Consider the following 91166-nt stretch of genomic DNA (forward strand, 5'->3'; position numbering starts at 1 on the left):
ACGATACTTTCTTGTCTTTTTTAGTAGTGATTCCAATAATATCACAAAATTACATCCTGCTTCGAGGTTGCAATTACGTCTGTTTCATGGAAGAATGCTAATATGTGTTTTAGTGTTCTCGCAGGGCGAGAAAAATTTGTTTCCCTGTTTCTGGGAAAATTTGATTACTTATCCATATGCAATTAAAAATTGTGCCGTGGAACCTACTTTTGAAGCATATCATAGTGACCCAAAGAAATTACAGAGGTCTCGTAAAATAAATTCATCCATTGTTGGAGTTTAATTTCCGCTTCTCTTGGTGCGGTTGAACCATCGTGAAGTTCGGATCTATTCATTAGAGGGAAGCATGAAGTTTCCGGCTCAAACAATTTTTCGCATCGTCAGTCATATCGCTTTCGTCGCGGCGGCGACGTTGTCGCTGACGGGTCCCCTCCACGCTGCCGGCGCATCGACTGCCAGTACGCCCAGCGCCACCGCATCGGGCGCTGCGACAACGACCGCCGTACCCACGATTCAAGCGGCGCCGGCCGCCTACCGGGTTTCGGTCGGGGACGTGCTGTCCTTCGACATTTTGGATGACGCTGAGCTGCCGACGTCCCTGACGATCGGCACCGATGGAGGGGCCGCCTTTCCGTTGATCGGCGCGTTCAAGATCGAGGGGCGAACCATTCCCGAGGCGGTCGACGCCTTACGCAACGAGTATCTCTCCCGCCAGTTGCTGACCGATCCGAAGCTGTCGCTTTCCATCGTAACGGTTCGCCCAGTGCTGATCCTTGGCGAGGTGCGGACGCCCGGCTCCTTCGCTTATTATCCGGGGCTGACGGTCGAACAGGCGGTCGGCCTGGCCGGTGGACCGCAGACGGCGATGAGCAATCCGGCTGACCGCATCATCGCCCAGGCGAAGCTGCGCGGCACGATCGAGGAAACGGATGTCGAGATCGTGCGGGAGGCGGTCTACACCGCCCGGCTTTACGCACAATTGCGCGGTTCCGAGAAGGTCGACCTCAAGGATATTCCGGAAAGCGTCAAGATGTATGTCGATGAAGCTTCCGTCGGTCCCGTGGTCGCGATCGAAGAGAAGATCCTGAAGACGGACCTGCTGTCGACAAAGAACCAGATGGAGATCCTCAACCAGAGCATCATGCAGACGGAGGCGAGCCTGACGATCCTCGACAAGCTCAAGGAGCAGCAGGAGGAGGTCGTCGCGCTCAACGAACAGGTTGAAGCGAGGACGCTCGCGCTCAGGAAACGGGAGCTGAATACGGAATCCGAGCTTTCACGGGTGAAGATGGCGACCTCAAGCGAAAAATCGCGCTTGCTGGAGCTTATCTCCGAGATCGGGCGCTCCAACCGCGAGCTCGCCAATCTCAAGCTACAGCTCGAAACCTTGAAGGCAAACCGCGAGAAGGAGATCCTGACCCTGCTCCAGGAGCGCGAGGCCACGCTCAAGAAGCTCGAAACGCAGCGTCAGACGACCAAGGAGCAGATGGTCCTGATGGCTGCTGCGGAGGTCGATTCGAGCAAGCAGGATGACGTCTCGTTTCTCTACAAGATCGACCGGGAGACCGGTCGCGGCGAGACCAAGGGCAGGCAGAGTATCCAGGCGACGAGCCTTACCGCCGTGCTGCCGGGCGATGTCATTTTCGTATCGATCGCCGGCCTGTAGCGCCGGCATGTTCGCGACTTCGGTCGTGCATAGAAGGAGAGTTGCGTGAGGGGCGAGTTCGCATGTGGGCTGACGTCGGGTTTGGACCGCGGGGATAACCGCCCTTGTCGGGAAACAGTTCTGAGATCGGCGGCGATCGGCGTGTTGGGGGCGGCAAGATGAGCCTGATGGAAACACTCGGACGCACGCTGGTCATCGCACCACATCCCGACGACGAGGTTCTGGGCGCCGGCGGGACGATGGCGCGGCTGGCGACGCAAGGAAACGACGTCTTCGTGGCGGTGGTCACAGAGGGAAAACCACCGGCCTATGACCGGGCCTCGGTGGAGGCCGTTCAGGCTGAAGCGCACGAGGCGCATCGGATTCTCGGTGTCAAGGAAACGCGCTGGCTGGGTTTTCCCGCCGCAGCCCTCTCCGAAACCTCCCACTCGGCACTCAATGCCGCGCTGTTCGAACTGGTGCGCTCCATCGCGCCGCAGACGCTGCTCGTCCCCTTCGTCGGAGACATGCATATCGACCATCAATTGATCTTCCTGTCGTCAATGGTGGCGGCAAGGCCGCATCAGCCCGGTTATCCCAAGGTGATCCTGGCCTACGAGACGCTGTCGGAGACCAACTGGAACGCGCCCTATGTGACGCCCGGCTTTGCGCCGAACGTGTTTGTCGACATCAGCGACCATATCGACCGAAAGCTTGCGGCGATGAAGGCATTCAAGTCCCAGGTTCGGGCCGCGCCGCACGAGCGCAGCCTCGAGACCTTGAAGGCGCTCGCCACATTGCGCGGCGCAACCGTACTCAAATCGGCCGCCGAGGCCTTCGTGATGGTGCGGCAGGTCATCTGAATTTCCGGAGTTTTCACTCGAGCGAGGGAGCAAGCTGTGGCGACGTGGCCGGTATATGACGAGGAACAGATTGCAGATGTTGCGGCGGTCTTGAGGTCGGGCAAGGTGAATGCCTGGACCGGGCCGCACGTCGCAGCCTTCGAGGAAGCCTACGCCCGCACCCTCGCGCGTAAACACGCCATCGCGCTTGCAAACGGCACGCTTGCGCTGGAGCTGGCGCTTTTCGCGCTCGGTTTGGAACCCGGCGACGAGGTGATCGTGACACCGCGCAGTTTCGTCGCCTCGGCGTCGTGCGTTTCGTTTTGCGGCGGCGTCCCCGTCTTTGCCGATGTCGACGAAAACAGCCAGAACATCAGCGCCGCAACGATCGCACAGAAGATCACCAGCCGGACAAAGGGCATCATCGCGGTCCACCTGGCCGGATTTCCCTGCGATATGCCGGAAATCATGGCCCTCGCCAGACAGAAGGGACTGTGGGTCATCGAGGATTGCGCCCAGGCCCATGGCGCGGAGATCGACGGCAAGCCGGTCGGAAGTTTCGGCGATATCGCGGCATTCTCCTTCTGCCAGGACAAGATCATCACCACCGGCGGCGAGGGAGGGCTCATCGCTCTTGACGACGAGGCACTGTGGAAGAAGGCGTGGAGCCGCAAGGACCACGGCAAATCCTATGATGCGGCATTCCTGCGAGAGCACCCACCGGGTTTCCGTTGGCTGCATGAAACGATTGGCACGAACTGGCGGATGACGTCGCTTTCGGCGGTTCTCGGCTCGCGGCAACTGGAGCGCCTTCCGGCATGGCACGCGACGAGGTCCCGCAACGCTGCGATCCTCGACGATGTCGCCCAAGAGCTTGCGGCGTTGCGCGTGCCGACGCTGCCGAAGGGATATCGCCACGCTTACTACCGCTACTACGCCTTCGTTCGGCCGGAGGCATTGAAGCCCGGACACGACCGCGACTGGATCGTGGCGGCGATGAACGCGGCGGGCGTGCCGTGCTTTACCGGAAGCTGCTCCGAGGTCTACCTCGAGAAGTGTTTCACCGATCTTGGGCTTTCGCCGGCCGAGCGGCTCCCGGTCGCACGCCGGCTGGGTGAAACCAGCATCGCGCTGCTCGTCGATCCGGCGCAGAGCGAAGAGGCGATGACCAAGGCCGCCCGCTTTTTGCATGCCGTCGTCACCGAGGCGTCACTTCCCGCTTTCGGGCAGCACGCGCCGGTGCTTGAAATGGAAGCGCGAGCATAAAGCCGCCCTTTCGGAGACGGCCGCGTCGCCGCGACGCGGCTGCCCGACCATACCCTGACCGGTGCATAGGAGTTGGAGATGAAGCGGTGCTTTGACATCGTCTTTGCCTTGATCGCGGGCCTTCTGAGCCTACCGATCATTCTGGTGGTCGGGATTGCGGTCGCCATCTGGCTCGGCCGGCCGGTGTTGTTTTACCAGACCCGGGCGGGGCTCGACCGGCGCCCGTTTCGCATGATGAAGTTTCGGTCGATGTCCGATACGCGGGACGCTGACGGCCGCCTTCTCAGCGACGCCGAGCGCACGGGACGGTTCGGGCTTCTGCTTCGCCGGACGCGCCTGGACGAATTGCCCGAGTTCTGGAACATCCTGATAGGCGATATGAGCCTCATCGGCCCGCGGCCGATCCTCCCGGAGACGATCGAGGCGCTCGGCGAGCGCGGGGTTCGTCGCTGCAGCGTTCGGCCGGGGCTCACCGGCTGGGCCCAGATCAGCGGCAATGCCATTCTTTCGAACGACGACAAGCTCGATCTCGATCTCTGGTACATAACCAACCGATCAGCCTGGGTCGATCTGAAGATCATCGCTGAAACAGTTCTGGTGATGATCTTCGGGGATAGGATCAGCGAACGCCGGCTCAGCGCGGCACGCCAGAGCGTGCCTGAGCGATAAGATCCCTTTGCCGTAATTCGGGTTGTGGCACCGGTTCGGGCTGGGCAAAAGTGTCCGGCGCCGGTTTTGCCGCGCGTGAGAACGCGATGTAGGCGCAGGCAAGGGCGACAGGCAGCACGAGCGGGAATGGCCAGAAACGGCTATAAGCGTGCGGCACGGCATTGGCGACCAACAGCATCATCGAGACGTTGGCGAGGATGCAGCCCGCAAACGGTCGCCCGCCTGGAAGCCGCGCCACGGCCAGCGCCGGGCCGAAGGCCGAAAGCAGCATCACCAGAAGACCGAGCGCCGAGATCAGACCGCCTTCCGTCCACAAAAGCAGATAGAGATTATGAACCGGCTGGTGAATGGCGCTCGCGATCCGGTACTGGTCCGCGCCAACGCCGAGCAGCAAGGTGCTGTCGGTCATGTTCATCGCCTCGTAGATCAGCTCGACGCGATGATCGAACGTGCCCGCCTGGCCGATATCGCCGCTTTCGAGGGCGCCGAGCACGCGCTTCTGGAAGGCTGCCGGAAGATAGTCGCGGGCGGAAGTGAAAACCGCGAGAACCATGCCGGCGAGCAGAACGACGTTGATCATCAGCCGCTTCCAGTTGACGCCAATGACGGCAAATGCGCTCATGCCGAAGACGAGGGCGATGAGGCCGGTGTTGGAGCCGGTCAGCAGGATTCCGTATATCAGGATCAGCAGGGCGAAAACCGCATAGATCCGGTTGATGCGTTTCGTCGTGATCAGCAAAAGCAGGATCGGGACGGCAAGCGCGATCACCGCCGCGCACTCGTTTTCGCGCTCCATCAGACCGCTGAAGCGGCCGTTGCCGCTGACGAAGTTGGTGTTCGTGCGGCCATCAATATGGATGAGATAGATGCCCTGGAAACACAGGACGAGGATCGAGAACACATAGGTCTTCGCGAGCAGGACGAGCTGATCGAGCGTACGACCGCTGAACAACAGCACGACGAAGAGATAGGCGTAGAGATACTGGGTGACGACCACGATGCCGCGCATCGGGTCCGGGCCTGCGATGCTGCTGACCAGCAGGCCGGAGACCAGCATCGTCAGCCCCAGCCACCACAAGCCGCTGCTGACGCGCCCGAACAGCTGAAAATCGATGTTGCGGTTGAGCAGCGCAAAGCAGAAGCAAAGCAAGGCGAGGAAATCGGCGACGGTGAAGTTGGTATCGCCGTAGCGAAAGTAGTTCATCGAGCAGAAGAAGACGGCGCCGACCAGCAGCAGGAACTCGATCTTTTTGGTGAGCACGATGCCTGGCGCATCGCGGCGCGCGGCTTCGCGACGAGGAGCCAGTCCGGCCGAAAGGGTATGGTTGAACATGTTCATGGCATGCCGTCACCTTCAACCGATACGAGGCTGCTCGCTTGAGCCTCGTTTTCAGGCACTCTAGCCTTTTTCTCTTTAGTCCGCTTCTTTTTCGCGAACCTCTGGTCCGCACTCACGACCCCAGCCGATGAAGCCTGGATTGGCGAAGTCGCAATCATTTGCCTGGCGCCGCTTTCCGTAGCGGAACGGTTGCCCGTCAAGCGTCGTGACGCGTCCGCCGGCAGCGCGCAGCACGGCATCGCCGGCAGCCGTATCCCATTCCATGGTGCGCCCGAAACGGGGATAGACATCGGCGAGCCCCTCGGCGAGCAGGCAGAATTTGAGCGATGAGCCGATCGAGGTGCAGTCGCGGATAGCGTTGCGCTCCAGGAAGTCCGCCGTTTCGGCATCGCTGTGCGAACGGCTGGCAACCGCGGTCAGATTTTTGGGCCGTTCCCGGCACCGTATTTCCGTGGTCTCGGTGACGGCAAAGTCGGCCGTCACCTGAAACTTCGCCGCCCGTCCGCCTTCGGCGACATAGCCGACCAGCCGGGCGGGCGCAAAGACGACGCCGGCGATCGGCTCGCCGTCGCTGATCAAGGCGATGTTGACGGTGAAATCGCTTCGTCGGTTGATGAATTCCTTGGTGCCGTCGAGCGGGTCGACGAGGAAGAAGCGCTGGCCCTCGATTTCGGGCACGGTGCCTGCCGCGACGGCTTCCTCGGCCACCACCGGGATATCGGGGAAGGTCCGTGCCAGAATGGCAAGGATGATCTCTTCGGCACAGCGGTCCGCTTCGGTGACCGGCGAACAGTCGGGCTTTTCATCGACGGTGATATCACGCGCGTAAACGTCGAGAATGGCCTTGCCGGCCTCTATCGCTGCTGCCGTGAGCGTATCGATCATCATCACTCTCCGTACTGCCGCAGGCGGCGTCGTCTTCACCGCGCCGGACTGGCGCCTATTGATTGTCGAGATAGGCCTCGATTTCGCCTGCAAGTGCCGTGACTTCGCGGCCCACGGTGTGCAGATGGATTTCCGGCGTCTCCGGGCGCTCGTAGGGCGAACTGATGCCGGTGAAATTGCTGATCTCGCCGGCGAGCGCCTTCTTGTAGAGCCCCTTGGGATCGCGGCGTGCGCATTCCTCGATCGGGGTATCGACGAAGATCTCGATGAATTCGCCGGGGCCGAACAATTCGCGGGCCATGCGGCGCTCCGAACGGAAGGGCGAGATGAACGACACGAGGACGATCAGGCCCGCCTCCGTCATGAGTTTCGCAACCTCGGCCACCCGCCGGATGTTTTCGACGCGGTCTTCTTCGGTGAAACCGAGATCGCGGTTGAGGCCGTGGCGGACGTTGTCGCCGTCAAGCAGGAACGTGTGCTTGCCCTGGGCGTGCAGCATTTTCTCGACGGTGTTGGCGATCGTCGATTTTCCCGAGCCGGAGAAGCCCGTGAACCACAGCACGCGCGGCGTCTGATGATTGAGCGCGGAACGGGCCTTCTTGTTGATGTCGAGGGCCTGCCAATGAACGTTGAGCGCGCGACGCAGCGGAAAGTCGATCATGCCGGCGCCGACGGTCGCATTGGTGAAGCGGTCGATCAGCACGAAGTTGCCGGTTGTCCGGTTGTCCTTGTAGCTGTCGAAGACGATCGGCGCCTGGGTGGAGAGGTTGCAAACGCCGATCTCGTTCATGCGCAACGACTTTGCCGCTTCCTCGGCAAAGGTGTTGACGTCGATCTGGTGCTTGAGGCTGGTAATGGTCGCGCTGACGCTGTCGACTTCCGTGCGCAGGATGTAGCTGCGTCCGGGAAGCATCGCATCCGGGTGGAGCCAGATAACATGCGCCATGAACTGATCGGCGACATGCGGGCGATCGTCCGGCGGCACGAGCATGTTGCCGCGCGAGATATCGAGCTCGTCCTCCAGCACAAGCGTGACCGACTGGCCCTCGACTGCGCGTGCAAGCTTGCCGTCATAGGTGACGATTTCCTTGACTCTTGAGAGCTGGCCGGATTTTGCCACCGCGACCGGATCGCCGACAGCGATGCTGCCCGATGCCACCTGGCCGGCAAAGCCGCGGAAGTCGAGATTTGGGCGAAGGACGAGCTGGACCGGGAAACGGAACTCCGCTTCGGCCGCCTCTTCCTCGATCGGCACCGTCTCGAGATGCTCCAGCAATGTCGGGCCGCCATACCAGGGCATGTTCGGCGAACGGCTCGTCATGTTGTCGCCAAAGCGCGCCGAAATCGGGATCGGGGTGATCGTCGAGAAACCGAGGTTCTCCGCAAAGGCCTTGTAGTCGGCGACGATCGTGTCGAAGACCCTGCGGTCAAAACCGACGAGATCGATCTTGTTGACGGCAAGAACAACGTGGCGCACCCCGAGCAGGGACGCGATGAAAGAATGCCGCCGCGTCTGCCGAAGAATGCCCTTGCGGCTGTCGACGAGCACGACGGCAAGCGCCGCCGTGGACGCTGCCGTGACCATGTTGCGGGTATATTCCTCGTGGCCCGGCGCGTCGGCGACGATGAACTTGCGGCGCGAGGTGGCGAAGAAGCGATAGGCAACGTCGATGGTGATGCCCTGTTCCCTTTCGGCCTCCAGGCCGTCGATCAGGAGTGCGAAATCGATGTCGCCGTGGTTTGCGCTGTTGCGTTTCGTCTCGCGCTTGAGTGCTGCGAGCTGGTCGTCGAAGAGCAGCTTGCTGTCGTAAAGCAGCCGGCCGATCAGCGTCGACTTGCCGTCGTCGACCGAACCGCAGGTCATGAAACGCAGAAGCGATTTCTTCTCCTGTTTGGCCAGATATTCGAGCACGCTGCCCGGTGTTGCGGGAATGCTGGCGGTCATTAGAAGTACCCCTCCCGCTTCTTCTTCTCCATCGATGCGGTTTCGTCCGCGTCGATCAGGCGGCCGTGCCTCTCCGACGTGCGGGCGGTCAGCATTTCGCGGACGATGTCCTGGAGTGTCGTGGCGTTGGATTCGATCGCAGCGGTGAGCGGGTAGCAGCCGAGCGTGCGAAACCGCACCAGGCGCTGCTCGACCTTCTCGTCCGCATGGAGCGGCATGCGCTCGTCATCCACCATGATCAGCATGCCGTCCCGCTCGACGACCGGACGGCGGGCGGCGAAGTAGAGCGGCACGATCGGGATGTTTTCCTTGAGGATGTATTGCCAGATGTCGAGTTCCGTCCAGTTGGACAGGGGAAAGACACGAATGGATTCGGATGGGCCGACACGCGTGTTGTAGCTCTTCCAGAGCTCGGGCCGCTGGTTCTTCGGATCCCAGGCGTGCTGAGCGTTGCGGAACGAGAAGATGCGCTCCTTTGCCCGGCTCTTTTCCTCGTCCCGCCGTGCGCCCCCGAAGGCCGCATCGAAGCCGTATTTGTCGAGCGCCTGGCGTAGCGCAACCGTCTTCATCACATGCGTATGTACGTTGGAGCCGTGGGTGAAGGGGTTGATCTTCTGCTCGACGCCGTCGCGATTGATATGAACAAGCAGGTCAATGCCGAGTTCGGCCGCAGTGCGGTCGCGAAACTCGATCATCTCGCGGAATTTCCAGGTGGTGTCGACATGGAGGAAGGGGAAGGGCGGCTTGCCGGGATAAAATGCCTTCATCGCGAGATGCAGCATGACGGAGGAGTCCTTGCCCACAGAATAGAGCATGACCGGCTTCGCGAAGGTCGCAGCGACCTCTCTGAAGATGTGGATCGCCTCGGCTTCCAGGCGCTGCAAATGAGTTAAGGACATCGGCGTGAATACTCCAAAACTGCAAAATAAAAATTCTAAAATCTCAAATTTATATCTTTTGTTTCAGTCCATGTTTTATGTATTAACTAAACTTAAAACCGAACTGCACTTATTGTTTTAGGTGTTGTTTCCAGTGGCTGTACTTGGCGCCTCCGAGCCGCGAAAGACCCAAAGTCGAGACGCCAGATAATTCCAGACAAAGACGATCGGGACGCTGATCACCTTGGCGACTGGTGCCGGGATCAATAGGGCAAGGCCCGCGACGATCGCGGTCGATATCAAGAGGCCCGTCAGGGTGGCGGCGACGAACTTCACCGCCTGCACATGGCTGTGGGCGGCGCGGAAGGTCCAGGCGCGATTGAGCATGTAGCTGACCGCGATGCCGCAGGAATAGGAAACGAGGTTCGCAGGCGTTGGCGGCGCCCCTGCGAAATAGAACGTGTTGAACAACGCCATGTCGAGCAGGGTCGTCACGGCGCCCACGGCCGCAAACCGGGCAAGCGTTTCGCCGGCGCGCTGCCGGGAGCTAGCGTCTTTTGTTGTCGGCAGCGACATCGCCGCGCCTCCAGTCCGGCATCGCCGGCGTCGGGCGCCGGTGTTCGTCATTGTTGATCGAAGCTTCGATGATCGGGGCCGGGCGATGCTTCGATTGCATGAAGATGCGGCCGACATACTCGCCCATGATGCCGAGGAAGATCGCGTTCAAGGTAATGGAGAGCAAAAGCAGCATTGTGGTCGTGGCAAAGCCGGCGGGCCAGTCCTGCCCGAACAGAAGCTTGCCGACGAGGTAGCCGAACAGAAGCAGCAGCGTGGCGGCGCCCATCACCAGGCTCGCCATTGAGGCGAGCCTGAGCGGCGTCAGCGAATGGTTGAGGATGCCATCGACGGCAAGCGAGAGCATCGCTTTGAACGGGAACTTGCTTTCGCCGGCTACACGGGCCTGACGGTCGTATTCGAATCCGACCTGCGAAAACCCCATGGCGCTGATGAGTCCACGCAGATAGGGAGACGTGTCGTCGACCTTGCGCAGTTCGTCGAGGATGCACCGGTCGACGAGCCTGAATTCGCCGGCGTTGAGCGGCAGATCGTCCTCGCTGAGTGCATTGATGCACCAGTAGAAGGCCCGGCGGATATGGGTTGTCAGCCAGCCGTCGGTGAGCGTCCGGCGAATGCCGTAGACCACCTGGTGCCCCTTTAGCCAGAGATCGATCATGCCGGGTATCAGGTGCGGCGGATCCTGCAGATCGCAGTCGATCTGCACCGAGCAATCGCCGGTCGCCGCCTTGTAGGCCACGAGCAGCGAGCGCTGGTAGCCGATGTTGCGGCTGAAGCGGATCACCCGAACACTCGGATCCTCGCTCGCGATCTCCGTCAGGATCTCGAAGGTTCTGTCGGTGGAGTGGTTGTCCGTGAAGATGATCTCGCGGTCGTATTCGGGCAGGCTGCGGAACATGTCGACGATCGCCTCGTGGGCGCGCCGGACATTGGCCTCCTCGTTATAGGCCGGTACCAGGATCGAGATTTTCTGTCTCTTTATCATCTCGTTGTCACCACCCTCAGACGGTCTTGCGCGTAGCATGGCCATCGGTCGAGGCCGGCGGTACGACGGCCCGGTGCCATGCGATGGTGCGGGCCAGCCCTTCCGCAAACGGTATGCGGGCGCTCCAGCCGAACAGATCCTTGGCGCGCCCCGGCGCTGCCCGGAAATCGCGGATGCCGCCTGTCGAGGTGGCCGAACCGTATTCGATGAGGGCGGGGTCGGCGCCGGTCTGTTCGACGATCAGCCGTGCGACCTCGCGCATCGGCGGGGCGATGCCGGTGGCGACATTGACGAGCCGGGTGCTGACCGGCGCATCGGCAATCCGCAGCAGTGCTTCGACGACATCGTCGACATAGAGCAGGTCGCGCCGGTCGCTGGGATGGCGGACGAGGCAACGCTGGCTGGCAAGGCAACGCTCGATGAAGGACGGAATCATGAATTCGGTCGATTGCCTCGGGCCAAAGACAAGCGCCAGCCGCGCGGTGATCACCGGGAAGGGCAGGCGTGCCTGCAACCCGCCGATGAAATGGGTCGCGGCCGTCAGTTCGGCCCCATAGGCGTTTACCGGGATTTCGCGGCTGTCTTCCTCGTAGGGGGCGGATGTCGCACCATATTCGGCAAGCGATCCGGTTCGGATGATTTTTCGCGGTGGATGGCGCAGCGTACTTGCCGCGCCGAGCAGGCCGAGCAATGCGTTGAGATGTTCGCGGATGCCGGCCTTGGCGTCGTTGAGTTCCGCCTCTTCGCGCCGGCGCGTGCGGGCGGCGAGATGGAAGACGATTTCCGGTTCGACGTCCTGCAGGCAACGGCGCATGGCATCGTCGGACTGAAGGTCGAAATTGTGCCGGATGAACGCACCGTCGATGGCCTCGAGCCGGCTGTCTTCGGAACCGGGCCGCACCACCACATGTACTTCATGGCGCGCGTCGAGGCAGGTTCGCGTCAGATGCGAACCAATGAAGCCAGCGGCACCGGTGATCAATATTCTCGACATGCGCCTCTTCTCATCTACGCGTGACCGCCGAGGACCGAAGATCCGTCTGACGCGCCTCCCCTTGGCCGGAAAGGCGCGTTTCGTGTTCGCTCAGAAGAACGAGGCCGGCTGATGATCCCGGCGCTTCGTGGCGCCGGAACTTGCATACCGCTGGGCGAAATCACGGAAGGACTGGTGGATATGGTCCAGGTGCGCCTGTGTCAGGCCGTGGTGGCAGGCAAGCAGGATGCCGCCGCGCATCACGTCGTCGGCGACCGGATAGCCGCGCGGTTCGACCTTGCTGTGAACGCCACTCATCGCCGGCTGGCGCAGGATGTTTCCGGTAAATACCGGGCGGGTCTGGATGTCGCGCTGTTCCAGGAAGATCTGCATCTCTCGCCGGGTGAACGGCGCATCGGCGCGCACGGTCATCGGGTAGGCGAGCCATCCGGTTCGCGAAAGCGGCAATTGCTCCGGCAAGACGAACCAGTCCTCGTAGGTCTCGAAGAAGGCGCGCTGCTTGGCGAAGTTGCGCTCGCGTGCGTCGATGTTCTGCTGCAGCCGGTCGAGTTGGACGAGCCCGAACGCCGCGCCCATTTCGGACGGTTCGATGTTGAAGCCCAGCACCTCGAACACGAACTTGGCGTCGTAGTCGAAACCGTCGAGATCGATGTTGAACCGGTTCTCGATGGTCTCTGATTCGACAAAGAGCGAGGATGTGCGGCCCCAGGAGCGATAGAGCATCGCCTTGCGCGCCAGTTCGTCGTCGTTGACGCAGACCATGCCGCCGTTGCCCGCCGCGGTGATGACGTGTGAGCCATAGAAGCTGGTCGTGCTGATATCGGAGCGCGCGCCGGTGCTGGTGTCCCTGATCGTCGCGCCCAGCGTGTCGGCGCTGTCTTCGATCACCAGCAGTTTGTGGGCGTCGGCGATGGCGCGAATGCGATCCCAGTCAGGCAAATTCCCGATCAGCGAAGGGATCATCACCGCCTTCGTCTTCCTGGTAATCATCCGCTCGATCGCATCGACGTCGATATTGTAGGTGCCTTCGACGACGTCGACGAATGCCGGGATAAGACCGGCGCGCACGATCGGGGCGACTGTCGTCGCAAAGGTCAATGCGGGCGTGATGACCTCGGATCCCTTCGGGAGGTCGGCGATTTCGATGGCGAGATGGTTCGCGGACGAACCAGAGTTCACCATGATGCCATGCCGTTTCGCAAAGAGCGTCGCGACACGTTCCTGCATCGACCTGACGGCCGCGCCCATCTGTGTCGATGAGCGCAGGACTGCCACGACGGCGTCGATCTCTTCCTGACCGTAAACGGACTGTCCGTAATTAACTCGCATCTTTCCAATCTCCGATGTCGCGCAATGGCAATGGTCTTGCTTCGTGTTCGACTTCCTGTTTCCAGGCGGCGGCGTATTGCTCGATCTGATGCTCCGAGAACGACCGGATGGTTCTCGGATCCTCCCGGTACTTGCGGTACCAGGCGACAGTCATGGCCACGGTGTCGCGCAGGCGCAGCACCGGCTTCCAGCCGAGTTCTGTGCGGGCCTTGGTGCTGTCGAGGCGTAGGATGGTCGACTCCACCGGCGCGTTTACTTGCGGTTCGACGATGTATTTCGGTGGCGCGTCGCCCCATTGGCCGACGACCATGTCGGCAAGCGTTCCGACATTGACGGTCGCTTCCTGGTCGGGGCCGAAATTCCAGCCGCCGGCAAAGCGCGTTCTGCCGTGAAGCAGGTGCGCCGCCAGCATCATGTAACCGCGAAGCGGCTCGAAGACGTGCTGCCATGGCCGGATGCTCGCCGGATTGCGCAGCCGCGCAGGGCTGCCGCCTTCCACCGAGCGGACCAGATCGGGCACGAGCCTGTCAACGCCCCAGTCGCCGCCGCCGATGACGTTGCCGGCGCGCACGCTGACAAGTTGCGGCCCGTTGGGGTCATTGAAGAACGAGGATCGATAGGCGGCTGCGACGAGTTCGGCGCAGCCTTTCGACGAACTGTAGGGATCGCGCCCGCCCATCGGGTCGTTTTCCCGATAGCCCCAGACCCATTCGCGGTTCTCGTAGCACTTGTCGCTGGTGACGACGATCACGCCCTTCAGGGACTTCATGCGCCTTGCCGCATCGAGCACGATGGCGGTGCCGACGACATTGGTCGCATAGGTGTCAACTGGGCTCTCGAAGGAGGCCCGCACCACGGCCTGCGCGGCCATGTGAATGACGAGATCGAAATCCTGTCCGTCGATTGCCCGCGCCACGTCGGCGGCAGACCGGATGTCGCCCTCATGGCCGTCGATGACGTCGGCAAGGCCGGTCGCCAGATAGAAGGACGGTGTTGACGGTGGCAGCGAGAGGCCGACCACCGATGCACCCAGTCGTCTTAACCAGAGCGAAAGCCAGCCTCCCTTGAAACCGGTGTGTCCCGTGATCAGGATCTTTCGACCACGGAACGCGTCGGCAAGGTCGATCTCGCTGGTGATCAAAGCCATGTCCTACATCCGTACGTGATGGGTGGAGGGTGCGGTTGTCGCGGCGGCCATGTGATCGCGTTCGAAGTGCAGCCACGGCGGATCTTCGCTTTCGCACAGCCCGTTCAGGTAATCGCGATCGCGGATCGTATCCATCGGATGCCAGAAGCCGTGATGCTTGTAGGCAAACAGTTGGCCGTCCCTGGCGAGATTGGTCAGCGGCGACATTTCCAGCGGTTCGGAAAGGCTCGGGATGTAGTCGAGCACGCCGGGTTCAAAGACGAAGAAGCCGCCGTTGATCCATGTTTCCTTCTTCTGTACCTTCTCGGTGAACTCGACGACCTGGTCGCCTTCGATCTCGAGGTTGCCGAAGCGGGCCGGAGGCTGAACGGCGGTAACCGTCGCAAGGCGCCCGTGCGAGCGGTGAAACGCCAGCAGCGCCTCGATGTCGATGTTTCCGACGCCGTCCGAATAGGTCACCATGAAGGGCTCGTTGTCGAGCCATTCGCGCAGGCGCAGGAGCCGACCGCCGGTCATCGTCGACAGGCCGGTGTCCACGACAGAGACATTCCAGTCGAGCGGATGATTGGGGTGCAGCACCATCGAGCCGCTTCCGAGCGCGACGGTAAAGTCCGCGGTCGACAGATGGAAGTTATGGAAGAAGCTCTTGATCGACATGCATTTATAGCCGCCGGCAACGACGAAGTCGCGGTGCCCCCAGTGGCTGTAAATATCCATGACGTGAAGAATGATGGGTTTGCCACCAATCTCAACCATCGGCTTAGGAATACGCGTGGTTTCCTCGGCCAGGCGCGAGCCAAGCCCTCCCGCAAAGAGAACGACTTTCATAGCGGTCTCCAAGAAGATATGTTTGGGATAGTGTTGACGTCTCAGGTTTTATTCATGAGCAATCGCGATCCAATGCGCGATTTGAGCGTTTTCAATAACTGATAAAAATGCACGTCAATAAAGGCAGGCGGTTACCTGCGTGCTACGGAATATGTCTGGATAAATCCCAGGGTTTCCGTTATGTTAAGTAACTAATATACAAGAAATACCTTATATTCTGCTGGGCTGCAAGCCTTTTTACGTGTCAGGTTTATCCCTGCACGCTTGTCGGGGTTGTCCCGCTAGGCCGTGCGCCACTGCGCATTACGATCCTGTGTGATCCATTTGAAGTCGTGTGCGACCGCATCGTTCCCGTTGCCAGCCCGTATTTTATACTTCGTCTATTTTTGTTCGGAGTTTTTACATGACCTATCCAGCAAGTGTTTCTTCGGAAAGACCGGGCTCCGTTGAAGGAAAGTCAGTCGGGATTTTCTATCAAGTTGCCGCAGCCCTGTTCTTCCTGTTCGTTTTTTATTTCTTGCTTCTTCGGATCATGAATTTCGAGATGCGGCGAGACGAGCAGCTGTACGTCCCGCCGGCCAGGCTCTTGAACGACCATGCGCTATACGCCGATTTCTTCTACAATCATCCGCCCGCCTCCGCCTGGTACTTCTACGCCATCAGCAAGTTGACGGGGTCGAGCGACCTGCTTCTAAGCGGTCGCCTCGGTGTCTTTCTTGCCTGGATCCTCCTGACTGTTGCTGTCGGCGGCGTGGTGTATGTGTTGACGCGCTCGGCCTGGGCAACGGCCTGCGTCGGCATCCTGTCGCTGGTGAACGAGTTGTTCCTGACACAGACGGGTGTTGGCGCCACCAACAATTTCTTGCCGTGGCCGTTCGCCTTTCTCGGCCTCAGTCTCTTTCTTCTGGCCCTGCGTAATGAACAGCGTCGTTCGTTGATGGTGGCGCTCGCCGGATTTCTGTTGGCCTTGGCCGTGTGCTTCAAGTTGAGCGCCATCGCCTTCATCCCGGCCGTCGCCGTGGCCGCATTCCTTCTGCCGCGCTCGCTAGCGCTGAAGGATCGTATCGTAAAGGTCGCGGCGCCGCTGCTCATCGGTGGACTTGTCGGCGGGGCGCCAATCCTTTTCTACCTCGTCAGGGATCCCCAACTCTTTCTGGCGCACGTGGTGCGCTACCATACCGGTCCGCATCCGCAATACTGGCGGCTGATGAGCGGCGACGGGGAGGGCGGGGCGATGTCGCTCGCCCAAAAACTGGTCATGGCGCAGGACATATGGCTTGCGCCAGCCGTGGCCGTTGCGCTTGCCGCACTCATCGCCATCGCGTTCATCGCCTTTGCCCGGCGCACGGACAATGCAGCAGCCGAACCAAGGCTGCGCATGGGGGAGGTGCTGGTCCTTGCCGGCGTGCTCTTCTGCAGCTTCGTGCTGAGCTTCGTTCCGACGCCCGGGTTCCCGCAGTATTTTGCGCCGCCGCTCGTCTGCCTTCCTTTGGCGTTCGGGCTTTTGCTCGAGGCACTTGGGCCGCGCGCGCTGCCCATGGTGCGGCCGATCCTGCTGTCGGCCGTGCTTGTCGTCCTTGCGGTCAACGCGCCGCGCCTTGGCCAATACCTCGGCAAGGCGACCCATCCGCAGCAGTGGACGACGATGCGCGTGCATGAGGGAGGTGTGACGATTGCCGAGAGGATGCAGGCTGCCGGCGTCACCGGCAAGGTTGCGACGCTCGCGCCCATCTATCCGCTGGAAGGCGGCCTCGATGTCTATGCCGAGCTGGCGACAGGGCCGTTTGCCTACCGCACCGCCGACATGACGAGCCCCGACCTGGCGAAGTACTACAAAATGACATCGCCATCGACAATCGAAGCGCTGTTCGAGAAAGACCCGCCGGCGGCGTTTCTGCTGGGCTTTGAAGACGAACTGGAAAAGCCGATGCGTGCCTTTGCGGAAAGCCACGGCTACGTGCAGTCCGCCTCACTCGGCTTCAAGGACAGATATGGGATCCCGACCCTCTATCTGAAGCCAGCGACGCCGCCCGGATCGTGATCGGGCGATGCGGCGTCGCCTTCCTAAGGCGGCGCCGCGTCAGGTCGATACGCGCGCTGCCGGGTAAAGCGCCTGGGCCTCTTCAGGCGCCGCGATGACATCATCCCATAGCTGAAGGACCGCCTGGATGGCGTAGCGCGCGGCAACCGCGCGCGCGCCCATGGCACCGATCTGCTGCCGGAGCGTTGCGTCGGCCGCCAGGCGGGCTATGGCGTCTGCCAGCCGGTGCGTGTCCTCCTTAGGGACGAGCATGCCAACGGCCGGCGTGTCGATGATTTCCGACGGCCCCCAGGGGCAATCAAAGGCGATGCTGGCAAGGCCGGCTGACATCGCCTCAAGCAGCACGTTCGGGAACCCTTCGAAGCGCGAACTGAGGACGAAGATATCACCGGCATTGATCCATTCGACCGGTGATTTCGTCGTGCCGGGCAGCCGAACGCGGTTCGAAAGGCCGAGGCGTCGGACCTGTTCCTCGAGCGCCGGCCGTTCCGGGCCCTCGCCGAAGATGGTCAGCGTCATGTTCGGCGCGCGCCCCGCGATATCGGCAAAGGCGTCTATCAGCAGGTCGAAGCCCTTCTGCCTGTCCAGGCGGCCGACGGCCAGCACCCGGGTGCTGGAGCCTGACTGTCTGTCACGCACATGCTGAAGCGTGATCGGGTTGGGGATGATCACGGCCTTGGCTTTGAGGACCGGCGGCAGCGAATTGGCCGCTTCCGTCGTCTGCATCACCAGCCGCTCAGCCAGGCGGGCCGCCTGCGGCCGCGCCAATCGCCACAGCCCGTTCATATCTTGCGTGTTGAAGTTGTTTCGTTCGGAAAGCACGAGCCGGAGGCCGAGGCCGCGGCTGGCAAGCACGACCATGATGTTGACCTTCGTCAGAAAGGAGATGACGAGGTCGGGCGACAGGGCACGCAGGCGCGCGCGCAATCGGGCGATACGCTCGGCCGTCCTGAACACAGGCAACGTCGAGCCGCCGCCGAGCGCTTCGACGCGGACGGACCGGTCGTAGGCGAAATAGGTCTCAGGGGTTTCCGCATTGAGGGCGAGCACGTGCACCTCGTCACCGCGGGCCGAGCGATGGCGCGCGAGGATGTTGACGACCTTTTCTGCGCCGCCGGCACCAAGCCCCGAAAGCACGAACACAATTCGCAATGGCGGCTCCTGTCTCGATTGGGACAGGCGGACAATCCCGCCTGCGCCCGACCCGACCACGGCCTAGACGGCGCTCATCCAGCCGTGGGTCAAGGCGAAATGGACAATCTGTGCCCGCGTGTGGAGCTGCAGCTTCTCCGTCGCACGGGCCTTGTAGGTTTCGATCGATTTGACGCTCACGTTGGCGCGCGCGCCGATTTCCTTGTTGGAGTACCCAAGGGCGACGAGGCGCAGAACGTCCTGCTCGCGACGGGTCAGCCCCGGCACTCCGGCCGTCTTCATCGCGCGCGAGCCGGGATTTGGTGCCGTGCGGGTGAGTTCCTGGGCGGTTGGCGGATCGAGATAGAGCCCGCCATGCGTGACGGAGCGAACGGCAAGCAGCAGGTGCTCGGGCGCGGAGCATTTCTGGATGAAGCCCTTGACGCCGATCTGAAGCGCCTGCTGTGCGTAAGAGCGTTCCGGGTAAATGGTCATCACCACAACATAGGCCGAAAGCTGCTGCTTGAGGATTTGTTCGGCGAGCGTAAGGCCGCTCATGTCGGGAAGGGCGATATCGATGACCGAAACATCCGGCCCGGTTTCCTTGATCAGCGCCAGTGCGTCCGCACCTGTTCCCGCCGAGCCGACGCAGACGATATCGCTGGTCGTCTCGATCGTCGCGCGGGCGCCGACGATGACGAGCGGATGGTCGTCGATGATGACTGTGCGTATCGGCGTCGTCATGATGCCAGCCTGACTGTCGGCGCGAAGTCCGCCGGCATTCGCGTAGGTCGAGCCCCCTTGTCGTTGTCGTTCATGTGTCGGTCCCCCTCTCCGAATTCTCTTTCCACAGCTTGAGCCGTGCGGTGGCTGCTAGAAGTTCCTCAGGAAATTGGAGTAACGCCGTTCGATGTTGTGCAGCGTGTATTCGCTTTCGATGCGATCGCGGGCGAGATGCGCGTAGCGGGCATATTCCTCCGGCGAAAGGTCGAGCACCTTGCGCATGGCGTCGGCAAAGGCCTCGGGATTGCGCGCAGGCACGACGATCCCGGCATTGCCGGCAACCTCTGCCGCGTCTCCGACGTCCGTTGCCACCACCATTTTCGCGTAGCTCATCGCCTCGGCAACGACGTTCGGAAAGCCCTCGGTTCTGGAGGACAAAGCGAGAATGTCGATGCTGCGGTAGAAATCCTCCATGTCCGCGACTTCGCCTCTGAGGTCGATGGCCTCGCTTGGCAACCCGGCATCGGCAATCAGCCGCACGACTTCGGGATTGTCCCAGGCCAGCCCCCGGCCTGCGGCGAGAAAGCGCGTGTCGGGATGGGTGCGCAACACCGAAGCGGCGGCGCGAAAGAAGGTGGCGTGGTCCTTCTGCGGGTGGAAGCGTGCGACGATGCCGATCCGCCGCGCCGGCGCCTCATGGCCGGCCGCCACCGCCGGGATTTCGAAGCCGTTCGGGATGACAACCGAATTCAGGTTACGGTAGCCGTAGGCACGGTGCATTTCGCGGGCGCGCGACGAATTGTAGATGATGCCGGAGGCCGAACCGGAGAGCACCCGGGCAGCGGCGATCGCCACGTGCGAGCTTCGCGACAGCGAGGCGACGTCATCGAGCGACTGGCGAACATTCCAGATGACCGGGGTGGCGCGGCGCGCAAGTTTGGCAGCGACCGTGCCGACCACCATGGCGTGGTACATCCAGCAGAGCATGACGCTTGGCTTTTCCTGGCGGATGATGTTGGCAAGCCGCATCGTGCCCTGCAGAATGGCCGGGAGCGAGTGCGCGCCAAGCGCCACATACTGGACGCGCGGATTGTCCGCGAGGTCACGGTTTCGCGCCGAGACATCGAGTAGCGATACGACCATGACGCGTTCGTCAGATGACGCCTTGAGCAGGCGCGCGAGCATCGTCTCAGCTCCGGCGCTTGCGCTGAAATTGGTGATCAAATGCAAAATCATACCGTGGATCCGAAGTTGCGCCGCCGTTAGGGCATTCCTCCGCATTCCCTGAGCCTGACGACAGGGCACACTGGCGTGTATCCCGGCGCTGGTCACGAGCATTAAATTCCTGGGCGCGCCATGCACGCCAGGACATCAACTTCCTATTGCCTCGAATTTGGAGGGCACATCGGACGCGATCATTTCTGAAATAGGTTCGTACTCTAAATTGGCCTTCCAGGGCGCACCCTAGAAAAGCAGTGGATTCAAGATACAACGCCAGACACTGTCATGCAATTATTCTCTTGCAGTATAGCCCGGCTCTGAAATAGCATCCCGTCATATCATACTTGAAATACATTTATATCGCCCGGATGGGTTATTTCTTCCCTTGGTTGTGATCCGAGTTGTATATTGCGCTCTGACACATTGTGCATTTGAGAACCAAAATGCGTTTTGCTCTGGTTGGTGCCGTCGAAGGATCCCGGATCGCACTCGATGCCCTGTTGGCGAAGGGGATGTTGCCCTCCCTTGTGGTTACGCTGCCGCCGGAGGCTGCAGACCGCCATTCCGATTTCGCGGACTTGACGACACCGGCGCGCGCGGCAGGCAGCGCGGTCTGCCACACGACCAATGTGAACGGCGAAGACACGCTTGTAGCCATTCGCGCCAGCGACCCGGACCTCGTCCTGGTCCTCGGCTGGTCGCAGATCTGCCGCCAGGCCTTCCGTGCCATCCCGCGGCTGGGCGTGATCGGTTTTCACCCGTCGGCGCTGCCGCTCCTGCGAGGCAGGGGTGTTATCCCCTGGACCATCCTGCTTGACGAAAAGACGACGGGTTCGTCGCTCTTCTGGATCGACGAGGGCACGGATTCCGGCCCCATCATCCTGCAGCGTCTGTTTTCCGTCGCGCCGGACGAGACGGCGCGCAGTCTCTACGGCAAGCATGTGCGCAATCTCGCGGAGATGGTGCCGGAGGCTGTTGAATTGGCGGCAGCGGGCAGGGCGCCGCGGGTCGAGCAGGATCACAGCCTGGCGAACTATTGCGCAAAACGTGTCGCCGAGGATGGCCTGATCGACTGGCAGCGGCCGGCGGCGGAGGTGCTGCGCCTGATCAGGGCGGTCGGCGATCCCTATCCTGGTGCCTTTTCGCGTCAGGACGAAAAGGTCGTCCATTTCGATGCGGCGCGGGCCTTCGCGGACTCCTTTCGCTACATCGGCCTTGCCGCGCAAGTACAGACCCATACGGCGGATGGTTTCACAGTCATGTGCGGAGACCGGCAGTGCATCGAGGTAACCGCGTGGCGCACGGCCGACGGCCGGCGCCCGCCGGTGCACAGCAAGTTGGGAGCGTGATCGCGCGGGCATTGGCATCGGGCTCAGTCAGGCGGGACCACGGCGATTGCTTTGCCCCCCGTCCTAACAGTCAAGGAGAAGGCGTGTATGGCGTACCGGTCGTTCAAGATCCTTGTCTCTTCCGCAGGAAGACGTGTTGGCCTGATCGAGTGCTTTCGTCGGGCAGCACGCGCGCTGGACATCGATATCCAGATGCTGGCCTGCGACCTTGATCCTAACATGAGCGCCGCCTGCGCCGTCGCTGACCGGGCCTTCGCGGTCCCTGCCTATAATCACCCGGAGTTCACCGGCCGCCTGGCGGAGATCGCGCGGGCGCATGATGTGCGCCTGCTCGTGCCTACGATCGATCCCGAACTGGTGCCGCTTGCGGCCGCGGCTAGGGATTTCGCCCGTTTCGATTGCCGCGTGCATGTGAGCACTCCGCCTGTCATCGACATCGTGCGCGACAAACTCGAAACCATGCGCGTGCTCGACGCGGCCGGAGTGTCGGTTCCGCGAACCGGTATGCTGGAGGAGGTTCGCGGCGAGCTTTCCCGTTGGAACTGGCCGCTGTTCCTCAAGCCCAATGCCGGGAGCGCAAGCCGCTCGATCAGCATGGTGCGCTCAATGGCCGATCTGCCGGAAACGACCGCAGAGCCGATGATCCTGCAGCAATATCTCGACGGCCCGGAGCATACGGTCAATGCGTTCGTCGATGACGGCGGCACCTTGCAGTCGGTCATTTCGCATCGGCGCTTGCGCATAAGGGCAGGCGAAGTCGAAAAGGGCGTCACCGAGCGTCATCCGGTGCATCGGGCGATGGCCGAGGGCATTTTGCGGGCGTTGCCGGACTTGCGCGGCGCGTTCTGTTTCCAGGTCATGGACGATCGGCTCACCGGCCCGCGGGTAATCGAAATCAATGCCCGTTTCGGCGGTGGCTATCCGCTCGTGGACCATGCCGGCGCGACCTTTGCCCAATGGCTGCTGGAGGAAGTGGCGGGCTTGCCGAGAACGGCGCACGACGATTGGCGCGAAGGCGTGCTGATGCTGCGATACGATGCAGCGGTCTTCAGGGGATAGGCGGATGGGCGAGCAGGTGCTTGTCTTTGATCTCGACGATACGCTTTATCTGGAGCGGGATTTTGCCTTAAGCGGCTTCAGGGCCGTCGATGCCTGGTTGGCGAACCATCTGGGCGCGGAAGGCTTTGCCGGGCATTGCGAGGCAGTTGCCGCGCGCGGGCACAGCGGGCGCGTTTTCGACACGGCCCTGGCGGCGATAGGCATCGCCGCCGACGAGGCGCTGGTAAGCCAGTTGGTTGCGGTCTATCGGGGACACCAGCCCGAAATCACTCTGGCCGCCGATGCTCGTCGCTATCTGGAGCGTGCGCGCGTCGGCCAAAGGGCGATCATCACCGACGGGCCTGCGGCCACGCAACAGGCCAAGGTCAAAGCGCTGGGGCTCGAAGCCCTGGTCGACCGGGTGATCTTCACTGACCTTTGGGGGAGAGAATTCTGGAAGCCGCACGCGCGGGCCTATGAGGCAATCGAGGCCTGGGCCGACGTCATGCCGGACAATCTCGTCTACATCGCCGACAATCCGCTCAAGGATTTCGTCACGCCGCGCCGGCGCGGATGGCAAACTGTGATGGTGGCGCGCGAAGCGCGGGTCCACCGCACGGCGGCACCGGACGAGGCGCACCAGGCCGACAGGCGGATCAGCGATCTCGATGAACTGGACGACGCCTTGCGATCGCTCGCCGCGGGCGAAGCGGTCTCGCGCTGAGCTTTTCGCCAACTGGACTGCTAACACGGGCAGGAACGGGTGGTAGTGGCGGCCACGGAGCGCGTATTCAAACCCGCGGCCGCCGGTGTTTTATGCGAAGGTAAAGTCCGCGGCGCTGAAGTTGGCCGCAGACAGAGTACCGTTCGGATCGTCGACGACGATCTGGAAGGCGTGACCAGCCGAATCCTGCGCCTTGAGGATCACGTCGCCACTCGGGTCGTCATAGGCATAGACCGTGCCGGGGCCACCGGTGTTGGCGTAGCGGGTGATGCCGAGCTTTTCGAGAACGATGCGATCGAGACCATCCTGGTAGTCCATGATGGTATCCTGACCGACGAGCGCGCCGGCGCCCTTGAGCACGAAGCGGTCGGCGTCGGCGCCGCCCCAGAGGAAGTCTGAGCCGGTGTCGCCGATCAGGGTATCCCTGCCGGCATCGCCGCGGATTGTGTCGTTGCCGTTGCCGCCATAGAACAGATCATCGCCATCGCCGCCATTCAGCGTGTCGTTGCCGTCTTCGCCGCTGATGCTGTCGTTGCCGCCATCACCATAGACGAGGTCGTCGCCTGCGCCGACGCTGATCCTGTCGACGCCGGCACCGCCATGGGCCTCGTCACGACCGCTCTCGGAATCGAGAATGTCGTTGCCGTCGCCGCCGTCGAGATAGTTGTCGCCGTCGCCGCCGTCGACCCGGTCATCGCCGATGCCGCCATAGACGTGGTCATTGCCGGACTGGCCCTTGAGCGCGTCGTTGCCGCCTTCGCCGTAGATGTAGTCGTCGCCGGCGCCGCCGCCGACGGCCTGCGTCGTCAATTTGCCGGTCGCCGGGTTGATGCGGTTGACGAAGCCGTCATTGCCGTCGCCGGCATAGATGATGTCATTGCCGGCACCACCGTCGATGTATTCTTCGCCGGCGCCGCCGTAAAAGGTATCGTTGCCAGCGCCGCCGAGCATGGTGTCGTGGCCATCGCCGCCGTCGAGGATGTCGTCGCCGTCTTCTCCGTCGAAGATGTCGTTGCCCAGGCCACCGACGAAGTGGTCGTTGCCAAGGCCGCCATCGAAGGAGTCGTTGCCGACGCCGCCTTCAGCATAATCGTCGCCTGGACCGGCCTTGAAGAAGTCGTTGCCGTCGCCACCGTACATGCGGTCGTTGCCGTCGCCACCGTCGAGATAGTCGTCTCCGGCATAGCCCCAAAGGCTGTCGTCGCCGCCATATCCATAAATTGTGTCAGCTACGTTCGTGCCATAAAGCGTGTCAGCTACGGGTCTTCCCTTAACGATCATGTTTCCATCCTTTATTAGTGGGGCAGAATACGCGCCGTTGCTTTTACCGACCGCCGCGCAAAGACAGCAAGCGACCGGAGCGTGTGAAAACTGTGATCTGTCGCGTTGAATGGTGGGGGCTTAAAATAGCATCTATAAGCAACCGCTACAACAGATGTATAGTAACTGCTCAACCCCCGGCACGTTGACATCGGGGAACACTTCCATCGATACGGCCCCACTCAAATTCCTGGAAACGGTGTCGTTGCAGCATGGTAGACAACAGAATCACAAGCGGCAGTTTACGCTCTGCGTTCCGGCGCAGCGTTATCGATCTCGGCTTGTTCTCGACGGTCGTGAATGTGCTGGCGCTGACATCGCCTCTGTTTCTGATCCAGGTTTATGATCGGGTTTTGCCCTCTTCCAGCATCGAAACGCTCGTCTATCTGACGATTATCGCGTTCCTTGCCTTCGCATTCCTCGGCCTGCTCGATGTGATTCGGGCGATCTACGCCGTGCGCATGGCGGCCAAGCTCGACAGCGAGCTCGGGGCGGCTGCCTTTGCAAACGTGGTCGCGGCAACGGGCCGGGAACCGGGCGACATTCAGCCCTTGCGCGATCTTGCGACAGTCAGAGGCTTCATCGCTTCACGCGGCACGCCGGTCCTCTTCGATTTGCCGTTCTCGCCGGTGTTCGCGGCACTGCTTTATCTCCTGCATCCAATGCTCTTCCTGATGACGACGATTGGCGCGATCGTGATCCTTCTCCTGGTTTTCCTCAATCAGTACATGAACAAGAAGGCGGCGCAGTTCGCGCAGGAGCGGATTACCAGCGCCAATCTGACGGCGCAGATGTTCAGCCGCAGTGCCGAGACGGTGCGTGCGATGGGCATGACGAACAATGTCAGCGAGGTCTGGGGCCGCCAGTTTGCCGCCGCGACTGCGGCAGCCGACGGAAATCTCGTCGTCAACGCCATCTTCGGCGGCATATCGCGATCGATCAGAATGATCCTGCAGATGGCGATCCTCGCTGTCGGCGCGACCCTTGTTTTGAAGGGGCAGATGACCGCTGGCATGATCTTCGCGTCCTCGATCCTGTCGGGCCGCGCGCTGCAGCCGCTCGATCAGCTGGTCGGGATCTGGAAGCAGGCGATGGAAGCGCGCAGCGCCTGGTCGCGGTTCGAAAAGGTGATCGAGGCCGGCAATGCCGATGGCCGCAAGCTTCTGCTGCCAAACCCCGCAGGCAATATCGCTGTGCGCGATCTGCTCTATGTTTCGCCGGACGCGGGAGCCGACCCCGAGCCGATCCTCAAACGGCTGAACTTCACGATCGCTGCCGGCGAAAGCGTTGCTGTGGTCGGACCGAGCCGGGCGGGTAAATCGACGCTTGCGCGGCTTTTGACCGGCGCCGTTGCCCCGACCGCGGGTTCGATCACCATCGACGGTGCGGACCTGAGAACCTGGGACGCGGCGCAGCTCGGCAGCCTCATTGGCTATCTCGCACAGGACGTGCAGCTTCTGCCCGGCACGATCGCCGCCAATATCTCGCGCTTCGAGCCGGATGCGGCGGACGAGACGGTGGTTGCGGCCGCGCGCGCGGCACATGCCAATGATCTCATCCTGGCGCAAACGAAGGGCTATCAGACGCCGATCGGGCCCGGCTCCAACAATCTCTCCGGCGGTGAGCGGCAGCGCATCGGGCTTGCGCGCGCCTTCTACGGCTCTCCGCGTCTTCTCGTTCTCGACGAACCGAACGCCAACCTCGACAGTGAGGGGGAAGCGGCACTCGGACGGGCGCTCAGAGACGCGAAGGAGCGCGGCGTCACGGTCGTCATCGTCACGCACCGCATTTCGATCGCAACGACATGTGACCGGATCCTGGTGATGAAGAATGGCAGGATCGATGACTTCGGCCCAACGGATGAGGTGGCGCGGCGCGCGCAGTCCGAGCGGGCGGACCGGGCCGCGAAGGCAGCCGCTGCCAAGCGGCCGTCGAACCTCCCACCGGCAAACATCTCCGCCTTCCTGCCTGGCAGAACCGGGGACCGGCCATGACGGCGGCGGGTGCTCGGCGTTCCTGGCGGGAGGCGATCGTGACCGATACCGGGTTTGTCGCCCGGCTCGGCTATGGGACGCTTGCTCTTATCCTTGTCGGCTTCGGCTATTGGGCGGCGACGGCGCCGCTCTCCGGCGCTGCCGTCGCTTCCGGTACGATCACGGCCACGGGCCGCAATGTCCTCGTGCAGCATCTGGAAGGCGGGATCGTCAGCGAAATCGCGGTACGTGAAGGGGATGCCGTTGCCAGGGGCCAGACGCTCGTGGTCCTCGACGACACCGTGGCCCGCACCCAGCTCAACCGCCTTGCCAAGCAATGGGTGGCACTGAAGGCGCGGGAGGCGCGTCTTGCCGCCGAGCGGGACGGGAAGCGGGATCTGACGATCGCGATCGGCAATGCGCCGGCCACGATGTCGGCCGCAAGCCGAGACCTGACGGAAGAGCAGGTCAAGGAGTTTCAGACCCGGCTTGCCCGCTTCACCTCCGAAACCGTCATCCTGCAGCAGCGCGTCGAAAGCCTGAACGATGGGCTCGATGGTCTGGCCGCGCAGAAGGCGGCAGTCGAGAAGCAGACGCAGATCGTGCGCAGCGAAGCCGAGCGCAAGTTCAATCTCCTGGAAAAGGGGCTGACGAACCGCACGGAGTACACGCAGCTTCTTCGCGTCGAAGCGGACCTGCTCGGCCAGGTCGGCATGCTGCAGGCGGAAGCTTCGTCGAGCCGCACGCAGGTGGCGGAAGCGCGTGAGCAGATCGAACGGCTGAAGACCCAGCGCGTCGAGCAGGCGGTGACCGCGATGAACGAGGTGAAGACCGGGCTCGCCGACGTCGAAGAACAGGTCGAGGCCGCACGCCGGGTGCTCGAGCGCACCATCGTCAAGGCGCCGGTGGATGGCGTTGTCGTCGCCTCGGTCTACAATGCCGTCGGCAGTGTCGTCGGTCCCGGCGAAAAGATCATGGAGATCCTGCCGACAGGGGACCTGGTTGTCGATGCGCGTATTCATCCGCAGGACATCGACGTCGTCCATGTCGGTCAGCCGGCGAGGGTCCGCCTCTCGGCGCTCAATACCAGCCTGACGCCGGAGGTTTCAGCGACGGTTGCCCATGTCTCGGCCGACCGCCTGACCGATCCGGCGACGCGCGAGCCCTATTACCGGGCCGTGCTGCGCCTGGATACGCCGCTGCCTGCCGGCGTTCGCATGGAGCAACTGCATCCGGGGATGCCGATCGACGCCTTCATTGAACTCGGCGACCGCACCTTCCTTGAGTATTTGATCCGGCCGATTTCCGACTCCTATCGACGTGCCTTTGCCGGGGAATGAGCCCACAAGGTCTTTCCAGCGCAAGATTGCGCTGAACCGGCGTCTCGGCTGATACGCGGGGAGCTCCTTTGGCATGGTCCGCCTCCGGTGGTCTGGGGGCTGTCGGCGTCGCTCGCCCTTCACCCGAGAGCGGTTCCGGGATGCGTACTGGGGAGTGTTGAAGCGCCTTCTCCAATCGCACTAAGATTTGTCAGATGTATATTTTCGGATTTACTGCAAAATGTTCGTTCATTAATTTTGTAAATGAAAATTCTATCTTTTTTTGTACGTAAAAGTGCGCGAAGTTGTTTTCGAAATTTGGATTTTATTTCCATATTTCGAGTGGTGCATTCTGCTCCCGGAGGAGCGGAGTGGTCGCTGGTTAATCCTAAAGGGCTATGGATCAATTTGCAGTAATACTATTGAGTTCTAAGATAATTATGTAAATATCTTCCGATAAAACGAAAAGATAATTTACACGCAGTTTTCGGCGTGCGAGAGTTTGGGCGAAGTTGGCGTATTTTATTGCGAAGACCAAAGCTTGTATCCGTGCATAGATAAAATAAATTTCAGGTAACTTTGTATGATCTGATCTGTATCAGAATTGTATTCCAAACAAATTCAACGAGACATGACGTCTCAAGGCGCATCATTCGTCCGTCCGTTCTCGGCGCGGCGGTTGAATGGCGTTCTATGGATCGAAGGGTGTCGCATGCATCGCAACGAGGCCGCTGCCCAGCCCACGCAAGCCGTCGCCCCGTCTCCGCCGTCCATGGCGAGATACTGGGCAAGGTTCCTCACAATATTCACCTGGTTTGCCGCTGTCGGACGCGCACTTTTGCGCTTGGCGGCAAGAACGGCCGTATCCTCGGTCAAGCAGGTTCGTCGATCGCGTGTGCTCTATGCGATGGACATAGCGTCTGCAGCTTTGGCGCTCGTGGCCGCCTTTTTCCTGCGTTACGGTTTCGACGCGATGTCGACCCGTCCGGAGTTGATCTGGGCGCTGGTATCGACCGGGCCGCTATATCTTCTTGCCTGTGCGCTCGCTTTTCCGGTCGCCGGATTGTACGCCCGCGATTGGCGCTACTGCTCCGTTTCGGATCTGCGTTCGATCCTGCAGGCCGTCTTGATCAGTTCGGCGGCGCTGGTTTTGATGTCGTTCTTTGCGAACCGCCTGCAGGATATGCCGCGAAGCGTCGTGCCGCTCGAGGCGCTGCTTTTGACCGCATTCCTGTCGGCTTCGCGGCTGAGCTTCCGGCTTGACGAACTGGCGTTGCGCCCGAGCCGGCGCCAGCCGGTCGCCGAGGACAATGCCGAGCAGATCCCGACCTTGCTCGTCGGCAGCGGCCATGCGGCAGACCTCTATCTGAGAGCGCTCCGCCGAGATCCGCATTGCAGCCATAAGCCGGTCGGCTGCCTGGAAGTGACGCCGGAGCATACGGATATGACCTTGCGCGGCATTCCGATCCTCGGCGCGCTCAGCGATTTCGATAGTGTGGTCTGTGCGCTTGCAGAGCGTGGGCAGCTGCCGCGCCATGTCGTCTTTACCGAAGCGCTTTCGGCGTTCGGCGAGGGGGCGGAGGATGTGATGCGGCGTGCCGAAGCGCGTGGTATGACCGTATCGCGCCTGACGCAGATCACCGAACTAAAGAGCGCCAAGCAGGAAAGCCGTTTCGAGCTGCGCTCGATCGAGCTGACGGATCTTCTGGAGCGCCCGCAGGCAGCCCTCGACAACGAGGCAATTCTGCGCCTCATCCGCGGCCGTCGCGTCCTGATCACCGGCGCCGGTGGTTCGATCGGCAGCGAGCTTACCTTGCAGGTGGCAGCGCGCGAACCGGCCGAGCTCATACTGGTCGAGAACTGTGAGTACAATCTCTATGCGATCGATATGGAACTCGGAGAGCGCTATCCGGCCGTCAAGCGGACCGCAAACCTTTGCAACGTCCGCCGGGCCAATCGCGTCAACGATGTCTTTGCCAAGTATCGGCCGGAACTCGTCTTCCATGCTGCCGCACTCAAGCATGTGCCGATGGTGGAGCTTAACCCTTGCGAGGGCGTGCTGACCAATGTGATCGGCACGATGAACGTGGCGAATGCCGCCCGCCGCTTCAAGGTGCAGGCGATGGTGCAGGTGTCGACCGATAAGGTCGTCAACCCGACCAGCGTGATGGGCGGGACCAAGCGGCTGGCCGAACTCTATTGCCAGGCGCTCGACCTTCATTGCCTGAAGAAGGGGGCTGGCCCGCGCTTCATGACCGTTCGCTTCGGCAACGTGCTTGGTTCGAGCGGCTCGCTGATCCCGTTGTTCAAGCGGCAGATCGCCAAGGGTGGCCCGCTGACGGTGACGGATCCGCGCATGACACGCTTCTTCATGACCATTCGCGAAGCCGTCGAACTGACGCTGCAGGCTTCGGCCTACGGTCTGGAAGGCGAAATCGGCAAGGGTGAGATTTTCGTTCTCGATATGAATGAGCCGATCAAGATCATCGACATCGCCAAGCGGATGATCCGGCTTGCCGGTCTTACGCCCGGCAAGGACATCGACATCGAGATCATCGGCCAGAGGCCCGGCGAAAAGCTCTATGAGGAGCTGTTCGATAGCGGCGAGCAACGCATCAGCTCTCCCATTCCCGGCGTGCTCGGCGCGATCCCGAATGCCGTACCCCTGACGACACTCAAGGAGATGTTCGCGCGCCTGAAGCTTTTTGCCGAACTCGGCGATCAGGCGATGGTTTTTGCGATCATGAACAGCCTTATTCCCGGCTTCGACAAGCATCCGGCCGAAGGTACGGCTGGGGCGCCCTCGTCGGATGACGGGGAGGAAGGGGCCGCCGACGCCGATGTCGCGCATCTGACTGACGATGTCCTGCAAGCAGCGCTGTCGAGCCTTAGGCGGGGGCCGCCTTCGACGCCGATGCCGATGTGATCTGTGCGATCTTTCGAACGCTTGTATGGAGCGCGGCCTGATGTTGATTGACGCGAGCGACTATTCTCCGGTCAGGCAGCCGCCACAGCGAGCGGCTGTCGCCGCAGGATCGGCGGTTGCCGGTGTGGTGCCGAAACAGCGGATCGCGGTGCTTTCGAGCTACAGCCGTTCGCTCACCAATTTTCGGCTGGAGCTGCTGCGGCGCCTGGTCGAGGCTGGCCATTCGGTTCTGGCCGTCGGGCCGGAAGAGGACGAGGACGTCGTTCGTCAGCTTGCCGAGATCGGTGTGGAGTTCGTCCGCTCGCCGATGGCACGCACGGGGCTCAATCCCCTGACGGATCTGACGACGCTCTGGTCCTATTGGCGGCTCTTTCGTTCACGGCAGATCGATGTCGTGATCCCCTATACGATGAAGCCGATCGTCTATGGCGGCATTGCCGCCCGCCTGGTCGGCGTCAAGCGACGGTATTTTCTCGTGACCGGCCTTGGCCATGTCTACTCGGATGCCGCAAGCAAGCGGTGGATCGGGCGCCGCATCAAGCAGCTGAGCGTGCTGCTCTATCGGCTGGCGCTCAAGGGGGCTGGCGGGGTCTTTGCCTATAACCGTGCGGATTCCGCCGACATCGAGAGCTGCAGGCTGATCTCCGATCAGCGCGAGCTGACGCTGGTCCCGGGCTCTGGCGTGGATCTCGACCACTATGCTTTTTCGAGCCCGCCCAGCGGGCGCCCGGTCTTTTTGCTCGTCGCGCGCCTGCTGAAGGACAAGGGGATCGGCGAATATGTCGAGGCCGCGCGCCTCGTCCGCCAACAATTTCCGGAGGCAGAATTTCGTCTTTTGGGGCAGTTCGATCCAAGTCCAGCCGCGATCTCGGCTGAGACCATCGACGGATGGGTCAAGGACGGCAGCCTGAACTATCTCGGCGAAACCACGGATGTGCGCCCGCATCTCACCGATTGCAGCGTCTTCGTCCTGCCGTCCTACTATCGCGAGGGCATACCGCGCAGCATTCTCGAGGCGATGTCGACGGGGCGCGCGGTGGTCACCACCGATCTGCCCGGCTGCGACGAGACGGTGGTCGACGGGCTCAATGGTTACCTGGTGGAGCCGCGCAACGCCAAGCAACTGGCCGAAGCCATGTGCCGCTTCCTGAGAGCGCCTTCGCTGATCGCGGACATGGGGCTCAGGTCACGTGAACTCGCCCAATCAAAGTTCGACGTGCATGCCGTGAACAAGCTGCTTCTTGAGCGCATGGCATTGATCTGACGGGCACATTTCACCCTTTTACAGAATAGTCGCGAATGTTCTCCAAGAAAAGAACAACCGCGACGATGCTTTTCTAGAAACCTTTCGGTTGCGCGTGTTTCTAGCGCTTCAATGAGAAACTCATAATTTTCGATGTATACATTACTAATAGTTGTTGAATTGACGGTTGCTATGCATAATCGCCTTCGAGGGATATTTGAGGCGATTGTCTTACGATGGCAGGCAGCGTCGTTCACATCATCAACGACCTTAACGGAAACGGCGGCGCCGAGCGCCTGGTCGTGGAGATGGCGCAGCGACAGACGCGGTTTTCGGCAACGGTAATCGTGTGGAAGGGAGCCAACAACGAGCTCCTGGAAGACACGGCCTTCGCTGCCGTGACGATCATCGCGGTCAAGCTGTCGAGCCCCCGTTCGATTGCCAAAGCATGGCGCGCGATGCGGGCGGCGGACGTCGTGCACGTCCACCTGTTTCCGTCCCTCTATTTTTGCGCGCTCCTGCCCTTTCGGAAAATCTACACCGAGCACAACACCTGGAACCGCCGAAGGGCGAGGCGGTGGCTGCGCGGTATCGAGCGCTGGGTCTATGGCCGTTACGACTGTGTTGCGGCGATCAGCACACCTGTCCGCGACCACTTGTCCGAATGGCTGGCGCCTATGGCCGCGAAAATCCACATCGTCGAAAACGGCGTCAGCCTGGACCGGTTTGCGTCGGCGCGCGACCGCAAGCCGAGACAGGATGGCCTCTTCTACATTGGCATGGTTGGAAGCTTCACCGAGAAGAAGGACCAGGAAACCATCGTGCGCGCCCTCCAGCGGCTTCCGGACAATGTCCATGCGGTCTTTGCCGGTGTGGGGGGTCGCCGCCCGATCGTCGAAGAACTCGCCGGCGCCCTGGGCGTGCGCGAGCGCGTCCACTTTTCCGGCTTGGTCCGGGATATCCCGGCGTTCCTCGGCCGCCTTGACCTCTATGTGCAATCGTCCCACTGGGAAGGCTTCGGCGTGGCGGTTGTCGAGGCGATGGCATCGGACCTGCCGGTCCTGGTCAGCGATGTCGGAGGGCTGGCCGTCGTCGTTGACAACGACGACTACCGCTTCCCGGCGAAAAACCACGGGCAGCTTGCCGACCGCATTCGAGAACTCGCCAGCGATGAGGAGAAATATCGCAATGCAACAGCCTATGCGCGCCGCCGTGCGCAGGGCTTTTCGATCGACCGGACCGTCTCGTGCTACGAGGATCTTTACGATCTGATCAAGCCCGGTCCGCCGACATTGACGACGGCCGGCGCAGATACCGGCGCCTCTCGGTTCCGCCGTTCCTCGCACCCGTCACAGGATCTGCCCTGAGTAGTCGCGGCGTTCTGTCGGGGGATGTGGAGAAAGCAGGAGGTGACACGATCGGGCCACCGGGATCGTGGCGTGACGCAGTGGCTCATTCGAAAGCAACTGCTGAAATGTAACTTGGAATCTCCGGGGGAGTTGGTATTATCCCTGCATTGTTTTCGAATATATTGAAATTAACTGTTGTCGTTTTCATGTTTTGGGAGCCGATGTCGGCCAGTTTATCCTCAGGATCGTTGTAGCGGGCGCTGAGCCCCTGTCTGGAAAGGCAGGCGGTAGAGTTCGGCCGCTGCCTGACGCCCCCAGGGTTCGAGAGCCGCAGGCAATTTTTACAGGTTTGTCCGACCATGGTGATGAGCGCCCGGCAATTTTATTCGGGAAACGATGGCTCGACGGACTGGGTCCGGGAGTCGGAGTTCTTCGCGAGACTGAAGATGCGAAACGGCACCTTCAAGCTCACGCAGCCCTCGCGTTTTCGTGAGCTGGAAACGGCATTCAGGCCCTTGCTTTCGCAGAGGGCAGGGCAGTTGCGGGAGGTGCTCGATGTCGGCGTTTCCACCGGCGTGACGACGGTCGAGCTTTTGCGATACCTGGAGGCCTGCGGGGCGAAACCGAAGATCACCGCCACCGATCTCTTCATCGACGCGCACATCGTCGACGTGGCGCCGGGGGTTCGCGTTCTTGCCGATCCGGAAGGCTGGCCGCTGCAATATGATGTCGCCGGTCTTGCGATCCGCCCCTGGATCCGACGGCTCGACTATGTGTCCCTTGCCTTCATCCCGCGCCATCTGGCGAAATCCATGCTGCAGCCGCGCCTTCGCGCGCTGATCCGCAGCGGCAGGAGCGAGCCGGTCCAGATGATCACGCGGTCGTTGTCGCGCGACGATTCCATCGCATTCGTCGAGGATGACATCATGCGGCGCTCGCCGGACTTCGCCGGCCGCTTCGATCTCGTCAGAGCCGCGAACATTCTCAACAGGAGTTACTTCTCCAACGCGCAGATCCGCTTGGCCGTGTCCAACATTCGATCCTATCTGAGCGGCGCCGGAAGCCTGCTGATCGTGACCCGGACGAACGAGAAGGGCGAAAACGGGGGAACGCTTTTCGAGGTCGGCGCCGACGGCCGGTTCACGGTCCTGATGCGCGTCGGCACCGGATCCGAGGTTGAAGACTTGATCCTCGGCTGTCCGGGGCCCTGACGCTCTCCTGCCGGTTTTATCGCGGGCAAGCCTTAGCCTTGTCTCTCATCAAGTCTCTGCGAAACGGTAAACCTGGCTGCGGGAGCCTTGACGGCGTTTGGGCGACAAGGAAGATTGCAACCCAGACGGAAGGTCCGGTCGCGGACGCACTGGCCGAGTGCCGGTCGCGCTCCACGGTCGGCTCGGCGGCTCAGGAATCCACTTACACTTAAGATCCAGGCGCCTCCGATCGCGATGAGGTGTCGCGAGGGAAAACGGCTTGAAAAGGATACTGGTTACCGGTGGAGCCGGCTTCATTGGCGCGCACCTCGCCCGTCGGCTCATTAAGGCTGGCTATGACGTGACCGTCCTTGATGATCTGAGTTCGGGAAAGCGAGAAAACATCCCGCAGGCTGCGACCTTCATCGAGGGGTCGGTGCTCGACCGCGACGCCGTACGCCGCGCGCTCGCCAATGTGGATGCCTGTATCCATTTGGCGGCGATCTCCTCGGTCGAGCGGTGCAAGCGGCAACTGACGTCATCGCACGCAATCAACATAACGGGGTTCCTCACGATCATCGAGGAACTTGCCCACTCCGGGGCTCATTTTCCGCTTGTCTACGCCTCATCGGCCGCGGTTTACGGGGCAAGCCAGGAACTACCGCTTTCGGAAGCCGGACGTTGCATTCCGTTGTCGCCTTATGGTGCGGACAAGCTTTCCTGCGAACTTCACGCGCGGTCTGCCTATGAGGTCTACGGCATAGCGAGCCTGGGTCTGCGTTTCTTCAACGTGTACGGGCCGGGGCAGGATCCATCGTCTCCCTATTCCGGCGTGATCGCGAAGTTCGCCGAACGGCTGGAGCGCGGTGAAAACATCACCATCCATGGGGATGGCCGTCAGACCCGTGATTTCGTCCATGTGGACGACGTTGTGGAGGCTTTGCTGCACGCGCTTGGGCGCTGGGACACGGGCGCGCGCATCGTCAATGTTTGCAGCGGTGTCGAGACATCGATCAGCGACCTTGCGCGGATCATGATCGAGGAAACCGGCAGCCGCTCGGATCTCACCTATATCGACGGCCTACTGGGCGAAGTCAGGCGATCACGCGGGTGTGTTGAAACGCTCTACGCAACACTCGGCTATCGCTGCGCAACCGACCTTCGAACCGGGCTCGCGCGACTGCTGCAGTGAACGCGATGGCGAGGCGGCCTGCGGGTAGCGACGTTTGCCGGCCGCCAAGAGGGTCGATGACGCCACAGGCAACCGATTGCCGTTGGGCCAGGGCGCATTCTCGTCCGCGAAGGCGTTCCGCTAAACTACCATTCTTGGGACGCCGACAACGGCCCAGGCGGGACTTGTCAACGGATCTGCACCGCGGGCCGGCCTCCCGCCAGTGCAACCAGCGGCTCCATGACATGCCGCGCGCTGAGCCGGCGAGGGGAGGAGGGAAGCGGCTCGGCCATGTCTTCGGGCGCTCCGCTAACACGCCGAGTGCAAGTTCGGGAAGCGGCTCCCGCTGGCTTCAGACGCCGGATTTGAGCTTGCCGCTGATGTAGCGGAACTCCTGCGTCTTGCCGCCATAACCATAAGCGGCAGCCGAAACCTCGTGGACCAGAACGTAGCTCTCGTGGTGCACCCGCCCGAGCAACTGTTCAAAGCGCCCGAAGATGGCCTCGAGATAGGCAGCCATTTCCTGCTTGGTGTTGGTGCCGTCGACGACCTTGATGTCCAGCCAGAAGCTGTTGATATCCTGTTCGGCAAGTGACTTTCCGCCGGCGAACCAGTGTTCCGGGTCCGCATAGGTGACGACGATTGCTGTGATCGTCGGATCCTTGCGCAGGTGGGCAGCCGTCAGTTCGCTGACCGAGGCGGCAATCCGCGACGAGAGTGCCGGGTCCGGCTTGCCGCTGACGGTGACGTTGATGATGGGCATTGGCTGGTTCCTTTCGGGTTTCCCATTTCTTGTGTGAGCAATCTGCCATGTCTCTGCATTCGAAAAAATCGAATTGTTTGGCATTATAAATTCGACTAAATTGAAGTAATGCAAAACTTCGATCCTGACCTGCTGCGCACCTTTCTTGCTTTCGCCGAGAGCGGGTCTCTCGCGAACGCGGCTGCGGCCGTGGGGCGGACACCTTCGGCGGTGACCGCCCAGATGCAGCGCCTTGAAACGATGATCGGCGAGCCGCTGCTCGCACCCTCAGGCAGAGGGAGGACTCTGACGCCGGCCGGAGAGGAATTGGTCGTTCATGCACGCCGCATTCTCGAGGTACACCGGGATGCATGGCTAAGCCTGAAGGGGGCCAGCACCGACGGCCGCCTGGCCCTCGGCTGCACCCAGGATTTCGCCGACAGCAACCTGCCGGATCTGCTACGTCGCTTCGGGCGCACCCATCCGCGTGTGCGGCTGGACTTGAGGGTCGGCCGATCCCGTGAACTGACGTCGGCCTACGATCAGGGGCTGATCGACGTGCTGATCGTCATGCGGGAAGGGCCGACACCCGACGAGATCGCCATTTTGCACGAACCGATGCTGTGGCTATCGGCATCGGATGCTCCATCCATGGCTGACAGCGAGTTGCCGATTGCCGTGCTGGATCCGCCCTGCGGCTTTCGCGCGGCTGCGACGGCGGCCCTCGACGAGGCGGGGCGCCACTATCGCATCGCGGCGACAAGCCCCAGCCTTTCTGGTCTGCGCGCGGCGGTGCGAAGCGGCATCGCCGTCACCGCGCGCACGCCGCGCTTCCTCGGAGAGGGCATAGCGCTCGCACCCCCGGCACTTTCGCTACCGGCATTGCCGAATGCGGAATTCAGCCTGCGGCTGAAAGCAAAGGCCGACAAGCCGGCGTCGAGCCTGGCGACATTGCTTGCCGAAGGCTTGGCGGTCGGTATCGAGCGGTGGTGAAGACAATCGCCCGGAAAGACTGCGGCGCGGCCGCGTCGATCTACGGGGCGCTCCAGATCCGAGCACGCAGCGACAAAGCGAGATCCGAAAGCCGCCGCTGCCCGGAAATTGTCGACGATGACGCTCACATCTGCGCGGTCATACCGCCGTCCACGGTCAAGGTGATGCCATTGACGAAGCTGGCGGCGGGCGAGGCGAGGAACACAGCCGCTGGCGCAATCTCCTCGGGTCGGCCCCAGCGTTTCAGGGGAATGCGGACATCGACGAAGGCCTGCAGCGCCGGGTCGGCGGCAAGTGCCGCATTGGTCTCGGTTGCAAACCAGCCGGGCGCGATCGCATTGACCGTGAGTATCGCCGATCCGAGCTCCACCGCCAGCGAACGGGTGAGGGCATCGAGACCACCCTTGGCCGCTGTATAGGCGGGGTCGCCAGGCCGCGCCACGGAGGCGGCGATCGAGGTGACGAAGATCAGCCGGGCGGACGAGGATCGGCGAAAATAGGGAAGTGCCGGCATAGGCGGCCGTCAGGTCCGTGTTGACGAGGGCGGCAAAGGCCGCAGGGTCCATGACGTCGGTCCCACGCCGATCGCGCTCGCCCACGGCATGAATGAGGACGTCGAGTTGGCCGGTCTTGGCCGCGGCCGCCGCGACGATCTCTTCCGCATCCGTTGAAACGTCGCCGGCGACAAGGTCGAGTGCGATGCCTTCGGCGGCGGCCTGGTGGCGCGCCATATCGAGGGTCGCTTCATTGCGGCCGTTGATCGCAACAACCGCGCCGGCCCGCGCGAGCGCCTTTGCCATTTCAAGGCCGAGACCGCGGCCGCCGCCCGTTACCAATGCCGTCATTCCGCTGAGGTCGAACATCTCGGTCTCCGATGCTTTCCGCCGATTCCGGAGTGAGGCTACACCAAATCCGGACAGGAGAGCTTTAGCGCCTGCCGTTGCCGCCGCCAATGGCGCAAGCCCGCCGGACCGCAGACCAATCTTGAGCGGTTACCGTAAAGCGCTTGCGCTGCACGGCCCGGCTGTCTAGTTCGGCAATTGCAATCGCGTCCGATCCGAGGGCGCAGGTAGAGAGAGGTAACAAGATGACAGTGTCCAACGCCGTGCGCCGGTCGGCTGAAGCCGGTCTGAAACGGGACGACCTGATCGTCTCCACTCTTTCTTCTGGCGGCAGGGATGGCATATCCCGCCGCAACAGGATTGCATTTTCATGTTTCTACTCGAACAAGCCGCCTATCCGGCTGCTCAATCCGTCCTAAAGGACCTTTCCTCCACCCACGTGGCCATCGCTGCCGTACTCGACGGCACCCTAGAGGGTGAAGTCTGGGTCGATCGCGCGGTAGAGCCGCGCGTTGCGTTGCTCGCCAATGGCGATGCCTACTATCTCGCGGGCCTGCCCGATGAGGCGGGCGAAAGCTTTGCCGAGCTGAAGGAACTGATCCCCGACTGGGCCTATTTCTTCGTCGAAGACCGCTGGTCCGATCGTCTGGGCGACATCTGGTCCAATGGCTTCGCCCGGCCGCATCCGCGCGTCAGGATGGGTTTGCCGGCAGTAAGTCATGGCCTCGCGGCGACGGCGTTGCCTGACGGCTTCCGCCTCGTGCCGATCGACCAGCGCCTGCTCGATCTGGAACCCGGCGATATCGAGACCGTGACCGATCTTATGGAAGGCTGGGCCTCCCCCGAAGTCTTCCTGGAAAACGCCATCGGCTTCTGCGTGCTTCACGACGGGTCCATCGTCAGCCATTGCGCAACCGACAGCGTCAGCGGCACCCGTTGCGAAGTGGGTGTCGGGACCGAGCCTGCCTATCGGCGCCTGGGGCTCGGCAAGGCGGCAGCGGCTGCGACGATTGCCGAGTGCGTCAAGCGAGGTCGGCCCGATATCGAATGGCACACGCACGCCTCCAACAAGGGGTCGATCGCGATTGCCAACGGCATCGGCCTCATCGAACGCGATCGGCATGTTGCCTATAGCGGAAACTTGCCGGCGGAGAACGTCGGCGATCTCGATCTCGATACTTGCCGGGAATGGGGGCTGCATCTGGAGCGTGCGAGCGATCACATCAACTGGTATCGCTTCCACGCGACCGGAGCCTGGACGCTTGCCGGCGACCGCACCCGGGCGCTTGCCAATCTCCGCCAGCTTGTCGATGGCGGTTGGGAAGGCGGGGCCGAGTGGCTCGAGGGCTACTGGGCCGTGCAATCGCTCGTCGACGATCCCGAATTCAAGGCGATCGTGGCGAAGCAGCGCGCGGTGAGCGAAGCCTAGCCATAAACAGGCCGGCCGCGCCCTTGGGGCGCGGCCGGTCTTTCGAAGCGGCCGTGTCGACCGGCCATCCATGCGTCACTTCATCGTATAGACGTCGATGGTGAAGTACTTGTCGTTGATCTTCTTGTAGGTCCCGTCGGCACGGATTTCGTCGAGGGCCTTGTTCAGCCGCTCGCGCAGGTCGTTGTCCTCCTGGCGCACGGCAATGCCGACGCCTTCGCCGACGAATTTCTTATCGGTGATCGGTTCGCCGATCAGTTCGCAGCATGCCTTTCCGTCGGCATTCTTCGTCACCCAGTCGAGCAGCGGCAGCATGTCGCCCACCTGCAGGTCGAGGCGGCCGTTGACCATGTCGAGGTTGGCCTCGTCCTGGGTCGGATAAAGCTTGATCTCCGCGTCGGGATAGGTGGCGGTGATGTATTCGGCCTGGGTCGTGCCTGACTGTGCGCCGATCACCTTGCCCTTGAGCGCCTCATTGGTGAACTCGGTAAAGCCTGCACCCTTCGGGGCCGCATGCGTCATGGCTGCGAGGTAGTAGGGATTGGTGAAGGCGACCTGCTTCTTGCGTTCCTCGGTGATAAACATCGAAGCGATGATCAGGTCGTATTTCTTGGCGACCAAACCGGGAATGATGCCGTCCCAGTCCTGCGCGACGACTTCGCATTCGACCTTCATGCGCTCGCAAAGTGCTAATCCGATGTCGACGTCGAAGCCGCCGATCTTGCCGGCGGGATCGATGAAGTTGAAGGGCGGATAGGCGCCCTCCGTGCCGATCTTGATCTTCTCGGCGGCCTGGGCCGTGACCACCGTTGTCGCCATGACGGCGAGCACTGCTGCTGCAATCCGCTTCTTCATTCGCGTTCCCCTTGTTGCGCATCATTCTTGATGCTTCCAGGGAAGACTAAGTCGCGCTTGTCTATAAGCGAAATAGATAGGCGCGATAATCGGTATTGTTTTGGTTGATCTGTCTGGCGGCCAGGTCCTACTTGTAGCGACCGTGGCGCTGCAGCACTTCGACCTTGTAACCGTCGGGATCGACCACGAAGAAGAACCGGGCAAGCAGCGCGCCGTCTCGGTTGAAGTCGACGATCTTTCCCGGGTTGAGGCCGGCTTCCGTGAGCCGCTGATGTTCGGCGTCGAGGTCGTCGACCGACAACGCCAGATGACCATAGCCATCACCGAGCGCATAGGGCTCGGTCCGGTCCTTGTTGACCGTCAGCTCCAGCTCGAATTCGCTTTCCCCGTTCCTGAGGTAGATCAGCACGAAGGTTTCGAACTCGAGGCGTTCAGCGATTTCGAGCCCGAAGGCCACACGATAGAAATCGATCGATCGTTTCTCGTCGAGAACACGGATCATCGAATGGATCGCTTTGGCCACGGGCATATCTCCTTCACGCTATGATCTCGGCGGCGTAGCAGAGTGTCGCCGATGAGGGAACCCCGCCGGGCGGGAGATCAGGTTTTTGTCTTTCGCTTCTTCAACTGCTGTTCGCGGAAGAAGATGAAGAGGCCCGAGGCGACGATTAGTGCCGCTCCGACGAGCACGGTCGGGCGCGGCGTGTCGCCGAAGAAGAACCAGCCGAAGACGACGGCCCAGAAGAGCAGCGTGTACTGCAGCGGGACGACGGTGGCGGCATCGGCGAGCTTGAGCGACCGATTGACGAGGATATGCGCGAGCATCGCGACGATGCCGAGCGCGCCGAGTTGCAACAGCGCTTCGCCATCGACCGGCGCCCAGCCGGAGGGATTGGCGGCAACGCCGACGAGCGAGAAGATGAGCGCGCCGACGATCTGCCAGAAGACCAGCGTCGTGTCAGGCGTGGAGCGGAGCGTGCGACCGAGCATGAGGGCAAAGGCGAAGGCGGTGCTGCCGGCAAGCGCAATCAAGGCAGGAAGGCCGAGGCTTTCCTTGGAGGGCTCGAGCGCGATCAAGACGCCGGCAAAGCCGATGAGGATCGCCGTCCAGCGCCGCCAGCCGACCTTCTCGCCAAGCAGGAACGGCGAGGCCGCCGCCACATAGATCGGCGCGGCCAGCCAGTAGGTCATGGTATCGGCGAGCGGCATGTAGGCGACCGCGAAATAAAAGGCCGAGGCGTCGATGGCAAAGAGCAGCGAGCGCAGGGCCTGGAGGCCGGGCCGCTCGACCTGGAACATCGAGCGCAGGCCGCGCCTGAGAATGAAGGGCGACAGGAACAGAAGTGCCGCAACGCTTCGGATCACCATCAGCTGGCTGACGGAGTAGGTCGCGACCAGCCATTTCCCCATGACGTCGTTCAGCGAAAACATCAGCATGCCGAGCAGCATGATGAGAACACCGGTGCGGGCGGCGTTCGGGGCGGTTATGGGGGCGGAGATCACGGTCATGTCAGGGCCTTCAATAAGTTGCGCACGCCATGCCACATTCAGCGCGGCCGATCCATTGCCGTCTGTATATGGAACCATAAGTTTTGCGAATGAATGGGCGGCGGTGCCCGGGGCGGCAGCCGAACCAAGACAGAGCTTGGCAACAACCGTTTGGCGATCCACCATCAAAGCGAGTGGCCGCCCCCTTGACGTTCCGCCTGACACTGCTAATTAGTCAAACGTTCCCGCCGTCCAGACATCGGATCGCGGGTCGAACACTGGTGCCGGGCCCCTCTGGCGAGAGTTTTTACGGCGCTCTCGTGATGTCGGTACCGCCAGCAAATTAGCCGGCGGATTAGCTCCCATGAAAACTGATCTCATGCCTCACGCATGTGCCCCTTCGGCCGTGCGAATTTCTGTTTTGAAACCTCATCTTTTCACCGAATCCGGCGTCGTCCGCGCGAAGGAGGCACGTCGATGAACCAGCCTCAATCGCATTCGAGCGCGCTCGGCTATTTCACCTGGGCCTTCATCGTCACGGCGGTCGGCCTTGTGCTCGGCGCCTGGCTCGGCTGGCAGTCGACCGGCACCATCGGTGGCATGGCCTCCGTCTTCTTCATCTGTACCGTGCTTGCGGTGCTCGAAATCTCCCTGTCCTTCGATAACGCCATCGTCAATGCCAACAAGCTCAAGGACATGACGCCCGAGTGGCAGCATCGCTTCCTGACCTGGGGCATTCTCATCGCCGTCTTCGGCATGCGTATCGTCTTCCCGCTCCTGATCGTCGTTATCGCAGCGAAGATCGGTCCGATCGAAGCGATCGTTCTGGCAGCAAGCAAGCCCGAAGAATACGCGCGCATCATGAACGACGCGCATCTGCCGATCGCGGCCTTCGGCGGCACCTTCCTGATGATGGTCGGTCTCAGCTACTTCTTCGACCATGAGAAGGACGTGCACTGGATCAAGTGGGTCGAAACCAAGATGGCGCGTTTTGCGACCATCAAGGGCGTCGAGATCGCGTTTGTCCTCGCGCTCATCCTCGGCTTCTCGACGCTGCTTGAGCCGGCAGACGTGCACACCTTCGTCTATTCGGCGATCTATGGCCTTCTGACCTTCCTCGTGGTTGAGGTGGTCGGTGGCCTGCTCGATGCGCAGCAGGAAACCATGAGCGCTGCAGCAAAGGGCGGCTTCGGTGCCTTCCTTTATCTCGAAGTTCTCGATGCCAGCTTCTCGTTCGACGGCGTTATCGGCGCCTTCGCACTGACGCAGAACCTCTTCATCATCGCGATCGGCCTAGGCATCGGCGCCATGTATGTGCGCTCGATGACGATCATGCTCGTCGAAAAGGGTACGCTCAGCGAATATCGCTATCTGGAACACGGCGCGTTCTACGCGATCCTGATCCTCTCGGTGGTCATGTACTTCCAGACGCTGGTCCACATTCCGGAGGTCATCACCGGCCTCGGCGGTGCTGCGCTCATCGGCATCTCGCTCTGGTCGTCGATCCGCTACAACAAGCGGGAACGACAGGAAGAGCTTGCTGGCGCACACCAGGAAGAGCGGGCTCGCGCAGAAGCCTAAGCGGCGGACGCTCTTTCAAATCGGAAACGGCCCGGCGGAAACGCCGGGCCGTTTTTCTTTCGGCTCGGTTCGACCGTGCCGCGTTGTCAAATCATGCAGCACACCGGATAAGGAACGAATGCTGGCTGACGATCTGAAGAATGTGCTTGAGGAGCTATACAGGGCAGGTGCCCATCGCGTGCCGGCCGAAGACATCGATTGGCCGCAGGACTTGCATGCGGCGGTCTTCCGTGCGCTCAACATGCAGTACATGATCCGTCGGCAGGACGATGCCGGTCGCGTCGAGTTCTCGCTGACGCGGGCCGGCTACGCAGCAATTGATGCCGAAGTGCCGTGGTCCCAGATCCTTCGGACCCGATTGCGGGATTTCCTGCCGTTCGCAAAATCTCGCTGATACCTTCAAATGCAAAGCGGCCCGGTGGTCTCTCGACCCCGAGCCGTTTTTTGATCCCTGGGAGGATAAGGCGCCCCTCGGGGCGCTGGAATTTGTTAGCCGCGGCGCGTGTCCGGGAAGTTCGCGGGATCAATGCCCAGCGTGCGCAGGTCGCTTGCCTTCGGGCGGCGGTGACCTTCGACAGCGGCGGCTGCAGCGCTAGCAGCGCCGAGAACTGCGAATGCACGACCGATGAAACCCTTATGATAAGTTGTGGTAGCCATCTTCTTGCTCGCTTTCGTTTTCTCTTTGATGAGCAAAAGATAGGGTTTGGTCGGTCTTTTTGCAATGCACAATGAAGCACGCCAGCCATGCAGTGGAAGCAGGCTGGTTGAACTTGCGACGGGTAGGCGTCGGACCGCCCGCCCTCTTGACTCGGGCCAGTGAAGTGGCGGGGCGTGATGGCTTAAGTTGCCGGCTGCCGGAAAACACAACGGCCCGGTGGTCTGTCGACCCCGAGCCGTTTTTGATCCTTGGGAGGATAAGGCGCCCCTCAGGGCGCTGGAATTTGTTAGCCGCGGCGCGTGTCCGGGAAATTAGCCGGATCAATGCCCAGCGTGCGCAGGTCGCTTGCCTTCGGGCGGCGGTGACCTTCGACAGCGGCGGCGGCAGCGCTAGCAGCGCCGAGAACTGCGAATGCACGACCGATGAAACCCTTGTGATAAGTTGTGGCAGCCATCTTCTTGCTCGCTTTCGTTTTCTCTTTGATGAGCAAAAGATGGGGTCTGGCCAGTCGTATTGCAATGCACAATCGGACAGGCCAGCCATGCAAAGGAAGCAGGCCCGGTCGGTTTTCAAACCGGCCGGACCTGCGGATAGGCCTTGGGAGGAGGCGCTATGTCGATCGGGTCCGAAAGGGGTTCCGGACCCGATTGTTATTGGGGCTTAGTCTTCGTTGGCGGCGAGCTGCGAAAGGACTTCGCCGCGGCCACGGGCCCGAAGGATGAGCGGTACGATTAGCGCTGCAGCTGCGATGATCAGGAGGCCTGCGGCAATCGGCGAGGTGAACAGGACCGAGTAGTCCCCCTGGCTGATCGCGAGCGCGCGGCGTAGCTGCTGTTCCGCGAGCGGGCCCAGGATCAGGCCGACGACAACAGGCGCGATCGGATATCCGAAGATGCGCATGGCGTAGCCGAGCAGGCCGAAGGCGAGCAGCATGCCGAGTTCGTAGACCGACGGGTTGGCGCCGATGGTGCCGAGCGTGGCAAACAGCAGGATGCCGGCATAGAGCCAGGGCTTCGGAACCGTCAGCAGCTTCACCCAAAGACCGATGAGCGGCAGGTTCAGGACCAGCAGCATGAAGTTGGCGATCAGAAGGCTGGCGATCAGGCCCCAGACGAGCTGCGGATTGGTCGCAAACAGCAGCGGTCCGGGCTGGAGGCCATATTGCTGGAAGCCGGCAAGCATGATGGCCGCAGTTGCCGTGGTCGGAAGGCCGAGCGTCAGCAGCGGAACGAGCGTACCGGCGGCCGACGCGTTGTTGGCCGCTTCCGGACCGGCGACGCCTTCGATCGCGCCATTGCCGAATTCTTCGGGATGCTTCGTCAGCCGCTTTTCGGTGGCGTAGGACAGGAAGGTGCCGATCTCGGCGCCACCAGCCGGCATGGCGCCGATCGGGAAGCCTATAAGCGTACCGCGCAGCCACGCCTTCCAGGAACGTGCCCAGTCGGACGCATTCATCCACACCGAGCCACGGACGGCCTCGACCTTGTCGGGCCCCTTGTCGCCCTGTGCAGCGATGTAGAGCGTCTCGCCGATCGCGAACATGGCAACGGCGAGGGTCGTGACCTCGATGCCGTCAAGCAGTTCGGGAACGCCGAAGGAAAGGCGTGCCTGCCCGGTCAGCTGGTCGATGCCGATGACGGAAAGTGCCAGACCGACAAACAGTGACGTCAGTCCGCGAAGGGTGCTGTCGCCGAAGGCGGAGGAAACGGTGACAAAGGCGAGAACCATCAGCGCGAAATATTCGCGCGGACCGAAAACCAGGGCCAGCTTGACGATGTAAGGCGCGATGAAGGCAAGAGCGAGCGTGGCGATCAGGCCGGCGACGAAGGAGCCGATCGCGGCCGTTGCCAGCGCTGGCCCGCCGCGTCCTGCTCTCGCCATCTTGTTGCCTTCGAGCGCAGTCACGATCGAGGCGCTTTCGCCAGGCGTGTTCAATAGGATCGACGTGGTCGAGCCGCCATACATGCCGCCGTAGTAAATGCCGGCAAACATGATGAGCGAGCCGCCGGGATCGAGACGGTAGGTGACCGGCAGCAGGAGCGCAACCGTCAGGGCCGGGCCGATGCCGGGCAGGACGCCAACCGCCGTGCCGAGCGTCACGCCGATCAGCGCGTAGAGCAGGTTCATCGGCTGCGCAGCAACCAGCAATCCCTGCATCAGGAATTCAAAAGTAGCCATGGTCGTCGGCCCTCTTAGAAGAACAGGCGTTCAAGCGGCCCCGCGGGCAGCGACAGAAGCAGGAGCTTGGCGAAGATTACCCACACCACAAAGCAGATCGCAATGCCGACGGGGAGCGAGAACCAGAGCTTGCGCTTACCGAAACCGCGTGCGGTCAACGCAAACAGAATGCCGGTGGCGATCGAGAAGCCTGCAATGTTCAACAGCAGCATCTGGGCGGCAAGACCACCGACGATCCAGATAACCGGAGCGACTTCCTGGTGATCACGCTCTGGAAAATCGCCGCGAAACGCTTCGATCGCGGTCCAGATCGCAAGGCCGAAAAGACAGCAGGCGATCGCATAGGGAACCGTGGTTGGTCCGACCTGGGAGTAGCCGGCCGCGCCGGTCAGGCGGGACACATCCCAGAAAATGAGTCCAGCGATAGCGGCGAGAACCACCGCGATGAAGAGCGCCGCCCGATCCGGGCGACGCGTTGCAGTTGAAGGGTGATGCCCCTTGGTCATTTCACCAGTCCAATGTCCTTGAGAACGCCTTCGGTCGCCGCAACGTCCTTGTCGAGCTGGGCGTTGAAGGCGTCACCGGCGAGATAGCTGTCCTGCCAACCCTTGGTCTTCAGGACTTCCTGCCAACCGGCGGACTTTGCAAGCTTCTCAATGTCGGCCGAAACGGCGGCCTTCTGCTCGTCCGAGAGGCCAGGAGCGGCTGCGACCATGCGCCAGTTCTCGACGACGACGTCAACGCCCGATTCCTTCAGCGTCGGAGCATCAACGCCGGCAATGCGCTCGGCGCTGGAGACGGCGAGCAGGCGGAGCGTGCCGGCCTTGACCTGCGACTCGAACTCGCCATAGCCCGAGATGCCTGCGGTAACCTGGCTGCCGAGGATAGCGGCAAGCGCTTCACCGCCGCCGGAATAGGCGATGTAGTTGATCTTGGTCGGGTCGACGCCGGCCGCTTTGGCGATCAGGCCAACAGCGATGTGGTCGGTACCGCCGGCCGAGCCGCCAGCCCAGGACACAGCACCCGGATCCTTCTTCAGAGCTTCGACGAGGTCGCCCATGGTCTTGATATCGGACGAGGCCGGAACGACGACAGCTTCGTATTCGCCGGTGAGGCGCGCGATCGGCGTAACGTCCTTAAGGGTGACCGGGGACTTGTTGGTGAGGATTGCACCGACCATGACGTAGCCGCCGACGATCAGGGCGTTCGGGTTGCCCTTCTGCTGGCTTGCGAACTGGGCGAGACCGATCGTGCCGCCGGCGCCCGGTACGTTCTGAACCTGAACGTTGCCGGAGATGCCTTCCTGTTGCATGACCGTCTGCAGCGAACGGGCCGTCTGGTCCCAGCCCCCGCCTGGGTTTGCCGGGGCGATGATCGTGTAGTCGGCGGCAACTGCCGGGAGCGACATGGCACCGGCGAGAATCGTTGCGATGAAAATATGTTTCAAGGTCAGTCCTCCGTGAGGCGCGTTTTCACCGCGCACGTTGTTGCTGTGTGCGAACGGGAAGACGGCGACGGGCTCTTTCGACCCTTATCGCTTGACCGGATTGGTGGCTTCCTCCCAGTACGCAACCGGCGGCCCGCCTCCACGGGTGCCAGTGACCTTAAGGCACCATAGAAAGCTGACATTTAGCTGACATCAAGCCCCGAATGCGAAAATCCTGCCGCACCGTTTACGGAATCTTAGGTTCTCGCATGCGCTGACAGGCGATGTTGCCGGTCCCCGGCGTTCAAATTGAGCAAATTCCCGACCGGATTTCTTGAACGGAACTACGAATCGTTGCTCGGATATTGCCGCCAGCCGGGCCGAGCCTAGGTATGAGGAAGCAACGCCGACAAGGCGAAGACAGGGTTGCGCCGAGCCCGCCTCGAGGCGAGCTCCGGCAGATGGGAGAGTAAAATTCGATGGCGAAAGCGACGACCAAAGCGAAAAACAACGATGCGGCGGAAGACGCCGCTTCCCCCTCCGCGCAGATCGATGCGAGGATCGCGGAACTTGTCGACTGGCGCGGAGCGACGCTCGCGCAGATACGAAAGCTGATCAAGGAAGCCGATCCTGACGTCGTCGAAGAATGGAAATGGCGGGGTGTCCCGGTCTGGGAACATGGCGGCATCATCTGTACCGGCGAGACCTACAAGGCTGTGGTGAAGATGACCTTTGCCAAGGGGGCGGCGCTCGATGATCCGGCCGGTCTTTTCAACGCCAGCCTCGAAGGCAATGTCCGGCGCGCCATCGATATCCACGAGGGCGAGGCGATCGACGAGGAGGCGTTAAAGGCGTTGGTGCTTGCTGCCGTCGAACTGAACCTTTCCGCGCAGGCCCTACGTTCCGGGCGTTCGCGGACGAAGGCTTAAGGCTGAAGCTTGCGGGGTTTGCGATCTGTCCGGGAGCGCCGCGCTTCCGGTCCATCGCCGTCAATGGAGCCTTAAAACTTCGTTCCATTTCGCAATCAGCCGTGAGCGCTTCACCTGGTCGAGATAGACCATCAGGCCTGGGCTCACCGGCACGGGGCGCAACTGGCCGCCAAGCATCTCCTGCATGGTGTTGGCGGTATTTTCGCCCGCCACCTCGGGGCTGACGGCCGGGATCTGCAGTTCCCGTGCCATGATCGTCTGACCTTCCTTGGACATGAAGAATTCAAGGTAGCGCCGGCCGAGGTCGGGGGAGGCAGCGGCCTGCGGGACGAGGCCGATGCGCGACATCACCACGGTATAATCCTTCGGCAGAACGATGCCGACATCCGGATGCCGAGCGGCCCAGTCCGCCGCATAGGATCCGAGGATGTTGTAGCCGAGCACGAAGCGGCCATCGGCGACACGCTCGAGGATTGCTTCGCTCGTCGAGTAGAGCTTGACTCCTGCCGCCCCCATGGCCTGGATGACATCCCAGATATCGCCGAACTGTTCCTGGTCGCGTGACATGAAGAGGAAGCCGACGCCGGAACGCTCGATGTCATAGGTTCCGATCCTGCCGAAGACGGCCGCGCCCTGGCGCTTCAGGTAATCAACGAATTCCGCGCGCGTCGACGGCGGCTTCTCCTTGGTGAAACTCGGCTTGTGATAGACGAAGACGGCAGGCTCAAAGGTCAGCGCATAAGCCGTGTTGCGCCAGTTGGCCCAGGCCGGCCAGCGGTCGCTCATCGGCAGGTCGCTGCGCTGGGCGTAACCGTCGTTGCTGAGCTTGACTTGCAGGTCCATGGCGGAAGAAAAGGCGAAGTCCGCCGTCTTCACTCCGGCGTCGGTCTCCTTGATGATGCGGTCGTAGATTTCTCCGGTCAGCATGTCCTCATAGCGCACGGCAACATCCGGATTGGCCCGCTGGAAACCGATGATCATCGGCTTTGCGAGCGGCTCGTCGAGTGATGAATAGACGACCAGCGTGCGCACGTCCGCTTTGCCGGAAAGAGCTGGAAATATGATGGGGGCCGCAAGGAGCAGCTGGGGACAAAGGGCGAAAAAAAGAAAAGAAATCAAGAACCGCATGAATCCACAATGCCTCAGTGTCGCACCGTTCACAAGCAAGGCGTCGGCGGATAAGGTGGTCGGGGGAGTGATGATAATTGCGTATCTTGCTTGTTGAGGACAACCAGGACCTGGCCGAGGGCCTGTCGGCGATCTTGCGCGGCAGTGGCTATGCCGTTGACGTTGTCAGTGACGGTGCGTCGGCGCATGCGGTGGCCGCCACCGAAACGTTCGATCTCGTCATTCTCGATCTTAATCTGCCGGAAATGGATGGCCTCGATGTGCTGAGGGCGATGCGTGCTCGCCAGAACCGCGCCGCGGTCTTGATCCTGACGGCAAGGGGCGCGCCCGAAGAGCGGATCAAGGGGCTCGACCTCGGCGCCGACGACTACATGATCAAGCCTTTCGACGTCGGCGAGCTCGAAGCGCGCGTGCGCGTGCTCTTGCGTCGTCAGGCGGGCCTCAGGGCCTCGACCGTCAGCTACGGCAATGTGTCGCTCGATCTCAACACCCGCAGCTTCTCGTCCGGCGGCGCGCCGATCGAGATCCCGGCGCGCGAGCTCGGACTTCTCGAGCTTCTGTTCATGCGTGCCGGCAAGGTGGTCGCCAAGGATGCGATCATGCAGTCGTTGACCGGCTTCGACGACGACTTGAGCTCCAACGCGATCGAGCAATATGTCAGCCGGCTGCGCAAGCGGCTCGCGCCGCATGGGCTGACCGTGCGCACCGCCCGCGGCATCGGCTACTATCTCGATAAGGCGGCCGGGCCGGAATGAGGACGACGGTCTATTCCCTCCGCCGGCGCCTGCTTGGCTGGCTGTTGATCTCGACGGTGGTGATCGGGGTCATCGCGCTGACGGATACCTATCGGGAGGCCGTGACGACCGCCAACGTCGTTTCCGATCGGGTGCTTGCCGGCTCGGCGCTGGCAATCGCCGAGCGCGTGGTCGTGGCGGAAGACGGATCGCTCGAAGTCGACATCCCCTATGTCGCGCTGGAAATGCTGACGTCGGCCGCGCAGGACCGGGTGTTCTACCGGGTCGACGGGCCGCCCGGCCAGTTCATCACCGGCTACCAGACGTTGCCCTCACTGGCGGAGGAGCCCGGCGCATCGACCACCTTTGCGGATTCGATCTTCCGCGGCGAACCGATCCGCATTGCCGCCCTTCGCCGCTCCGCGTCAACCGGCATCAATTCCGTGCCCTTCGTGGTCACGGTTGCCGAAACGACGATCGCGCGCCGACATCTGGCGCAGACGATCCTGGTGCGCTCGGCGCTCCGCCTCGGCATGATGATTGCCGGTGCGGCGGTGATCGTCTGGATCGCGGTTACCTTTTCCTTGCGCCCGCTCTACAGGCTGGGTGACGCGATCTCGGAGCGCAGTCCGGATGATCTGCATCCGATCGGCGAGCGTGTTCCGAACGAAGTCCAGGGTCTCGTCGATACGGTCAATTCCTTCATGGGGCGCTTGCAGTCGGCGCTCGATGCGCTTCGCAATTTCACCGGCAATGCCAGCCACCAGCTGCGCACGCCGCTCGCCATTATGCGCACGCAGCTCGCCCTGGCGCAACGCGCCGGCTCGATCGAGGAGACGCGAAGTGCTGTGAAAAAGGCCGACGAGGCGGTCGCCAATGCCGAGCGCATTCTGGGGCAGTTGCTGCTGTTGGCGAAGATCGACGCTGCCGGCAAGGACGAAACCGGTTCGCTCGAGCGCATCGATTTGGTCGAACTGGTGCGGGAGATAACGGCAGAGCATGTGCCGGCGGCTGGAGACGCGGATATCGATCTCGGCTTTGACGGTGAGGGTGAGGCTTTCATCCGCGCCGAGCCGTTGCTCATCGGTGAACTCCTCAAGAACCTGATCGGCAACGCGCTGCTTTATGCCGGCCGCGGTGCGGAAGTGACGAGCCGTGTCTTTGCGCGGGAGGTTTCGGTGTCGCTGGAGGTGGAGGATAACGGACCCGGCATTCGGCCGGAATTGCACGAGACGGTGCTCAGGCGTTTCGAGCGTGGCGGCAGTGACGCGCCCGGCTCAGGGCTCGGACTGCCGATCGTCGAAGAAATTGCCGAGCTTTATGGCGCGACGACCAGCCTCAGCGAGGGGGCTGACGGCCGCGGCCTCAAGGTGACCATCCGCTTTCCAGCGGGCTAAGCACGAATAGGCTCAACCCGGCGCCGCCAAATGCGGGCCGGTTAAGCGAAAGCCATCTGCGAGCGGTCAGCCGACACGTTCACAGGGCTGGGGCAATTCAGGTTTTTTGGGGTCTTGCTTAGCGGCCGCGGTGGCCGAAGAAGGAAGCTGTCTCGCGGGTCTGTACCCGCAGCATCGCGTTCCAAAGCTGAAGAACGAAACGCGGCTGAAACTGGCTCGCAAGCTTGCGCTGCGACAACATGGGAAGTCTCCAATAGTTTTGAACGCCTCTCTTATAGTGCATCGCCAAGGATCTTGCCAGAGCGCGTGCGCCGGGGCAGCCCTGCGCGCCAAGCATATGTGGAAAACGGCCTGAGCCTGGCGATATAGCCTTCTCAACAAAATAAAATGCCGGGATGACTTTCGTCATCCCGGCCAGTTGGCTTCACTGGGAGGAGAGTATTGCTTTTAGGACTCAGGCCTTCTTGCGGTTCTTCTGTCGATAGACGTCGATCACGACAGCCGCGACGATGATCAGGCCCTTGACGATTTCCTGGTAGTAGGCGTCGACCCGAAGGAAGGTGAAGCCTGAGGTCATGACGCCAAGGATGATGGTGCCGATGACTGTGCCAGTGACCCGGCCGACGCCACCCGTCAGCGAGGTTCCGCCGATAACGGTCGCGGCGATCGCGTCCAGTTCGTACATAACGCCCATGCCGGCCTGTGCGGTCTGGGCACGGGCGGCAGTGACGACACCAGCCAGCCCCGCCAGCATGCCGGCAATGGCATAAACCTTGATCAAATGCGCCTCGACATTGATGCCGGAGACACGGGCTGCCTGGACATTGGCGCCGATCGCATAGGTGAACTTGCCGTAGCGGGTGTAGCGCAGCGCGATGTGGAAGATGAGCGCGACGACCAGGAAGACGATGACGGGCCAGATGCCGGTTCCGATGAAGTTGAACTGATCGGTGAGACCTGAGACCGGCTGGCCCTTGGTGTACCACTTGGAAATGCCGCGTGCCGAAACCATCATGCCGAGCGTGGCGATGAAGGGTGGGATCTTCGTACGGGCAATCAGCTGGCCGTTGATAAAGCCGGCGAGTAGCCCGATGCCGATGCCAAGCCCGATCGGGACGATCGCCGGCATATCGGTCAAGGACGGATAGAGCGCGCGCGGCCAGGTGGAGGCCTGGGCGACGCTTGCCGAAATCATCGCCGTCATGCCGACGACGGAACCGGAGGAAAGATCGATGCCGCCCGTTATGATGACCTGGGTGACGCCGACGGCGATGATGCCAATCACCGAAACCTGCAGGATCATGATCGTCAGGCGCTGCGGGTTCATGAGGAAGCTCTGGCCGACGAAAATCCAGCCGAGGATCTCATAGACCAGCGCGATGCCGATCAAGACCAGGAAGATGTTGAATTCAGGCGGCAAGCGGCGCCTTGTCCCTGAGAGCGGTGCGCTCGCGCCCTGTGCGGCGACATTGGTATCCATTTTCATTCCTCCCTTTCGTCGGGTGGCTCTTCGCTCAGCTCGCGGCGAGCTCCATGACCTTGATCTGGGTTGCTTCCGCCCTGTCGAGGAAGCCGGTGACGCGGCCCTCGTGCATGACCATGATGCGGTCGCTCATACCGAGCACCTCGGGCATCTCCGAAGAGATCATGATGACGGCGACGCCGTTGCGCGCGAGTTCGGTGACGAGACGGTGAATTTCCGCCTTGGCGCCGACATCGATGCCGCGTGTCGGCTCGTCGAGGATCAGGATGCGCGGATTGGTGAGCAGCCAGCGGCCGATCAGCACCTTCTGCTGGTTGCCGCCCGACAGGTTCTCGATGCGCTCCTGCAGGTTCGGCGTCTTGACCCGCAGCTTTCGGCTCATCTCTTCGCAGGCCGCGGTGACCTGTTTTTCGGTGACGAAGCCGCCCTTGACGAAGCGGTCCTGAAGCACGGCGATCTGCATGTTTTCGAGAATATCGAGGATCAGGAGACAGCCGGTGTCCTTGCGATCTTCGGTGAGAAACGCCATGCGGTTCCTGATCGCCTTGTTCGGGCTGTCGATCGAAAGGGGCTTGCCGTCGATCGAAATCGTGCCGGAGCTTGCCGGCGTTACGCCGAACAGGGTTTCGGCGACGTTCGAGCGCCCGGAGCCGACGAGGCCGGCAATGCCGAGGATTTCGCCGGCGCGCACGTCGAAGGAGACGTCGCGGAAGACGCCGTCAAGCGCCAGGTTCTTGACCGACAGGACAACGTCGCCGATCGGCACTTCCTCCTTCGGAAACATCTGGGTGATCTCGCGACCAACCATCATGCGGATGATGTCGTCGCGGGTAACGTCGCTTGAGGCGTGGGTGCCGATAAACTTGCCGTCGCGGAAAACCGAGAACTCGTCGGCGATCTCGAACAGCTCGTTCATCTTGTGGGTGATGTAGACGATACCGATGCCCTGTTCGCGCAGGTCGCGAATGATTTCGAAGAGGTGCGCGACTTCGCGCTCGGTCAGGGCAGACGTCGGCTCGTCCATGATCAGGACGTCGGATTCGTAAGAGACCGCCTTGGCGATCTCGACCATCTGGCGGTTGGCCACCGACAGGTGACGCACTTCGATTTCAGGATCGATCTTGATTTTCAGGCGATCAAAGAGGCGGGCGGTGATGCGCTTCATCTCGCCGTGATCGACGAAGCCAAAGCGGTTCTTCGGTTCCCGCCGGATCCAGATGTTTTCCGCGACCGTCATGAACGGCATCAGGTTCAGCTCCTGATGGATCATGGCGATGCCGTTTTCGAGGGCGTCGAGTGGCGACTTCAGCCGGATTTCGGCACCTTTAAGCTTCACGTCACCTTTGTCGGGCGTGTAGATGCCGGCGAGGATCTTCATAAGCGTCGACTTGCCGGCGCCGTTTTCGCCCATCAGTGCGTGGACAGTACCGCGCTTCAGCTTGAACTCGACGTCGTCGAGTGCGACGACACCCGGGAATTCCTTGCGGATGCCTTCTGCAGAAAGAAGATATTCGGCCTTCGGTACGGCGCCGCTGGCGCGCACGGCTGCCATCGTTGTCGGACTGAGCGTCATGTTCCTTGCCTCCCCGTCGTTTCCGGCTGTCGCGGAAAGTCCTCATCGCTGGCGGGTAACCAGCCCATTTTACCGCGTACGGCATCCAATAGACGCAGAGATTTGCGGTCGGACCTGCAATTTTTGAACGAGAGCGCGGGGTTCCCGCGCTCTCGATTGCGGCGATCAGTTCTTCGCCTGGTACTTGTCGAGGTTGTCCTTGGTAACGAGCTCGAAGGGAATGTAGACCTTCTTGTCCACCGGTTCGCCCTTTGCAAGCTTCAGTGCGGCGTCGACCGAGCCCTTGCCTTGGCCGGCGGCGTTCTGGAACACTGTGACGTCGAGATCGCCGGCGGCCATGGCCGCCAGAGCGTCCTGCGTTGCGTCGATGCCGCCGATGACGACGCTGTCCATCGAACGACCGGCGGCCTTCAGCGCCTGGATCGCGCCGATCGCCATTTCGTCGTTGTTGGAGATGACGGCGTCGAACTCAAGACCGGCCGAAAGCCAGTTCGTCAACAGGTCCGAGCCCTGCGTACGCGACCAGTTGGCGGTCTGCTCCTCGACGATCTCAATGCCCTTGCACTGGTCGGTGGCAAGCACGTCGTGGATGTCCTTGGTGCGCATGCGGGCCGCCTGGTTGGACAGTTCGCCCATCATCACGACGGCCTTGCCCTTGCCGCCGAGCATCTTGCAGATTTCCTGCGTCTGCAGCGTGCCGGATTCCTGCTCGTTCGATGCCACGAAAGCCTGCTTTTCCGGCAGCGTGTCAACGTTGACCGGTTCGCGGTTGACGTAGACGAGCGGGATGCCGGCATCCGCGGCGATCTTCGACATGGCAGCCGTCGCATCGGTATCAACCGGGTTGACGATGATCGCGGTCACGCCGGCGGCGATGAAGTTCTGGATCTGGCTCTGCTGTTTAGAGACGTCGTTCTGCGCGTCTTCGATCTGCAGTTCGACGCCATCAAGCGTCTTGGCGTAGTCAGACATGCCGTTTCGCAAGACCGTCAGGAAGTTGTCGTCGAAAAGGGCCATGGATACGCCGATGGTCTCGGCGTGGGCTGCAGTGGACATCATCAGCGCCAGCGCTGTGCTGAGCACGAGTTTCTTCATTGTCTTTCTCCTCCACAATGGTGCCCGGCGACACCTTCTCCTGCCGGGGACGCAATGCCGGATTGCGCTCATTCATTTCAAAAGCGGCACTCCCGCTGCGCTTTCGAATAAAACGGAATAAACGAACCAGTGAATTGCGATTACGGAATATGTATTCCATTTTATATGGGCGCCGTCAAGGCCTGATGCGGCGCCCGCTGTTGATTTGCGCGCCTCGCGCGAGGGGCGCTTAGATATGGCTTCTGATGTAATCCATGCTCTGGCCCACCGCGGCGGCGGGATCTGCCAATCCGTGGACTTCGGCGGCGAATGGCTCAAAGGAGAGTAGCCCTGCATAGCCCGCCTCGCGTAGGCGCCGAATCTGTCCAACGTTGTTGAGCAGGTCGCTCTGATCGACGAGAACGCGGTGCGCATCACGCAGATCCGACACAGCCACGCGTTCATCGGTGACGCCGGAAATGTGGATAAGACCGGTCATCTCGGGATAGATTGCATGTTCGCCGGCCAGGTGGTGGTGAAACGTGTCGTGCACCAGGCGGAAGGTCTTCACACCCTCGACTGCCTTGATTGCCTCAACAGCCTCGGTCTTCGAGCGCAGCGAGCAGATCTCGAAGCCGAGTGGTTCGACGAGGCCGATGATTCCGGCCTTTTCGAGCATCGGCTTCAGTGCCGACAGAGCCTTGCGAAGATTTGCCTGGCGCTCGCCATCGGCCTGGCCCGTGCCGTCGTTTACGGGAACGAGGACAAGGGCTTTGGCGCCGCAGTCGCGCGCATAGGCGATCAGTTCTTCGGCTTCGACCTGACGCGCCTCGTTCCATTCGTTGAAACGTTGAAGGGCATTGATCGAGATGATCGTGATGCCGTGACGGCCGGCGAGGGCGGCGACATCCTTCGCCGGCGTGCCGTCGAGGATGGCGTTGTCCGTGAGATCGTTGCGGATTTCGACGGATGAAATGCTGAGGGATCTGGCGAGTTCGAAAAAGGCACCAAGCGGCAGGTTCGGCGTCGTCATGTGGTTGAGGGCGAAGGGCAGGGCGGTCACGGGAATGTCTCCTCCAGGGGGATGGGCCAAAGGTTATAAATGGAACGTTCATTCCATTTATAACCTTGCGGACAATTCACCAACTGCTGGAGCGCAGTCAAAGCGCGCAACACTCAAAGGCCTTGCATTGCTGCAAGATTGTCTTTCGTCGGTGATGGAAGTCTTTCATTTCTGCGTGGGTACCAAATTCTCTCTGACATGCTTCCTAGTGGTTAAGAGATCTCCGATCGCTCCTGGTTCGAGTTGGCAATTGCATTTCTGAAGGGGAGATGGTTTTTGGCCGGACGAAGTTGAGAATTTTAGCGGCTTGAGACAAAGGGATGAACGAGCTGGACGAAGTATCGCCAGAAACAACGCGCCCCTGGCACCCGAGATGGGGTTCCAGAATAGGGGCATCCTTTTTCGTGCAGCAGGCATTCCCCTGGCTGCGGAACTACTTCGGGGATGCGCCGCTTCATTCGACGCTGTCATCTTCACTCGACGGGATCGTCTCTTGGGGCGGTCGGTTGCCGGCAAAGGCAGCTATCCGTATTGCACGCCTCAGAGGTCTGCCGCATTGGCACCTCGAAGATGGCTTTCTACGCTCCGTGGGTCTGGGCAAGGAAGGCAGTGTGCCGATTTCGATTGTTATCGACGACAAAGCGCTTCCGGTCGAAGCGGGTCGTGCCTCGCGTCTAGAGTTGTTGATCGCCGAAGCGGGTCGTACGGAGTTCACAAACACGGGCGCCGCCATCCGGGAGGCCTTGGTGGCGAACAAGCTTTCTAAATACAACAGCTTGCCCCACCATAGTCCGCGCATTGAACGCACTAACCGGCGCAGGGTGCTGCTCGTGGATCAAGTGTACGGGGATGTTTCCGTTGCAAAGGCGCTCGGATCGCCGGCGTCCTTTCATCGGATGTTGGATGATGCCCTCGCTAGCGGCGCTCAGTGCGTTGTTCGGACACATCCAGATGTGATCGCCGGCCATAGGCGCGGCTACATGACAGAGCGGGCTGCCAAAACGCCCGGGATCATCTTGATGGCGGACAAGGTCTCTGCCGCCTCAATCCTCGAAATCGTCGATGAGGTCTGGACGGTGTCCAGCCAAATGGGCTTCGATGCGCTTTTGCGGGGATTGCCTGTCCGTTGCTATGCAACGCCGTTTTATGCAGGCTGGGGTCTTACCGACGACCGATCGGGCAATGCTTCGCAAAGCACCTTGCGTCGCAGGTCGGCGGCGCGCCCAACGCTCGATCAACTCACCTTTGCAGCTTTAAGTCTCTATCCAGTGTATCGCCATCCTGAGACATGGGTGCAGTTGGATACACTGGCGGCCATTGACTACCTTGTGAAAGAAATTGCACAGACGCGGCGCGAAGCGTAGCGCCGTCATTCTCACGAACCACCAGCTGCCTAGATATTTTCCGGTGTGAAGAGGTCGAACGGCAAGAAGGTTTGCCCCGGCGCCCCGGTCGGGCCCTTGTCGATCGCCTGGATCATCAGGTTGATCGTTTCGCGGGCGAGGGCTGCCGTCGGGGTCGATATCGCCAGTGTCACGACATCGTCGCCAAGGGCCGCACGGGAATCCGGTGTCAGCTCGTTGACGACAGCGATCAGTTTCCCCTCAAGCTTTTCCTCGCGGATTGCCGAGATCGCCCCTTCCATACCGCCACCGCAGACATAAAAACCGATCAGGTCCGGGTGGCGCTGCAGCAGATTGAGTGTCGCTTCATGGGTGATCTGGGCGGTGTCGAGGTTGACCATCGTATCCAGCACTTCGAAATCAGGCGTGTGCTCGCGAAAATAGGAACGAAAGCCAATCTCCCGAAGCTCGTGGCCCAGAAAGCGGTGGCTGCCGACGAAGGCAGCGACCTTGCCGGGGCGCTTGGCCGCCTTGGTGATCATCCACGCGGCTGTGCGGCCGACCTTGTGATTGTTGAGGCCGACATAACCTTCACGGACGCCAGCCGCAAAATCCGATAGCAGGGAGAAGACGGGGATGCCGCGTTCCTTGAGTTCCTCGATCGCGGTGGTCACGGCCGGGTAATCGGGAGCGACGAGCGCAATGGCCTGGTTGCGCGCCGCGGCGGCCCGGAGCTTCTCCGTTATGGCCGATGGAGTGGAATTTGCGACGAAGTCGACCTGCGCGAAGACGCGGGCATGCGAAAGCGACAGTGCCGCGTTTTCGATTTCCTTCGCGACTGTTTGATAGAAAGCCTGCTCCGGCTTTTGCAGCACGAAACCAAGCCTGTATTGCGGCAGGTCCTCAAAGACGCGCTGCCGGATCAGGCCCACGGCGTGATAGCCGATTGATTTGGCAGCCTCATAGACGCGGCGCGCGGTCTCTTCCCGCACGGGGTGGCGCCCGTTGAGTACGCGGTCGACGGTGGCGACACTGACGCCGGCAGTGCGCGCAAGGTCGGCAATGGTCGGACGGTTGCTCATTGCGTCTCCTGATAGGTTTGCATCACGCGTGAAATGCGAATGATGACATCATTTGAGAGAATATATCATTGCTGCATTGAGGCTTGGCAAAAGTCAACCTATCGTCATTGCACGACATGAGACGTCGCCGGCCGGATCGGACCGGACCGCGGGAGGAGCGCAAATTACGATGATGCCGACGAAGCGAGACTACAGCCTGCTTGGCCGAGATGCCCAGGCGGCCGTCGCCAACGGTCTCTCGGCTGCGGAGTGGTACCACACCTACATTCCGCGCAAGCAGATGAAGGAGCTGATGAAGCGCGAGGATGGACCGGCCATTCGCGATACCGCGATCTGGCTCGGCTGTCTCGTTCTGTTCGGTGCACTCGGCATCATCTTCTGGGGCACGTGGTGGGCGGTCCCGTTCTTCCTTGCCTATGGCGTTCTCTACGGTTCGGCCTCCGACAGCCGCTGGCACGAATGCGGCCACGGCACGGCGTTCAAGACGATGTGGATGAACGATGCCGTCTACCAGATCGCCTGCTTCATGATCATGCGCAATCCCGTCACCTGGCGTTGGAGCCACACGCGCCACCACACGGATACGGTGATCGTCGGCCGGGATCCCGAAATTGCCGTCATGCGGCCGCCGGATCTCCTTCGCCTCGTCCTCAATTTCTTTGGCGTGCTCGATGTCTGGCACGCGATGATCGATATGGTGCGCAACACGTTCGGTATAATCAGCGCCGAGGAAGCGACTTTCATCCCTGAAATGGAGCAGCCGAAGGCGATCCTGGTCGCGCGCATCTGGTTTGCGATCTATGCCGCGACGATTGCCGCCTGTTTCTATCTCGGTTCGATCCTGCCTCTGATGCTGATCGGTCTGCCCAGGCTCTATGGCGCCTGGCACCACGTGCTGACCGGGCTGCTGCAGCATGGCGGTCTTGCCGACAACGTGACCGACCATCGGCTGAACAGCCGCACCGTCTACATGAACCCGGTGAGCCGCTTCGTCTATTGGAACATGAATTACCATGTGGAACACCACATGTTCCCGATGGTGCCTTATCACGCGCTGCCGAAGCTGCACGCCATGATCAAGCATGATCTACCGGAACCGAACCCGTCGATGCTTCACGGCTACCGCGAAATGATCCCGGCCTTTCTGCGGCAGTTGCGGAACGAAGATTACTTCCTGAAGCGCGAGCTGCCGGCGACGGCAAAGCCCTACCGGGAAGAATTTCACAGCGATGCGATCGTGCACGCAGCCGAATAATCAACGAATGCCAGGAAACGGGAGGAAATCATGAGCGGAAACTGGGTTGAAGTCTGCGCAGCGGACGAAATCGACGAGGAAGATGTCATCCGCTTCGATCACGACGGACGCACCTTTGCGGTCTACCGCAGCCCCGACGATGAGTATTTTGCCACCGATGGGCTCTGCACCCACGAGCACATCCATCTCGCCGATGGCCTCGTGATGGACGACATCATCGAATGTCCGAAGCACAACGGCCGCTTCAACTACAAGACCGGTCAGGCCAAGGGCGCTCCCGTGTGCGTCAACCTGAAGACCTATCCCGTGAAGGTCGAGGCGGGAAGCGTATTCATCGCGCTCGGCTGAAGCCGTTCTCGATAAGATTGGGCCGCCGCGGCGGGCAGGGAGGTTGAGATGGGTTCCATCGTCATCGTGGGCGCCGGCGAATGTGGCGCAAGGGCCGCCTTTGCCCTCAGGGAAAAGGGATACGACGGCAAGATCACACTGATCGGCGCGGAACCGCATCTTCCCTATGAGCGGCCGCCTCTTTCGAAGGATGGTCTCGAGGCAGAGGTCCCGCCGAAATATGTCGCCGATGCCGAGCGCTACGCGGCGGCAGCGATCGAAGTGCTGACGGATACCCGGGTCATGGCCATCGATCGCGCCGAAAAGCGCGTGACGCTCGCAGACGGAAGCAGCATCGCCTATGACCTCCTCTTGTTGACGACCGGTGCGCGAGCCCGAACTATCGACGGTATGGATGAGGCGCCACGCCGCATCCGCACGCTCAGAACCCATGCCGATGCTGAAGAGATCCGCCGCGAACTTTCGCCCGGCCGCAAGCTTGCGATCATCGGCGGTGGCTTCATCGGTCTGGAGCTTGCCGCAACGGCGCGCCGGCTCGGTGCTGCCGTATCGCTTATCGAAGGGTTGCCGCGCATTCTTTCGCGCGGCGTGCCGGAGGATATTGCGGCGGTCGTTGCCGCGCGGCATCACGCAGAAGGCGTCGATATACGATGCGGTGCGAAGATCGAACGTATCGAAGCGGATGGGAGCTGCGCGCGCGTCGTCCTGGCCGGCGGCGAGACAATCGAGGCCGATCTCGCCGTCGTTGGTATCGGCGCGGTCCCGAACACGGAGATCGCAGCCGTCGCCGGCCTTTCGATCGAGAACGGCATTGCCGTCAACGCAACACTTCAAACCAGCGATCCGGATATCTATGCCGCCGGCGATTGCTGCTCGTTCCCGCTCTGTCACTATGGGGATCGCCGGATACGTCTTGAGGCGTGGCGCAATGCGCAGGATCAGGGAACGCTCGTTGCCGGCAATCTGCTCGGCGCAGGAGAGGCGATCACCAGCCTGCCGTGGTTCTGGTCCGATCAGTATGATCTGACTCTGCAGATCGCAGGGCTTGCCGACGGCGCTGCGACGACCGTGCGGCGCGAACTTACCGACGATGCCTTCATTCTTTTTCATCTCGACGATACCGGTCGGCTGCTTGCGGCCTCCGGCATCGGACCGGGCAATGCGGTCGCGCGCGACATTCGGCTTGCAGAAATGCTGATTGCAGCCCGAAAACGGCCGGATCCGCAGGCGCTCATCTCGCCCGAAACCAAGCTTAAAGCACTCCTCGCCGCCTAGCGCGAGAAGCAAATCTCGTCCTGTTTCCATGATTTCCGGAGCCTTCTCATGAAAAGCCACCGTCCGACAGTTGCCGATCTTTTGTCGATGAAGGGCAAGCGCCAGCTCACCATGCTGCGTGTCGAAACGCTGGATGAGGCCGAAGCGGCGGAAGCCGCCGGCATTGATCTCGTCTCCGTCCCGCCGGCGCTGCTGGGGCCGGAGTTTCGTGAGGTGGCGCCGACCTGTTTTGCCTTTCCGGGCCTCGAATACGGCGACTACGTCGCCGCGGAAGACTATATGCGTGCAGCCTTCAAGGCGCTGAAGGCCGGTGGCGACGCGGTCTATTGTGCGGCCGGGCTTTCGACCGTCCGGCGGATGCGCGAGGAGGGCATTCCCGTCTGCGGTCATGTGGGTCTCATCCCTTCCAAGTGCACCTGGACCGGCGGCTTTCGCGCCGTCGGCAAGACCGCGCAAAGCGCAATCGAGATTTGGCGGCAAGTCAAGGCGCTCGAGGAAGCCGGCGCGTTCGCGGCGGAAATCGAGGTTGTCCCGGGAGATGTTGCGGCGCCAATCAGTGCCAGAACCTCGATGCTGATGCTTTCGATGGGAGCGGGGTCAGGCTGCGACGCCCAATATCTGTTTGCCGCCGACGTGCTCGGAAGCAATCGCGGCCACGTGCCGCGCCACGCCAAGACCTATCGCAACTTTGCCGCCGAATACGACCGGCTTCAGCGCGAACGGATCGCCGCGTTCTCGGAGTTTGCCGAGGATGTGCACTCGGGCAGCTACCCGCAAGAGGGGCATCTCGTCGGCATTGACGGCGCGGAATTGCGCGCATTTCTGGCTGAACTTGAGCGCGGCTAAGGCTGTACGCCTTGCGCGGAAGAGGGGGCTTGGTATAGTCCACGCGCCAGTTCAACTTTTCTTTCCGCGACGGATCACGATTTGAGCGCCCTTCTTCAGGACAGTCTCACCTTTGTCGGCTTGCTGGCTGCGATTTACGCAGCGACGGTGGCGCTGTACTTTATCCTCGGTTACGGCATCACCTGGCTGAACGACCGCAATCCCGAGCGCCGCATCCAGAAGGGGCGGCGCGGCGAGAAGCGCAAGGCCTTCGAGATCCGCCAGAGCATGGCCTCGATCCTCGTTACCTGTACATCGGTCGCGATCGGCCTCTTTGTCCAGTACAAGGGCTGGACCCTGTTTTCGACCTGGGACTTCAGCTGGTGGACGGCGGCCCCACTCTTTGTGCTCTGCATGGTGCTCTTCGACGCCTGGTTCTATTTCGCCCACCGGCTGCTGCACACCAAACTCTTCTATAAGTACCACCTCTTGCATCACCGTAGTGTCGCGCCGACGGCCTGGAGTAACGATTCGATCGGCCTGGTGGATACCGCCATGAGCCAGGGCTACTACGCCGTCATCACGCTTCTTGTGCCGTTCCCGCCGATCATCCTCCTAGCCCACCGGCTGTTCGATCAGATCAACGGCACCTTCGGCCACGCCGGCTTCGAATACTTCGCCTCACGCACGGCGCGGTATCCTTCGCCAATGCTTTGCACGACCTATCACGACCAGCACCACGCCGAATTCAAGTACAACTACGCTAACTATTTCTCATTCTGGGATCGCTTGCTGGGGACCGTCGCGCCGAACTACGATCGGCGGGTTGAGGCGTTTGAAGGCGAGGTACCTGCTGTAAAGCTGCGAAAGGCTGCAGGCGCAGCGGGGGCGCTTGAAGGGGCGACGGCCGACTGAAGCGTTCTTGTGTCGGCGGAGCGCTTGCAAAAGACCTCTACCTGAACTGCTTTGGCGATCGATATTGTTGTTTCCAATTGACTTTTCTGCGAATGAATGGCTCGAGCGAGATTTGAAACCGCTCCAGGTGGTTGACGGATGGGAGCAGATGGTCCAGCCATCGCAGGATGAATTCAGCGTTGCGATGAAGTACGGTGCGAGGCATTACGCTGACCGACCGGTCAAGCTACTAGTGCGCGACCCCGATCATCGCCTCGGGCGGCGACTGCGAATTGCGCTGAAGCGGGATGGCCGGACGCCGGATACGGTAATTCGCTCGTTCCTGATCGATAGACGTGGCCGCGGGCGATTTTACGGTTGGATGCCGGTGCAGTTGCAGGCCATGATCCTGCTCATCGATAACGCTACAGCAAACAACATGGCGGAGATTGAGCCGCAGATTACGATCCGACGGATGTCGTTGATCGAGGTCGCGGTTCTCATCGCCTTGCGGCGGACGCTGGCCCTTCTGCAGATCGTTTCGCTCTTCCTAGCAGGCAATAGGAAAGGAGCGGAGTTTCGCTTCGTTCGGCAATTCGACGCGCTTTCTGCCCCTGATTATCAAGACTGGATCGAAGCTCAGGCGCTGGCGGCGCAGCACGCGAACCGGGACGATCCCCGCCACTGGCCGGGCAGGCCGCAAATCCTCGTTTCGATAGAAGACGGCGACGACGCTGTGGTCGCCGAAACCAGGGCGTCGCTTGCGGCGCAGACCTGGAGCGATTTTCGAGAGATTCCAGCGAGGGACGTGATCAAGATGGTGAAGGCTGGCAAGAATCTCGACGATCAACTCTGGGTTCGGCTACCAGCTGGCATGCACGTTACGGCGAATGCCCTGGAAAGGCTGGCCCAGCCTTTTGCCGTCTCGGCCGATGTAGCGGTCGTCTATTGCGACGAAGACCTTATCGACCGACGCGGAAGGCGCTTAGCGCCCTTCTTCAAGCCGGCCTGGAATGAACCGCTGGCTGACTCCGGCTGGCTTCCGCTTGAAGGAGCGCTTTTTCGTCTATCCGACATACCTGAAGGTATCGACCTAGAACATGCGCGGGCTGCCGAGATTGCGGTTGCCGTGGTGCGTGCAAAGTCGCGGGAAATAATGCATCTTCCGGAGATACTGCTGCACCGAGGACTGGCGTGCCGCCGAAGCTGCGATTTCTCGAAAATAGTTCAACCGAAGCGGATAGGCCCGTCAGTCAGCGTGATCATACCGACGCGCGACAGAGCCGATTTGCTCGAGACGTGCCTGAAGGGGCTCTTTGAGCACACGGCGCCAGCGGATCTAGATGTACTCGTGATTGACAATGAAAGTGTCGAGCCCGCTACGTTCAAACTATTTAAGCGCTACGAGCAGTTGGGCCTCATCCGCCGGATACCGCTTCCGGGCACCTTTAATTTTTCGCGGGCATGCAATATGGGCGTTGATGCCGCACGCCACGATTTCATCCTCCTATTGAACAACGACGTGGAACCGATCGGTCCCCAATGGCTGGAGCATTTAGCGGGAGAGCTCGATGATCCGACGGTTGGAGCCGTCGGCAACTTACTGTTGTTCCCGGATGGCTTCGTTCAGCACGGCGGAGTTACGCTCGGTGCAGGTACGGTCGCCCGGCACAGCTTTCACTTTCTTGACCCGAAGGGACGGGGCGACAAGGGGCTTCTCAGGCAGCGCCGAGACATGTCGGCGGTGACTGCTGCCTGTTTGCTGACGCGCAAGACGCTCTGGCGCCGCCTTGGCGGCATGGACGAGGAAAAGCTGACCGTCGCGTTCAACGATGTCGACTATTGCCTGAAAGTTCGCGAGGCGGGTTTCCGTGTTGTCTGGACGCCGGCAGCGGCGATGTTGCATAGAGAAAGCGTTTCGCGCGGTGCCGACGATACACCACAGAAGCGACTGCGCTTTGCGCTGGAGGAGCGAGCCATGCATGAGCGCTGGGGCGACACCCTGAAAACTGACCCCTTCTACAATCCGAACCTCTCCCTCATCGCTGAAGAGTTTGTTCTTGAAGCCTTTCCGAGAAATTTGGCACCGAGGTCGAGCACTTGACGAGTTTGCGCGAACGGTTGGCCGGCTGGATCGAAAGACGATTGCCGCAGCCGCGACTTCGGCCGGGTTCTAACGGAGGCCCTCGCCGGCCAGTGAAGCGGATCATCGTTTTTGGTCGCATTCCGAACCCCACCTTCGACTATTATCTCGCGGCCCGCCTTGATGCGCCGGACATGCCGCCATATGAGGTCGCCGATATTCGTGGCGGCGAAGCACTGGCCTTAGAAGCCGATGGGGCCTTAGTCATCCTATGCCGCTATGCATCTCCATTGGTTCTGCGCTGGATCGAACAAAATGCTGAACGCCTCTCCGGTGTGGGCCTGTTTCTCGACGACGACATCGCTGCGGTTGTAACAGGCAAAGACGCAAATTTCTTCTATCGCTTATCTCTCTGCTACCTAGCTCTTTGGCCGCTCCGCGAACTGAGCCGACATCTGGATTTCGTTTGGGCCTCGACGCCGCACCTAGCTTCACGGCTCGCGGATGCCAAAGCCGTGGTCTTGCCGCCAGCACCGCCGAAGCCACTTTGGGAAGCGGGCGGGCGCGATGAAGACCAGCATCGTCAGTCAGACGGAGATGTCTTGATCGGCTATCATGCGACGGGGGTCCACCTCACGGAACATCAATTCCTTCGACCAATAATTGCCGATGTGCTGCGCGAACGGCCTCAGGCTCGGTTCGAGGTATTTGCCGATCGGCGTGCCAATCGAATTTGGCAGGGCTTAGAACGGGTGCGGATCCGGGAACCTTTGCCTTGGACGGAGTACGTCGCTGACGCGAAGGCTCGGCGCATCGATATTATGCTCGTACCACTCGCTCCTTCGCATGTGAACGACAGTCGATCGCCCACCAAAAGGATCGATGTAGCCCGTTACGGTGCAGCGGGTATGTTCTCGCAGGGAGCCGTTTACGGTGCTTCTGCAGACACACGCGAGTTGCTGCTCCCATATGTCGAAGAAGTTTGGCGCCACCACATTTTGCAGCTTATTGACGATCAAGAGACCCGGAGGGTGCTTGCACACGCAACGAAGATTGTAGTCTTGCAAATGACCGCGGCAGCGGATAGGGGTCTCGGAAGTTTGATGCGAAGAAACGCCTAATGTTGCCGCAATCGCGTTCCGAGTTTGCCTCTTTAGGCCTCTCGGACGACGCAACACATTGAAGTCGCATTCTCGTGAAATAGCGCGGGGCGATGAGAGTATGAGACATAAGACGAAAGGCTCGTGCGGGACCAGCGCCCAAATGCCGTCACAACGCGGAGCGAATGGATTGCCTGAGGCCGACAAAACGCAACCTTTTTTTCAAGGGGCAAAGGGGTCTCTTGCCTCTCGCGCGAACATTGTTACCGCCTTGATTCTTCGCGACATGCGAACTCGTTTCGGCCGGTCACACTTGGGTTACCTTATCGCGATTGGGTGGCCATTCGTCCATCTATCTGTACTTGTTGGGATAATGGCGTTTGTAAACCGCTTGGCACCGATCGGTGGCGATCCAGCGGTTTACGTATCCACTGGCGTTCTTCCGTATATCCTATGTCTTTATCCAGCGAGAATGATGGGAATTGCGCTTGATTTAAACCGATCTCTCTTTCTCTTTCCGGTTCTATCCACGTTCGACATCATTATCGCAAGAGCTGTCGTTGAATTTATGACCGCCTTTGTCGTGGTAATATTGGTATTCATTGTGGGTGCGTCAATCGGCGTGGATTTAATGCCGCTCGATAACTTCGTTCTTGCATCCGGAGTTGTGACGACAATTTTGCTTTCATTGGCAATGGGGTTGGTCAATGTTGTGATGGCCTCGCTGTTTGGTATGTGGCATATAGTTTTTGTTTTGCTGATGGTAATTATGTACATGGGGGCGGGCGTGTTCGTTCCGCCGTCTTTTTTGCCACCAGACCTCCAATACTATATGTGGTTCAATCCCTTATTCCACAGCGTTGAGTGGATCCGATCTGCGTATTACGAGGGATATGGTGACGAGAATCTCTCCAAGTCGTACCTGATTTGGACCACTTTGATATGTTTTTTGCTGGGATTGATGGGGGAACGCTTCCTGCGCGGAAAGTTGCTAAGCGGATGATAAGTTTAGACAACGTCTTCAAATATTTCAAAACAAAGAGTGGGAACAAACTGATCTTGGATCATGTTTCCATCGACTTCCAGCCAGGCACCTCTTACGGAATTCTGGGTATCAATGGAGCCGGGAAGTCCACAACGATGAGGATGCTGGCGGGCACCGAGCTTCCGAACTCGGGCAAGGTTCGGAGGCGAGCTAGAGTTTCGTGGCCACTCGGGTTTTCTGGAGGATTGCATCCGTCCATGACGGGACGCGAGAATGTTCAGTTTGTAGCGCGCCTTTACGGTCAAAACCCAAAAAGCGCGGTCGAATTTGTGGAGGACTTTGCCGAAATTGGAGCATATATCGATGAACCATATCGAACGTACTCCTCAGGGATGGCACAACGATTGGCATTTGGTTTATCGATGGCAATAGATTTTGAGTGCTACCTAATCGACGAAGTCACCGCGGTTGGGGACGCCCGCTTTCAGGCGCGCTGTCATGCAGAATTCGCCGCGCGCCGTGAGCGGTCTGATATTATTATGGTTTCACACTCGATGGAGACGATTCGGGAGTATTGCACTCGAGCAATCGTGTTGGCTCATGGCGTGATGTACGAATACTCCAATATCGATGATGCCATAGCGCTCTATAATAAGTTGAACCAATAAACATGCGAGACTCGATGGAGCTCCAAGTCGGTGAAACGGACGCACCACAGCAGGCCGCCGTCGCAAAGTCGACAGCAATTTCCTTTGAGCTGAGACGCGCCGCACGTCGCGCCAGGACGCCAAAACCGAATGTCAGTGGGGGCGGCGGCTTTAGGGCGCGTCGGAGTGACAGGGTTTTCCGGTGGTTTGTAGTAGTAAGCTTTGTGATAGTTTTCGTGATGCCAGGCATCGCTAGCGCTGTCTACTTTGGTGTCATCGCCTCTGACCGTTTTGTATCAGAAGCGAAGCTCGTGGTACGATCCAGCGGGGACAACTCGGCGGACATGTTGGGGGGGCTCTCGTCCCTTTTGAGCGGGGGGCCGTCCAATGATTCTTCTGTGGTCGCTGAGTACGTGAGAAGTGGCGCCATATTAGATGAGATAAGCCGTACGATTGATGTGAGGAAATTGTACTCACCCGGTACAATTGACGTTTTCTCTGAGCTTGGCCTGCACGCTTCACGCGAGGACTTGATAAAGTTTTGGAGGAAGCAGGTAGACGTGACCGTAGAACGGAATACCGGTCTTATTACTTTGCGCTTACAGAGCTTTTCGGCAGAGTCGAGCTTGGACCTTCTGAACTCAGTTCTGCAAATCTCCGAGCGGACGGTCAATGATCTAACAAGACGAAGTGAGAAGACACGACTGAGTGAAGCAAGATCAGAGTTGAATTTGGCGAAACACGCGCTTGAGAAAGCGGTTGCGACGCTTCGCGACATAAGAAATGAAATGGGGATCCTGGACGTAAACCTTGCCGCCAAGTCCTACTCCGCTATCGTGACGAGCCTCAAGCTCGAACTTGCAAAGGTAGAAACTGAGCTCGGCTCATTGCGAGACAATAATGCGTCTAACGCTCCCCAAACTCCTGCCCTGGAAGGCCGAGCATCCGCACTCAAGGAGCAGATAAGCAACTACGAAACACAAATGGCTGGGGTTACAGCAACTAGCCGCATGGGGGAGAAAAACCTTGCAGACCGTGCGACGCAATTAGCGCAGCGGGAATTTGAAGTCGAAATAGCGCGGAACGAGTACGAAGCCGCGATCACAGCCTTCGAGAGTGCGCGTCTGGTAATGGAGAAGCAGCGAGCATATTTGTTGACCTACGTTAAGCCGAAACTAGCCGAAGATCCACTCTACCCGAAGAGGGGCCTTTGGATACTTGTTTCTTTGGCTGTGTCGGGGTTAGCGTGGGGGGGAGTTGTGGGAGCCGCGTCATTGGTCCGGGACCATACGGCGTAGGATATTGGGATGCTTTTTTATATAGACATAGATACTGGCGAGGCCATATCCGGTTGGCTCATCCCTGACAACCCAGGAGACATTCCAGAGTTCGTCTTGCGGGCTCCGGATTGTCAAGACCTCTTCCTGCGCGCAAATGTGTTGCGCCAAGATTTGCGGGATTTGGGTCTCCACTCCTCCGGGTTGGCGGGCTTTCACTTCGATTCCAGGATTGCTCCTTACCTATCCGAACTGTCCGATCTTAGCATATATGAGATGTCGACCGGATTACTGATTTACCGCAGGATCACTGAGACACGGCATCTAGCCAAGAAGGCTATGTTCGCCGACGCGAGCGCCTTCCCGCAGGGGAAGCTCTTTCGGAGCTTTCTATCACGGTTTTCTTATAGCTATCCAATTGCGGAGCGGTTTTCTCTTGAGACCCTCAATACGATCATAAATATGAACCACGCGCGCTCAATCTTTATGTGCGGGCAACTGAATTGGAATCGCTTTGGACCTGCGCTGAAAGAACAATCTTTCTTTACGGCAGCCCTGCTCCGAGACCCTTTTGAGGAGTTGGCGGAAAAGCTGCTGATGCTCAGATATATTCTGAAGAGTCCCCGTGCAACAAAGGTCGGTGCGATCGCTGATCGATTTGGTCCGCTCATGTCTCTTGCAGAGGGGATAGAGCCTGGCGACAGGAAGTCAGTTTTGGCATCCTTTCGCAAAATTACTCCTGATGCTCGCAAACTACTCCGCTCGCCAATGGTTTCATTATTTGGATCTACGCCTAACGAAGAGCTCCAACGTCGGAACGTAAGCCTGGCGCTCGATAGTCTCTCATATTTCGATGTGGTGGGTATCAGGGATCGCTTCGCCGAATATAGATACATGGTCAATCAATTCTTAGGCGACGATGTTATGTCCAACGCTAATCCAGAAGTTATTTCAGGTACATCTGAACTAGCAGGAATATTTTCAGAGGTTGGATTGGTTTCTGATTTACTGGACGAAGACTTGGCGCTGTATTCATTCGCAAAGGAGGCGGTCGCAACAGGGTTAGAAGCGGGAGCTACTGGTCAGCCAGCTTTGACTGGGGCAGGTCGCGCCAATGTTTAAATTTTTGGCGCCGAACAAAGGTTCAAGCCGCCTGACAGAGCTTGGGAAAACGGAAGGGGGCGAGCCCACCAAATTGGATGCTGTCCACACTAGGAGCAGCTATGTCAGGGTCAGGGGTGTCGCAAATCTCGTCCTGCGTGGTTCCTATAAAGATTGGGGTAGCGCGAGGCACCAGAGCTACGTGGGAACCGGTGGAGGCGGATTGCTTTGGCGCAGTTTCTTATGTGTTGTATTCATGCCGTCGTTCTTTGTTTTCCTCTATTATTCGCTTTGGGCGTCGGACGTCTACGTGGTCGAGGCCAAGATGGTGGTGCGAGAAGCGCCAGGGACTGAAACTAAAGATATGTCTGGTGGTCCCGCCTCGCTGCTAAGAAAGATTGGCGTGAGCGGAGCGATTGGGTCTGCAAGAGACTCTATGATAATTTACGATTATATTAAAAGTCGCTCACTTATAGAGGATATTGGTGGAAAGTCCGTACTCGCTGAGGTTTATTCAAGCCCCTCTATCGATTGGTTCTCACGTTTAGATATCGAGAAAGACATCGAGCGGATTCGAGAGTATTTCCGGGACCAAGTAACGGTGTCAGTTGATGGGCTTTCGAACATCCTAACGTTGCGAGTTCGAGCATACGACCCTCATGATTCACTAAGACTTTCGCAGAAAATTATTGCCGCCAGCGAGCGTTTAATAAACGAGATTTCACGGCGCAGCCGCGTGGATGCCGAAAAACTAGCGAAAGCGGAGATGGAGGTCTCCCTTGGAGAATTGGCATCAGCCCGCAGCCAAATGTTGGAATTCCAACAAAGGAGTGGCGCTTTAGATCCCATAGAATCTGCTAAGCAGATTACAGCGCTCATCTCGGATTTGACTTCGGAGCAATTAAAGCTCGAAAGCCGGCTCGCCACGGCGGGAAACATTGGAGTGACAGCGCGGCCCGGGGATACATTTGTACGAACCCGAGTTGACGTTCTGAAAGGGCAGATCGAACGTCTTGAGGCGCTTCTTACGGGGAATGGGAAGCATTCGGTCTCAGAATCGCTAAGGGAATTCGAACTCCTCAAGCTGCAGGAGGAGTTCGCAGAACAGATGTATAAGTTTTCGCGAACAAGCTTCGAGGACGCGCGCCGAAGGCTCCTGTCACAACAACTTTATCTTTTGGTAGTCGTTCCACCTGCTTTACCGGAGGCGGCACTTTACCCGCGCGTGGTACTAGATACCAGTGTCTTTCTCCTGGGATTTTTGGTTGCATGGGGGATCGGAAGCTTACTCGTGGCGAGCATCTTGGACAGTCGCTAAAATGTCGATTGTGGTCAATTCGGTTGATGTTTCAAGCGTCGGAGGACCAGGGCCACTTTATGAGAATAGGGAGAACGACGGAAATTGAAGGTATTGGTGCCGCCGGTTGAAGGCAGCCGCAGTTGGCCCTGCCGGAATAGACGATTTCGGTGCGGTTGCTTTGCAGCACTGATTCTCCTAAACCCTTTTCGGGCTCCATGGCCGCGGCTCATCACAAGAGTTTCAGATCCGTTGCGCATTTGGGCCGAGACAAAGTTGCGGGCTGTGGTTGGCCGGGTAGCGAACGAAAAAAGGAGGCGAAATTGAAAGGAATTATCCTCGCGGGAGGCAGCGGCACCAGGTTGCATCCGATGACATCGGTAATGTCGAAGCAGCTGATGCCTGTGTATGACAAGCCAATGATATATTATCCCCTTTCAACGTTGATGCTGGCCGGCATACGCGAAATTCTGGTTATTTCGACACCGCACGACCTTCCTCTCTTTGAGAGGTTGCTGGGTGATGGTTCTAAATGGGGGATGGAGTTACAGTATGCTTGTCAGCCCGAACCAAAGGGGTTAGCCCAAGCGTACATAATTGGCAGTGATTTCGTAGGTGCAAGCCCGAGTTGCCTCATACTCGGTGACAATATCTTCCATGGCCACGGGCTGGTCGATATCCTTCAATCCGCGGCATCGACGTCGAACGGCGCAACTGTGTTCGCCTACCACGTCGCTGATCCGGAGCGTTATGGGGTAGTCGAGTTCGATGCCCAGATGAGGGCTGTTTCCATCGAAGAGAAGCCGCTGCGGCCGCGGTCGAATTACGCAGTGACAGGGCTTTATTTCTACGATGGTAACGTTGTTGAAGTCGCAAGGGCACTCAAGCCGTCGAGCCGAGGGGAGTTGGAGATCACTGACATCAATCAGGCGTACTTGATGGAAAGTACGCTCAATGTTGAACTGATGGGCCGGGGATACGCTTGGTTTGATACCGGAACCCCAGACAGTTTATTGGGTGCGGCTGAGTTTGTTGCAACCTTAGAGCGTCGCCAGGGTATTAAAATAAGCTGCCCTGAGGAGGTTGCGTTTGAGAAGGGCTTTATCACAGCAGAACAACTATTTAGACTTGCGTCTGGGTATGGGAAGAGTGCTTACGGGCAGTATTTACAGTCGCTAGTAGCAGTTTGATTGAGCTTGTATGCGGGTCCATATTGTGGCGGTATTATATTGTTTCCAATATTAAGTATTGTAACTCCTTGCTTTCGAACCCCCTTGTATTATTTGGAGCGGTTGGCTTCTTGCCTAAACCCATGCAAAGAGAGGATCGAGTGGATAGTCGTTGACGATAGCCCCAATTCTGCCGTGATCCAGATTTTCATGGAACGGATTAAGGGGGCGTTCCCAAACGTAAAGCTCATCCGACATTCCGAAAACAGAGGTATCCGATCAGCATACGTTTCTGGGTTCACTCAGGCATCAGGAAAATACGTAGGTATCCTCGATCACGACGATGAGGTGAACCTTGCCCCGTTGCTCGATTGCCTCTTAGGGTGCGGGGATGAGATTGATCTTCTTTATACAGACGAAAGGAAATTTAGTTCTGCTATTATTGAGTCGTATCATAAGCCCTCATTCGATATACTTAGTGCTGTTCAGTATTTCTATCCGCATCATATTACTCTATTCCGGACTGAGGTGGCAAAACAGATCCTTTTGGCGAGTGATACTTCAATAAATCTTGCTACAACGACTTTTGATATTGCGTTTTGGTACGAGTACCTTTTCTTCTTTCGGGAGAATGGACTTCGCGTGCGTCATGTTGCGCAGGAATTATATGGTTGGAGAATCCACCCTGGAAGCACAGCCGCGTCAATTGAGCAAAAGCCGTCTCACATAAAAGAACGAAAGTCGATCGCAGAACATTTTTTTGACCGCTTTGAGTCAAATTATACCGTCGATGCCAGAGCTGATATTTCCTATGTAATTAAGGGTGAGTTTGGCGAGAATTTCGATAGTGCATGTGAGTACATCGGGCATTATTTCTATATCGACTTTGTGCATACAAATGGCGGCATCGTTTCCCCCCATTACGAAGTTGTAGCGCTCTCGCCGATTTCGCTCAGAAGGCTTCGAAACGTCCCATTTGCAGTTTTGGCAACCTATGAGCGCCACGCTCAGTTAATCATTCCATCTGCGCCGGCGTTGGAGTCAGGTCGGTCCCATCCCGAAGGGGTGGCTTTTCTTAAGGACTGGGATCCGCGCACTCGGCTTGAATTCAGAACTTATTTGAGGCTCATTTCGAAGCAGGCGAACGCGAAGACAGCTAGCCGCCTCATTGTACGCGAACTTTGTTTATAACGGGAACACTATCTCTTGAACGAACAAGATGCCAAAGTATCGGTTGTACTTCCGGTTTTCAACGGTTCTCGTTTTCTTAGCGAGACGCTAGAAAGCATCGATCGCCAAGATTACTCTTCGATTGAGTTGTTGATTATCAACGATGGTTCTTCGGACGATAGTCGCTCCGTGATAGAGAGTTGGCTTGCGCGCCCGAGGAAGTTTAAGGCAAATTGTACCGAGAATTTTACAAATATGGGCGTTTGCGCTGCGCTCCGCGCAGCGACGCGATCCGCGACTGGTGACTACATCGCACAAATCGGTCATGATGATGTTTGGGAGCTTGATCATATCAGTAGCCTAGTCGCCCGAATTGAAGAAACCGGAGCGATTGCCGCATTCAGCGAGCTGTCGTACATCAATGGAGATGGAGAGCCAACAACTGCAGGCATCTTTAAGCACGCTAAGATCAACTCTAGCAATCGTTTTGAGTTGTTTGCTGATTTGCTGGGCGGAAACTTTCTTTGTGCCCCGGCATCTTTGATCCGTGCTTCGGCCTTGAAAGTCTCAGACTGGGGCTTCCATAATGAAAGACTTCAGGACTACGAAGTATGGCTAAACTTGCTCAGCAGAGGTGATTTCTGTTCACACAGCAAGAGGACGGTTCGATATCGCATTCATGGCGAGAATCTCAGTAATGGGTCGACGATGCTTGTCCAAAGTCAGCTGGAGCTATTTGGAGTGCATCAGCGTATTTTTTCGTCAGCTTCTTTTCTTCATATGCTTGAAGACTGCAGAAATACGAAAGGGTCACTTTTTTCGCTGTTGGAGAGGATGAGTCATAGTATTTTGTCTGTAGCGAACTACTTTGAACCGTTAAAGCTTAATTTTTTGACTGCGCTCGATATAATTCAGGAGCGTTGGGAGTCGGATAACGATATCTCGCATTTTAGATCGCAATACGCAGCAATGTTTGGGATGTTGCGCAAAAGCCTACTTATTTCGAAGACAAACAATTCGCTTAGACCGGTCGATCGACCTGGCGTTCCGCTATTAGTTCCCACGGGTCTTGAACTTACTGATCTGTTTAGTTTTCTAATCGAGAGTGGGTGGTTCAGGGACGGACGCGGACTTGACCTAGTGGGGCATGGGCTTTCCGACTTTTACTTCCTTGCTCTAGAAAGCGAAGTGCGGCAGCTCCGTACTTATGAGCAGTTCGACCGGGCTTACTCCGAGCGCCGCGTTTTCGTTGCCTCCTCTGCAAGCGAGTCAAATGAACACGTCGTGATTCCTGCCGACAAGAACAACATTGGTTACCTGCATTTTGATCGCATCTTGCGAGCGATTGAAGATGGTAGAACTGGGAAACGTTAGTAGAGCTCAATGACCAATAAGAAATTTCGGATTCTGATAACTTCGGCTGGAACGGCGACCGCGCTCGGTGTAATTAAGGCGTTGGCACACCGTCCAGAGTTCGAGATCCACACTGCGGACGTAAACTCCCAGGAGCTCCTCGCGATAGGTGCATTCCCTGTGATGAGCCATTCCGTAGTCCCCTATGCTACAGACCGCGACAAATTTCTATCGTCGATAGATTCGATTATCGTTGAACGCGATATATCATTTGTGTTTCCCATCCACGACGAAGAGATACGTTTGATATCGGCATTCAGAGAACATGCGCCAAATGTGGGGTTCCCAAAGTTTTCCCCCCAGAGTGTCAGTGACTGCACGGACAAGTATGAAATGACCAGGATATGCCAAGGCGCAGGGATTCGAGTCCCTCAAACGTTCTTGGCAGCGGAGTATGGCCGCTCTCCCTTTTTTCCCGTTGTAGTCAAGCCACGGCGGGGCGTGGGTAGTGTGGGCTTTCGAATTGTACGAAACGACTTCGAGCTAGAAGGTTTGGACGTTGATAAAGTAGTACTGCAGGAGGTATGCACAGGGCCGGAGGTGACTGTTGATGTACTTGCGACACTTGAAGGTACCATTGCGATTGCCCGTGAGCGAATTGAGACCAAATCTGGCGTCTCTACAAAGTGTAGAATTGCCTACTCGCGGGAGCTGGCTGATATTGCGGCGTCGATCTCGGAAACTTTCGGCCTAGAGGGCCTATTTTGTTTCCAGGCGATGAAAGTTGGCGAGAGTTGGGCGGTTACCGACATAAACCCCCGGTCTGGCGGAGGTAGCGCTATGACAACAGCCGCTGGAATAAATCTATTCGAAGAATATTTCCTTCAGCAGGCTGGCTATGAGGATGTCGACCGTTTCAAAGCGCTAGAATTGCACGCAAGTTCGTTACAGCCGACTCTCGTCGTTCGGTATTACGAGGAACACTTGTCAAAGGGTTGTATTTAGCGTGAGGGTCTCTATTGATTTCGATGGAACAATTGTTGATTGCAGCCGGAAGCAGATTGCGTGTTTAGCGGCTGCTGCTGCTGAACTGCGTCTAGAGTTCGATTGGGACGCTGTGTGGACCGATAAACGGCTTGGAGCGTCCAATAGGCAAGTTCTTGCAAGCAGAGGGTTGGATTCGAACCTGATCGAGAAGATGTCTGTTTTTTGGGTGAAACACATCGAGACCCCTGAATTTAGCAAGTTCGACATTCTTTTGGACGGAGCGCTTTCGGCTTTGCGTTTTCTCGCTGGCAACTGTGAGCTCCACCTTCTTTCTGCTCGCCGTAGTGAGAAGGAACTGAATAATCGGATTGAGAAACTTGAGATTGCAGAATATTTCCAATCGATTACGGTTGTTTCGCCGGAGCAGGTTATGGAAGGTAAGCGGAGTGCGTTGGAGAATTTGAAGGCGGAATACTACATTGGCGATACGGAACACGACTATCGCGCGGCGATTGCCACTGGTACAAGGCCCGCTATTGTGTCGACCGGTCAGCGTTCTCCAGAGTTCCTGACTTTTCACAATGTGTCACCAATCTACAACAGCCTGGATGAGGCTGTGAGGAGCATCTTGCGTGCGTAACACCGTACATGATTGCCGTTTCATAGAACTACCTACTTTTCCAGATCACAGAGGAAAGTTAGCGTTTGTTCAGAATGATCGGGTGCATTTGGAGTTCGATTTTTGCCGGCTGTATTTCCTGTTCGATGTCCCGTTTGGTGGGCAGCGTGCCGGTCACGCACATCGTGCTCTATTCCAGCTCTTCTTTGCTTTCAGCGGAGCGTACGACCTTCACCTTGATGACGGTGCCAATATTCGCTCGGTTAGAATTGAGCAACCCAATCGTCCGTTTTTTGTTCGCCCAAATATCTGGCGAGTTGTTGATGGGTTCACGTCGGGTGCGGTTTGCGCGGTTTTGGCGAGTCAGCTGTATGACGAAGCGGATTACATCCGCGATTACGATCAGTTTTCAGAGTACGTGAGGACCCTATGAGCAATACAGTGAAATTTCTTGAACTGGGAAGGTTGAACGACCGATACTGGCCTGAGTTTATGGTGACCGCCGAGCGCACAATCAAGAGTGGGTCTTACATAGGTGGCGATGAGGTCACGGGGTTTGAAAGGGAATTCGCTGATTATTGCGGTTCGAAATACTGCGTAGGCGTGGGAAATGGATTAGACGCATTGGTTCTGGCGCTGCGTGCGCTTGGGGTAACGGCAGGAGACGAAGTCATTGTGCCAGGCCAGACTTTCATAGCTACCTGGCTTGCTGTAACTGCTGTCGGAGCTAAGATCGTCCCGGTCGATGTTGAGGAAGACTCTGCTAATGTAGATGCATCAAAAATAGAGGCAGCCATAACGCCCCGAACCAAAGCTATAATCCCAGTCCATCTCTATGGCGCGACAGCGGGAATGGCAGAGATCATGCGTATCGCGCGCCTGCGAGACATCTACGTGGTAGAAGATGCAGCGCAGGCACATGGGCACGTCAGGTTTGGAAAGCGCGCTGGAACGCACGGTCATGTGGGTTGTTTTAGTTTCTATCCCAGTAAAAACCTCGGCGCCTTGGGAGACGGAGGAGGGATAGTAACTGACGACGAAACGATCGCGAAGCGCGTTCGGTTGTTAGCCAACTACGGTTCGACCGAGAAGTATGTACATCAAGAGTGCGGTACAAACTCGCGTTTAGATCCAATCCAAGCGGCATTTTTGCGTCTCAAGCTGCAAAACCTTGATTGGATCGCGGAGAGAAGAAAGCAAATTGCAGATGTATATTCTGAGGCACTTCGACGCAATAGCTCGTCTGTTCGTCGGTTATTGGGAGAGAGTTACGATAGCGTTTGGCACAACTTCGTTGTCGTAGCTGATGACCGGGAACATTTGGTTGCACATCTGAGAAAGCATGGCATCGAAACTGCTTTGCACTACCCGCTTATCCCATCTCTTCAGGCTTGTTATCGTGACGAGTTCGCAACCGCGACATTGCCGATTTCCAAGAGCCTCAGTGAGCGGTCGCTGAGTCTGCCTATCGGTGAGTACCTGGAGCTTGAGGAAGTCACACGAGTTGCGGACGCGCTGCGCCAATATGAAGGTAAATGAACGCGAAAGACTTCAAAGACTATGTCACCTGGACTGGAACGTAAAAATCGTTGGAGGCGATTGGGTTGGGCTAATTCTCGGCCGCGGCTCGAGAGTCGCTCTGGCTTCATTGAAAAGTGTCCACAGCCCGGCGCCCTGAGGGGAACAAGTTCGGCTTCGGCGTTCGAAGTTGCGGGGCTGCTTGAACAGCGAAGCCGGTTGTCGATGCTATTGCTCCAGTATGAGGAGAGGCTAAAAGACGCGAACGAGGATCTGATTGTAGCTGGAAGTCGAAACTCGGAGGAGGCTGCAAGTCTCTTAAATTCGTTACACGACAAGGTGCTAGATCTTTCAGCTAAAGTTGCGTTTGATGAAAAGGCCCGACGAGCAGTTGCGCACATTATTTGGAACACAATTCAAAGGCAGAGGATGGCGCGAACTGCCGCAAAACTTCGAAAGAAACCCCTCTTCCACGAAGAATGGTACACCCGGTCGTACCTTGGTTCCCATAGACGCGACGCTGATGCGGCTATGGACTATGTCTCAAATGGTTTTTGGAGGGGCAATTTTCCAAATCCACTCTTCGACACTAGATACTACCTGCGGCAAAACGCTGACGTCTTGATGTCGGGAATTAACCCGCTGCTCCACTACACGGAACGTGGATGGCGGGAGGGTCGTGATCCGAATGAGTTCTTCTCGATTACTTGGTACCTTAGCCAGTATCCAGACGTTCGGGATCGGCACATAGACCCGCTTCAGCACTACATTGAGTTCGGCGCAGCCGAGCGGAGGGATCCCGGACCTGCTTTCTCTACGGCTCGCTATTTAGATTCTCATCCAGAGATCGAGAGTGCGGGGCTCAATCCTCTGGTGCATTTCCTCCATAGCGGGAGAATGAGTGCCTAATGGTGCTGCATAACTTGAGTGGCAGGTATCAGGTGCTCGATGTGGTCAGAGCGTGGCGTTCAGAGCAGAACGAGTATTGGTTGAACAGGGCTGAATAGGGTAGTCTTAAATGTCAAGTAAGCTGACTCTGATAAAACCGCGTAGGTATAGCGATGAACGAGGTTGGTTTGTTGAGACCTACAGTGAGGCTAAGTTCACGTCTGTTGGTATCGCTGAGAAATTCGTCCAAGATAACCATTCGCTGTCTAAACAACCATTTGTTGTTAGAGGATTACACTTCCAAGCGCCGCCCTTTGAACAGGGAAAACTCGTACGATGTGTGAAGGGCAGAATTCTCGATGTTGCAGTAGACATTCGTCGTGGCTCGCCGACATGGGGAAAATGGATATCGGTTGAGCTTTCAAGTGAAAACGGTTGGCAGCTCTTTGTGCCGGCAGGTTTTGCACATGGATTCATGACGTTGGAACCGCTTTGCGAGGTTGTCTATAAGGTTTCCAATCCCTATTCGAAAGAAAATGAAGGTGGCGTCAAATGGAACGATGTCGCAATCGGTATAGATTGGCCCGTCCAAAATTCAGAGCATGCGATCTTAAGCAAGAAGGATGAGGAGCTTCCCACTCTGGCAGGCTTGGATAGCCCATTTCAATATGACGGAGCACCGATGGAACTCCGCGAGTTAGAAGTCTAATTACAAGGAAGACTTATGCGAGTACTTGTTACAGGTGGTTGTGGGTTTATTGGATCCGCCTTGGTGCGGCACCTAATTGAGCGCACAAATAGCAGCGTACTCAATTTTGATAAGCTGACGTATGCGGCGAACTTAACTTCTGTGGCTCAAGTAAGCCAATCAGAGCGCTATCGCTTTGTACAAGGAGACGTAGCAAATAAAGAGGCAGTAGAAGCGGCTGTGCAGGAATTTAGGCCGAATGTGATTGCACATCTTGCTGCCGAATCCCACGTCGATCGGTCTATTGACGGCCCGAGGGAGTTTATCGACACGAATATTGTTGGTACCTTTACGCTGCTCGAAGTTGCACTCAAGTATTGGCGGCGGTTGTCGAGCGATGAAGCCAATGTATTTCGGTACCACCATATCTCAACTGATGAGGTTTTTGGGTCGTTGGGAGACGAAGGTCTATTCACCGAGGGAACGCCCTACGATCCCAGATCGCCCTATTCTGCCTCAAAAGCAGCTTCCGATCACCTAGTTTCGGCTTGGGGGCATACCTATGGTTTACCGGTTCTTTTAACCAACTGTTCAAACAACTATGGACCATATCATTTTCCCGAAAAGCTTATACCTCTGCTAATCGTTCGCGCATTGGCTGGTGAAAACTTGCCTGTGTACGGCGACGGGCTGAATGTACGCGATTGGTTATTTGTTGAGGATCATGTTCGCGCACTTCATGCGGTGTTCGAACGCGGTGTCCCCGGAAACCGCTATAACATCGGTGGAAATTCAGAAAGAACTAACATCGACGTTGTACGTGCTGTTTGCGCGATCCTTGATCGTGTGCAGCCCCGAAAAGATGGCAAACTCTACGAAGAGCAGATTACGTTCGTATCAGATCGGCCTGGCCATGATAGGCGCTATGCTATTGATGCTCAAAAGATCAAGCGCGAACTCGGGTGGGCGCCGGAGGAGTCTTTCGAGAGTGGCTTGGAGAAGACCGTGCTATGGTACATAGAAAATCGTGAGTGGTGGCAAAAGATCGTAGCTCGCGAGAATCCATCTTCGCGGCGCGGACTCACTGGGTAGTTTGAGATGCAGGTACTAGTGACTGGAGGCAGTGGGCAGGTTGGCGGAGAGATACTTCGTCGCGGTCTCGGTCCCAATGTGGAGGTGGTCGCGCCGAACAGGAATGAACTAAACCTCGCTGATTTTTGTGAGTTACGTCGATATGTGCTTCTGAACCGGTTTGCGGCTGTTGTTAACTGCGGTGCATATACCGCCGTTGACAAGGCTGAGAGTGATGTCAGTGATGCTTGGACTATCAACGCGCTAGCACCCGCTGTTTTGGCGTCTGCTGCGGCGGAGCGTGGAATACCAATTGTACAAATCTCAACCGATTATGTTTTTGATGGAACAAAGGTTGGAAGATATGTGGAAGACGATCCGACTCGGCCCGTGAATGTCTATGGCAATTCGAAGGCCGCGGGCGAAGCGGCAATTCGAGCTCTTGCGGTGCGTCATGTCATTCTCCGGACGGCATGGATATTCAGTTCTCACGGCAGCAACTTTTTGCGCTCAATGCTTCGGTTGTCTCAAACACAAGATCAGGTGCGAATAGTAAATGATCAGTTCGGATGCCCCACGTCGGCGACAGATATTGCCGGCGCCGTCGCGGCGATAGTGACTCGTTTTCTCGAGGATAGGGACGCGTGTCTCGGAACCTATCACTTCGCCTCCGCCGGTGAGGCGACTTGGTTCGATTTTGCGTCAGAAATATTCCGTCAGCGCAGCACGGCGGGAAGACGGGTCCCCCAGGTCATTCCGATTTCCACCATAGAATATCCTACCCCCGCGAGACGGCCACAAAACTCTCGCTTGTCGACGCAGAAGTTCGAAGCTGAATTCAGTTTCCAAGCCATGGATTGGAAAGATGCGATTGCAGGGGTTCTGCAAGAACTTGATGAAAAATAGAACTCCCTCGAACGGCCTATGCGAATGTAGATCGTGAAGCCGAATCTTTCCGAATAGAAATGCTGAGGAAATTGATGAAGATCCTGATCGTTGGCGGCTCGAACTCTTTGATAAGAGACGGATACGTCAAGTATTTCTCTGAAGAACTTCGACATAGATACGAAACAGTTGAATTCCGAAACGTCTCAATCGGGGGTACGGTCTCCCTTACGTCGCTAGTTTTGCTTGACCAACTAAATTTCCATCCCGATTTAGTTATTTTTGAGTATTCTTTGAATGACACGGGGCACCTTAATCACTTGGAGAAGGGATCCGAACTAAAAAAATACTTTTTAGGAATAATTTTTAATTTTCTGGCGAGGCGGTTTCCTGAAGCAAAAGTACTTCCGTTAATCCTCTCAGCGTCACCTTTCTATGACATGAAAGTCCGCAACACAATTTACCTTGCCGAACTTGATTTTTGGCGGCGAAAGGGGATTCAGCCAGTTGATATGCGAAGGCAACTTTTTGAGCTTTTCGGTACTCAAGCGCCTGAGTTCTTATACTCGGACACGTCACATTTTCATCGTGGTGCAGCGTGCGCGTTGATCGGGAAATTCCTTGCAGCAGCGGTCCCAGCCACGCTTGCTCTGCAAAGATCGTTGGGCCAACTTAACACTTCGCATTCTGAAAATCAGTTGGATATGGTCGATTATTATAGTGCTCGGGATCTGATGGAGGGCTCGGAGGGGAACACCTCGTTAGAGCCGATTTTCAACAGGCATTTAAATCTTGAATGCGTAAAGGTTATGCCGGGCGGTCGCGTTCGAATCCCTTCAGCGGGGAATGTGCTAATGGTGGCATTTGTTTCCGATGATAGCCATCAGTCATTCACGCTTGTATCGGGCAGTTCAAAAACATCGATTGCCGCTCGGCATGTCGATGTCAAAGCAGGAAAAATCGTTCTAACTTCCGTACCCCTTATCATTCGTTCATTCCAACTGGGCAATGAGTGTCACGAGTGGCTCGCGCTAGATGAAAGCAACGACCCTTGGGTGTTTGATTGCTTTCTACCGCCAGGAATGTCTCAAGCACAAACAAGTTTCAGTCTCGCAGGTCTCCTCATTCAGCGCTGAATATTCGTGATCGCGACGCGAGCCACCTCTCCTTTACTAATTTGGAACCGCGAGATACGTCATATTATATGAGTAATATAAGACACGTCTTTAACGACGTCGTAAGCGACGTGTCTTCGGCGAGGTATGGGATGCGTGTCGAAATTCTTGGGCAGGAACGGCGGCGTCGGTGGGGTGATGAACACAAGCTCGACATTGTCATGTCGGTTGGAGTTTCTGGCGCTACGGTGACGGAGGTGGCTCATCGGCACGATGTGACGCGGCAGCAAATTCACACTGAATTAGCCCCCGAAAGGCCCGGACATGCTCCCCCACTTAGTTAAGTGTGTAGGAGTAGTGTCGGCATTATGACCAACATCAAGCATAAGATAGAGGTCCTCTCTGGGCCTGAACGACGGCGGCGCTGGAGCACGGCGGAGAAGCTGGCCATCATCTGACCTGCCACTGAATCTTCATCCAGCTGCGACTAGAGCCTCCGCGGGGTTGAACCGCCCCAAGTTTCTGGACCAGCTGAGGGTAGAGTTTTCCGGCCTATCTCAGGGAAGCGGGCTGGCGACGCTTCCCGGATTCATCAGTGAGATCGGTACCTTGTTGCCGATCGCACCATGGGGCCGAAACTCGTTGTAGTCTCTGCGCCAATCCTCCATCTTTTCGCGGGCGTCCGCAAGGGTCAGGAACCAATGCTGGTTCAGGCACTCCGCTCGGAAGCGGCCGTTGAAGGCTTCGATAAAAGCATTGTCCGTGGGACCCGGCCGTGAGAAGTCCAGGATCACGCCCTTAGCATAGGCCCACAAGTCGAGATCGCGAGACACAAATTCTGTACCCTGATCGACACGGATCGTCTTCGGATAGCCAACCTGGCGGCACACCCGTTCCAGCGTTTGCACCACGTCTTCACCGCGATAGCTGTGACGCGGATCAAGCACTGGCACGTAGCGTGAGAAAGTGTCGACCACCGTGAGAACCCGCAGTTTCTTTCCGGTCGCGAGCTGATCATGCACGAAGTCCATCGCCCACACGTCGTTCGGACCGATCGCCATCTGCCGATCTTCCCGAAGCTTTGCCTTGACCCTGCGCTTCGGCGTCTTGTTGCGCAACTGCAGGCCCAAGTCTCTGTAAATGCGATAGGTTCGCTTGATGTTAGTGCACCAACCTTCACGTTCCAGCAGCACATGCACACGGCGGTAGCCGTAGCGCACGCGCGTTTCGCAAATCTCCCGAATACGACGTTCCAGGCCGGCCTGATCGGCACGGCGAGAGGTGTAGTGGTAGGTCGACCGATCGAAGTTCAACGCTCCACAGGCACGCCGGATCGAAATCATCCAATCCCGGCACATGCCCTTCACCACCTCACGCTTGCGAGCAGGCCTCAGAGCTTTCGGCGGATAACATCCTGCAACATCTCGCGATCCAGCGTCAGATCCGCGACGATCTTCTTCAGTCGCGCATTTTCGTCCTCGAGCTGCTTCAGCTTCCTCATCTCCGGCGGCAACAGACCGGCGTATTTTTTCTTCCAGTTGAAATAGGTCGCCTGGCTGATCCCTGCGTTCCCGCAGATCTCCGCGACTGTCACCCCTTCATCACCCTGCTTCAGAATGAACGCCTTCTGCGCGTCCGAAAATTGCGATGCCTTCATCGTCTTCCGTTCCCTCCCCAGCCAGGAAAAATCACCGGAAAACTCTAACCAACATCGGTCCAGTTTGAAGGGTTCAGATCACCTGGGCCTATGCGCAACGGACCAGCGCCTCACAATGAGCTCGCCCGCGACTCCCCGACGTGCTCACAGGACCTCCAGCGAGCAATCGACATCACCGTTGCAACCGCAAAATCAATGGGGCGGAGACGCCACATACGCTCCTCGTCCGTCAACAGACTAATGCCGTGGGCTGCTCGTCGCGCTCACTTACATTTGGCGGGAGGATCACCGGAGTTAGTTTAGCGAAAACTTGGTATTCGCAATTGATAAGATAGTGCATGACCAAGATTAAGAATGGAATTTGAATTCCAGTCACGGTACGACAGGGTAGAAGAGCCAGGGGAAATGCAGGTTGGTATGATTGACGTAAACGAGAAATTGTATTCGCAAGGCGAGTTAAAAAACTTGTGGATGCCCAAGTCGAAGCCCGATGATTTTTCTTATAATGATGGCGACGAAATCGAAAGTCGTATTCTGAATATCGTTTCGAATGCCGAAGATACCTCGATATTTTCCGAGGAGCTTGCAGCAGGCATAACAGATTGGCCAACCTTGTATCATTTTAGCGCTCGTCGAGCCAATTTGATTCGCCCTATCGTCGACTATATAAATGGAAATGTCTTGGAAGTGGGCGCGGGTTGCGGCGCCATTACGCGGTACCTTGCAGAATCTGGGAAGCAGGTTCTAGCGCTTGAGGGGAGTTCACGCCGTGCGCAAGTAACTGCGCACAGATGCGCCGATGCAGAAAACGTTACTGTAGTTTGCGACAACTTCGATAGCTTTGTGCCCGCTCAAGGACAACTATTCGATACAATCATAATTGTCGGGGTGCTTGAGTATGCCAGAAAGTTCTTCGCTGCGACTAAAGAACAAGACGGATGCCTTGAGTTTTTAGGAAAGGCTGGGCGCTTGCTGGCGCCGAACGGGCGGGTTATTCTGGCGATAGAAAACCAACTAGGTCTAAAATATTTCGCTGGATATCCAGAAGACCATGTTGGTGATACCTTTTATGGGATAGAGGATCGGTACCATGCCGGTGACGTTGTCACCTTTGGACGTAAGGAATTGCAGTGCCACTTAGCCACAATTGGGCTCAAATGTCACAAATGGTGGTTCCCATTTCCGGACTATAAGTTGCCGACAACTGTGATTTCGGAGAAGGCTCTCGAAGAAACGACGGGCTTCGATGCAGTCGCTCTTTGTTCCCAGTCTGCACTCGCCGACCCGCAGCGCCCAAGTCGCACCGCCTTCTCTCTACAACGTGCTTGGGGCCCGGTCTGCCGGAATGGCTTGCTGCCTGATTTAGCCAACTCCTTTCTAGTTGTTGCTTCAAAGGAAGAGCTCGAAGATACGAATACGCTAGCGATGCATTTCGGGACGGACCGACGCAAGGAGTTCGCAAAATCGGTACAATTTGATCTTGTTGATAGTGGCATACAAGTACGACGGAAGGCACTTGATGAAAAGAACTTCGAGACTTCTTATAAGGGAATTACTTTACTTCTTGAGGATGAGACCTATACGAGAGGTGAACTTTGGCATTCTCTGTTAGTGGACCTAGTTTCTAGACGGGGGTGGCACACAGGCAACCTTGTTCGCTGGGCCGAAATTTGGTGGGCTGCGGTGAATGAAAAAGCTGGGTTGCTAGGGGCTGAAACACCATTGAAGCCGCATTCGACGCTTCCAAGTGAAATGATTGATGCAATTCCTCGAAATTTGATACGGTCTCGTGATAAGTTCACGTTCGTGGACCAAGAGTGGAAACCGGAGTCCAATATTGAGGCTGGATACTTGCTCTTTCGAGGGCTACTTGATTGCTTGTTGATTTTGGAGAATTGCGCAGAACCCAGTCGGGATACAGCGCGAACCATCGATCACCTCATTTTGGATTTGATGTATGAGCTAGGATTCTGGGTCTCCAAGTCCGAGATCCTGCGCTATCATGATTTAGAGAGCCAATTTCAGGAGCGAGCTGCGCAAGGCAAATCCGGTGACGGAGTTTATGCGTTTGGTGCGAGACTGCTTCCAATTACTGGCGGGTTCGAGGAACTGGTGTCAGCCGCTACCAAGCTTCAGGCAGTTCGACGAGACAATGATATCGTTGCGGATGTGCTAGCGCAAAAGCAAGTCGAGCTTAGCGGAATGCACGAACAGGTGGTGCATCTGAGCGAAAAGCTGGGACATTGCCAGGGATCTTACTTAAAGGTTCTGACAGAACTGAAGCGCGTTATGGATCTATCCAGGGAGCTTGATATCAGTTCACCTTTGTACAATCAAATCCAAGGCGTTTTTCGAATGGTGTTCGCGGAAGAATGGTATCTCAGTGAGAACAATGACGTTCGGGAAGCGGGCGTCGACGCTTTCTGGCACTTCTTGAGATACGGCTTGGAGGAGGGAAGGCAGCCGAATCCGTACCTGAAGTAGCGTGCTGATGTCGTTGAAGTGTCTGCTGCTCAAACTCAGCCCGATGGCCTTTGCAAATTGGGCAAAGAGAGTTTTGAATCAATCGCTCCGGAGCGTGCTGAAGGGACATGAATATAGGGGATGGCTGCGGCTCTACGAGGCGCAGCAGATGGGGCGTATTTCTCTTTCTTTGCAAGTGGCGTCGCTTCCAACGATCTCTATACTTATGCCAGTGTACCGACCAAATATTGCTCATTTTATCCAAGCAGTAACGAGTGTTTTGCGTCAGACCTATCCATATTGGGAACTCTGTATCGTAGACGACGGTTCTTCTGACGCTCGCATTGGAAAAATACTGGACCAGTACGCTACTCTCGATTCGAGGATTAAGGTTCAGCGCCGGTCGGAAAACGGGCACATTTCAGTAGCGACCAATGACGCATTTCTGCTCTCTAGTGGAGATTGGGTAGGCACGTTAGATCACGATGATCAGCTCGCACCGCGTGCCTTGGAGGCTGTTGCTGCGGCGATTATTTCTCGACCGGATGCCCAAATCGTCTACAGCGACGAAGACAAAATCGACAACAAGGGCGCCAGGTATCAGCCTTATTTCAAGCCGCAATTTTCCCCTGAACTGTTGCAGTCACAGAACTATTTCAATCACCTCACCGTACATCGTGCAAGTAACATCCGTTCCGTTGGCGGCTGGCGACAGGGATTCGAGGGCGCGCAGGACTATGATCTCAACCTTCGGATCGTGGAGCAAATCAGGGGCGTGGGGATAATTCACATCCCTCTGGTTCTGTACCATTGGCGAGCGGTGAAAGGTTCGACTGCGTTTAGTACCGGTGCAAAAAGCTACGCGTTATCGGCGGGGCAAAAAGCTGTGCAGGAGCATCTAGACCGTCGCCACATTAAGGCAATTGTTCAGCCGATTCCGAAACAAATTGCCTATCGTACGCGGTATTTGTGTGCTGAACAGCCTCGAGTGTCGATTATCATTCCTACAAAAGATAAAGTTCATATTCTTCGAAATTGCATTGAGTCTATTAGAACGAAAACGAGCTATGAAAATTACGAAATTATTATTGCGGACAACAATTCTGAATTATCCGAGACGTTGAAATATTTCGATGAGCTTAAGGGAGTCGCGATTGTAAGGAAGTGCGATGTCGAGTTTAATTATTCTGCGATTAATAATATGTGCGTGGCCAATTGCGAGGGAGAGTTTGTTTGTCTCCTCAACAACGATATTGAGGTAAAGTCCCCGAACTGGCTGTCGGAGATGGTAGCGCTCGCGTGCCAAGATGGAGTGGGATGTGTAGGTGCAAAATTGCTCTACTCCGACGACTCGATACAACATGCAGGGGTAGTCACAGGAATTGGGGGAGTAGCCGGGCATGGGCATAAATACGTCTCGAACAAAAGATCAGGGTACTTCTGTAAACTTAAATTGGTCAGCAATGTTTCTGCGGTGACAGGAGCGTGCCTGGTTGTAAGAAAGAAGACGTACTTTGACGTGGGCGGATTGGATGAGGATAATCTTGCAGTTGCATTCAATGATGTTGATTTCTGTCTTCGCGTTTCTGAATTTGGATTGCGCAATGTATTAACGCCGTTTGCAGAGCTATATCACCTTGAAAGTTACTCAAGAGGCCTCGATAATACGCCTGAAAAATCAGTAAGGTTCCTTAAGGAAATTCGCTACATGCAAAGACGTTGGGGGGAGAGGTTGCTCAATGATCCATATTATTCTCCGAATTTGACTTTGGAGCGGGAGGATTATTCGTTGCGCTTCCCCCCCCAGCTTTAGCCATTTGTGTGTGTATGGGCGATGAGATCGCATACTTCCGATTCAGGGTGAGCGGCTTGTTGGACCGATCAACGATTTTAAAGGCGATCTCGATGGGTAATCCTCCCATTTTTAACGGGGTTCTGCAGTAGAATTCACGCGGCCATTTTCAGTTTCTGTGCGGGTGTGATGCCGCCGATAACCATTTGGGGCGTTCGTTGTTATAGGTCCACGGCCATTGCGTGGCGAATTCTTGTGCCTCCTCGATGCTTTCGATGATGTATTGATCTAGCCATTCGTGGCGAACGGTGCGGTTGTAGCGCTCGACATAGGCATTCTGCTGCGGCTTTCCGGGCTGGACATAACTCATATACGTTCTTGCAGCCACCGAAGGTAACGCATCGTCCAGCTCCTCTTGCCGGGATAGATACGGCCGTGCTTGAGCATGACGGCGTTGACCTGCTGGCGATGGGTGCGCAGCGTATCGACGGCACACGTGCGAGCGCGGACAAGGTCGCGTATGGCCTCATGACTGTGTTCCGGCGTGCAAATTTGACCCCCTTGGCGGGGTAATCGGCGTCCAATTTTGACCCCCCTCAGATTTCATCTGACCATCCGGCTTTTTGCGGCGGATGGAGCGGGAGTTGAAGCGAGTGGATA

General features: G+C 58.6%; 81 protein-coding genes and 3 pseudogenes (1 of these 84 only partly in view). 50 read left to right on the top strand and 34 right to left on the bottom strand.

Translation table 11 applies throughout. From position 1 onward, the window contains the following. Positions 1-45, bottom strand: the start of a protein-coding gene (locus tag IB267_RS31745; protein ID WP_371742679.1) for a lipopolysaccharide biosynthesis protein. 1305 nt of this gene lie to the left of the window's left edge; the window shows 45 of its 1350 coding nt (coding positions 1-45); it begins with the start codon at positions 43-45; its stop codon lies off the left edge, out of view. 301 nt (positions 46-346) lie between these two features. Between IB267_RS31745 and IB267_RS31750 the strand changes: the two genes are divergently transcribed. The 4 genes from IB267_RS31750 (at position 347) to IB267_RS31765 (ending at position 4422) form a co-directional block, all read left to right on the top strand. After that, a complete protein-coding gene (locus tag IB267_RS31750) occupies positions 347-1666 on the top strand; it encodes a polysaccharide biosynthesis/export family protein (RefSeq protein WP_192451373.1) in 1320 nt (439 codons plus the stop codon). Between the two features lie 167 nt (positions 1667-1833). Next, the gene (locus IB267_RS31755; protein WP_246810917.1) at positions 1834-2508 is read left to right on the top strand and encodes a PIG-L deacetylase family protein; all 675 of its coding nucleotides are present in this window, start codon (positions 1834-1836) and stop codon (positions 2506-2508) included. A 36-nt stretch (positions 2509-2544) separates the two neighbouring features. Further along, the gene (locus IB267_RS31760) at positions 2545-3753 is read left to right on the top strand and encodes a DegT/DnrJ/EryC1/StrS aminotransferase family protein (RefSeq protein WP_192451375.1); all 1209 of its coding nucleotides are present in this window, start codon (positions 2545-2547) and stop codon (positions 3751-3753) included. A 78-nt stretch (positions 3754-3831) separates the two neighbouring features. Further along, on the top strand, positions 3832-4422 hold the full coding sequence (locus IB267_RS31765) for a sugar transferase (protein ID WP_192451376.1): 591 nt from the start codon (positions 3832-3834) through the stop codon (positions 4420-4422). Here IB267_RS31765 and IB267_RS31770 read toward each other — a convergent pair. From IB267_RS31770 to rfbF, 10 genes are all read right to left on the bottom strand, one after another. Further along, positions 4388-5761 (bottom strand): O-antigen ligase, encoded by a 1374-nt coding sequence (locus IB267_RS31770; RefSeq protein WP_192451377.1) that lies wholly within the window; start codon positions 5759-5761, stop codon positions 4388-4390. The two genes, IB267_RS31765 and IB267_RS31770, sit on opposite strands and share 35 nt — an antisense overlap. A gap of 75 nt (positions 5762-5836) precedes the next feature. Continuing rightward, entirely contained in the window at positions 5837-6646 is an 810-nt protein-coding gene (gene cysQ, locus IB267_RS31775; RefSeq protein ID WP_192451458.1) for a 3'(2'),5'-bisphosphate nucleotidase CysQ, read from the bottom strand. Positions 6647-6701: 55 nt separating this feature from the next. Continuing rightward, complete coding sequence (gene cysN, locus IB267_RS31780; RefSeq protein WP_192451378.1) at positions 6702-8591, bottom strand: sulfate adenylyltransferase subunit CysN; 1890 nt, start codon at positions 8589-8591, stop codon at positions 6702-6704. Continuing rightward, complete coding sequence (cysD, locus tag IB267_RS31785) at positions 8591-9490, bottom strand: sulfate adenylyltransferase subunit CysD (RefSeq protein WP_192451379.1); 900 nt, start codon at positions 9488-9490, stop codon at positions 8591-8593. The genes cysN and cysD overlap by 1 nt, the downstream gene beginning before the upstream one ends. A gap of 117 nt (positions 9491-9607) precedes the next feature. Further along, complete coding sequence (locus IB267_RS31790) at positions 9608-10045, bottom strand: GtrA family protein (protein WP_192451380.1); 438 nt, start codon at positions 10043-10045, stop codon at positions 9608-9610. Then, positions 10017-11030 carry a glycosyltransferase family 2 protein gene (locus IB267_RS31795; protein WP_192451381.1) on the bottom strand — a complete coding sequence of 338 codons (1014 nt, stop codon included), beginning with the start codon at positions 11028-11030 and terminating at the stop codon, positions 10017-10019. The genes IB267_RS31790 and IB267_RS31795 overlap by 29 nt, the downstream gene beginning before the upstream one ends. 16 nt (positions 11031-11046) lie before the next feature. After that, positions 11047-12024 carry an NAD(P)-dependent oxidoreductase gene (locus tag IB267_RS31800; protein WP_192451382.1) on the bottom strand — a complete coding sequence of 326 codons (978 nt, stop codon included), beginning with the start codon at positions 12022-12024 and terminating at the stop codon, positions 11047-11049. Positions 12025-12114: 90 nt separating this feature from the next. Beyond that, the gene (locus IB267_RS31805) at positions 12115-13353 is read right to left on the bottom strand and encodes a DegT/DnrJ/EryC1/StrS aminotransferase family protein (RefSeq protein ID WP_192451383.1); all 1239 of its coding nucleotides are present in this window, start codon (positions 13351-13353) and stop codon (positions 12115-12117) included. Further along, positions 13343-14500, bottom strand: a complete 1158-nt coding sequence (gene rfbG / locus IB267_RS31810; RefSeq protein ID WP_192451384.1) for a CDP-glucose 4,6-dehydratase — start codon at positions 14498-14500, stop codon at positions 13343-13345. The genes IB267_RS31805 and rfbG overlap by 11 nt, the downstream gene beginning before the upstream one ends. A 3-nt stretch (positions 14501-14503) precedes the next feature. Then, positions 14504-15328 (bottom strand): glucose-1-phosphate cytidylyltransferase, encoded by an 825-nt coding sequence (rfbF, locus tag IB267_RS31815; RefSeq protein ID WP_192451385.1) that lies wholly within the window; start codon positions 15326-15328, stop codon positions 14504-14506. A gap of 403 nt (positions 15329-15731) precedes the next feature. Here rfbF and IB267_RS31820 point away from each other — a divergent pair, with 403 nt between their 5' ends. Then, entirely contained in the window at positions 15732-17369 is a 1638-nt protein-coding gene (locus IB267_RS31820; protein WP_210336069.1) for a glycosyltransferase family 39 protein, read from the top strand. 39 nt (positions 17370-17408) lie between these two features. Here the strand turns inward: IB267_RS31820 and IB267_RS31825 are convergent, their stop codons facing one another. The 3 genes from IB267_RS31825 to IB267_RS31835 all read right to left on the bottom strand — a co-directional run bounded on the left by IB267_RS31825 (position 17409) and on the right by IB267_RS31835 (position 20459). Next, on the bottom strand, positions 17409-18512 hold the full coding sequence (locus tag IB267_RS31825) for a glycosyltransferase family 4 protein (protein WP_371742685.1): 1104 nt from the start codon (positions 18510-18512) through the stop codon (positions 17409-17411). 72 nt (positions 18513-18584) lie between these two features. Continuing rightward, positions 18585-19244 carry a response regulator transcription factor gene (locus tag IB267_RS31830; protein ID WP_192451388.1) on the bottom strand — a complete coding sequence of 220 codons (660 nt, stop codon included), beginning with the start codon at positions 19242-19244 and terminating at the stop codon, positions 18585-18587. Between the two features lie 129 nt (positions 19245-19373). Continuing rightward, on the bottom strand, positions 19374-20459 hold the full coding sequence (locus IB267_RS31835; protein ID WP_192451389.1) for a glycosyltransferase: 1086 nt from the start codon (positions 20457-20459) through the stop codon (positions 19374-19376). A 428-nt stretch (positions 20460-20887) separates the two neighbouring features. Between IB267_RS31835 and IB267_RS31840 the strand changes: the two genes are divergently transcribed. The 3 genes from IB267_RS31840 to IB267_RS31850 all read left to right on the top strand — a co-directional run bounded on the left by IB267_RS31840 (position 20888) and on the right by IB267_RS31850 (position 23555). Then, positions 20888-21793, top strand: a complete 906-nt coding sequence (locus IB267_RS31840) for a methionyl-tRNA formyltransferase (RefSeq protein ID WP_192451390.1) — start codon at positions 20888-20890, stop codon at positions 21791-21793. A gap of 87 nt (positions 21794-21880) precedes the next feature. After that, entirely contained in the window at positions 21881-22852 is a 972-nt protein-coding gene (locus IB267_RS31845) for an ATP-grasp domain-containing protein (RefSeq protein ID WP_192451391.1), read from the top strand. Positions 22853-22856: 4 nt separating this feature from the next. Beyond that, positions 22857-23555 (top strand): HAD family hydrolase, encoded by a 699-nt coding sequence (locus tag IB267_RS31850; RefSeq protein WP_192451392.1) that lies wholly within the window; start codon positions 22857-22859, stop codon positions 23553-23555. A gap of 90 nt (positions 23556-23645) precedes the next feature. Here IB267_RS31850 and IB267_RS31855 read toward each other — a convergent pair whose 3' ends face one another. Next, entirely contained in the window at positions 23646-24836 is a 1191-nt protein-coding gene (locus IB267_RS31855; protein WP_192451393.1) for a calcium-binding protein, read from the bottom strand. 251 nt (positions 24837-25087) lie between these two features. Here IB267_RS31855 and IB267_RS31860 point away from each other — a divergent pair, with 251 nt between their 5' ends. From IB267_RS31860 to IB267_RS31890, 7 genes are all read left to right on the top strand, one after another. Beyond that, entirely contained in the window at positions 25088-26869 is a 1782-nt protein-coding gene (locus tag IB267_RS31860) for a type I secretion system permease/ATPase (RefSeq protein ID WP_192451394.1), read from the top strand. A gap of 38 nt (positions 26870-26907) precedes the next feature. Beyond that, positions 26908-28188 carry an HlyD family type I secretion periplasmic adaptor subunit gene (locus IB267_RS31865; protein ID WP_371742680.1) on the top strand — a complete coding sequence of 427 codons (1281 nt, stop codon included), beginning with the start codon at positions 26908-26910 and terminating at the stop codon, positions 28186-28188. Positions 28189-28939: 751 nt separating this feature from the next. Further along, the gene (locus IB267_RS31870; protein WP_192451459.1) at positions 28940-31093 is read left to right on the top strand and encodes a nucleoside-diphosphate sugar epimerase/dehydratase; all 2154 of its coding nucleotides are present in this window, start codon (positions 28940-28942) and stop codon (positions 31091-31093) included. Positions 31094-31133: 40 nt separating this feature from the next. Continuing rightward, a complete protein-coding gene (locus IB267_RS31875) occupies positions 31134-32357 on the top strand; it encodes a glycosyltransferase family 4 protein (protein WP_192451396.1) in 1224 nt (407 codons plus the stop codon). Positions 32358-32572: 215 nt separating this feature from the next. Beyond that, entirely contained in the window at positions 32573-33703 is a 1131-nt protein-coding gene (locus IB267_RS31880; protein ID WP_192451397.1) for a glycosyltransferase, read from the top strand. A 341-nt stretch (positions 33704-34044) separates the two neighbouring features. After that, the gene (locus IB267_RS31885) at positions 34045-34896 is read left to right on the top strand and encodes an ATP-binding protein (RefSeq protein ID WP_192451398.1); all 852 of its coding nucleotides are present in this window, start codon (positions 34045-34047) and stop codon (positions 34894-34896) included. A gap of 259 nt (positions 34897-35155) precedes the next feature. Continuing rightward, a complete protein-coding gene (locus IB267_RS31890; protein ID WP_192451399.1) occupies positions 35156-36067 on the top strand; it encodes an NAD-dependent epimerase/dehydratase family protein in 912 nt (303 codons plus the stop codon). A 331-nt stretch (positions 36068-36398) separates the two neighbouring features. Here the strand turns inward: IB267_RS31890 and IB267_RS31895 are convergent, their stop codons facing one another. Continuing rightward, positions 36399-36809, bottom strand: a complete 411-nt coding sequence (locus tag IB267_RS31895) for a 4-oxalocrotonate tautomerase family protein (protein WP_192451400.1) — start codon at positions 36807-36809, stop codon at positions 36399-36401. A gap of 108 nt (positions 36810-36917) precedes the next feature. Between IB267_RS31895 and IB267_RS31900 the strand changes: the two genes are divergently transcribed. Continuing rightward, positions 36918-37781 carry a LysR substrate-binding domain-containing protein gene (locus IB267_RS31900; protein ID WP_192451402.1) on the top strand — a complete coding sequence of 288 codons (864 nt, stop codon included), beginning with the start codon at positions 36918-36920 and terminating at the stop codon, positions 37779-37781. A 124-nt stretch (positions 37782-37905) separates the two neighbouring features. Here the strand turns inward: IB267_RS31900 and IB267_RS31905 are convergent. Then, positions 37906-38581 (bottom strand): annotated as a pseudogene (locus IB267_RS31905) (SDR family oxidoreductase). On the opposite strand from IB267_RS31905, the gene IB267_RS34055 reads away from it, so the two are divergent. Both IB267_RS34055 and IB267_RS31910 read left to right on the top strand, forming a co-directional pair. Continuing rightward, positions 38501-38680, top strand: a complete 180-nt coding sequence (locus IB267_RS34055; RefSeq protein ID WP_371742687.1) for a hypothetical protein — start codon at positions 38501-38503, stop codon at positions 38678-38680. The pseudogene IB267_RS31905 and the gene IB267_RS34055 sit on opposite strands and share 81 nt — an antisense overlap. Before the next feature lie 313 nt (positions 38681-38993). Continuing rightward, on the top strand, positions 38994-40052 hold the full coding sequence (locus tag IB267_RS31910; RefSeq protein WP_192451403.1) for a GNAT family N-acetyltransferase: 1059 nt from the start codon (positions 38994-38996) through the stop codon (positions 40050-40052). A gap of 75 nt (positions 40053-40127) precedes the next feature. Here IB267_RS31910 and IB267_RS31915 read toward each other — a convergent pair whose 3' ends face one another. From IB267_RS31915 to IB267_RS31925, 3 genes are all read right to left on the bottom strand, one after another. After that, positions 40128-40907 (bottom strand): ABC transporter substrate-binding protein, encoded by a 780-nt coding sequence (locus IB267_RS31915; protein ID WP_192451404.1) that lies wholly within the window; start codon positions 40905-40907, stop codon positions 40128-40130. A gap of 127 nt (positions 40908-41034) precedes the next feature. Beyond that, positions 41035-41430, bottom strand: coding sequence for a VOC family protein (locus IB267_RS31920; RefSeq protein ID WP_192451405.1), 396 nt, complete (start codon positions 41428-41430; stop codon positions 41035-41037). Between the two features lie 77 nt (positions 41431-41507). Continuing rightward, entirely contained in the window at positions 41508-42416 is a 909-nt protein-coding gene (locus IB267_RS31925; protein WP_192451407.1) for a DMT family transporter, read from the bottom strand. A 456-nt stretch (positions 42417-42872) separates the two neighbouring features. On the opposite strand from IB267_RS31925, the gene IB267_RS31930 reads away from it, so the two are divergent. Together IB267_RS31930 and IB267_RS31935 are read left to right on the top strand one after the other, a co-directional pair. Continuing rightward, positions 42873-43976 (top strand): DUF475 domain-containing protein, encoded by a 1104-nt coding sequence (locus IB267_RS31930; RefSeq protein WP_060521017.1) that lies wholly within the window; start codon positions 42873-42875, stop codon positions 43974-43976. Then, on the top strand, positions 43933-44370 hold the full coding sequence (locus tag IB267_RS31935) for a hypothetical protein (RefSeq protein ID WP_192451409.1): 438 nt from the start codon (positions 43933-43935) through the stop codon (positions 44368-44370). Before IB267_RS31930 ends, IB267_RS31935 begins: the two co-directional genes overlap by 44 nt. Before the next feature lie 550 nt (positions 44371-44920). Here IB267_RS31935 and IB267_RS31940 read toward each other — a convergent pair. The 4 genes from IB267_RS31940 to IB267_RS31955 form a co-directional block, all read right to left on the bottom strand. Beyond that, complete coding sequence (locus IB267_RS31940) at positions 44921-45088, bottom strand: hypothetical protein (protein ID WP_192451411.1); 168 nt, start codon at positions 45086-45088, stop codon at positions 44921-44923. Positions 45089-45294: 206 nt separating this feature from the next. After that, positions 45295-46812, bottom strand: coding sequence for a tripartite tricarboxylate transporter permease (locus IB267_RS31945; RefSeq protein ID WP_110819767.1), 1518 nt, complete (start codon positions 46810-46812; stop codon positions 45295-45297). 14 nt (positions 46813-46826) lie between these two features. After that, positions 46827-47318 carry a tripartite tricarboxylate transporter TctB family protein gene (locus IB267_RS31950; protein ID WP_192451412.1) on the bottom strand — a complete coding sequence of 164 codons (492 nt, stop codon included), beginning with the start codon at positions 47316-47318 and terminating at the stop codon, positions 46827-46829. Then, entirely contained in the window at positions 47315-48259 is a 945-nt protein-coding gene (locus tag IB267_RS31955; RefSeq protein ID WP_192451413.1) for a tripartite tricarboxylate transporter substrate binding protein, read from the bottom strand. Before IB267_RS31955 ends, IB267_RS31950 begins: the two co-directional genes overlap by 4 nt. A 458-nt stretch (positions 48260-48717) precedes the next feature. Here IB267_RS31955 and IB267_RS31960 point away from each other — a divergent pair, with 458 nt between their 5' ends. Then, positions 48718-49167, top strand: coding sequence for a DUF1801 domain-containing protein (locus IB267_RS31960; RefSeq protein WP_192451414.1), 450 nt, complete (start codon positions 48718-48720; stop codon positions 49165-49167). A gap of 60 nt (positions 49168-49227) precedes the next feature. Here IB267_RS31960 and IB267_RS31965 read toward each other — a convergent pair whose 3' ends face one another. Beyond that, on the bottom strand, positions 49228-50295 hold the full coding sequence (locus tag IB267_RS31965) for an ABC transporter substrate-binding protein (protein ID WP_192451415.1): 1068 nt from the start codon (positions 50293-50295) through the stop codon (positions 49228-49230). Between the two features lie 77 nt (positions 50296-50372). Here IB267_RS31965 and IB267_RS31970 point away from each other — a divergent pair, with 77 nt between their 5' ends. Both IB267_RS31970 and IB267_RS31975 read left to right on the top strand, forming a co-directional pair. Continuing rightward, positions 50373-51050 (top strand): response regulator transcription factor, encoded by a 678-nt coding sequence (locus tag IB267_RS31970; protein ID WP_034800583.1) that lies wholly within the window; start codon positions 50373-50375, stop codon positions 51048-51050. Beyond that, on the top strand, positions 51047-52426 hold the full coding sequence (locus IB267_RS31975) for a sensor histidine kinase (RefSeq protein WP_192451416.1): 1380 nt from the start codon (positions 51047-51049) through the stop codon (positions 52424-52426). The genes IB267_RS31970 and IB267_RS31975 overlap by 4 nt, the downstream gene beginning before the upstream one ends. Before the next feature lie 118 nt (positions 52427-52544). Here IB267_RS31975 and IB267_RS33810 read toward each other — a convergent pair whose 3' ends face one another. From IB267_RS33810 to IB267_RS31995, 5 genes are all read right to left on the bottom strand, one after another. Beyond that, positions 52545-52667 carry a hypothetical protein gene (locus tag IB267_RS33810; protein WP_255381084.1) on the bottom strand — a complete coding sequence of 41 codons (123 nt, stop codon included), beginning with the start codon at positions 52665-52667 and terminating at the stop codon, positions 52545-52547. A 213-nt stretch (positions 52668-52880) separates the two neighbouring features. Beyond that, positions 52881-53906, bottom strand: a complete 1026-nt coding sequence (locus tag IB267_RS31980) for an ABC transporter permease (RefSeq protein ID WP_034800589.1) — start codon at positions 53904-53906, stop codon at positions 52881-52883. A 34-nt stretch (positions 53907-53940) separates the two neighbouring features. Further along, positions 53941-55482, bottom strand: coding sequence for a sugar ABC transporter ATP-binding protein (locus IB267_RS31985; RefSeq protein WP_192451417.1), 1542 nt, complete (start codon positions 55480-55482; stop codon positions 53941-53943). Positions 55483-55647: 165 nt separating this feature from the next. Beyond that, on the bottom strand, positions 55648-56577 hold the full coding sequence (locus tag IB267_RS31990; protein ID WP_192451418.1) for a sugar ABC transporter substrate-binding protein: 930 nt from the start codon (positions 56575-56577) through the stop codon (positions 55648-55650). A gap of 229 nt (positions 56578-56806) precedes the next feature. After that, positions 56807-57619: a TIM barrel protein gene (locus IB267_RS31995; protein ID WP_192451420.1), complete on the bottom strand. Its 813-nt coding sequence runs from the start codon at positions 57617-57619 to the stop codon at positions 56807-56809. Between the two features lie 320 nt (positions 57620-57939). Between IB267_RS31995 and IB267_RS32000 the strand changes: the two genes are divergently transcribed. After that, positions 57940-58983: a capsular biosynthesis protein gene (locus tag IB267_RS32000; protein ID WP_192451421.1), complete on the top strand. Its 1044-nt coding sequence runs from the start codon at positions 57940-57942 to the stop codon at positions 58981-58983. A gap of 29 nt (positions 58984-59012) precedes the next feature. Here IB267_RS32000 and IB267_RS32005 read toward each other — a convergent pair whose 3' ends face one another. Beyond that, entirely contained in the window at positions 59013-60044 is a 1032-nt protein-coding gene (locus tag IB267_RS32005) for a LacI family DNA-binding transcriptional regulator (RefSeq protein WP_192451423.1), read from the bottom strand. A gap of 163 nt (positions 60045-60207) precedes the next feature. On the opposite strand from IB267_RS32005, the gene IB267_RS32010 reads away from it, so the two are divergent. The 24 genes from IB267_RS32010 to IB267_RS34060 all read left to right on the top strand — a co-directional run bounded on the left by IB267_RS32010 (position 60208) and on the right by IB267_RS34060 (position 84938). After that, complete coding sequence (locus IB267_RS32010; protein ID WP_192451460.1) at positions 60208-61299, top strand: fatty acid desaturase family protein; 1092 nt, start codon at positions 60208-60210, stop codon at positions 61297-61299. Between the two features lie 30 nt (positions 61300-61329). Then, positions 61330-61647: a MocE family 2Fe-2S type ferredoxin gene (locus tag IB267_RS32015; RefSeq protein WP_060583797.1), complete on the top strand. Its 318-nt coding sequence runs from the start codon at positions 61330-61332 to the stop codon at positions 61645-61647. Positions 61648-61695: 48 nt separating this feature from the next. Beyond that, on the top strand, positions 61696-62922 hold the full coding sequence (locus IB267_RS32020; RefSeq protein ID WP_192451424.1) for an NAD(P)/FAD-dependent oxidoreductase: 1227 nt from the start codon (positions 61696-61698) through the stop codon (positions 62920-62922). Between the two features lie 48 nt (positions 62923-62970). After that, a complete protein-coding gene (locus IB267_RS32025; protein ID WP_192451425.1) occupies positions 62971-63768 on the top strand; it encodes a 3-methyl-2-oxobutanoate hydroxymethyltransferase in 798 nt (265 codons plus the stop codon). An 81-nt stretch (positions 63769-63849) separates the two neighbouring features. Beyond that, complete coding sequence (locus IB267_RS32030; RefSeq protein WP_192451426.1) at positions 63850-64662, top strand: sterol desaturase family protein; 813 nt, start codon at positions 63850-63852, stop codon at positions 64660-64662. A 148-nt stretch (positions 64663-64810) separates the two neighbouring features. Continuing rightward, positions 64811-66745: a glycosyltransferase gene (locus IB267_RS32035; protein WP_192451427.1), complete on the top strand. Its 1935-nt coding sequence runs from the start codon at positions 64811-64813 to the stop codon at positions 66743-66745. 92 nt (positions 66746-66837) lie between these two features. Continuing rightward, entirely contained in the window at positions 66838-67845 is a 1008-nt protein-coding gene (locus IB267_RS32040; protein ID WP_192451428.1) for a hypothetical protein, read from the top strand. Between the two features lie 100 nt (positions 67846-67945). Beyond that, entirely contained in the window at positions 67946-68827 is an 882-nt protein-coding gene (locus tag IB267_RS32045) for an ABC transporter permease (protein ID WP_192451429.1), read from the top strand. Beyond that, positions 68824-69477, top strand: a complete 654-nt coding sequence (locus IB267_RS32050; protein ID WP_192451430.1) for an ABC transporter ATP-binding protein — start codon at positions 68824-68826, stop codon at positions 69475-69477. Before IB267_RS32045 ends, IB267_RS32050 begins: the two co-directional genes overlap by 4 nt. A 14-nt stretch (positions 69478-69491) precedes the next feature. Beyond that, positions 69492-70754, top strand: coding sequence for a hypothetical protein (locus tag IB267_RS32055; RefSeq protein ID WP_192451431.1), 1263 nt, complete (start codon positions 69492-69494; stop codon positions 70752-70754). Between the two features lie 9 nt (positions 70755-70763). Continuing rightward, entirely contained in the window at positions 70764-71855 is a 1092-nt protein-coding gene (locus IB267_RS32060; RefSeq protein ID WP_192451432.1) for a hypothetical protein, read from the top strand. Further along, a complete protein-coding gene (locus IB267_RS32065) occupies positions 71848-73152 on the top strand; it encodes a hypothetical protein (RefSeq protein WP_192451434.1) in 1305 nt (434 codons plus the stop codon). Before IB267_RS32060 ends, IB267_RS32065 begins: the two co-directional genes overlap by 8 nt. Positions 73153-73454: 302 nt before the next feature. Further along, positions 73455-74321, top strand: a complete 867-nt coding sequence (gene rfbA, locus IB267_RS32070) for a glucose-1-phosphate thymidylyltransferase RfbA (RefSeq protein ID WP_192451435.1) — start codon at positions 73455-73457, stop codon at positions 74319-74321. A 39-nt stretch (positions 74322-74360) separates the two neighbouring features. Beyond that, positions 74361-75491 carry a glycosyltransferase gene (locus IB267_RS32075; RefSeq protein WP_256436989.1) on the top strand — a complete coding sequence of 377 codons (1131 nt, stop codon included), beginning with the start codon at positions 74361-74363 and terminating at the stop codon, positions 75489-75491. A gap of 15 nt (positions 75492-75506) precedes the next feature. Then, on the top strand, positions 75507-76844 hold the full coding sequence (locus IB267_RS32080) for a glycosyltransferase (RefSeq protein WP_192451438.1): 1338 nt from the start codon (positions 75507-75509) through the stop codon (positions 76842-76844). A gap of 9 nt (positions 76845-76853) precedes the next feature. Beyond that, complete coding sequence (locus tag IB267_RS32085; protein WP_192451440.1) at positions 76854-77828, top strand: ATP-grasp domain-containing protein; 975 nt, start codon at positions 76854-76856, stop codon at positions 77826-77828. A gap of 1 nt (position 77829) precedes the next feature. Then, a complete protein-coding gene (locus IB267_RS32090; RefSeq protein WP_192451442.1) occupies positions 77830-78450 on the top strand; it encodes an HAD hydrolase-like protein in 621 nt (206 codons plus the stop codon). After that, positions 78443-78862, top strand: a complete 420-nt coding sequence (locus IB267_RS32095; protein WP_192451444.1) for an FdtA/QdtA family cupin domain-containing protein — start codon at positions 78443-78445, stop codon at positions 78860-78862. Before IB267_RS32090 ends, IB267_RS32095 begins: the two co-directional genes overlap by 8 nt. Then, positions 78859-79968, top strand: a complete 1110-nt coding sequence (locus IB267_RS32100; protein ID WP_192451446.1) for a DegT/DnrJ/EryC1/StrS aminotransferase family protein — start codon at positions 78859-78861, stop codon at positions 79966-79968. Before IB267_RS32095 ends, IB267_RS32100 begins: the two co-directional genes overlap by 4 nt. A gap of 997 nt (positions 79969-80965) precedes the next feature. Further along, positions 80966-81544 carry a dTDP-4-dehydrorhamnose 3,5-epimerase gene (gene rfbC, locus IB267_RS32105; protein WP_192451448.1) on the top strand — a complete coding sequence of 193 codons (579 nt, stop codon included), beginning with the start codon at positions 80966-80968 and terminating at the stop codon, positions 81542-81544. A gap of 15 nt (positions 81545-81559) precedes the next feature. After that, a complete protein-coding gene (gene rfbB / locus IB267_RS32110; RefSeq protein WP_192451450.1) occupies positions 81560-82615 on the top strand; it encodes a dTDP-glucose 4,6-dehydratase in 1056 nt (351 codons plus the stop codon). Between the two features lie 6 nt (positions 82616-82621). Next, a complete protein-coding gene (gene rfbD / locus IB267_RS32115) occupies positions 82622-83500 on the top strand; it encodes a dTDP-4-dehydrorhamnose reductase (protein WP_192451452.1) in 879 nt (292 codons plus the stop codon). A 74-nt stretch (positions 83501-83574) separates the two neighbouring features. Then, positions 83575-84615, top strand: a complete 1041-nt coding sequence (locus IB267_RS32120; RefSeq protein ID WP_192451453.1) for an SGNH/GDSL hydrolase family protein — start codon at positions 83575-83577, stop codon at positions 84613-84615. A gap of 131 nt (positions 84616-84746) precedes the next feature. Next, on the top strand, positions 84747-84938 hold the full coding sequence (locus IB267_RS34060; RefSeq protein WP_371742682.1) for a transposase: 192 nt from the start codon (positions 84747-84749) through the stop codon (positions 84936-84938). 213 nt (positions 84939-85151) lie between these two features. Here IB267_RS34060 and IB267_RS32130 read toward each other — a convergent pair. Continuing rightward, positions 85152-86251, bottom strand: a protein-coding gene (locus tag IB267_RS32130; protein ID WP_192451454.1) for an IS3 family transposase whose coding sequence is annotated in 2 segments (ribosomal slippage) — positions 85152-85990 and positions 85990-86251 — 1101 coding nt in all. Because the reading frame shifts where the segments join, the coding sequence is not laid out codon by codon here. A gap of 354 nt (positions 86252-86605) precedes the next feature. On the opposite strand from IB267_RS32130, the gene IB267_RS32135 reads away from it, so the two are divergent. Beyond that, positions 86606-88735 carry a bifunctional 2-polyprenyl-6-hydroxyphenol methylase/3-demethylubiquinol 3-O-methyltransferase UbiG gene (locus IB267_RS32135; protein WP_192451455.1) on the top strand — a complete coding sequence of 710 codons (2130 nt, stop codon included), beginning with the start codon at positions 86606-86608 and terminating at the stop codon, positions 88733-88735. Between the two features lie 7 nt (positions 88736-88742). Beyond that, the gene (locus IB267_RS32140) at positions 88743-90527 is read left to right on the top strand and encodes a glycosyltransferase (protein WP_246810925.1); all 1785 of its coding nucleotides are present in this window, start codon (positions 88743-88745) and stop codon (positions 90525-90527) included. Between the two features lie 134 nt (positions 90528-90661). Here the strand turns inward: IB267_RS32140 and IB267_RS32145 are convergent. Together IB267_RS32145 and IB267_RS32150 are read right to left on the bottom strand one after the other, a co-directional pair. Next, positions 90662-90876 (bottom strand): annotated as a pseudogene (locus IB267_RS32145) (transposase); the annotation flags it as partial. Positions 90877-90878: 2 nt separating this feature from the next. Continuing rightward, positions 90879-91043 (bottom strand): annotated as a pseudogene (locus IB267_RS32150) (IS110 family transposase); the annotation flags it as partial. Positions 91044-91166: the final 123 nt, after the last annotated feature.

The sequence above is a fragment of the Ensifer sp. ENS09 genome (genome assembly GCF_014852425.1).
GTDB lineage: Bacteria > Pseudomonadota > Alphaproteobacteria > Rhizobiales > Rhizobiaceae > Ensifer.

Coding starts and splice junctions, on each gene's coding strand:
- cysN (WP_192451378.1), bottom strand. CDS start 8,591: ATGACCGCCAGCATTCCCGCAACACCGGGCAGCGTGCTCGAATATCTG.
- IB267_RS33810 (WP_255381084.1), bottom strand. CDS start 52,667: ATGTTGTCGCAGCGCAAGCTTGCGAGCCAGTTTCAGCCGCGTTTCGTT.
- IB267_RS31925 (WP_192451407.1), bottom strand. CDS start 42,416: ATGACCGTGATCTCCGCCCCCATAACCGCCCCGAACGCCGCCCGCACC.
- IB267_RS31795 (WP_192451381.1), bottom strand. CDS start 11,030: ATGATAAAGAGACAGAAAATCTCGATCCTGGTACCGGCCTATAACGAG.
- IB267_RS31965 (WP_192451415.1), bottom strand. CDS start 50,295: ATGCGGTTCTTGATTTCTTTTCTTTTTTTCGCCCTTTGTCCCCAGCTG.
- IB267_RS31770 (WP_192451377.1), bottom strand. CDS start 5,761: ATGAACATGTTCAACCATACCCTTTCGGCCGGACTGGCTCCTCGTCGC.
- cysQ (WP_192451458.1), bottom strand. CDS start 6,646: ATGATCGATACGCTCACGGCAGCAGCGATAGAGGCCGGCAAGGCCATT.
- IB267_RS31755 (WP_246810917.1), top strand. CDS start 1,834: ATGGAAACACTCGGACGCACGCTGGTCATCGCACCACATCCCGACGAC.
- IB267_RS32065 (WP_192451434.1), top strand. CDS start 71,848: ATGTTTAAATTTTTGGCGCCGAACAAAGGTTCAAGCCGCCTGACAGAG.
- IB267_RS31930 (WP_060521017.1), top strand. CDS start 42,873: ATGAACCAGCCTCAATCGCATTCGAGCGCGCTCGGCTATTTCACCTGG.
- IB267_RS31900 (WP_192451402.1), top strand. CDS start 36,918: ATGCAAAACTTCGATCCTGACCTGCTGCGCACCTTTCTTGCTTTCGCC.
- rfbC (WP_192451448.1), top strand. CDS start 80,966: ATGTCAAGTAAGCTGACTCTGATAAAACCGCGTAGGTATAGCGATGAA.
- IB267_RS32020 (WP_192451424.1), top strand. CDS start 61,696: ATGGGTTCCATCGTCATCGTGGGCGCCGGCGAATGTGGCGCAAGGGCC.
- IB267_RS32000 (WP_192451421.1), top strand. CDS start 57,940: ATGAACGAGCTGGACGAAGTATCGCCAGAAACAACGCGCCCCTGGCAC.
- IB267_RS31885 (WP_192451398.1), top strand. CDS start 34,045: ATGGTGATGAGCGCCCGGCAATTTTATTCGGGAAACGATGGCTCGACG.
- IB267_RS31860 (WP_192451394.1), top strand. CDS start 25,088: ATGGTAGACAACAGAATCACAAGCGGCAGTTTACGCTCTGCGTTCCGG.
- IB267_RS32025 (WP_192451425.1), top strand. CDS start 62,971: ATGAAAAGCCACCGTCCGACAGTTGCCGATCTTTTGTCGATGAAGGGC.
- IB267_RS31940 (WP_192451411.1), bottom strand. CDS start 45,088: ATGGCTGCCACAACTTATCACAAGGGTTTCATCGGTCGTGCATTCGCA.
- IB267_RS31960 (WP_192451414.1), top strand. CDS start 48,718: ATGGCGAAAGCGACGACCAAAGCGAAAAACAACGATGCGGCGGAAGAC.
- cysD (WP_192451379.1), bottom strand. CDS start 9,490: ATGTCCTTAACTCATTTGCAGCGCCTGGAAGCCGAGGCGATCCACATC.
- IB267_RS32015 (WP_060583797.1), top strand. CDS start 61,330: ATGAGCGGAAACTGGGTTGAAGTCTGCGCAGCGGACGAAATCGACGAG.
- IB267_RS31950 (WP_192451412.1), bottom strand. CDS start 47,318: ATGACCAAGGGGCATCACCCTTCAACTGCAACGCGTCGCCCGGATCGG.
- IB267_RS31800 (WP_192451382.1), bottom strand. CDS start 12,024: ATGTCGAGAATATTGATCACCGGTGCCGCTGGCTTCATTGGTTCGCAT.
- IB267_RS31835 (WP_192451389.1), bottom strand. CDS start 20,459: ATGATTTTGCATTTGATCACCAATTTCAGCGCAAGCGCCGGAGCTGAG.
- IB267_RS32085 (WP_192451440.1), top strand. CDS start 76,854: ATGACCAATAAGAAATTTCGGATTCTGATAACTTCGGCTGGAACGGCG.
- IB267_RS34060 (WP_371742682.1), top strand. CDS start 84,747: ATGCGTGTCGAAATTCTTGGGCAGGAACGGCGGCGTCGGTGGGGTGAT.
- IB267_RS31840 (WP_192451390.1), top strand. CDS start 20,888: ATGCGTTTTGCTCTGGTTGGTGCCGTCGAAGGATCCCGGATCGCACTC.
- IB267_RS31830 (WP_192451388.1), bottom strand. CDS start 19,244: ATGACGACGCCGATACGCACAGTCATCATCGACGACCATCCGCTCGTC.
- IB267_RS31895 (WP_192451400.1), bottom strand. CDS start 36,809: ATGCCCATCATCAACGTCACCGTCAGCGGCAAGCCGGACCCGGCACTC.
- IB267_RS31850 (WP_192451392.1), top strand. CDS start 22,857: ATGGGCGAGCAGGTGCTTGTCTTTGATCTCGACGATACGCTTTATCTG.
- IB267_RS31990 (WP_192451418.1), bottom strand. CDS start 56,577: ATGAAGAAACTCGTGCTCAGCACAGCGCTGGCGCTGATGATGTCCACT.
- rfbG (WP_192451384.1), bottom strand. CDS start 14,500: ATGGCTTTGATCACCAGCGAGATCGACCTTGCCGACGCGTTCCGTGGT.
- IB267_RS32140 (WP_246810925.1), top strand. CDS start 88,743: ATGTCGTTGAAGTGTCTGCTGCTCAAACTCAGCCCGATGGCCTTTGCA.
- IB267_RS31915 (WP_192451404.1), bottom strand. CDS start 40,907: ATGAAGAAGCGGATTGCAGCAGCAGTGCTCGCCGTCATGGCGACAACG.
- IB267_RS31765 (WP_192451376.1), top strand. CDS start 3,832: ATGAAGCGGTGCTTTGACATCGTCTTTGCCTTGATCGCGGGCCTTCTG.
- IB267_RS31805 (WP_192451383.1), bottom strand. CDS start 13,353: ATGCGAGTTAATTACGGACAGTCCGTTTACGGTCAGGAAGAGATCGAC.
- IB267_RS32035 (WP_192451427.1), top strand. CDS start 64,811: ATGGTCCAGCCATCGCAGGATGAATTCAGCGTTGCGATGAAGTACGGT.
- IB267_RS31880 (WP_192451397.1), top strand. CDS start 32,573: ATGGCAGGCAGCGTCGTTCACATCATCAACGACCTTAACGGAAACGGC.
- IB267_RS31910 (WP_192451403.1), top strand. CDS start 38,994: ATGTTTCTACTCGAACAAGCCGCCTATCCGGCTGCTCAATCCGTCCTA.
- IB267_RS32050 (WP_192451430.1), top strand. CDS start 68,824: ATGATAAGTTTAGACAACGTCTTCAAATATTTCAAAACAAAGAGTGGG.
- IB267_RS31870 (WP_192451459.1), top strand. CDS start 28,940: ATGGCGAGATACTGGGCAAGGTTCCTCACAATATTCACCTGGTTTGCC.
- rfbF (WP_192451385.1), bottom strand. CDS start 15,328: ATGAAAGTCGTTCTCTTTGCGGGAGGGCTTGGCTCGCGCCTGGCCGAG.
- IB267_RS31820 (WP_210336069.1), top strand. CDS start 15,732: ATGACCTATCCAGCAAGTGTTTCTTCGGAAAGACCGGGCTCCGTTGAA.
- IB267_RS32045 (WP_192451429.1), top strand. CDS start 67,946: ATGAGACATAAGACGAAAGGCTCGTGCGGGACCAGCGCCCAAATGCCG.
- IB267_RS31875 (WP_192451396.1), top strand. CDS start 31,134: ATGTTGATTGACGCGAGCGACTATTCTCCGGTCAGGCAGCCGCCACAG.
- IB267_RS32055 (WP_192451431.1), top strand. CDS start 69,492: ATGGAGCTCCAAGTCGGTGAAACGGACGCACCACAGCAGGCCGCCGTC.
- IB267_RS32135 (WP_192451455.1), top strand. CDS start 86,606: ATGGAATTTGAATTCCAGTCACGGTACGACAGGGTAGAAGAGCCAGGG.
- IB267_RS31855 (WP_192451393.1), bottom strand. CDS start 24,836: ATGATCGTTAAGGGAAGACCCGTAGCTGACACGCTTTATGGCACGAAC.
- IB267_RS32120 (WP_192451453.1), top strand. CDS start 83,575: ATGAAGATCCTGATCGTTGGCGGCTCGAACTCTTTGATAAGAGACGGA.
- IB267_RS31985 (WP_192451417.1), bottom strand. CDS start 55,482: ATGACGCTCAGTCCGACAACGATGGCAGCCGTGCGCGCCAGCGGCGCC.
- IB267_RS32100 (WP_192451446.1), top strand. CDS start 78,859: ATGAGCAATACAGTGAAATTTCTTGAACTGGGAAGGTTGAACGACCGA.
- rfbB (WP_192451450.1), top strand. CDS start 81,560: ATGCGAGTACTTGTTACAGGTGGTTGTGGGTTTATTGGATCCGCCTTG.
- IB267_RS31945 (WP_110819767.1), bottom strand. CDS start 46,812: ATGGCTACTTTTGAATTCCTGATGCAGGGATTGCTGGTTGCTGCGCAG.
- IB267_RS31980 (WP_034800589.1), bottom strand. CDS start 53,906: ATGGATACCAATGTCGCCGCACAGGGCGCGAGCGCACCGCTCTCAGGG.
- IB267_RS32060 (WP_192451432.1), top strand. CDS start 70,764: ATGCTTTTTTATATAGACATAGATACTGGCGAGGCCATATCCGGTTGG.
- IB267_RS31975 (WP_192451416.1), top strand. CDS start 51,047: ATGAGGACGACGGTCTATTCCCTCCGCCGGCGCCTGCTTGGCTGGCTG.
- IB267_RS32005 (WP_192451423.1), bottom strand. CDS start 60,044: ATGAGCAACCGTCCGACCATTGCCGACCTTGCGCGCACTGCCGGCGTC.
- IB267_RS31790 (WP_192451380.1), bottom strand. CDS start 10,045: ATGTCGCTGCCGACAACAAAAGACGCTAGCTCCCGGCAGCGCGCCGGC.
- IB267_RS31845 (WP_192451391.1), top strand. CDS start 21,881: ATGGCGTACCGGTCGTTCAAGATCCTTGTCTCTTCCGCAGGAAGACGT.
- IB267_RS31750 (WP_192451373.1), top strand. CDS start 347: ATGAAGTTTCCGGCTCAAACAATTTTTCGCATCGTCAGTCATATCGCT.
- rfbD (WP_192451452.1), top strand. CDS start 82,622: ATGCAGGTACTAGTGACTGGAGGCAGTGGGCAGGTTGGCGGAGAGATA.